The organism is Streptomyces sp. NPDC058579, from assembly GCF_042718575.1.
Classification (GTDB): Bacteria; Actinomycetota; Actinomycetes; order Streptomycetales; family Streptomycetaceae; genus Streptomyces.
Map to the genome: position 1 here is coordinate 1 of NZ_JBHXPI010000008.1, position 111,604 is coordinate 111,604.

The window sequence follows — 111,604 nt, forward strand, 5'->3', positions numbered from 1 at the left end:
AGGAGATCGCGAAGAAGATCGTCCCGGCTTCGCAGTACGCGTCGTTCAGCAAGATCGTCAACCACGAGTCCAGCTGGAACCCCTCCGCCACCAACTCCTCCAGCGGCGCCTACGGCCTCGTCCAGGCCCTCCCGGCCTCCAAGATGTCCTCCGCCGGCTCGGACTGGAAGACCAACCCCGCCACCCAGATCAAGTGGGGCCTCAACTACATGAACGAGCGCTACGGCTCCCCCAACGCCGCCTGGGCCTTCTGGCAGGCCAACGGCTGGTACTAAGAGTCACCCACCGACTCCCAGCCGCACCAGCACCACCCGCAGCACCCGCAGCACCCGCAAGGCCCCGCCCTCCCCTCGGAGGAGCGGGGCCCGCCGCGTTTCCGACGACCTCAGTGCCCGACCATCACCACCCGCGCCGCCGTGAAGCCGCTCGCGACGCACGCCGAGACGCCGACCCCGTCGTAGGCGGCGCCGCACACGGCCAGGCCCGGATGCCCGGCGAGGCCGCCCCGGATGCGCCGGACGCGTTCGCTGTGGCCCACGTGGTACTGGGGGAGGCCCCGGTCCCAGCGGGTCACCTCTGTCGCGAGCGGGCTGCCGAGCGGGCCGATCGCCGCGGTCAGGTCCTGCACGGTCACCCGGAGCAGCTGGGTGTCGGTGAGTGACGACACCGTGTCGTTGCCCGCCCGGCCGAGCGACGCGCGCAGGAGGAACAGGTCCGGTGCGGCGTCGGACTGCCAGCTCCACTTCGTGGACAGGAAGGTGGCGCCCTTGACGGCGGCTCCCTCGCCGGGGGGTACGAGGAATCCGTTGCGTTCGGTGAGGGGGCCGGGTGTCGTCCCGTCCCGGCTGAACGCGAGCGTGACCACCGCGCTCGTCGCGTGGTCGATCCCGGCCAGGGCTTCGGCGGCGAGGGGGGCGTGCGGCCGGAGCAGAGGTGCGGCCCCGTGGGCCGGCAGGGCCAGGACCACGGCGTCCGAGTCGAGGGTGAGGAGACCGTCGGCCGTCGCCGCGTGCGTACGCCAACCGCTCGCTCCGCGCGGCTCGCTGTCCAACGCCAGGGCCGTGGTGCCGGTCAGTACCGTGGCGCCCGAAGCCCGCGCGACCTCCTGTGCGAAGTGGCCCAGACCTCCGGCGACGCCCCGTACCGGCGAGGGGCGCGGTGCGTCCCCGCCCGTGGAGAGCTTGCGGCGCAGTGCGGCGAGCAGCGGCTCACCGTCCTGGGCGATCGCGGCCAGCTGGGGCATCACCGAGGCGAGCGACAGGCGGTTCACATCACCTGCGTGGATGCCGCCGAGGAGCGGTGCGATCAGCCGCTCCACCGCCTCCTCGCCCAGTAGGGGCGTCAGATATTCGCCCACAGTCACATCGGCCACATCGGCCGACGTCGTCGGGGGTACGAGCTCCTCGGCGCGGCGCAGTTGTGCCATCCCGTGGTCGGACAGCAGGCCGGAGGCCGCGAGTTCGTCGAGCCGGGTCGGGATGCCCATGACGTGCCCGGGTGGCATGGTGCGCAGGGCGCCACGGCTCCAGACGGTGACCGGCGCGGGCCGTGGTGTGCACAGCGCGTCGGCGAGGCCGACGTCCTCCGCGAGGCGTACCGCCTCGGGCCGCATCGCCGTCATCGACTCCGCGCCGAGATCGACGGGTACGCCGGCGACGCGTCCGGTACGGAGCTTGCCGCCGACCTGGGGCGCGGTGTCGAGCACGACCACGCGGGCGGTGTCGCGCAGGGCCCAGGCCGCGGCGAGGCCGCTGATGCCTCCGCCGATGACGGTCACGGTGCGCATTCCGCGAGCACCTCCTGCAGTTCGGTCTGATGGGGGAAGGTGCCGGGCTCGTAGGCGCACCAAGGATCGGTGGCGAACAGGTCGCCGTGGACGGCGTGCGCACGCGACCGGGAGCCGCCGCACAGCCGGTTGAACTCGCAATTCCCGCAGGCACCCCGCAGGTTCCGCACCTCGCGCAGTGAGGTGAACAGCTCGGAGCTGCGGTAGAGGTCGGTGAGGGGCCGGTCCTTGACGTTTCCGGCCGACACGGGGAGGAAGCCGCTCGGGTGCACCTCACCCGTGTGGGAGACGAAGACGAAGCCGCGTCCCGACGACACGTCCATGGGCGGCCTGCGGACGCCGCGGCGGGGCCCGTCGAAGAGGCGCAGCGGCCCGGGCGGTGAGCCGGCGGTGCAGCGGGCCGAGTGCGGGCCGGGTTCCGCACTGGTCGTGGAGGGTGCGCTGGAGCACGACGCGCCGGAAGTGATGGGCCTCGGTGGTCTTCGTCGCGATGACGGATCCGCAGTCGTAGAGGAAGTGCAGGGAGTCCTCGACCTCCTGCGGGGTCAGCGCGTCCAGGTCGGCTCCGCGGCCGGTGGGCACGAGGAGGAATCCCGACCACAGCATGGCGCCCTCGCGCCGTACGAGGGCCGCGATGTCGGCGAGGTCGTCGAGGCTGTGCCGGGTGAGGGTGGTGTTGATCTGGACCTTCAGGCCCAGTTCCCTGGCGGCCCGCCACGCGTCGATGGTCCACTGGAACACGCCGTCGACACCGCGGAAGGCGTCGTGCCGCGCGGCGTCGGACCCGTCGACCGACAACGACAGGGCGACGGCGCCCGCGTCGCGTACGGCGGCGAGGTTGGCGCGGGTCAGGGTGGGAGTCCCCGAGGGGGACACGGCGATGCGCAGCCCGAGCGAGGTGCCGTAGGAGATCAGCTCGTTGAGGTCCTCCCGCTGGAACGGGTCACCTCCGGTGATCACGAACAGCGGTGCGGGGCGGCCGAATTCGGCGATCTGGAGCATGAGGGCGCGCGCGTCGGCGGCGTCGAGTTCGCGGGGGTCGCGGTCCGGCTGGGCGCTGGCGCGGCAGTGGTGGCAGGCGAGGGGGCACGCCCGGGTCGTCTCCCAGATGACGATGAAGGGTCTCTCCGCGACGCTGTGGCGCGGTGTGCGGATGGCTCGGCTCATGAGACGCGCTCCCATCCCCGCCGCTTCGGGCGCTGGGCCTGCTGCTCCGGGTCGCGGCGCCGGTAGACGACGTACGGCCGGAACAGGTAGCGCACCGGCGCCGTGAACATGTGGACCAGGCGCGAGTACGGGATGAGGGTGATGAGTGCGAAGCCGAAGAGGATGTGCAGCTTGAAGGCGAGCGGGGTGCCGGCCATCAGCGCGTAGTCCGGCTGGAGGACGAACAGGGAGCGGAACCAGACCGAGATGCCCTCGCGGTAGTTGTACTCCCCGGTCGCCCCGACCGAGTTGAGGACGGTGGCGGTCAGGCCGAGCAGCATCGCACCGATCAGGACCGTGTACATCAGGTGGTCGCTGCGCAGCGTCGCGCGGCGCACGCCCGGCACGGTGAGGCGGCGGTAGACGAGGATGCCGATGCCGGCGATCGCCGCTATGCCCGCCAGGGCGCCGGTGCTCACGGCGACGAGGTGGTACAGGTGGTCGTCGACGCCCACGGCGTCGGTCCAGCTCTGCGGGATCAGCAGGCCCACGACATGGCCGACCACGACGAAGGCCATGCCGAAGTGGAACAGCGGCGAGCCGATCCGCAGCAGCCGCGACTCGTGCAGCTGCGAGGAGTGCGTGGTGATGCCGAAGCGGTCGTGGCGTCCCCGCCACACCAGGCCCGCGACGAGCAGGACGAGGACGGTGTAGGGCAGGACTCCCCACAGCAGCAGGTCCATCATGCCGAGGTCCTTTCGGGCAGCCGGGGCCAGGGCAGGTCGACGCCGGGGCCGAGGGGTTCGAGGCCGACGCTCTCGCGAGGCGGCCCCTGACGGGCCAGGGCCTTCGCCTCCTCACGGGTGGCGGGTGAGGGGCCGGGGAGGGTGGCGCTGACCGCCTGCAGGAGGAGCGCGTACGGCGTGCCGTGGTCGGTCAGGGCGAGCCGGAGCAGTTCGAGGCCGGCCCGGTGCTCCTGGAGGAGTGCGGTGCCCGCCTCCTCCTCCAGGGCCGCGAACTCCAGCATCACGGGCAGGAAGTCGGGGAGTTCGCCGCCGTCGAAGTGGTGGCCGCGGTCGCGGTAGGCGCGCTGGACGCGCACCAGGGACAGGCCGCGGTTGCGGGTGTCGCCGTCGGTCCACCACGTCATGTACAGACAGCGGCGGTTGCGGGTGTCGAAGACCGATGTGTAGTGCGCGGCGAGGTCCAGAGGCCGCTCACCCTCCACGAAGGCCAGGAACCGCGCCAGCTCCGGCACCTCCACCTGCGCGGTCAGCTCCCGCAGGAGGGGCAGTTCCCCGTACAGCTGCTCGTCGGGGTGGACCAGCAGCCGGGCGGCAGCGAGCCGGATCCGTGCGTGCGGTGTCATGAGGACCTCCGGGTCCTGGAGAGGTTGAGCAGGACGGGCTCGGCGGGGGCGGAGGCCACGGGGCAGTCGCCGTCGAGAGAATGCGAGTCGTTGAGGGGACGCGAGTCGTCGAGGGGGTGCGAGTCGGCCAGCGGATGCGAGTCGGCCAGCGCGTCCGCGTCGGCGCGCGCCGCGGAGGGGACCACGTAACGGTCCTCGTACTTGGCCACGGCGAGCAGCCGGAACATGTCCTCCAGCTCCTGGCCCGTCAGTCGTGCGGCGGCGGCGATAGCCGGATCGGGCTCCTCGCCCAGGTTGCGGCTGCGCATATGGGCCCGCATCGCGGCCATCCGCCGCAGCACCGCCTCGACCGGGTAGGTGTCCCCGGCCGTGAGGAGTGCGGCCAGGTACTCGACGGGGATGCGCAGGTTGTCGATCGCGCCGAACAGATTGCCCGGGTCCTCGCCGTCGTGACCGGTCGCGGCGACCGCCTCCACCACCGGGGAGAGCGGCGGGACGTACCAGACCATGGGCATGGTGCGGTACTCGGGATGCAGCGGCAGCGCCACCTGGTAGGTGCGGATCAGGTCGAAGACGGGGGAGCGGCGCGCGGCGTCGAGCCAATCGTCGGTGATCCCGCTCGCCCGCGCCGCCTCGGCGACCGCCGGGTCGTGCGGGTCGAGGAAGCACTCCAACTGGGCCGGGTACAGGTCGTGTTCGTCCTCGACGGCGGCGGCTTCGGCGACCTTGTCGGCGTCGTACAGCATCACGCCCAGGTAGCGCATGCGGCCCACGCAGGTCTCGGAGCAGATGGTGGGCATGCCCAGTTCGATGCGCGGGAAGCAGAAGGTGCACTTCTCGGCCTTGCCGGTGGCGTGGTTGAAGTAGACCTTCTTGTACGGGCACGAGCTGACGCACATCCGCCAGCCGCGGCACTGGTCCTGCTCCACCAGGACGATGCCGTCCTCCTCGCGCTTGTACATCGCGCCGGACGGGCAGGCGGAGACGCACGCCGGGTTGAGGCAGTGCTCGCAGATCCGCGGCAGGTAGAACATGAAGCTCTGCTCGAACTCGAAGCGGATCCGCTCGCCGACCTGGTCGCGCACCTGCTCCACGAGCGGGTCCTTCGGCCCGTGCTCGGGGGCGCCGCCGAGGTTGTCGTCCCAGTTGGGGCCCCATTCGATGGTGTCCATCGGCCGGCCCGTCGTCTGTGAGTACGGGCGCGCCACGGGCATGTCGTCGCCTGCCGGGGCGTCGGTCAGGTTCTTGTACTCGTACGTCCAGGGCTCGTAGTAGTCGTCGACCGTCGGCAGGTCCGGGTTGGCGAAGATTGTGCCGAGCCGCTTCAGGCGACCGCCCGCCTTCAGGCGCAGCCGGCCGGAGCGGGTGCGCTCCCAGCCGCCCTTCCACCGTTCCTGGTCCTGCCAGCGGCGCGGATAGCCCTGGCCGGGCAGGGTCTCGACGTTGTTGAACCACACGTACTCGGTGCCGCGCCTGTTGGTCCACGCCTGCTTGCAGGTGACGGAACAGGTGTGGCAGCCGATGCACTTGTCGAGGTTCATGACCATCGCGATCTGTGCGAGGACACGCATCAGTAGTCGACCTCCTGGCTGCGACGGCGGATCACGGTGACCTCGTCACGCTGGTTCCCCGTCGGGCCCAGGTAGTTGAAGGCCCACGACAACTGGGCGTAGCCGCCGATGAGATGGGTGGGCTTGATCATGATCCGGGTGAGGGAGTTGTGGATGCCGCCGCGGCGGCCTGTCTTCTCCGTCTTCGGCACACCGACCGTGCGCTCCTGGGCGTGGTTCATGTAGACGGTGCCGGGCGGCATCTTGTGGGAGACGATCGCGCGGGCCGCGACGACACCGTTGCGGTTGACGGCCTCCACCCACTCGTTGTCCCGGACCCCGATCGCCTCGGCGTCCTGCGGCGACATCCAGACGGTCTGACCGCCGCGGCCGAGCGTCATCATGTACAGGTTGTCCTGGTACTGGGAGTGAATGGCCCACTTGTTGTGCGGGGTGAGGAACCGCACCGCCACCTCACGGCCGTCGGTCACCGAGCCGAGCTCGGGCTCTCCGTACAGCCGGTGCATGTTCAGCGGTGGCTTGTAGACGGGCAGGGCCTCGCCGACCTCGTGCAGCCAGTCGTGGTCGAGGAAGAAGTGCTGGCGGCCTGTGAGCGTGTGCCAGGGCTTGAGGTGCTCGGTGTTGATGGTGAAGGCGGTGTAGCGACGGCCGCCGGACTCGCTGCCGGACCACTCAGGTGAGGTGATGACCGGCACCGGAGCGGCCTGGGTGTCGGCGAAGGTGATGCGCTTGCCCTCGTGCTCGGCGGCCAGGTGCGCCATCTCCTGCCCGGTACGGGCCTCCAGGGTGTGGAAGCCCTGGGTGGCGAGGCGACCGTTCGAGGTGCCGGACAGGCTCAGGATCGCCTCGCAGGCGCGCTGCGCCGTGTCCAGGCGCGGCCGGCCGTCGGCGACGCCGCCGCGCACCGCGCCGTTCTTCGCGCGCAGATGGTCGACCTCCTCGCCGACGTCGAAGGTGACCGCCTTCGTCGTCACGCCGAGGGTGTCGACGAGCGGGCCGAGCGCCGCGAACTTCTCGCCGACCGCGCCGTAGTCGCGCTCCACGACCGTCAGGTTGTACATGGTGCGGCCGGGCACCGGCTCGCACTCGCCGCGCGCCCAGTCGCGGGCGACGCCACCTGGCTGCGCCATCTCCCCGCCCGCGGTGTCGTGTTGGAGAGCGGTGGCGACCAGGTCCTTGCGCACGCCGAGGTGCTCGCGCGCCAGGTCGCTGAAGCGCCGGGCGATCGTCAGGAACGCGTCGTAGTCGGTACGGGCCTGCCAGGGCGGGTCGATGGCGGGCGTGAACGCGTGCAGGAAGGGGTGCATGTCGGTGGACGACAGGTCGTGCTTCTCGTACCAGGTGGCCGCCGGCAGGATCACGTCCGAAAGCAGCGTCGTCGACGTCATCCGGAAGTCGAGCGAGAGCAGCAGGTCGAGCTTGCCCTCGACGTCCTCGTCCCGCCACCGGATGTCGCGAGGGCTGCAACGAGGGCCGTCCGCAGGCAGGTTGGAGTGCGTTCCAAGGAGGTGCTTCAGGAAGTACTCGTTGCCCTTGGAACTGGAGCCGAACAGGTTGGCCCGCCACACGGTCATCACACGAGGCCAGTTCTCCGGGGCGTCCGGGTCCTCGGCGGCGACCTTCAGCGTGCCCGCCTTCAGCTCCCGCACGGCGTCCGCGACGGGGTCCTCACCCGCGCCGAGCTCCAGGGGATTGCGGTCGAACGTGGGGTACGAGGGCATCCACCCCATGCGCGCCGACGCGGCGAGGCAGTCCGCGCCCGTCATCCCCGCGAAGCGCCCCTCGCCCGTCTGCGCGGCCAGGGACTCGGCGGGCAGGGTGTCGTAGCGCCACTGCCCGGTGTGCAGGTAGAACCAGCCCGCGCCGATCATCTGGCGCGGCGGACGCGACCAGTCGGAGGCGGCGGCGAGGGTCGCCCAGCCGGTGACGGGGCGGCACTTCTCCTGGCCGACGTAGTGGCCCCAGCCACCGCCGTTGCGCCCCTGGCACCCGGTGAGGGTGAGGAGGGCAAGGAAGGCGCGGTAGATGGTCTCCGAGTGGAACCAGTGATTGGTGCCGGCGCCCATCAGGATCATGCAGCGGCCGTTCGACCGCTCCGCCGTGTCGGCGAACTCGCGCGCCACGCGCACGGCCTGGGCGGCGGGCACGGAGGTCAGCGTCTCCTGCCAGCCGGGGGTGCCGGGCGTCGTCGCGTCCTCGTACGAGGTGGGCCAGTGCCCCGGAAGACCCGGGCGGCCGACCGCGTACTGGGCGAGCATCAGGTCGAACACTGTCGTGACGAGCCGGCCACCGACGCGGCGCACGGGCACACCACGTGTCACGGTGCCGGGCGCGCCCTCCTCGAAGCGGGGGAGGACGACTTCGGCGCGGTCACCTTCGGCGCCGTCGCCGCCGTCCTCGTACAGACTCAGCCGGGGCACGACATCGCCGAGGTCGAGGTTCCACTCGGGCTTGTCGCCGTCGCTCCAGCGGTGGCCCAGCGTCCCGTTGGGGACCGTCGGCTCTCCGGTGGCGTCGTCGAGGAGGACGGGCTTCCACTCAGCGTTCTCGACGTCCTGGCCGAGGTCGGCGGCGTTGAGGAACTTGTCAGGGACGAGACCGGAGTCCGATTCCCTGAGGGTGACGAGGAACGGCAGATCGGTGTACCGGCGCACGTAGTCGGTGAAGAACGGCGTCTGCCGGTCGACGAAGAACTCCTTGAGGACCACATGCCCCATGGCCAGCGCGAGCGCGCCGTCGGTTCCGGGATGCGGGTGCATCCACTCGTCGGCGAACTTGGTGTTGTCCGCGTAGTCGGGGGACACGGCGACGACCTTCTGGCCGCGGTAGCGCGCCTCGGTCATCCAGTGGGCGTCCGGGGTCCGCGTGACGGGAACGTTCGAGCCCCACATCATCAGATACGCCGCGTCCCACCAGTCACCCGACTCCGGTACGTCGGTCTGGTCGCCGAACACCTGAGGTGAGGCGACCGGGAGGTCGGCGTACCAGTCGTAGAACGACAGCATCGGCGCGCCGATCAGCGAGTGGAAGCGGGCGCCGGCCGCGTGCGAGGCCATCGACATCGCGGGGATCGGCGAGAAGCCGGCGACGCGGTCGGGCCCGTGCCGCTTGATGGTGTGGACGTGCGCGGCCGCGACGATCTCCACGGCCTCGTCCCAACTCGCCCGCACCAGGCCGCCCTTGCCCCGCGCCTTCTGGTAACGGCGGCGCCGCTCGGGGTCGTTCTGGATGTCCGCCCAGGCGAGCACGGGATCCTTCAGACGCCTCTTCGCCTCGCGGTACATCTCCAACAGGGCACCGCGCACGTACGGATAGCGCACGCGGGTCGGCGAGTACGTGTACCAGGAGAAGGAAGCGCCACGCGGGCAGCCGCGGGGCTCGTACTCCGGACTGTCCGGCCCGACGCTCGGATAGTCCGTGGCCTGCGTCTCCCAGGTGATGATGCCGTCCTTGACGTACACCTTCCAACGGCACGAGCCGGTGCAGTTCACACCGTGCGTCGAGTGCACGACCTTGTCGTGGCTCCAGCGGTCCCGGTAGAACGACTCGCCTTCACGGCCGCCGGTGCGCGTCACCGTCCGCAGGTCGTCCGAGACCGTGTCGCGGCTGAAGAACCGTCCGGCCTTGATCAGGAGGTCGGCGGGGTCACCGCCCTGCTTCTTCTGCAACGGGACTCCTCATGAGCATGTGCGAATGCGCCTGGGTCGTGCTCGACGGGCATGAGCGCCGCAAGGACCACGATCTAGTGAGCCTATGAGCGGCATGTGAGGGGTTTTGCCGCCATTGGTCCCGTCACCCCGGGCCCAATGGAGGAACCTTCCGGGCCCGGGGGCGTACGGAAGCCGCCTGATGGGACCCCGGTCACCTCACCGGCAGGACCTTCGCCCCTCGACGGCGGGCCAACAGCACCTGCACGCCGCACGGCCGACCAGTCAGCCTGAGACGCAGCGCCCGTACGACTGTGAGGGTTCGGCACGGCGCATCGACAACGCACCTGATGGGATGGACTGGATGGCTTCGCGTGCCCTGCGCCGATGGCTCCCCCAACAGCACGGCGCCTGGGCGATGCTGCTCGTGCCGCTCCTCGCGGGGACGCTGATGGCAGAGCCGAGCCCCTGGCACGCCGTGCTGCTGGCCGCGTGGCTGCTGACGTACATGGCCCTCTTCCACGCCCAGCAGTGGCTGCGCCTGCGCCGCCACTCCCGCAACCCCCGGGCCGCCGGCCGCCATACACGCCCCGCCCTCGTCTTCGGGGCGACCCTGGCGCCTTTCGCGGCAGCACTCGTCGTCCACGCACCCTGGCTGCTGCTGGCCGCCGCCTGTGCTCTGCCGTTCCTCGCGGTCAACTGCTGGTACGCGCGGGCCAACCGTGAGCGAGCGTTGGTCAACGGGCTCGTCGCGGTGGTGCCCGCGTGCGGAGTGCTGCCGGTCGCGGTGCTGCTGGGCGGGGGAACGTGGGGGCAGGCAGGCCTTCCCGCACTGGCCTGCCTGCTCTACTTCACCGGGACCGTCTGGTACGTGAAGACGATGATCCGCGAGCGCGACAGCAGGGCGTACGGATGGGCGTCGGCCCTCTTCCACGTCGCAGTGCTCGCGGTGGCCTCGCTCTGCCTCTCACCCTGGCTCACGGCCTTCTTCGCCCTCTGCCTCGCCAGGGCGCTGGTGATGCCGCGGCTCGGAAGGATGAGGCCGGCGGTGGTGGGGGCCGTGGAGGTGGTGCTGTCCGTACTGCTGCTGATCGCGGTGGTGGTCGCGTACGGATAGGGCCTCTGGCGGCCCCGAGGGCCATTGGTCCCGCCCAGTGGGGCCGTTCGACGCCCATGCTCCTCCCCTCATATGCCGAACAATGAGGAGAGGAGAACCTACGGTTCCGTAGGTTACGAGTCGAGAGCGATGAGAGCCCCATGCCGACGACGAACACAGCACTGCCCCAGGTCATCCAAGGCGGCATGGGGGTGGGTGTCTCCGGCTGGCAGCTCGCGCGCGCCGTCTCCCGTACGGGACAGCTCGGCGTCGTCTCCGGCACCGCGCTCGGCGCCGTCCTGGCCCGCAGGCTCCAGCTCGGCGACGCCGGCGGCGACGTCCGCCGCGCGCTGGCCGCCTTCCCGGTGCCCGCCCTCGCGGCGGCCGTCCTGGAGCGCTACTACGTACCCGGAGGCCTCGCCGACGGGGAACGCTTCCTCACGGAGCCGATGCTGCGCGTCGAACGCGGTGAGGCGGCCGACCTGCTCACCGTGATCGGTAACTTCGTCGAGGTGTGGCTTGCCAAGGAGGGCCACGACGGACTCGTCGGCGTGAACTACCTGGAGAAGATCCAACTCGCCCTCGCACCCGCGTTGTTCGGCGCCATCCTCGCCGGCGTCGACCACGTGCTCGTCGGCGCCGGTGTCCCCGGGCACATTCCCGACCTCGCCACGCGGCTGTCGCGCGCCGAGCCCGTGACGGTGAAGATCGCGGTCGACGGGGACGAAGCGGCGTACGAGCACCGCTTCGACCCGCGAGCGCTGCTGTCGACGGAACTGTCGGCTCCGGCGGCCGAGTCCGAGTCCGAGTGCGGCGGTGGCGGTGGCGACGGGCCGTGCGAGTGCGGGGGTGCCGGCAAGGTGCGCAAGGGCGAGGACCGCCGCGTGCAGGAGGTGGAAATCGGCGCGCGACCGACACCTGCCGGGGCCGTCGGCACGGATGTGGCGGCCGGCGGTCTGGGCGGGGATGTGGCGGCCGGGAACCCAGGCGCGGACGTGGCGGTGGCCGGGAACCCAGGCGCGGAAGTGGTGGCCGGGAGCCTAGGCGCGGACGTGGTGGCGGGGCTCAAGCGCCCCGACGTGCTCGCCATCGTCTCGCTGCCCGTCCTCGCCTCGTACCTCGCCCGTGACGAGGCCACCAAGCCCGACGGCTTCGTCATCGAAACCCACGGTGCCGGCGGCCACAGCGCCCCGCCGCGAGGTGCGCTCACGCTGGACGACGACGGCAACCCGATCTACGGCCCGCGCGACATGCCCGACCTCGCCAAGATGAGCGCGCTAGGCATCCCGTACTGGCTCGCGGGTGGTGTCGCCCACCCCGAGCGGCTCGCCGCGGCGCGCGCGGCGGGTGCGGCGGGGGTGCAGGTCGGCAGCGCCTTCGCCCTGTGCGAGGACTCCGGCATGACGGCGGAACTGCGTACGGAGGTCACGTCCCGTGCGCGGCAGGGCGCGTTGAAGGTACGCAACAACCCGTCCGCGTCCCCGACCGCCTTCCCCTTCAAGGTGGCCGACTTGCCGGGCACCCTCTCCGAACCCACGGTGGCGGAGAACCGCCGCCGCGTCTGCGACCTCGCCTACCTCCGTACGCCCTATCGCACCCCCAAGGGCGGCATCGGCTACCGCTGCCCCGCCGAGCCCGAGGCCGCATACGCCCGCAAGGGCGGCGACCCCGCGACCACCGACGGCAAGCTCTGCCTGTGCAACGGCCTCCTCGCCACGATAGGCCTCGGCCAACGCCGCCCGGGCGGCACGGTCGAGCCCCCGGTCGTCACCCTCGGCCAGGACCTCGACTTCCTGAACGACCTCAGCGCTCACGGCGAGGCGTATACGGCGTCGGACGTCGTGGAGTGGCTGGTCGGCGCGCGCAGTTGAGCAGGGGCAGCTACCGTCGCTACTTGATCATGCGGAATTCGGGGTGGCCGAGCCAAGCCCTCAGGAAGTTCCCGTCGCCGACGTGGCTGTACCAGCAGCCACCGCCGTAGGCGGCGTAGGGCATCTCCCAGACGCGGCCCGGCAGCGAGGACACCAGAGCCCGGGCCTCCGCAAGGCGTACGGCCTCCTCCTCGGCATCGACGTCGTGGAGGGAGAAGCGGTACCCGAGCATGCCGCAGAAGTCGATCAGCGCGTCGAAAAGGTCGGCCAGAGCCAGAGCGAGGTGCCCCAGGACCAGGTGGTTCTCCCGCCCTGAGCAGTAGGAGAGCAGCCCCAGTTCGGCAACGGGTGGCCTGGCGAGCCCGGGGAACCCCAGCTCTTGGTAGTCCTCCAGAGATTCCGGACCAAGATGAAACGGTCCGGGCGGTCCGTCCAGCTCCCCAAGTCCGATCGCCGCAGGCCGAATGACGTGGAACTCAAGCGATTCGTCGTTCTCCACCCGCACTTCACAGAAGCTCTCCAGCCACGGGAGGACATCGAGGGCACTGCGCTGCTCCATCAGCCACAGCCCTACCGAAGGCCCACCCATCGCATCCTCCTCAACACGGCAATGTGCTGCTCAGCGTGATGCCCGGGCAGCAGATCCACCACTGGTTTTCACCGGGTCCGGCGGTGTGCGGCGTACGGATACGCGGTGGCGTCCATCGACGCCGCCGGGTGCGGTGACCGGGCTCGTTCCGGTGCCGGCGAGCGGGCCCGTGCCGGTCACCATTCACCGGCACCCCGTGGTTTCGAGGTGGACGACGGCAACCGGTTCTTCGGCCGGCACCTGAAGTGAGGCCGGGCTCGACCTGACGGACTCTCGGGCGTGGCCCGCCTCCGACGCTGCCGTTCGCGTCAACATCAGGCTGATTCCATTCGAAAACCTTCGTACGGCGTGGGTGTTGCGCCGTGCCCTCCACGTGGGCGCATTACTCTTCGTTGACTCGCCCTTGGGCTTGCTTTGGCGAAGTCTGAGGATGGTGTGACCGTAGGGAGGAGCGTTCGCGATGTCGTCCTGCCGCGCGTCCGTGGCCCTGCGCGCGACCCTCCTTCTCGTCCTCGCCCTCCTCGGCGGTACATGGGTCCTGCCTACCCACGCCGCCGGGCTCGCGGCGCCCCAGCTCCAGCAGGCCACGCCAGCCGCGGCGTACGAGGCCGCGCATGCCGGGGGCGGCGAGGTCGAGGCCCCCAGGGGCTCCGTCCTCCACCGCGACCGGCGGCGGGCCGTCACCGCGCCCGCAGGCCCTCCCGGCCCGCCGCCGCTCGTCACCCGCACCGCCCCGGCGCTCACGGACCCGTCGGCCGGCCGCACCGGCGGCCCGGACGCCCGGCCGAGACCGCTCGCCGCCCACGATTCCTCCGCCCTCCAGGTCTTCCTCTGCTGACAGGCGGCACCACCCTGCGCCGACCTGTCAGCCCGACGCGCCCCCACGGCGCGCCAGGAGGAATCATTCATGCAGCCCCTCATCGACAACGCCCGCCGATTCGGACAGCGCCCTGAGGAGTTCGCCCCGCGCGCCGCGGGCCAGTCCCCGACCGATACCGCCCCCACCGAGTACGTCGTCCTCCTGGGGTACCGCTCCGAGGCCGACGCCTTCGAGGCGCTGTGAGGAGGGGCGTCCGGATGCCGCGCCCCTCCTCCTTCCCGTTCACCTTGCCCTTCCTGCGGCAGGACTTCGCCGCCTCGCTCGTCGTCTTCCTCGTCGCCCTCCCGCTCTGCCTCGGCGTCGCCGTCGCCTCGGGCGTCCCCGCCGAACTTGGCCTCATCACCGGCATCGTCGGCGGAATCGTCACCGGCCTCATGCGGGGCAGCAGCCTCCAGGTCTCCGGCCCGGCCGCCGGCCTGACCGTGCTCGTCCTCGAGGCGGTCCGGGCCTTCGGCCTCCCCGCGCTCGGAGTCATCGTGCTGGTGGCCGGTCTGCTGCAGATCGCCATGGGCCTGCTCCGGTGGGGCCGCTGGTTCCGCGCGATCTCCCTCTCCGTCGTCGAGGGCATGCTCGCGGGCATCGGCCTGGTCATCATCGCCGGGCAGCTCTACGCGGCGGCGGGCCTGCCCGCCCCGGACTCCGGTCTCGACAAGCTCACCGGCCTGCCGGGCGCCCTGGTCGATGCGCTGGGCAGCCGTACGGCCCTCGTGTCGCTCGCCCTCGGGGTCGGCACCGTCCTCGTCATCGTCGGCTGGCGGCGGATGCCGCGCCGGGCCCGGGCGGTGCCCGGCGCCCTGGTGGCGGTCCTGCTTGCCGCCCTCGCGGCCGCCGTGTTCGGCCTCCCGGTGGAGACCGTGCGGGTGAGCGGCGTACTGGAGGCTGTCCACCTGCCGGGCGCCGAAGCCCTCTCGTCCCTCGCCGATCCCGCCCTCCTCGGCACAGTCCTCGCGTTCGCCCTGATCGCCTCCGCCGAGTCGCTGTTCAGCGCGGCGGCGGTCGACCGGCTCCACTCGGGACCGCGAACGGACTACGACAAGGAGCTCGTCGCCCAGGGCTCGGGCAACGCGCTGTGCGGCCTGCTCGGCGCCCTGCCGCTCACCGCCGTCATCGTGCGCAGCTCGGCCAACGCGGAGGCCGGTGCCCGTACGAAGGCGTCCCGAGTCCTGCACGGCGTCTGGCTGTTGCTCTTCGTCGCCCTGCTGCCCGCCGTCCTCGCGTACATCCCGCTGGCCGCGCTGGCCGGGATCCTCGTGCACGCCGGCTGGAAACTCATCCCGTTCAAGGGGGTCCTGACACTCTGGCACCGTCACCGGGGTGAGGCCGTCGTCCTCGTGGCGACGGCGTCGGCAATCGTCGCGGTCGGCATGTTCGAGGGCGTCCTGATCGGCCTCGTCCTGTCGGTCGCGAAGGCTGCCTGGGAAGCTTCGCACCTGCGGATCGAGCACAGCGACGACGGGCGCGGCTCGGTACGCGTACGGCTCCAGGGGACCGTCACCTTCCTTCGGCTGCCCCAGATACTCGACAGCCTGGAAGCCCTTCCGACCGACCGCCGGGTGGTCCTCGACCTCTCCGGGGTCCACCACCTCGACCACGCCTGCCGGGCGGCGCTCGTGACGTGGGCCGAACGACACAGCGGCGCCGACGCCGAGGCCGTCCGCGCCGAAGGCGCGTCCGCAGGCTCGGTGAGCAGCCCGCACTGAAACCGGAGGACGAACGGGGGCGACGCGCGCCGCGTCGCCCCCGTTCGCTGTCCTCTTCATGTCTTCGGTAAGCGAATGACCAGAACAGTTGCGTAGATAGACTCACTAGTCGATGCTGGGCGCCGTGGACTTCCCCCGAAGCGCTTCGCGCCCGCCGGCGAGCAGTTCGAACTCGCCCGGCCCGCAAAGCGGTTCAACTCCGGAACGAGGAGGCAGCAAGGCCATGGAGTGGACAGGCGCACGCTACGCGGACAAGCCGACCGTCGAGGTGCCGATCTGGATCGCCGCCCCGCCGGAACGGGTTTGGGAGTTGGTCTCCGACATCGAGCTGATGCCGCGCCTGAGCGTGGAGCTGCAGTCCGTGCAGTGGCTGGACGGCGGAACGCAACCCGCGCCTGGGGCCCGCTTCCTGGGCTGCAGCAGGCACGAGGCGCTGGGTGAATGGGCCACCACCTCCCGCGTCGTGGAGTGCGAGCCGCCCAGGGTGTTCGCCTGGGCGGTCGAGGGCTTGCCCGACGACCCCGAACAACCGGCGGCCATCTGGCGGTTCACCCTCCAACCCGAGGACGGCGGAACGCTGTTGCGGCAGTGGATGCAGCTGGGACCGGGCCGCTCCGGTCTGTCCGTCGCGATCGACCGCATGCCGGAGAAGGAACAGAAGATCGTCTTCGTGCGGATGCGCGAGTTCGAGACCAATATCGGCGCCACCCTCACGGCGATCAAGCAGCTTGCGGAAGAGTCCGGAAAGGCGGATGTGTGATGCGTACGTCGACCACGGTCGAGGCGTCCGGGGCCAACTGGCAGGAGACGGTGGACTTCGTCACCGAGGCGGAGATGCTGGGCCTGGACATCTGCTGGGTGGCGGAGGCCTGGGGCGCGGAGGCGCCGTCGCCGTTGGGGTATCTCGCCGCCAAGACGGAGCGCATGCTCCTCGGCTCCGGGATCATCCAGCTCGCCACCCGTACACCGATGGCCATCGCCCGCGCGGCGATCACCCTGTCGCAGATCTCCCAGGGACGCTTCCTCCTGGGGCTCGGCCCGTCCGGCCCGCAGGTGATCGAAGGGCTGCACGGCGTGCCCTTCGACAGGCCGTTGTCACGGATGCGGGAGACCGTCGAGATCGTGCGGCAGGCGGCTGCGGGGGAGAAAGTCTCGTACTCCGGGCGGGAGTTCACGATCCCGTTGCCCGGCGGGGATGCCAAGCCCATGCGCCTGGGCGTCCGCTCCGAGCACCGCATCCCGATCCATCTGGCGACCCTTTCGCCGAAGATGCTGCACCTGACCGGCGAGATCGCCGACGGCTGGCTGGGTACGAGCTTTGTGCCCGAGGGTGCCAAGGAGGCCTACTTCGACCACCTGGACGCGGGCCTCACCGCCTCCGGCCGCTCACGCGCGGACCTCGACATCTGCCAGGGCGCCGAGGTGGCCTTCGCCGAGGACGAGGACGCGCTGCGGGCGATGGTGGCCGGCCGGAAGAAGGAACTGGCCTTCAGCCTCGGCGGCATGGGCTCCGCGAGCACCAACTTCTACAACAACGCGTACAGCCGCCAGGGTTGGGCCGACGTCGCCGCCGAGGTCCGCGAACGCTGGCAGGCCGGCGACCGGGACGGGGCGGCCGACCTGGTCACCGACGACATGGTTCTGGCCACCACGCTCATCGGCACCGAGGACATGGTGAGGGACCGGCTGCGCGTGTGGCGCGACGCCGGCGTCGACACCATCCGCTTCTACCCCGCCGGCGAGACCCTGGAAGCCCGGCTGAACACCCTGGGCCGAGCGCTCGACCTGGTACGCGCGATGGAAGGGGATGAGGGCCGATAGGCCGAAGGATCGAGTGGGCTCCAGCGGGGCGGACCGAGTTCAGGAACGTGCGCGACCTGCTGAGTCCAACGATGAGACCTCTATGCTGAGGCCATGAGGCGGACCTCTTTCGCGAACTGGCCGTGCTCGGTCGCGCGCACCATGGACATGCTCGGGGACTGGTGGACGCCGCTCGTCCTGCGGGAGGCCTTCTACGGGATCAAGCGGTTCGACGCGTTCCAGCAGGAGCTCGGCATCGCCCGCAACACCCTGACCGACCGTCTCCGCCGCCTCGTCGATGAAGGCCTCATGGAGAAGCAGGCCTACCAGCACGAGCCGGTCCGCTACGACTACGTCCTCACGGAGAAGGGCCGCGACTTCTTCGGCGTGCTGGCAGCCATGAACACCTGGGGCAACCGCTGGCTCAGCGGCGAGCAGGGACCGCCGGTGGTCTTCCACCACGACCGCTGCGGTCACGAGGGCGACGCCGAGGTCGTCTGCGCCTCCTGCAAGGAACCGATGACGGCCGACGACACCCACCCACGCCTCGGCCCCGGCTACCCCCAGCACCTCGCCGAACGCCCTGACATCCGGCGCCGCTTCACCACCTGAGAGGGCTGTCTCACGACGGCCGTTTGAGCAGGGTACGCAGCACAGGGCGGGCGGCGTCGACGGCGTCGACGCCGGGTGCGGGTCGTAGCGCCCCGCTGATCCATAGATTCGCGAAGCCGTGCGCGACGGACCACGCGGCGAGCGTGGTGTGCTCGGGGGCATCGTTCGAGCCGGCGGCCGCCGCGCCCGCCCCCTTGCGGAGCACGTCGCCGGCGCGGGTCTCCGCCTGCTGGAGGGCCTCGTCGTCCGCGGCGTAGAGGCTCGGCTGGAACATCACCGCGAAGTGGACCGGATGGTTGACCGCGAAGTCCACATAGGCCAGGCCCGCGGCGAGGAAGTCCTGCTCCGCGGCTTCCAGGGCGTCGGCGAGCAGCGTGAACCCATCGGTGGCGATGGCCGTCAGGACGCCGGTCTTGTCGCCGAAGTGGTGGGCGGGAGCCGCGTGGGAGACCCCCGCGCGCCGGGCCAGCTCGCGCAGGCTCCACCCGTCGAGACCGGACTCGTCGATCGCCGCTACGGCGGCGGCGACGATCGTCCGGCGTAGATCTCCATGGTGGTATCCGCTCTTACGCATAGGCGCGATCCTCTCAACTTGTCATTGACAAGATACCGCACCGGGCTTACGTTCGACTCAAGAACTTGACAATGACTAGATCCGCTAGATCCGCCAGATCGGACTAGATCGGACTAGATCCACAAGGCCCACTAGATCCGGAGCGCGAAAAAAATGACACTGATCGTTCTCCTCGCCTCGCTGGCCCTGCTGCGCGGTCTCGGCGCGCTCGGCATACAGCGCTTCGCCACCTGGCCCGCGGCGGCGGCCCATGCGGTCGCGGTCATGCTGTTCCTGACCGCCAGCGCCCACTTCGTTCCGGCGGGGGCCACGTTCATGCCGAACCATGGCGACCTCGTCGCCATGGTCCCGTCGGCCGTACCGTTCGCCTCGGCGATGGTCTACCTCACCGGTGTGCTCGAGCTCCTCGGCGCGGTCGGGTTGATCATCGGCCGGACCCGCCGTGCCGCCGGCTACTGCTTGGCGCTGCTGTTCGTCGTCATGCTGCCGGCGAACATCCACGCCGCCGTCGCCGAGATCCCGTTCGCCGGCGAGCCCGCCTCGCCGCTGTGGCAGCGCGTCCCGGAGCAGGTCCTCTACATCGCCGTGACGCTGTGGGCCACTCGCGGCGCACGACCGCTGCCCCGCCTCACCTCAGTGCTTCGCGAGCCCGTTGATTCAGGCCGCCGTTGAATCCGCGGGTTCGTGTTCGCAGGCGTCGTCGATGCCGTACGTCTCCCAGGCCGGGAAGTCGTCGTCGGCTGGGACGGGCTCGTCCGGGCGGAGGAGGCAGGCGTCCAGGGCGGCGCGCAAGGGGGCGGGGCGCAGGCCGGTTCCGATGAACACGAGCTCCTGGCCTTGCTGCGTGCCGGGGCCGCGGGCGCCGGAGGGCTCGAAGCGGGCGACCGCGCCGGCCTGGGACCACAAGCCGGTCACGCGGGGGCGGGTCGCGAGCCAGAAGAAGCCCTTGGAGCGCAGGATCCGACCGTGGGTCCCGCTGTCGAGGCCCTCGGTGACGAAGGTCCAGAGGCGGCCGGGGTGGAAGGCTGCGTCGGAGCGGTACACGAGTGAGGAGATGCCGTACTCCTCGGTCTCCGGCACATGGTCCCCGTTGAGCTCCTTGACCCAGCCGGGGGCCTGTTGGGCGCGCTCGACGTCGAACAGGCCTGTGCCCAGGACCTGTTCGAGGGCGACCTTGCCCCGTACGGCGGGCACGATGCGTGCCTCGGGGTTGAGGCGGGTGAGGGTGGCACGCAGCCGTGCGGCCTGGTCCGGGCCGATCAGGTCGAGCTTGTTGAGGACGATGACGTCGGCGAACTCGACCTGGTCCATGAGGAGATCGCTGACGGTGCGCTCGTCGTCCTCGTACTGGTCGAGCCCGCGCGCGGCGAGTTCGTCGCCGCCCTCCAGTTCGGGCAGGAAGTTCGCGGCGTCCACGACGGTGACCATGGTGTCGAGGCGGGCGAGATCGCCGAGGGTGGCGCCGTCGTCGCGGGGGAAGGAGAAGGTGGCCGCCACCGGCATGGGCTCCGAGATACCGCTGGACTCGATGAGGAGGTAGTCGAAGCGGCCCTCCCGGGCGAGTCGGTCCACCTCCTCAAGCAGGTCGTCGCGCAGGGTGCAGCAGATGCACCCGTTGGTCATCTCGACCAGCCGCTCCTCGGTGCGCGAGAGCGAGGCCCCGCCGCCGCGGACGAGCGCCGCGTCGATGTTGATCTCGCTCATGTCGTTGACGACGACCGCGACGCGCAGGCCTTCGCGGTTGCTCAGGACGTGGTTGAGCAGGGTGGTCTTGCCCGCGCCGAGGAACCCCGAGAGAACGGTGACGGGCAGCCTCCCGTCGTTCGTACCGGCCATGGGGTCAGCCCTCGGGGCGCAGCAGGCCGCGCTCGTACGCCTTCACCAGGCGCTGCGGCACCTGGTAGACCGAGCCGTCGACGGTGATCGGCACCAGCTGAGGGGTGGTCGCCTTCCACTGCGCGCGGCGGTGACGGGTGTTGCTGCGGGACATCTTCCGCTTGGGGACGGCCATCGGATCTCCTGGGTGTGGCGGCGGCGGTGCTGTCCCCGAGACCGTATATGAAAATGGATTCCATTAGCAAAAGAGGGTGGTGTGGTCCGCTCGGCCCGGCCGGGAAGGTGTCAGATTCCTCGCCGACCGTCGACCGGTCAGTCGCCTCAGTCACCTCAGTCGCCGAAAGAGCCGTGCCTTCCCTGGCCCGCGGTGAAGCGGGCGGCTCCCGAGACCGTCTCGCCGGCCGACAGGGGCACCATCCCGTGCCGCAGCTCCGCCGCCAGGGCCTCGGGCTCGGGCAGCCCGTGCTGCTCGCGTACGGACAGCCGGTCGTGCCGCAGGCACAGCTGGGGGAAGGCCGCGATCTCCCGAGCGAGTTCCTCCGCCGCCGCCCGGGCCTGGCCCGGCGGGACGAGGCGGTTGGCGAGGCCCATGGCGTACGCCTCGGGCGCCGGTACGGCGCGGCCGGTGAGGATGAGGTCCATCGCGCGGCTCTCGCCGATCAGCCGGGGGAGTCGGACCGTACCGCCGTCGATCAGCGGCACACCCCATCGGCGGCAGAACACGCCGAAGACCGCGTCCTCCTCGGCCACGCGGAGGTCGCACCACAGGGCGAGTTCGAGCCCGCCGGCCACGGCGTGGCCGGCGACTGCCGCGATGACCGGCTTGGAGAGGTGCAGCCGGGTAGGGCCCATCGGGCCGTCGCCGTCCGGTTCCACCCGGTTGCCGCGCTCGGTGCCGATCGCCTTGAGGTCGGCGCCCGCGCAGAAGGTCCCGCCCTCGCCCCACAGGACGGCGACCGAGGCGTCGGGGTCCGCGTCGAACGCGCGGAAAGCGTCGGCCAGTTGGCGGGCCGTCGGTCCGTCCACGGCGTTGCGGGCGGAGGGCCGTGACAGCACGACGGTCGTCACGGGCCCCTCACGCTCGACGCGGACGGCGGGGTTCGCTGAGTCATCGGTCATGGCCGCATTCTCGCGGGGCCGCGAACCGGGGGCCAGCGATCAGCGCGCCTACGGGCAGCGCCTCTCAGCCCTTGCGGTAGTTGCGCGCGTCCTCGCCCGCCGCCACGACCATGTCGATGTCCCCGCCCGCCGAAGCGGTGACGACGACGCCGACCGCTCCCTCGACGAAAGGCGCGTCCACGATCCGGGAGCCGGCCGGCATGGTGCGTTCGTCGCCCTCGCCGAGCAGCGCCTGGACGGTGAGTACCGCACTGCCCATGTCGCAGAGGATCGCGACACCCTTGCCCTCGTCGGCCTTCAGAGCCGCGGCGTGGATGCGTTCCGCGCTCGTCCCGATCCGGCCGTCGTCGGTGCCGCCGGCCGCCAGTACCGGGGCGATGTCGCCGGAGCCGACCAAGGCCTTCGCCAACTCGGCTGTGGCCTCGGCCACTTCACGGCTGTGCGAGACCAGCACGACGCCGACGCGCCCACCACCCGACCGGGGTGTGCTCCGCACCGCTTCGACGGACTCCTGCGGCGACGCGGCGGCGGTCGGCTCCGGCTGCCACGAGGAGTCCGCCGCGATGGTGAGGGCGTCGAAGAGCAGTACGACGGAGTTGGCGCCCGCGTCCTGATGGCCGATGGAGCGCTCGCCGAGGTAGCTGGCCCTGCCCTTGCGGGCCTGCATCGGGCCGGTCGCCTCGGCCCCTCGCTCGGCCGCCGCGCGAGCGGTCCGCAAGGCCTCGGTCAGCGGGGTACCGGCCGCCAGTGCGCCGTCGAGGGCGTCGAGTGCCGGGAGCAGGGCGTCCAGCAGCGTCGCATCACCGGCAACCGCCCCGCCGAGCTTGCTCACCGCCTCGGCTCCCGCACGCAGCGAGGACGCGAACTGCTCGCCGGTGACAGCGGTCTCGGAGCCGAACCGCTTGCCGGTACGGCGCAGAGCCATGCCGAACAGCGGGCCGGACGCGCCGCCGACGGTGTTCGTGAGGGTGGTGCCGGCCTGCCCCAGGAGCTCACCGGGAGTCACCGCCGGGGACTGGTCGGCGGCGACGCGTGCCGCGGCGAAGCCTCGCACCATGTTCGCGCCGTGGTCGCCGTCACCGATCGCCGCGTCCAGGGCGGTCAGCCGTGCTTCGTCCCGCACGAAGAGCTGGGCGGCCGCCGTCAGCCAGCGGCGGAAGTACGCGACATCGAGAGCGGGGTCGGGGGTGGGGGCAGCAGCCGTCACGGGATCGTTCTTCCTGATGGGGGGCCTGCGGGTGGGGGAGGGGGAGGGGGCCGGGTGGCGGGGCTTCAGACGCCCCAGCGCAGAGAAGGCGTCTGCACCGGCGCGTCCCAGAGGTCGAGCATCGACTCGTCCGCGCGGCACAGGGTCAGGGTGCAGCCGGCCATGTCGAGGCTGGTGACGTAGTTGCCGACCAGCGAGCGGGCCGTGCGGATGCCGCGCGCGGTGAGAATCCGCTCGACCTCGGCGCGTACGACGTAGAGCTCGACCGGCGGGGTGGCGCCCAGGCCGTTGACGAGGAGGATCACCGGGTCGCCGTCCGCCTCGGGGAGGTCTTCGAGGATGGCGTCGAGCATGATGTCTGCCGTCTCGGCGGCGGTGGTCAGGCGAGCGCGGCGGCGGCCCGGCTCGCCATGGATGCCGACGCCGATCTCGATCTCGTCCGCGCCCAGTTCGAAGTTGGGGGCACCGTTGGCGGGCGTGGTGCAGGAGGAGAGGGCCACGCCGAAGCTGCGGCTGCGCTCATTGGTCCTGCGGGCCAGCGCGGCGACCTCCGCGAGCCGGGCACCGGTCTCGGCGAGGGCGCCGGCCAGCTTCTCCACGAAGAGCGTCGCGCCCGTGCCTCGGCGGCCCGCACCCTCACCGCGGGCGACGGCCACGTCGTCGTCCACGACGACGGTCTCGACCGCGATGCCCTCGTCGTCGGCGTCCTCCGTGGCCATGCCGAAGTTCAGTATGTCGCCGGTGTAGTTCTTGACGACGACCAGCACACCGGCGCCGGAGTCGACGGCGGTGATGCCCTCGTGGATGCGGTCCGGGACCGGTGAGGTGAAGACCGGGCCCGCGACGGCGGCGTCCAGCATGCCGTGGCCGACGAAGCCCGCGTGCAGCGGCTCGTGCCCGCTGCCGCCGCCGGACAGGATGCCGACCTTGCCCGGAACCTTCCCGCCGGCCCGTGTGACGATCCCGGCCTCCGCGTCCACGTTCAGCTCTCGATGCGTCGCCGCCATGCCCCGTAGTGCGTCGGAGACCACGCTCTGAGGAGTGTTGATGAGCTTCTTCAAGGCGGGTGTCTCCCTCGTGCGGCTTTACTCGTATCGAAATTGTCGCGGCGGCGCGGCGGCGCGGTTGCGGGGCGGCGTTCGGCGCCCGCGGCAGAACTGATGACGGGAATATCGGAGAGGTATGTCGAACCGATTCTCACCCGCACGGTTCGCCCGAGGAACGAGGCGTTGGTCCCCATGGCCATGGGCGAAGGTCCTCACCTCGCAGGCCCCTTGGCAATCTCGCCCGCATTCCCATTCGCCATCGTATTTGGAGCTCAAAATCCCTGTGCCATACTCCATTCGAAGGCTCCGTGAATCCTCCGGATGCCCGTCTCTCAGTTCCTTCCCTGATTCTTCCGCCACAGCAGGAATTAGCGCAGGGCAAGTAAGCGCCTGGCCCCCACAGGAGGTCTCCCTTGAACACCGTCACCACCCGCGTCCTGATCAGCCCGCCCAAGTACGTCCAGGGCGCGGGCGCCATGCGGGAGTTGGGTCAGCACGTCTCCCAACTGGGCGACCACGCACTGGTCCTCGCCGACGACGGCGTGTGGGGCTTCGCCGGGGAGACCGCGGAGAAGTCCCTCGCCGACGCGGGCGTCCGGATGACGCGGGAGACCTTCGGCGGCAAGTGCACGCAGGTGGAGATCGACCGGATCGTGGCCCGGGTCCGCGAGGTCGGCGCGAACGTCGTGATCGGGATCGGCGGCGGCATGACCGTCGACACCGCGAAGTCGGTCGGCTTCATCTGCGACGGCATCCCGTCGGTCAGCGCCCCCACGGTGGCGTCCACCGACGCGCCGACCAGCGCGCACGCCGTCATCTACACCGAGGACGGGGCGTTCGACCGGTACTTCTTCGGCCTGCACCGCAACCCGAACCTCGTCCTCGTCGACACCGCGTACATCGCCAACGCCCCGAGCCGCTTCATCGTCTCCGGGATGGGTGACGCCCTGGCCACCTGGTACGAGGCCCGCGCCTGCGTCCAGGCCCGGAGTGTCGCGATGGCCGGAGGCCTGGCCACCGACGCGGCCCTCAGCCTGGCCCGGCTGTGCTGGGAGACCCTCATGGAGTACGGCGTCCAGGCCAAGACCGCGGCCGAGCAGCACGTCGTGACCCCCGCCCTGGAGAAGGTCACCGAGGCGAACACGCTGCTCTCCGGGCTCGGGTTCGAGAGCTGTGGCCTGGCCGCCGCCCACGGCATCCACAACGGCTTCACCGCGTCGCCGAACACCGGCGCCTTCATGCACGGCGAGAAGGTCAACATGGGCACCCTGGCCCAACTGGTCATGGAGGGCTCCCCGACCGAGGAGATCGACACCTTCCTCCGCTTCAGCCACGAGGTCGGACTGCCCACCACCCTCGCCGAGATCGGCCTCGCCGACGCGGGCCGCGAAGAGCTCCTCGCCATCGCCCGCGCGGCCACCGCCGAGGGCGAGACGACGCACAACATGCCCTTCGCGGTCACGCCCGGCATGGTGCTGGACTCACTCGTCGCCGCGGACGCCTACGCCCGCGCCTACGCGAAGAAGCACGGCTGACCCGGGCGGGCGGGCGTGCTGCTCCTTCGAAGTGCTCGTACGGTGGTTCAGTCGACGTCGGCGCGCGTCGTCCCCATCTTCAGGCCGTCGACCCAGTGGACCGACTCGACGTCGAAGATGGTCGAGCCGTACGAGCCCCAGCGCGGGACGTTGCCCTTGAGGTCCCAGGTCCGGGCGTTCTGACGGTCGACGACCAGTTGGCCGTTGACGTACAGGGCGAAGGAACCGCTCGTCGAGGTCTGGGCGTTGATGCCCAGCTCGATCTTGTTCCAGGTGCCCGGCGTCCAGGCGACGCTGCCGGCGGAGATCCACTGCTCGCCCGGGGCGACGTACCAGATCTTCAACCGGCTGTCCTCGACCTTCATGAGCACCGGGTAGTTCTGGTCGTGCTCCTCGCCGGTTCCCCAGGACTTCCACTGGAACACGGTCTGGGCGTTGCCCGTCTTGGTCATGGACTCCCAGCCGAACCAGTACGTCCTGCCGGACGTGAGGGTGCGGCCGGCGATGCCGTGCCCCTCGCACCGCTCGGAGCCCGCCGCCTTGGTGAAGCCGAAGATCTTCCCGCGACCGTCGCTCCAGTCCGGCTGGTACACGTACGAAGGGGAGTCGCACAGGATCGAGGCGAACACGGCGGTGCCTCCGTTGTCCGCGTCGCCGTCCCATTCGACCGCGGCGTGCGCCGGTGTCGCGAGGACGAGGGAGAGCGCCGCGGCGAGGGGGAGTGCGGAGCGGGCGACACCGTGGACGTTGCTGAGACGCATGGATTCCTCCGGTGGGGTGAGGGGAGCGGGATTTCGCGGGAGGCGCCCGCCCCGGCCTGGGCAGGCGCCTCCCGGGCTTGGGTCAGCCGAGGCGGACGGTGATCTTCTGCGGGGCGCCGGCCTGGCCGGTGAGGTCGCCGAAGGTGAGCTTCAGCGACGAGCCGACGGTGGTCGCGGCGGTGACCGTGGCGGGCTTCGAGAGCACCTTGCTCACTCGCCGGTTCCAGACGACGTCCAGGGACGTGGCCTGCCGCGCTGGATCCGAGACGACGATGGTCGCCGTGCCGTTGCGGTGCTCCCGTACGAGGACGGAGGCGGGGGCACTCGCACGGAGCCTGTCGACGGTGCCCGCCGACCAGAAGTTGACGGCCGTGAGGCCCAGCTTCGGGACGCGTACGCCCTGTTGGCCGGCCGAGTTGGCGAGGATCCGCAACCACCGCCTGTCGCACGCGCGTTGGGCCGTGGCCCGGGCGCTGGCCCCGGGCAGCAGGACGTAGGCGTAGTCGCCGTCGGTGGGGTCGACGCCGTGGTCGGCGAAGAGGGTCAGGTAGCGGCGGGTGATCGGGTCGGGGGAGCCACCGGAGTTGATGTCCCGCCAGGAGCCGGTGCGTTCCTCGCGTACGGCGTGGAGCCTGGCCCCGCCGGGGAAGACGTACCCTGCCTGTCCGGCGATGTGGGCCCACTCGGCGTCCTCGAAGGTGCCCGTCCACCCCTGCGCCAGTGACTGCGCCTTGCCGTCGACAGTGAGGACCGGGGCGCCGGTGGCACCGAGCGCACGGTTGTCGACGGTCGTCTCGACGGCGTGGCCGTCGGCCGCGCTGATGCCGGCGCCGAGGCAGACGACGGAGTCGTCGAGGAAGAACCAGGACTTCCTGGCGACCATGGTGCTGGAGATGCCCTTGAGGTGCTGGCCGACGGCGGCGTACTCGCCGTCGCTGGTGCCGCCGACCCAGGCGGCGTCCGGCATCGGCTGTCCCCAGTTGCCGCCCTCGCCGTCGGCCAGCGGCTTGCGCGAGGCGGTGATGCCGGGCAGGCGGTACGGGTCGACGGTGGGCCAGTAGGCGTCCGAGTACTGCTCAAGGCCGAAGTCACTGCCCCACCAGGAGAGCCAGCCGGCGCCGGTGTGGTAGCCGCGGGCGTGCTCGCCGTTCCCGAACTCGTAGTGGGCGATGCGGTTCGAGGCCATGGAGACGGAGGCCGCCCAGTCGCGCCGGCGGTGGGTCGCCCGCGCCATGTTGTGGAACAGCCGGTGCTCGACGGGCTCGGGGGCGGCCTTGACCGAGGTGTCGTCCTGGAGCGCCTGCAGGAGCGAGGCCCTGATGAGGCTCAGGCCGGGGTTCTTCAGCGCGGGGTAGTGGTAGTCGCGTTGCAGCCAGCCTTTGACCATCGCGCGCCAGCGGGCGTTCTCCTCGGGGCTCGCGCCCTGGCCGAGCAACAGGATGGTCGCCATCAGGCCGTGGGCGCGCTGGTGTTCGTTGGTGCCGATGCGGCTGATGCCCCGGCTGCTGACGTTGTCCATCATCAGGCCGTTGTAGATGAAGGGGGCGACGGCCTTCTCGATCGTGTCGAGGAAGACCTGGGTGCCGGCGCCCGTCACCTCCCAGCTCGACCCGCGCAGCAGCGCGAGCAGCCGGCCCACACCGTCGTGGAGCACCGCGCCGTAGCCGCCGATGTAGGGGACGTTGCGGTGCTGGACGAACGACCCGTCGTCGTAGAAACCGTCGCCCGAGGTGACGTAGGGGAACACCGGGGCCAGCGCCTGGGACGCCCGTGCGATCTTGCCCGCGTCCTTGCCGACGATCCCGCGCAGGATGACCCCGCGACACAGGTCGACCCGATTGGCACCCGTACTGGTTCCCGTGTACGAGTCGAAGACCGAGTCCGGTACGAAGGCGTCCACGGCCCGGCAGTAGCCGGCGATCCGCTCCGCCGACAGGTGCTCGTACATCAGCACGCAGGTGTCCATCAGGGCCTGCGGGGCGCCGATCTGCCAGTTGTACCAGTTGCCGTAGCGCGTGGTGTTCTCGTTGTAGACCTCGGCGCGGAGGTGGTCGAGGCCGGTGAGGATCGCGTCACGGAGGCCGGGGTCCCCGGTCAGTCCGGTGCCCGGCTGGGAGTACGCCTCGGCCATGGTGCGCAGCCGGTTGTAACTGTCGTTCATCGTCGCCGAGAAGGCGTACGACTCGGCGTCGAGGTCGGGCTCCGGGTCGGTCCAGGAACGGCCGGGCCAGAGCGAACCGCTCGCCGGGGCCATGGTCGCGGCGAAGCCGGCCGCGGTCGTGCCGAGGGTGGTGAGGATGGTCCGGTACGGCTCGGCCGTCGGGCTGAAACCCGTACCGAGGATGAGGTCGCGCCACTTGGCGCGCAGCAGGTCGAACTCGGCGTCGGACGCGGGGACTTCGGCTGCGGCGGACGGGTGAGCGAGCGCTCCGTTGAGTCCGAGGGCGAGCGCGCCCCCACCGGCGGCGTGGAGGAAGGTGCGGCGGCGCCAGGGAGATGGCATGGGAGACGACCTTTACGGGAGGAGCGCGTCGTTGCCTCGGCGCTGTCGCTGGCTCGTAAGCGTGGGGTTTCTAACACGCTGAAAATCAACAAGGCAACGGTTTGGACAGAAACAGCCGATGGTTGTCCGTACAGACACAAACAATCAGAATCGATCGACGACCCTGAAGGTTGCTCGCTACACTGCGCCTGAACTGGGGTGTCCTAGGAGGGGAGCGGGACAGTGCACGCGGAACACAGGCACCAGGCGATCCTGCGGAGGCTACGGGAGGAGGGCTCGCTTCGAGTCAGCGACTTCGCGGCCGAGTTGGGCGTGTCTCCGGTCACGGTCCGCCGGGATGTGGAGATCCTCGCCGACCGTGGCCTTGTCGCCCGGGTGCACGGCGGGGCCATGCTCCCCGAGACCTGGGCGGAGACGGCTCCCGCCGAGGCGGCTTCCCACGCGCCTGCGCGCCCGGGCCGGGAACGCGTCATAGGTCTGATCGTGCCGGCGGCCGACTACTACTACCCCGAGGTGATCAAGGGCGCGCGGGAAGCCGCCGCCGCTCGGAACGTCCGCCTGATCCTCGACATCTCGGGGTACGACGCCGACGAGGAGCGCGCGCAGGTCGAGCGGATGATCGGCGACGGGATCGACGGGCTGCTCGTGGTCCCGTCGGGGCCGCGCGGCTGGTACGAGGAACTGCCCGTCCCCGTCGTGATCGTGGAGCGCCGCCCCGACGCGGACGAGGCGGCCGGGATCGACCACGTCGTCTCCGACCACGTCCATGGAGCGCGCCTTGCCGTACGGCACCTCGCGGACGCGGGCCGCCGCCGCCTCGTCCTGCTCGTCCGCGGGACGAGCCCGACCGCGCAGTGGATCATCGAGGGCTTCGAAGCCGGGGTACGCGCGGCGGGCCTCGAAGCCCCCGGTACGGCACCCGTCCTGGACATCCCCGACGCGAGCCCTGGGAGCCGGGAGTACGACGGCCCGATCGAGGAACTGCTCGACGCCGTGGCGGAGGGCCGCGTCGACGCCGTCATCGCCCACCCCGACAACGTGGCACTCGCGCTGCTGCGGCGGTTGCGCGCGCGGTCGATCCAGGTGCCGGGCGACCTCGCGATCGTCGCGTACGACGACGAGGTGGCGGGCCTCGCCGACATCCCGCTGAGCGCGGTCGCCCCCGCCAAGTACGAAGTCGGCGCGTCCGCCGTGGACTTGCTGGTACGCAGACTCGACCAGCCGGCCGCCCCCCGACACCGCCTCTTCGTACTTCCGCAGCTACGGGCCCGCTCGTCGAGCGGCGGCTGAGCGCTTCGTCGGCGCCGGGCACGCCGTCGATGCCCTGGGGCTTGGGCTCGGGAACGGGAACCCAAGCCCCGGAGTCTTCAGAAGGCCGAGCGCGTTCAGCAGTTGACGTAACCCATGGAGTACGTCACCGTGCCCCAGATTCCCGAGAAGGAGAAGTTCTTCTTCGCGCCCTTGGGTCCGACCCACGGACTGTGGATGGCGCCGCCGCTGGTGTTCAGGATCACGTACGGACACCGTCCGTCGGCCTTGGTGTCCTCCACCCAGCCGGACACGACACCGTCGGAGCAGTGTGTGCCGGAGCCCTTGCCCTGCCCGCTGCTCACGGTCCAGTTCTGGCAGGTCGCCGCGGACGTGGGGGAGGGGGAGGCCGCGTGCGCGGTGGGTGCGGTGAGGGTCATTCCGATTGCGGCGACGCCGAGAACGGTTGCTGTGGCCAGCTTTGATTTCATGAGGCCCTCATTCCTTTGTGGTTGATGGATGCGGGAATGTGCGGGTGCTTTCCGGATCGACTGGAAAGGTAGCCTGAAGCCCCATGCGATGGCCTTCTCAGTACAGGCCAATTCGCGGCCCGGGTGGCTGAGTTGAAGTTCTTGAGGCCTGCTCGGCCAATTGGCGGATATTGGCGTCGGCGCATAGGAAAAGCCTCGAAGTCGCTCTGGCGAGCCGCCGCCAGGAAAGCCTGGACCCGGGTCCCCCGCCCTCAGCCCCCTTCCGATTCGAACGTGCGGAGCAGGTCCGCGGCGACGCTCACCGCGATCGTCGCGGGTTCCTTGCCCGTGATGTCCGGCAGGCCGATCGGGGTCTTGATCCGGTCGATGGTCGCGTCCGCGTGGCCGCCCTCCGTGGCGAGGCGTTTGCGGAAGCGGGTCCACTTGGCCGCCGAGCCGATCAGGCCGATCGAGCCGAGGTGGGTGGTGCGCAGGGCCGCGTCGCACAGGGCGGCGTCCTCCGCGTGGTCGTGGGTCATGATCAGGACGTGGGTGCCGGGCGGCAGGTCCTCCAGGACCTCCTCGGGCAGCAAGGGCGTGTGGTGCACGTGCACCTGCGCGACCGCGTCCGCCAGGACGTCGAGCCGCTCCTTGGTGAGGATGTCGGCGCGGCTGTCGATCAGATGGAGGTCGAGGTCCTGGCGCGCCAGGACGCGCGCCAGTTCGAGGCCGACGTGGCCCACGCCGAAGATCGCCACCGCCCGTACCACCGGCAGCGGTTCGAGCAGCACCGAGACCGTACCGCCGCAGCACTGCACGCCATGCCGGTTGGTCACCTTGTCGTTCAGGGCGAAGTCGATCAGCTCCGGCTCCGGCGCCGGCTTGGGTACGGAGATCATCTGCCGGGCCCGATCGATCGCGACGGCCTCCACGTTGCCGCCACCGATCGAGCCCCATGTCTCGGTCCGCCCCACCACGAGCTTCGCGCCGGCGTCGCGCGGGGCATGGCCGCGCACGGTCGCGACGGTCACCAGTACGCCGGACTCCCGGCGTGCTCGCAGCCGTGCGACCGCGGCGACCCATGTCATGTCAGGCACCGCTCAACACGTCGGCCCGCCGCGGGGAGACGCCCTCGCGAGCCGCCTCGATCGCCCAGTACACCGCCTCCGGCGTCGCGGGCGAGGCCAGTTCGACACCGACCCCGCTCGGCCCGAACGCGGCGGCGGCCTGCCGCAGCGCCTCGCGCACCGAGAACGCCAGCATCAGCGGAGGCTCACCCACCGCCTTCGAACCGTAGACCGCGCCCTCCTCGGTGGCGTTCTGGAGCAGCGTCACGTTGAACTCCTCGGGCATCTCCGAGAAGCTCGGCAGCTTGTACGTGCTCGCCGCCTGGGTCAGCAGCCGGCCCCGGTTCGGTCCCTCACCGGCGTCCCAGCGCAGGTCCTCGAGCGTCAGCCAGCCCGCGCCCTGCACGAAACCACCCTCCACCTGACCGATGTCGATCATCGGGGACAGGCTGTCGCCGACGTCGTGCACGATGTCCACGCGCCGGATGCGGTACGCGCCGGTGAAGCCGTCCACCTCCACCTCGGCCGCCGCGGCGCCGTACGAGAAGTACTTGAACGGCGACCCCTTGAACGCCTTCGCGTCCCAGTGCAGCCCCTCGGTCCGGTAGAAACCGGCCGCCGACAACTGGACCCGCTGGAGGTACGCGGTGCGCACCAGGTCGTCCCAGGCCAGCTCCGAGTCGCTGCCCAGGGTGCGCGCGACGCCCTCGACGATGCGTACGTCCGAGGCGTTCGCGCCCAGCTGGGTGGCGGCCACCCGCAGCAGCCGCTCGCGCAACTGCTCGCAGGCGTTCTTCACCGCCGCGCCGTTGAGATCCGTACCCGCGCTCGCGGCGGTCGCGGAGGTGTTGGGCACCTTGTCGGTACGCGTCGGGGCCAGCCGCACCTTGTGCGGCGGGATGCCCAGTGTGGTCGCGGCCACCTGCAGCATCTTGGTGTGCAGGCCCTGGCCCATCTCGGTGCCGCCGTGGTTGATCAGGACGGAGCCGTCTTTGTAGATCAGCACCAGCGCGCCGCCCTGGTTGAAGGCGGTGAGGTTGAAGGAGATGCCGAACTTGATGCCGGTGATCGCCAGCGCCCGCTTGGTGTGCGGGTGCGCGGCGTTGAAGGCGGCGATCTCGCGCTTGCGGTCGGCGATGCCGCCGTTCTCCTCGACCTGCCGCCAGACTGCGGTGATCCGCTCGGGCTGGGTGACCGGCTGCCCGTACGGAGTCGACTGGCCGAGCCCAGGCCGGTAGAAGTTGCGCTTCCGCAGCTCCATCGGGTCCAGGCCGAGCAGCGGGGCGCACCGGCCCATGATGTCCTCGATCACCAGCATGCCCTGCGGTCCGCCGAAGCCGCGGAAGGCCGTGTTGGAGACCTTGTTGGTCTTGGCGATCCGACCGGTCACGCGCGCGTTGGGGATCCAGTACGTGTTGTCGATGTGGCAGAGCGCCCGGGCGACGACGGGCTCGGACAGGTCCAGGCTCCAGCCGCCGTCCGCGGTGAGGGTGGCCTCCAGGGCCTGGATGCGGCCGTCGGCGTCGAAGCCGATCTTCCACTCGGCGCGGAATCCGTGCCGCTTGCCCGACATGGTCAGGTCCTGCGTCCGGTTGAGCCGTACCCGGACCGGCCGGCCCGTCAGCTTGGCGCCGAGCGCGGCGACGGCCGCGAAGCCGTGCGGCTGCATCTCCTTGCCGCCGAAGCCGCCGCCCATCCGCAGACACTGCACGGTGACCTCGTGGCTGTGCAGACCGAGGACGTGCGCGACGATCTCCTGGGTCTCCGAGGGGTGCTGGGTGCTGCTCTGGACGAACATCTGCTCGGCCTCGTCGACGTAGGCCAGCGCCGCGTGCGTCTCCAGGTAGAAGTGCTCCTGGTCGGAGAACTGGAACTCGCCGGTGAAGACGTGGGCGGACTCGGCGAAGCCGGCGTCGACGTCGCCGGTCACCATCGTGGGCCGGGCGCCGTGGAAGCTCTCCGCCGCGATGGCCTCCTCAAGGGTGATCACGGAGGGCCGTTCGTCGAGCTCCACCTCGACGGCCGCCGCGCCGAGCCGGGCCGCCTCCAGGGTCTCGCCGAGGACCCAGGCGACCGCGTGGCCGTGGAACATGACCTCGTCGGGGAAGAGCGGCTCGTCGTGCTTCATCCCGGCGTCGTTGACGCCGGGCACGTCGGCGCCGGTCAGTACGCGGACCACACCGGGCACGGCGAGCGCGGGCTCGGTGCGCAGCGCGGTGATCCTGCCGTGGGCCTTCATGACCTGGACCGGGTGGGCGTGCAGTACGTCCTTGGTGCGGTGGACCAGGTCGTCGGTGTAGAGCGCGGTACCGGTGACATGGAGAGCGGCACTCTCGTGCGGCATCGAGACGCCGACGACCGGCTTCTCGGGGCGATCGGACAACTGGCTCATGACGACACCGCCTCGGTGCTCCGCGCGTACAGTTTCAGCAGGCTCTGGCCGAGCATCGCGGAGCGATAACCGGCGCTGGCGCGATGGTCGTTCATCGGCGTCCCCGCCGCCCGCAGCACCCGCGCCGCGGCCTCGACGGTCTCCGCCGTCCACGCCTCGCCCTCCAGGGCCTCCTCGGCGGCGAGGGCGCGGATGGGGGTGGCGGCCACGCCGCCCAGGCCGATCCGTGCCTTGACGACGGTCCCGTCCTGGATGTCGAGCGCGAAGGCGACCGCGACGCTGGAGATGTCGTCGAAGCGCCGCTTGGCGATCTTGTGGAAGGCCACCACCGGCGACAGCGGCAGCGGGACGCGCACCGCGCGGATCAGCTCGCCGGGACGGCGCACGCTCTGCCGGTAGCCGGTGAAGTACTCCGCCAGTGGGACCTCGCGCTCACCGTCGGTGCCGGCGAGTACCACCGCCGCCTCCAGCGCGAGCAGTACGGGTGGACTGTCGCCGATGGGGGAGCCGGTACCCAGGTTGCCGCCGAGGGTCGCACCGTTGCGGATGAGCCGGGAGGCGAACTGCGGGAACAGCTCGGCGAGCAGGGGCACGCTGCCGTCGAGGCGGCGTTCGATCTCGGTGAGGCTCAGCGCGGCACCGATCTCGATGTGGTCGGACTCGACGCGCAGCTCCCGCAGTTCGGGCAGCCGGTCGACGGCGACGACACAATCCGCCCTTCGGGACCGGATGTTCACCTCCACACCCCAGTCGGTGGAGCCCGCGACCACCACGGCGTCGGGCCGCTCGCTGAGCAACCGCACTGTCTCGGCCAGGGTTTCCTTCCGGAGGAAGGCGCGGCCGTCCTGGGCGTACTCGGTGGCGGCCGGTGTGGGCGGGGACTGCTCGCGTCGCCGCGCCAGCGGGTCCTCGTCGGTGGGCCGACCGACGGCGAACGCGGCGTCCCGGATGGGGCGGTAGCCGGTGCAGCGGCACAGGTTTCCGCTGAGGGCGTGCAGATCGAACCCGTTCGGACCGTGCTCGGGGTCGGCGGTGTCGGCAGAGATGGCGCCCGGATCGGACTCCAACTCCGATTCCGATTCCGCGTGCGCGCAGCGGTCGGGCCGGTAGTACTCGGCGGCCATGCTGCAGATGAACCCCGGCGTGCAGTACCCGCATTGGGAGCCGCCGCGGACCGCCATCTCCTCCTGCACCGGGTGCAGGGTGGGCGGCGTACCGGGCGCGCCGGGGGTGGCGAGACCCTCGGAGGTGACGATCTCCTGACCGTCGAGCGAGGCGACCGGGACCAGGCAGGCGTTGACGGCCACCCAGTCGGTGGGCCTGTTCACCCCGGGACGGGCCACCAGGACCGAACAGGCCCCGCATTCACCCTCCGCGCAGCCCTCCTTGGTGCCGGTGAGCCCACGCTCGCGCAGGAAATCCAGCACGGTGGTGTGGGGTGCGGCCGGGGAGATCGGTGCTTCGGTCCCGTTGACGGTGATCCGCGCCGTTTCCATGACAGACCTTCGTTCCGGGGCATGATCGGTCGATTCAACAGTATTAGCCAGATTCGCCAATTTCAGGCAGCTTTCTGTGTTCAGCGGCGCCACGTGGCAACAACGGGCGCGCGAAGCGGCACGCGGCAGGGGCGTGCGCCGGCGGCGTGCGAAGAGAAGGGGGCGGTGAGGTGAAGCCCGGAACGCGCCGCGGAAGGGCACATCGGAACGGCTTCGGCGGCCGGCGTGTCAGCAGCCGTGCGCGATACGACCCGGAACCCAGACCGTGGTGTGGGCGAGGCGAGCCAGGTCAGAGCTGGTGTTCATCCGCCGGTCGCCTCCTCTCGGTCGTTCGGGCCGACGCTGACCGCAACGTAGTTGCTGATGCCACGCAGGTCAAGGAGCCGGCCTGCCCGAGGCTGGGCAGCCGGACTCAGTGGCCGCCCAGGCTCACGGCGTGCGCCGTCTCCCGTACCTCCGGCTCCCGGTGGCGGCGCAGTTCGACGACGGCTGCGCGGCAGGTGTCCGGCCAGCTCTGCCGGGCTCCGAGCGCCGTGGCGAGGCCGACGGCCAGCAGGCCTCCCACGAGACCGCCCTCGGCGCTCAGCGCGCGGATCACGGCCAGGGCGGCCGTGGGGTCGGCGAGCGGGCTGCCGTACCGGTGGACCTCCTCCAGGTCTTCGGCTATTCGGGCCGCGAGGACGGGTCGGCCCTCGGCCGCGGCGGCCAACTCGCGGAGCGAGAGCCGTAGTTCGAGCTCAGGCGCCTCCAGGTCGATCGCCCGTACGAGGAGGGCGGTGCGGGTGGCGGTGACCGCCGGTTCGCAGGCCAGTCGCCCGGCCAGGACCACGCACATCCGGTGGTTCCTGATCGACGAGCCGATGAGGGAGTGCAGGCGACGGCGGGCGGGAAGATCCCCGTCGCGCCCGCCGCCGCCCTCCGGTTCGCCGGCCGCGATCAGGGCCAGAAGCCGGTCCACGACGTCCGCCAGAAGGCTGCCGGGCTCCACGCCACCGATCGGGTGCGACAGTTCGGACTGGGCCAGCTCCGTCATTCCGTAGCTCACCCGCCAGACACTCAGGGGCGTGGCGAGGTCGGTGTAGACGTCGGCCAGCGCCGCGCCGGCCGCCGGGGTGTACCGCACCCAGTCGCGGAGGCTGAACAGGGCCTGGTCCGCTACTCCTTCGTCGCCGACGAAGGGCAGCCGGGCGACGAGTTCCCCGTACCGCGCGCGGTGGTCCGGGGCCAGATCCGCCGGGTCGACGTCCACGAGCACGCGCCGGGCTGCGTCCGGCCCGTCGGTGGCCGCCGACTCGAGCAGGGCCCACATCTCCTCGGCGGGCAGCAGCGTCGTGGCCAGACCGACGACGGCTGCTCGCACGTCCGGGTGGACGCCCGGGGCGCGGCCCACGGTGGACAGGAGCGCGGTGGCGGCGCCCCGGGGAAGGTGGCGGACGGCGAGCCGGGCGGCCGCCTTCCGTACGGTGACCTTCACCCCGCTCTCACGGGTCAGGACGTCGTGGAGCAGAGCCGCGACGTGGCTGGGCCGCGCGTGGGCGGCGGCGCGGCCGGCCGCCGACCAGGCGGCCACGGCCCGGTCGTCACCGGCGTGGTCGAGCAGGGCGCCGAGGGCGGAGGCGGGGTCGTCCGTGTGGGCGGCCGCGTCCAAGGCCGCTGCCGTCAGCGCGGGCTCGGCATCGTCGGCCGGGGTGGCGTACCGCTGGAGCAGGGCCCGTCCGAACTCCGGCACCGGGGCCACCGCCCGGAGCAGTGCGGCACGTTCGTCGAGACCCCGGCCGGGATCGTCGACGACGCCCGCGGCAAGCCGGGCGGCGGCCCGCTGCTGGCGTGGCAGCCACCTGTCGGCGTACCGGAAGGGCGGCAACGGCCGGGGAGATCCGGCCACCGGGAACCGGCCGCCGCCCGTGAGCGGGCCTTCGGTGAGCGCCTGGTCCAACAGGTCGGTGCGTTCCGAGGCGAGTACGGCGAGCACCGGAGCCAGGTGGACCGCGGACGGCTCCCGCGTCACCAGCTCGGCCACGCGGTCGCGGCGCGTCGCCGGGTCGGCCAGCCAGGCCGCGGCGACATCGCCGAACATCCCGTCCGGGCAGGTGCGCAGGGCGTGTTCGAGGCGGTCCTGGAGCTCCGGGATCCGGTACGCGCGGTGGCCGCAGGACCTGACCAGGGCGAGCAGGGGAACGACGTCCCCACGGGAGGCGGCCCGGTCCAGCCACGGGCCGAGTGCGTCGAGCACGGCGCTCATCGCGCTGCCGCGCGGCATGGTGGTGGGACCGCCGAATTCGACCGTGCCGGTGTGCGCGGTCAGCGCTTCCAGGAGGCGGACGGCGGTCCGCAGAGCGGCGCCACCGCAGGCGTCACCACCGGCGTCACCACGGGCATCGCTCCCGGCGTCCCCGCCGTCCTGGGCCCCGAGCAGGGTCACGGCCAGGGTCCGGATCGTGTCCCGGGTCCCGGACGAGCAGTCCCGGGCGCGCAGGGCGTCCAGGCAGAGCCGTTCCAGGGATTCGGCCCCGGCCTGGCCTCCGGCGGACGGGCCTGCCGCCAAGGCCGCCACGACGAGCGGCGTCGGCAGGTCGGCGAAGGCGGTGAGGGCTTCCCAGCGTACGAGGTCACGCTCGTTGGTCAGTCGGCCAGCGGCCAGCGCGAGGACCTCGGCGACCTGCTCCGGATCACGGGTGTGGCCGGCGTTGGCGACCAGCCGGTCCCAGACCGTGCCGCGGTCCTCGGCGGCACCGGTACCGACAGCGGCCATCAGCTGAGGGCGGGCCTCGGCGGGCTCCAGGAGTGCGAGCAGACCCCAGAGGTCCCAGCTCGAACCGCCTGCGGCGCGGTGCGCCTCGACGGCGGTACGGGCCCTGGTGTGCCGCTCGGCGGCCGGCAGCACGGCGAGCACCCCCGCGTGCGCGCGGACGTTCCCGCGGGGATCGCCCGCGGCGACGACGGCGTCCACGAAGCCGGCCCGGCGTGCCGGTGGCACCGACCGCAGCAGCACATCGAAGGCGTTCCGGTGGAACCACCGGGCAGCGAGCCTCGGCAGGGACGGCGGATCCGCCGCCACGAGCTGCCGCATGACCGCCCGGCCGGGGGTCCGCTCCCACCGCGCGGCCGCCCGGCGCGGGTCGGCGAGCCAGCGCGCGACGCGCTCGGCGTCCACCTCGACGAGGTCGCCGAGACGGTCCTGCACCGGACCGGGCAGGTTGTCGGGGCCGAATCGTTCCAGCAGGTCAAGTACGCGCCCCGGTGCGGCGGGCAGCGCGGCGGCGATTCCGGTGGCGTGCTGCCGCCACCAGCGGTCGCGCAGCCGCTCGGGAAGGTCGCCGAGTTCCCGCGCCGCCTGGTCGAGTACGGCGACGGGATGGCGGACGGCCAGGATGTTCCAGTCCTCGAAGGCGAGCGCCCCGGCGAGTTCGGGCAGCAGCCGCGCGGCGAACTCCGGCGAACAGCCCGGCAGCAGGCGCGCCGCGTCCTGATCGCCGTACTCGGTACGGACCCGGAGCACCAGCCGCTCGGCGAGTGCCGACCGCCGTCCGTCGCGCAGCAGCCGTGCGAGGTCGGCGCGGACCACGGCGGGTGCGTCGTCGTACGCGGCCTCGACGGCGGCGTCCGCGACGGGCATCCGCCGAGCGCCACGCAGCGCGTACCGCCGCACCACCAGGTCGGGATCACCGAGCCGTGCCGCGAGGTGCCCGAGCTCCCCACCGGTCAGCGCGGCCAGCGCGGCGAGGCGGCGCTCGTAGGGTCCGAGCCCGTCCAGCGCGACGAGCAGCGGCCCCAGCTCACCTCGATCGGCGAGGTGCCGAGCGGTGACCGCGGTGCGTCGAAGCCGGTCGGCGTGCGGAAGGGGATCGAGAACGGCGAGCAGCTCGTCGGCAGTGGAGATCATCACGGGCATTGTGCCTCGGCGCGTGAGCGTGTCCCACCGAATATCAACACGAGAGCCCCCACCGCCGTGCGGTGCGGGTTCTCGGTCCGGGGGAGGGAGCGCGTGGCTACGCGTCCTTCGGGGCCGGGGTGGTGAAGGTGATGGCTTCGGCGGGGCAGAGGCCCGCGGCCATGCGGGCGGCGGCGCGGTGTTCGGGGGACGGGGTGGGGTGGAGGAGTACCACCAGGCCCTCCTCGTCGTCCTGGTCGAAGACCTCGGGGGCCGTCAGGGCGCACATCCCGGCGCCGGCACAGCGGTCGCGGTCGACGCTGAGGTGCAGCGGCTCACGGGTGTCGGTCATGGGGCTACTCCTTGTCCCAGGTGACGGGCAGGCTGACGACACCGTAGATGTTGGAGCGGTCGCGCAGCTGAACCTCCTCCGCCGGCACCGCGAGCCGCAGGGTCGGGAAGCGGGCGAAGAGCGCCGGGAACGCCACGGCCATCTCGACGCGGGCCAGTTGCTGCCCCAGGCACTGGTGGGCGCCGTGCCCGAAGGCCAGGTGGCCGGTGGCCTTGCGGTGGATGTCGAGCCGGTCGGGCTCGGGGAACTTCTGCGGGTCGCGGTTGGTGCCCTGCACGGAGACGGTCACCGTCTCGCCCGCCTTGATGAGGTGGCCCTCCACCTCGACGTCCTCCAGCGCCGCGCGCGGCAGCGGGTCGGCCACGCTGAGGTAGCGCAGCAGCTCCTCCACGGTCTGCTCGGCGAGGCCAGGATCGGCGCGCAGCGCGTCGAGTTGGTCCGCGTTGCTCAGCAGGGCGAAGGTGCCGAGGCCCAGCATGTTCGCGGTGGTGTCGAGCCCGGCGGCGAGGAGCAGCCCGCCGATCCCGGCCAGCTCCTCGTCCGTGAGGTCGGAGGTGGTCAGATCGCTGAGCAGGTCGTCGGTGGGCTCGGCGCGCTTGGCGAGGACCAGTTCGTTCAGGTACTGGAGCAGCGCCACGTACGCCTCTCCCATGGCCTCCGGGCCCGCCGTCTGGTCGAAGATCGTCGCCACGTGGCCCTGGAAGCGCTCCCGGTCGGCGTACGGTACGCCGAGCAGCTCGCAGATCACGAGCGCGGGCACGGGGTGCGCGAACGCCTCGACCAGGTCGACCCCGGGGCCTGCCTGCTCCATGGCGTCGAGCCGCTCGGCGGTGAACTCCTCGACGCGCTCGGTGAGTTGACGCATCCTGCGGACGGTGAACTTGCCGGTGAGCAGGCGTCGGTAGCGGGTGTGCTCCGGAGCGTCGAGGCCCACGATGTCGCCGACCTGCGCCGGGGGCAGCTCCTCCGGCGCGCCTTCCATCGGCATCGGCATGTGCATGAGCTCGTACCGCGAACTGAAGCGGGGGTCGGCCAGGATCGCGCGGGCCGCGGCGTGGCCGGTGACGAGCCAGCCGATGTGTCCGTCCGCGTAACGCATACGGCGGATCGGCCGGTCGCTTAACGCGGTGAGTTCGGCCGGCGGGTCGAAGGGGCAGCCGGTGCGCCGGTCGGTGGGGAGGGTGGGCAGTTCATCAGCGTTCGGGTTGGTATGTGTCTGTTCGTTGGACATGGGTCCTCCTGTGATCGTCGGACGTGCTCGGGATGGTGCCGGTCAGGGAAGAGGGAAGAGGGCTTCGGAGGGGCGAGCCTCGGTCAGCGCTTTCCGCCGGTCCTGAAAGCGCGGCGGGCCCACAGGTAACCGACCAGGGAGAGCCCCACGGTCCAGGCGAGGCCGATGGCCGCGCTTGAGCCGATCTCGGTACCCAGCCACAGGCCGCGCAGGGTCTCGATGATCGGGGTGAAGGGCTGGTACTCGGCGAACCAGCGCAGGCCGGTCGGCATCGAGTCGGTCGGCACGATGGCGCTGCCGATGAACGGCAGGAACGTCAGCGGCATCGGGATGTTGCTCGCGCTCTCCACGGTCTTGGCGACCAGGCCGATGCCGGCGGAGAGCCAGGTGAGCGCGAGTGTGAGCAGGGTCAGCAGGCCGGCGGCGGCGATCCACTCGACGGGCGTCGCGTTCGGGCGGAAGCCCAGCAGGAGCGCGACGCCGATGACGAGCACGATGCTGGTCATCGTCTGGATCACGCTGCCCACGACATGGCCGGTCAGGAAGGAGGCGTGCGAGATCGGCATCGTACGGAAGCGGTTGACGATGCCCTCGGTCTTGTCGACGCACACGCTGATCGCCGTGGTCAGCGCGCCGGACGTGGCGGCCATCAGGATGATGCCGGGCGCCAGGTAGTTGATGTACTCGCCGCTGCCGGTGGGCAGTCCGCTGATGCCGGCGCCCAGGGCGGAACCGAAGGCGTAGTTGAAGAGCAGCAGCATCATGATCGGCATGACGGCGACCATGAGCGTCAGGGACGGGTAGCGCATGGCCTTCTTGAGGTTCCGCCGCAGCATTGTCCTGGCGTCCCTGGCGGCGTACGACACGGTGGCCATCAGGCGTTCTCCTTGGCCGAAGCGGCGGTGGATGCGGCGGTCGAATCAGAGGTCGAGGCGGAGGTCGAAGCGGCGGCCTCGGCCGGACGGGGTTGGCCGGTGAGGGTCAGGAAGACGTCGTCGAGGTCGGGGGTGTGCACGGTCAGCGATTCGGCCTCGACGGCGGTGGCCTCCAGGGTGTCGAGGACGGCCCGCAGGTTCGGGATGGAGCCGTCGCTGGGGATCTGGAGGGTCAGGGATTCGTCGTCGCGGGTCGCGATGCCGAAGGTTCCCGCGGCGGTGTCGAGGCTCAGGACGTCGGCGAACCGCACCCTGATGTGACCGCCGGGGATGCGCTGCTTCAGCTCGTCGGCCGTACCCTCGGCGATCAGCCTGCCGTGGTCCAACACCGCTATGCGATCCGCGAGTTGGTCCGCCTCCTCGAGGTATTGGGTGGTGAGGAAGATGGTCACGCCTTCGTCGGCGACCAGACCGCGGATGATCTCCCACATGGTGCGCCGGCTGCGTGGGTCGAGTCCGGTGGTGGGCTCGTCGAGGAAGATGATCCGCGGGTCGCCGACCAGGGTCATCGCCAGGTCGAGCTTGCGGCGCATGCCGCCCGAGAAGGTGACGGCGGTCTTGCCCGCCACGTCGGACAGGTCGAAGCGGCGCAGGAGGTCCTTGGCCCGGAACTTGCCTTCGCGGCGGTCGAGATGGTGCAGGTCCGCCATGAGGAGCAGGTTCTCCTCGGCGGTCAGCAGGTTGTCGACGGCCGAGAACTGGCCGGTGACGCCGATCGCGGAGCGCACCGCGTCGGCGGCCCGGGTCAGATGCCGGCCCGCGACCCAGGCCTCGCCCGCGTCGGCGTCGATGAGCGTGGAGAGGATCTCCACGGTGGTGGTCTTGCCGGCGCCGTTCGGCCCGAGCAGGGCGAAGACGGTGCCTTCGGCGATGTTCAGGTCGATGCCGTCGAGCACGACCTTGTCGCCGTAGGACTTGCGCAGCCCGACGGCGGTGATCGCCGCTTCCGCCGTGTGTGCGGCGATCGGTACAGATGTCTGAGTGGTCGTCATGCCGCTTCCTTTCGAGGGAGGTTGGGGAGAGCGGTACGGGGGTCAGGCGCGGGTGACGATGATGTCGCCGGCCCCGGTCCTGGCGTGCACCTCGACGGTCTCGTCGGAGGCCTCGGGTCCGGCGGCGGAGCCGAGCGAGTTGCGTACCGTGCCGTACTTCGCGTCCACGTCGAGCCAGGCGGCGGTGCCCTCGCGGATGCCCACTTCGAGGTCGCCGACCGTGGTGCGCAGGTCGATCCGGCCGCGCGTGACATCGCCGACCCGGATGCCGCCGTTGGCGCAGGAGGCCTCGACGTCGGCGTGGGCGACGCCGATCTCGATCCGGCCGTTGGCGGACTTGGCGCCGGCGTTGCCGTGCACGACGCGGACGGAGATGTCGCCGTTGGCCGCGTTGGTCTTCAGGTCGCCGGTGACCTCGCCGATGGAGGTCGAGCCGTTGGCGTTCTTGACGGTCGCCGCGCCGGCGACCGTGTCGATCTCGATCCGGCCCGCGCCGACGACCTCGATGTTCCCGGTGGAGCGGGCCAGACGGATGTAGCCGGTGTCGGTCCTGAGGTTGGCGCCCGCCACCTCGTCGAGCTGGAGGTCGCCGAGGCCGGTCTTGAGCACCGTCTCGCCGAGGCGGCCCTCGCAGTGGAAGCCGCCCATGCCCGTGGTGCCGCGGATGTCTGATCCAGCCGGCAGTTCGATGCTCACCTCGATGGCGCCGGGCTTCCCCCACGGGGAGCGCTTCTTGGGCGTCTTCACTGTCAGGCGGCCGCCCGAGAAGGTCACCTGGGTCTGCTGCACGGCGCGGACGTCGTTGTCCTCGGAGCCGTCGCGCGGCAGCACCTCGACGACCGTGTCGGTGCGCTTGCCCGCGGTGATGCGGGCGGTGCCCGCGTCCATCTCGAGGACGGCGGAGATCGGCTCGGGGGTCTCGTACGTAGGCATGACTGTTCCGTCCTCTTGGTTCGTGTGGGTGTTCCCGCTGGTGGGGCGGGTGATGAGTGACGTCGGCGGGTGGGTGACCCGCCGGTGAAGTCGGCTGGGGTCCGGCAGGCCCGGACCCCGGTGCCTGAGGTGCCTGAGGTGCTTTAGCGGACCCAGCCGGTGAAGCCCCGGCCGCCCGAGTCCTTGCCGCGGCCCGGCGGATTCGGGCGCTCCCGGCCGTCGAGGGCGGTGGCGACCGCCCGTACCAGCCAGGCGTTCACCGACAGGCCCTCCGCCACCGCGGCGCTCTCGGCGCGCGCCTTGAGGTGGGCCGGGAGACGGAAGTTGATCCGCGCCATGGTGCCGTCGTCCGCATCCGAGGGTGCCTGGAGCGGCGCGGACGCGGCGGGGGCCGTGACCGGTGCCTGTGCCTCCTGGAACGGCTCGGGTGCGGGCGGCGGCGTCACGACGAACTCGGGGTCGAGTCCGCGCAGCCGCACGTCGACCGAGCCGGGTGCCAGCTCGCGGGTGACCTCACCCATGGCCGCGGACAGCGCGTTGAGCAGGGTCAGCCGGGTGGCGGACTCCAGGGGTGCGGTGAGCCGCTCGGCCAGTGCCCGGGCTTCTTCGCCGCCGGCTTCCGCCGCGATGGCGAGTTCGTGCCGGAGGTTGTCGACGTAGGGGGTGAGGTCCATGACGCCATGATGGCACACCCGTGGCGCTATGGCGAGCCATGGTGGATTCTTTGTGGCGCATCGGCTGCTGACCTGCCGTTTCCTCGGCTCCGCGGCGCGGTGTGGTGACGCTTCGGCGAGAAGGTGGCTTGCGGTGGCGGCGCGGTGATGTCATGGTGGCACCACTCGAGCGGCGAATGTGGCGCCATCGGGGCGCCCGACTGGTGTCATCTCCCATGGCGCCCCCTTCCGTCACCGCGGCCCGCTCGGCCGACTTCGTACCGCTTTCGTTCCGCTCTTCCTTTTCCGGTCCACCGACAGGAGTCCCAGCCGTGGCTACCTTCCTCTACAAACTCGGGCGTCTCGCCTTCCGGCGTCGATGGCTGATGCTCCTGCTGTGGGTGGTGATCTTCTGCGGTGCGGGCGTCGCCGCCTCGTCCGCGCCGATGCCGCCCGCCGACACCTTCTCCATGCCGGGCACGGAGTCGCAGAAGGCCTTCGACCTCCTCAAGGAGAAGTTCCCGGCCGCGAGCGCCGACGGCGCCAGTGCGCGCATCGTGGTCCGCGCGCCGCAGGGCGAGAAGGTCTCCGCCCCCGCGCAGAAGGACAAGGTTGCCGCGCTGGTCAAGCAGTTGAAGGCGTCCCCGCAGGTCGCCTCGGTGAGCGACCCCTTCGCGACACAGGCGGTGAGCAAGGACGGCACCACCGCCTACGCCATCGCCACCTACAAGGTCTCCGCCACCGAGCTCGGTGACAAGGCGCACGACGCGCTCGACGACGCACTGGCCAAGGCCCGTGCCGACGGGCTGACCGCCGAGGCCGGCGGCGACGCCGTGAAGATCGAGGCCGCGATGAGCGGCACCGGCGAGAAGATCGGCATCCTGGTCTCCGCGGTCGTCCTCGTCCTCACCTTCGGTTCGGTGATCGCCGCCGGAATGCCGCTGCTGACGGCCCTCATCTGCGTCGGCGTCGGCATCTCCGCGATCACCGCGCTCGGCTCCACCCTCGGTCTGTCCAGCACCACGTCGACGCTGGCGATGATGCTCGGCCTCGCCGTCGGCATCGACTACGCCCTGTTCATCGTCTCCCGCTACCGCGCCGAACTCACCGAGGGCCGCGACCGCGCCGACGCCGCGGGGCGGGCGGTCGGCACCGCGGGCTCCGCGGTCGTCTTCGCCGGGCTCACCGTCATCGTGGCCCTCGCCGGCCTGGCCGTCGTGAACATCCCGATGCTCACCAAGATGGGCATGGCCGCCGCCGGCACCGTCGCCATCGCCGTGCTCGTCGCCCTCACCCTCGTACCGGCCCTGCTCGGCTTCGCCCCGGTCAAGGTGCTTGCCCGTCGCGACCGGGCGCGGTTCTCCGGCAAGCCGCTCAGCCCCCGCCGGCAGCGCAGGGCCGCGAAGCGTGCCGAGAAGGACGCCCGCCGCAAGCCCAACCTCGGCTCCCGCTGGGCCAGTTACGTCCTGCGCCACCCCATCGCGGTACTGCTCGTGGCCGTCGTCGGCCTCGGCGCGGTCGCCGTACCCGCGGCCAGCCTGGAGCTCGGGCTGCCCGGCGAGGGCACCATGGCGCCCGACACCACCCAGCGCAAGGCCTACGACATGCTCTCGGAGTCCTTCGGCGCCGGGTTCAACGGGCCGCTGATGATCACCGTGGAGGGCCCGGACGCGGCCGCCGCCGCCAAGACCGTCGGCGAGCGCCTCGCAGAGCAGGACGGCGTCGCCGTGGTCACCCCGGCCACGCCCAACGAGGCCGGCGACACCGCCATCCTCAACGTCGTCCCGACCACCGGGCCCACCGACGCCGCGACCGAGGACCTCGTCCGCTCGATCCGCGCCCTCTCCGACGGCTTCCAGGCCGACACCGGCGCGGAGGTGCTCGTCACCGGTCAGACCGCGATGTTCATCGACTTCTCGCAGACCCTGAACGACGCGCTGCTGCCCTACCTCGCCCTGGTCGTCGGCCTGGCGTTCCTGCTGCTCATGATCGTCTTCCGCTCGATCCTCGTCCCGCTCAAGGCCGCCCTCGGCTTCCTCCTCTCCGTGACGGCGGCGCTCGGCGCGGTGGTGGCGGTCTTCCAGTGGGGCTGGCTCGCCGATGTCTTCGGCGTCGACCAGCCGAGCCCGATCATGAGCACGATGCCGATCTTCATGATCGGTGTGGTCTTCGGCCTCGCCATGGACTACGAGGTGTTCCTCGTGACCCGCATGCGGGAGGCGTACGTCCACGGGGCGCGGCCCTCCGAGGCGGTCGTCACCGGCTTCCGCTACGGCGGCCGGGTGGTGGCCGCGGCCGCCGCCATCATGATCAGCGTCTTCTCCGGCTTCATCGTGGAGGACAACGACTTCATCAAGATGATCGGCTTCGGCCTCGCCGCCGCGGTCCTCTTCGACGCCTTCATCGTCCGCATGACGATCGTGCCCGCCCTGTTCGCCCTGCTCGGCAAGAGCGCCTGGTGGCTGCCGCGCTGGCTCGACAAGCTCCTTCCCAACCTCGACGTCGAGGGCGAGAAGCTTTCCCGCCTGGCCCCGTCCGGACAGGTGGCGACTCCGCGCCGGGAGCGTGCCTTGGTCGACTAGGGACCGACGGCTGTCACCCCACCTCAGGCTCAGCGGCACCATGCCGCTGGGCCTGAGGGCGTGGCTCCGCCGCTCCTTGACCTTGACGCGACGGCAGGGTTTCTACTGGGCCGCAAGCCGACCGGAGCGCCCCCCACCTCCGTCGGGAAGCACCCTGGAGAGGACATCGGAGATGAACACCAGCGCGAACACCACCGCGAACAGCACCACGGAGAAGAACCTCGCCCTGATGCGCACGGCCTACAAGACGGTGGAGAGCGGCGATCTCGACGCGTCCGTCGAGCTGCTGACGGAGAACTTCATCGCCAACCTCCCCGGGCTGCCCGACCCGCTGATCGGCCGGGAGATCTGGCGCCTGGGGAGCCAGGCGATGTGGGAGGCGTTCCCCGACCTGAAGATCACCGTCGAGGACATGTTCGCCGTCGACGACAAGGTGGTGGTCCGGGTCCGCTTCCAGGGCACGCACGGCGGCACCTTCCAGGGCGTCGCGGCGACGGGCCGGGCGGTGAGCTTCCGGAGCATCGAGATCTACCGCTTCGAGGGCGACAAGGTCGCCGAGGAGTGGGTCGCCCCGGACCTGATGGGAATCATGGGCCAGATCTCGCCCGCGCCGACGGCCGAGCACTGACACCGTGCCCGTGTCGGGGGCCGAGCACTGACACACAGCACAGCCCGTGTCGGGGGCCGTCGCGCCCCCGACAAGAGCACGGGCAGGTGTCAACGGCCCAGGCCCAGCAGCGTCTCCACCGTCACCCCCGGGTCCGTGAACCGGCCCCACGTGTACGCCTTGTCGTACGCGTCGTCGCCCGCCGCCTGCCGGGCCGAACGCTGGGACCCGGCACGGAGCGAGGCCAGTTCCGGGGTCCCGCGCTGGGGGTGCCCCACGGTCTCCCACAACGACTGACCCGCCCCGAAGGCCTGCGCGGAGCTTTCGCCGTCGCCGCGCGCCGCAAGCGCCGCGGCCATGATGTCGAGGCCGAGGGCGAGCCCGAAGGCGTCCCCGATCGTCCGCTTCTCCCGGATCATCGCCCGCGCGTGCTCAGCCGCGGCGTCGGTACGGTCCTCGTACAGGGCGATCACCGCGAGCTGGTACTCGGTGTACGAGCGCGTCCAATGCTCGCCGATCGCCACCGACCTGGCCCGCAGCGCCTCCGCCTCGGCCCTCGCCTCGCTCAGGTGCCCCGAACCCGTCAGCCCGAACACCCGCACCAGACGGCACCGCGCGGTCGCCGCCTCGTCGGCCGGACGCGCGGCCAACTCCCGGTCGGCGATGTGCAGGGCGGCCAGTGGCCGTCCCCGTAGGAGCATCACCAGACCCTGCAGATAGCCGGCGTCCGCGACCAGCGCGCCGGAGCGCGCGGCGTGCGCGGCGGCCCGCGCCTCGCGGCCGAGCCGCGCCGCCCCTTCGTAGTCCCCCTGCAAGGAGCGCACCACACCGAGCGCCCACAGGGCCTTCGCCCGGGCCCCGGGCGACGCCGGGGCCAGCTGGAGGAACTCGTTCAGGTAGTGCCCCGCCTCGTGCAGGCGGCCGCAGCAGGCCCAGAAGAAGCCGACACGGCCCGCCATGCGCACCGCGCTCTCCGGTTCCACGAGGAGCAGTCGCTCCATCGCCGCGCAGAGGTCCGCGTGCGACGACGCCACCGCCGCGTACGCCGCGCCCTGGCCCGGACCCCACCAGCTCTCCTCCGCCCGGGCCACCAGCTCGCCGAAGTACCGGGCGTGCCGATCGGCCACGGGGCCGTCCTCGCCGAGCTCTGTCAGCCACATCGCCCCGTACTCGCGGACGGTGTCGAGCATCCGCACCCGGCCGCCGGCCACGGACACCAGGCTCTTCCGCTCAAGACCGGCGAGCGCTTCGGTGAGCGCCTTCGCCGTCAGCGGACCGCCCGCGCACACGCGCTCGACCGCCTCCAGGGGCGGTTCGGCACGGAAGACCGACAGCCGGGCCCACAGCAACCGCTCCACCGGCTCGCACAGTTCGTGGCTCCACCCGATGGTCGTCAGTAGGGTCCGGTGCCGTTCCGGCCGTACGCCCGCGTCCTCCGGGGCCGCGAGCGCCAGCCGCTCGCGGAGCGCACGCGCCATGACCCGTACCGGCCGCCGCGGCAACTGGGCGGCGGCCAGGCGCAGAGCGAGCGGGATGCCTTCGAGGCGCCGGCAGATCTCGACGGCCACGATCACGTCCTCCGGACGATCCCACCGCACCCCGACGGCGGCCGCCCCGGCCGTGAACAGGGCCAGCCCGTCGGTGTCCGGGTCGAGCGGGTCGACCTGATGGACCCGCTCCTCCGGCCGCCCCAACTGCTCCCGGCTCGTGGCGAGAACGGCCACACCCGGGCAGCGCGCGAGCAGCTCCGCCACCAGCCGGGCGCAGGCGGCGACCATGTGCTCGCACGAGTCGAGGACCAGCAGCACGCGGCGCGCCCCGACCCACGCGCACAGCGCGTCGAGCGGATCCCGCAGCGAATGGTCGGCGAGCCCGCACGCGTCGGCGACCACGGCGTCGAACAGGGCCGGGTCGCTCAAGTGCCACAACGGAGCCCAGTACACGGTCTCGAACATGCCGGCGGACGCTTCCTCCGCCACGCGCGCCGCCAAGCGGGACTTGCCGACCCCGCCGACCCCGACCAGGGTCACCAACCGGTGATCCGCCAGTACGGGGACGAGTTCGGCGACCTCGTCGCCCCGCCCGAGGAAGGGGCCGGTCCCGGCCTGCAACCAACTCTGCACGCTCGCATTGTGGACCCGTCCGCCCGCGCTGCCCCACCTCGCCCGAACACGTACGGGTGACCTGTCCGGGGCGGCTCAGCGCGTCGATGTGCGGGGGAGCAGCAGCGGGGTGGCCAGGAGGAGGACGCCGGCGGCCGCGATCGCGATGCGGGGGTTGGTGAAGGCGGCCAGGAGACCCCACGCGGCGGTCAGGGAGGCGATGGTGGCGCTGGTGCTGACCGACCAGGCGGCCAGGGTGCGGGCGAGGCGGTCGGGGTCGGCGTGCTGGAGCCGGTAGGTGGCCAGGACCGGGTTGAACAGGCCGCAGCAGGTCACCAGGCCGAACTGGAGGGTGATGACGAGCATCATCCCGGGGATGCCCGGCTGGACGAACGCCAGCCCCAGGGGCCAGATCGCGCGCAGCGTCCCGGCGGTGAGGAGCACCGTGCGCTGCCCGTACCGGGCCACGAGCCGGTGGGCGAGGCGGGCGCCGACGAGGCCGCCGAGGCAGGGGGCCGCGAAGACGAGACCGTACTGCCACGGCGAGAAGCCGAGTTCGCGCAGCAGGAGCAGGGCGAGCAGCGGCTCGGGGGCCATGATCAGGCCGTTGACCACAATCGTGTTGAGGAAGAGCGGGCGGAGCGTGGGGTGGGCGAGGATGTGGCTCCATCCCTCGAAGAGGTCGCTCGCTCGCAGGCGCGGTCCGGCCGCCCTCGGGGGCTTCGGTTCCGTCCCGCCGATGGAGCGGATGCCGAGGGCGGAGAGCAGATAGCTGACCGCGTCGGCCATCACGGTCGTCACCGGGCCGAGCACGCCGATCGCGGCGCCTCCGAGTGGTGGCCCGATCATGCTCGCGCTCCACATCGTGGACTCGAACCGGCCGTTCGCGACGAGCAGGTGCTCCGGCGGCACGAGCCCCCTCAGATACGCGCCGGAGGCAGCCCTGAAGGCGATGTCGGCCGCGGCGACGACGACGGAGACGACGAGGAGCTGGGCGAAGCCGAGCCACCCGAGCGCGAACGCGACGGGGACGCTCATCAGCGCCGCGAACCGGGTGAGGTCCATCGCCACCATGACCGGCCGCTTGCGGCGGAACTCCACCCACGGGCCGAGCGGCACCGCCACCAGCGCCCCCACCGCCCGCCCCGCGGCGGCCAGCGCCGCCACCTGGGCCGGCCCGGAGTCCAGCACGAGAACCGCGATCAGGGGAAACGCGCCGAACCCGAGCCAGGTCCCGTACGTACTGACGGCGTACGCCGCCCACAACCGCGCGAATCGGGGCCCCAGGGACCGCCTCGCACCGGCCTGCTGGTGCGGTGGGGCGGTGGTCATGGGCGGAGAGTCTAACCGGACAACCGGACATTCCCCGCCCCGAACGCTGGACGCTACGACGCCGCGAGCGGCTGACGCGCGGCCTCGGTGTGGAGGGTGGCCACTCCGTCCTCGTCGATGACGCAGCTCTCCGTGGCCGCCTTGTCCCTGAGCCGGCGGCGCACGTCACTCTGGTCACCCGCGATGCAGAACTCCGCGCGCAGTGGGGGCGTTCCGTAGTACACGCCGTTGTCGTTGGGGCAGTCGAACACGGCGGGGTTGGGCGAGGCACAGCTGCTTCCCGCGGGAGGGTCACGCCGCTGGGGGTGGGTGAAACCCGCGCAATGCATCATCTCGTGGATGAGGGTTTGGGAGATCTCCTCATCGCCTTGCGGGAACAGAACCCCGAAGTTGACGTTCAGGCGCGAGCCTCCGACCGTCGCGCTGGCGTTCACGCCGTCGGTGGTGAGGGTCGTGTGGTGAACCGCGCGGTCGTAGGCCTCGTGGAGTTTCGTCCGCTCGTCCGCCGAGAGGTTTCCGCACACCGCGATGCGCGTCAACGCGAACCTGTGCCGGTCGAGCGTCCGCTGCCGGTTCGTGGCGGAGATGTCGCTCTCGAAGGTGAAGTGCGAGAGGACGAAGTTCATCGGGAAGGGCGGCCCCACGGTGGTGCCGTTGATGTCATGGGCCCACACGGCACCGTCCTGGGTGGTGACGATGATGCGGTTGCCCATGGTGACGACGAATCGGTCGAACGCTCCGTTGAACGCGACTTTGGATCCGCCGAATGCGAAGGGTGGTCCGACGGTGTTGCCGTTGATGTCGTGGCCGAAGACGCCACCGTCCTGGGTGATGACGATGATGCGGTTGCCCATGGTGACGACGAAGCGGTCGATGGGTCCGTTGAACGCGACTTTGGATCCGCTGAATCCGAAGCCGGGTCCGACGGTGTTGCCGTTGATGTCGTGGCCGAACACGCCACCGTCCTGGGTGATGACGATGATGCGGTTGCCCATCGTGACGACGAACCGGTCCACAGGTCCGTTGAACGCGACATTGGAACCGCCGAATGCGAAGGGTGGCCCGACGGTGTTGCCGTTGATGTCGTGGCCGAAGACGCCACCGTTCTGCGTGGTGACGATGATGCGGTTGCCCATGGTGACGACGAAGCGGTCGATGGGGCCGTTGAACGCGACATTGGATCCGCCGAATCCGAAGCCGGGTCCGACGGTGTTGCCGTTGATGTCGTGGCCGAACACGCCACCGTTCTGAGTGGTGACGATGATGCGGTTGCCCATCGTGACGACGAACCGGTCCACAGCTCCGTTGAACGCGACGGGGAAGGGGGCGGAGACGGACATGATCCGTACCTCCTGAGCGGCCTGCTTGAAAATGCACGAATGCCGATGCACGAATGCCTGAAGCTGCCCAGACCCCCGACTGCATGGCTTCCGGCTCGGGCGCCGCCAGTCGAGGTGCCTGCGTCGGTCGATGTACGCCGGCGCGTCCCGAGCAGCCTGTACTCCTGGGCATGAACTGCGGGACTCCCGCCTCTCTCAACGTTACTTCGCCACCGCCTGCTCGGCACGTCCGGTGGGGTGCGCACGCACGAGGGCACGGGCGAGGAGCCCGCGGGGGAGTAGGACACGGAGGGCTGTGCTCGCGCGGGGAACTCCTGTGCGCGGAGGGGCACACGGCGGCTTCTGCCACTCCTCCGCCCATATCGGCGCGAACGTCAGATTATCGCCCGCGTGTCCGAGAGCGAGGTTCACGAGGAAGCGCGCGAGGATCCCCTCTGTGCCCTGGTGGTCATGGCGTGTGCACGGACGGCACACTGCTCGGCTTCGCCGGCTCCTCGCGTGAGGCCGTCCCCCAGCCAGGGGCCCGTACGAGGAAAGGCAGTTCGCGCATGTCCGACGAGCAGAACAGGAACCGGCCCGTGCTGGAGCAGGCCGCGGCGGAGTTGGCCGAGGGAACGTCCCAGCCGCCGTACCTGTACGAGATTCCGGTGAGCGAGGGCCGGAAGGCGGTCGACGACCTACAGAGCGGCGCCGTCGCGAAGCCGGACGTCGACGAGGAGTGGGTGACGGTCGAGGGCGGTCCGACGGGCCGGGTCAGGGCGCGGATCGTCCGCCCGGCCGGGCACGAGGGCCCGCTGCCCGTCGTCCTCTACATCCACGGCGCCGGCTGGGTCTTCGGCAGCGCCCACTCCCACGACCGGCTGGTGTGCGAGCTGGCCGCCGGCGCCCGCGCGGCCGTCGTCTTCCCCGAGTACGACCTGTCGCCCGACGTCCACTACCCGGTGGCCATCGAGCAGAACTACCTGGTGGCCCAGTGGATCGTGAACCAGGGCGGGGACCACGGCCTCGACGCGACCCGGATCGCGGTGGCGGGCGACTCGGTCGGCGGCAACATGTCCGCCGCGCTGACGCTGATGGCGAAGGACCGCGGTGACGTGTCCCTGGCCGCCCAGGTGCTGTTCTACCCGGTGACGGACGCGGCCTTCGACACCGAGTCGTACCGGCAGTTCGCCGAGGGCTACTACCTCCGCCGCGACGGCATGAAGTGGTTCTGGGACCAGTACACGACGAGCGAGACGGACCGCGCCCAGATCACCGCGTCCCCGCTCCGGGCCACCACCGAGCAGCTCACCGGGCTGCCGCCCGCGGTCGTCATCACCGCCGAGGCCGATGTGCTGCGCGACGAGGGCGAGGCGTACGCGAACAAGCTGCGCGAGGCCGGGGTCCCGGTCGCCGCCGTCCGCGTCCAGGGCGTCATCCACGACTTCGTCATGCTCAACGCGCTGCGCGGCACCCAGGGCGCCGAGGCCGCGATCGCGCTGGCCGTGGACGCGCTCCGCAAGGCCCTCGCCACCGTCTGACCGACCGTCGGCGTCAGCCGCGGCGTCCCTGCCCCGGTCGCGGCGGGGCGCGGGGGATCGCTCCGGGCACGGGGCCTTCCCCCGTGCCCGGAGCGACCGCGTCTCAGGGCAGGGCACGGCGTGGCTCCGGTGCCGTGGTGCCGGCCGTCGGAGGGGTGTCGTCGTTGAGGAGCTGAGCGAGGAGGAGGCCCGTGGCGCGGTGGCTCAGGGAGTGGGCGACCGTGAGGAGGCGGGGGTGCTGGTGGGCGGGCAGGGACAGGGCGACGCTCGTGGCACGGCCGGGCAGCCCCAGGGAGTACGCGACGCACACCTCCGTCCGGGAGTATTCGAGCAGGTCGAACTGGGCGGCGTGCGGGCCGTGTCCGTCGAGGGTCTCGATCAGCGCGCGAGGGTTGGTGATCGTGCGGTCGGTGAGCGGGATGGAGGGGTAGCGGGTGAGGTGGTCCATGCGGGAGTCGAAGTCGAGCTGGGCCAAGAGGCTCTTGCCCACGGCGCTCGCGTGGCCGGTGTCCGTGAACGGGGCCCACTCGTCGACCGGCGGGGCGGTCGCGCTGTGCGCGGCCTCGTGGATGCGGATCTCGCCGTCCGTGTAGCTGCTGAGGTAGACGGCGGCGTCGAGTTCGTCGCGGAGACCGGCCAGGGTCTGCTTGAGCAGCAGGCGGTCGGGGTCGGGTTCGGTGACCAGCTCCATGACCGGTCCCGGATGGTGGACGCCGGCGACGGTGACGACCAGACCCTGGGCGCGGAGCCACTCCAGGAGTAGCGCGGTCGCGTTCAGGGACATGCCTCCGCGCTGCGCGAGGGTGCGGGTGTCCGTCCCCCCCTGGCTCACGATGAGATGGAGCAGGTCCCTGGCCCGTTGGGTGGCCTGCCAGCGGGCCGGGATCACGGCCGGGGAGTGGTGCCGCCTGGCGATGTCGTTGAGGACGGCGGGCCGCAGGGCGTTCGCCGACCACCACGGCTCCTCGGGGCGCCGGCCAGGTCCGGCCGCCGGGAGCGGCGTGAACAGGGGGGAGCTCTCGGCGGGGAGTTCGGGCAGGGGGAGTGCAGGCCCGGATTCCTGGCCGCCCGTCAGCGCGGTCAGCCGCGGCCGCCCGCTCTCCGCTCCGGCCGCGTCCGCGGGCGGGTGCCGGTATTCGTTCGGCACGTGCGGCGCCGGTACGAGGAAGAGCTGGGGCTGCGCGGCCGGTTCCCCGTCGGCCGTCCCGGGAAGGGGAGCCTCGGGCTCGGCGTGGGGCGGGGCGGAGAGCAGGTGCTCGGGTACGCCGAGCCCGGTGCGGGCCTCCTCGAAGAACTCGGTGTCCTCGTCCAGGGGCGTCGCCGTGCCGGGCGCCGGGCGCCGGTTCCCGAGCGCGGCGAGCAGCCGGGCCGCGTCCCCGTGTCCGTGCCTGGCCGCCTCGGCGACGAGATAGCTCGCGTCGTCGGCCCACTCGCCACCGGCCCGCAGCGCGACCACGGCGAGCCGGAACAGGGCCCCCGGGTGGCCGACGGCCGCCGCCTCGCCCAGCCACTGCGCCGCGCTCGTCAGCTCGTCCCGGCCGAGGGCCTTCGACCCCAGCCGGTAGAGCGAGTTGGCCCGCCGGCGCTCCTCGCGGCCCGTCTCGTACGTCTGGGCAAGCGAGCCGAACTCCCCGTCGGGCCGGTCCCAGAAGTCCGGGGGCCCGGCGAGCCGGCTCATCAGTTCCACGAGCCCGGCCGGGACGTCCGGCGCGGGGCGGCCGCCGCTGACCTCGTTGAAGCGGCTCACAACCGTCACCTGTCCTTCTTCAAGCATCGTGTCGTCCTTCGGTGCTCGCCGCGGATGAACGCGCCCAGCGCGTCCCGCAGTTCGGCCACCGCCTTGTGCCGCTCCCGGTGGAGTCGGTCGGTCCGCATGCCGAGCGAGGCCGCGATCTGCACGTCGCTGAGCCCCTGGCTCTGGAGCCGTACGACCTGGCGCCGCCGGCTCTGCGGCATGGCGTCGATGGCGGGCAGCACGAGGTCCATCAAGGGGTCGAACTCGCCCACCGCCTGACGCTGTTCGGGCATGGAGGCCGTCAGGACGTCGCCCGCGAGCTCCAGCCTTCCCTCGCTGCGGAGCCGGTCCCTGGCCAGATTCCAGGCGGCGGCCCGCAGATAGGCCGGGACGTTCACCTTCTCGTCGAGCTCGCCTTTCGCGGCCTTGCGCGCCACCCGCAGGAACGCCTCCTGCGCCACGTCCTGGCAGGCCTGGAGGGAGAGCTTCTCGTCGCTCCGCCTCCGCAGGAAGAGCGGCTCCCGGCCCATGAACACGGTGTAGTGGTCGTACAGCCGCTGCCCGACCCCGCCGTCCACCGCACGTGGTGCCTGCCTCGTCTCGCCGTCTACCACGGGGCGCGCTCCTTCGCCGAGGCCGCCGACGATGCCGGCCGTCCGGCCGCGTCCTGCACCAGCACGACCTCGACCGTGACGTGCGTGGCCGCCCCGGTGTGCCCGGCCGCCCGCGCCGAGGAACCCGGTGCGTCCCGCTGGTCGTCGGCGGGCCGCTCGGCGCATCCCCGGGACCGCCGCCGGTCCACGTAGAGGTGCACAGCGGCGGCGATTCCGGGGATCACCACGCTCGTCAAAGCCGGGGCGAGCCCGGTCCACTCGAAGGGCGGCGTCATCTGAGTCGTTCTCCATCTGCTCCGAAGGGGACGCGGAAAGCGCCCTTGCCCCACAGACGGCCGACGACGGCAGGTTCTCCCCCCAGGACCGCAAAGCTCCGAAAGTGATCGGATGGTTGAGCAGAATCGACCGACCTTGCTCTGGCCCTTGGTCCAAGGTTCTGCCCCCTGGTCCACACCGGAATTAGGTTAGGCTAACCTGTGCCACGTGAGAGTTGGTGAAGAAAACCCGCAGGCCACGCCCGTACGCGGTCATGCGCTGTCGGCCACGGACGTCACCGTCGCCTACGACGGTGTCGATGTCGTGCACGGCGCGTCCGTGACGCTGCGGCCCGGCGACGTGACCGTCCTGGTCGGCCCGAACGGCAGTGGCAAGTCCACGCTCCTGCGGACGATCGCCCGCCTGCAGCGCCCCCGCAGCGCCGCCCTGACCCTCGACGCGGACACGGACGGCCTCGCCCTGACGCCCCGCGAGTTCTCGCGGTACGTCGCCCTGCTGACGCAGGGTCGCCCCACGCCCAGCGGGCTGACAGTACGGGACGTGGTCGAGTTCGGCCGCTACCCATACCGGGGCCGCTGGGGCAAGGCGGACCCGGGCGGCAAGGACGCCGTGGACCGCGCGCTGCGCATGACGGGCGTCGAGGAGTTCGCCGAGCGCGGCGCCGAACACCTCTCAGGAGGACAGCTCCAGCGCGTCTGGCTCGCGGGCTGCCTCGCCCAGGAGACCGGCGTGCTCCTCCTCGACGAACCCACCACCTACCTCGACCTGCGCTACCAGATCGAACTCCTCGACCTCATCCGCGACCTGGCCGACGACCACGGCATCGCCGTCGGCGTCGTCCTGCACGACCTGGACCAGGCGGCCGCCGTCGCCGACCGGGTCGTCCTGCTCCAGTCGGGACGGATCATCGCCGAAGGCCGCCCCGAAGACGTCCTGACCGCGCCCCGCCTGACGGACACGTACGGCATCCGCATCGAAGTCGACACCGACCCCTCCACGGGCCGCCTGCGCACCCGCGCGATCGGCCGCCACCACACGCGAAGCGAAAGGCTCAGCCCCACCTCATGAGACGCCTCCTCCTCACCGCCGCGGTCGCCACCGCGGCGGCGCTCACCCTGACCGCCTGCGGCACGACCGAGCCCGCCAAGGACGACACGAAGAAGTCCGCCGAGCCGATCACGCTCACCGACGACACCGGCGCCAAGGTGGAGCTCGACGGACCCGCCAAGAAGGTCGTCGGCACCGAGTGGAACGTGGTCGAGACCCTGATCTCCCTCGGTGTCGACCCCGTGGGCGTCGCCGACGTCAAGGGCTACAAGACCTGGGACTCCGCCGTTCCGCTGAAGAACGACCCCAAGGACATCGGCACGCGCGGCGAGCCGAGCGTGGAGACCATCGCCGGTCTCAAGCCCGACCTCATCGTCGCCACCAGCGACCTGCCGCCGGCCGCCGTGAAGCAGCTGCGCGGGATCGCCCCGGTCCTGAACCTCACGGCCGCCGACGCCGCCGACCCGATCGGCCGGATGACGAAGAACCTCGACGCCATCGCGAAGGCCACCGGCACCACCGCCCAGGCCGACAAGCTCAAGAAGGGCTTCGACGCGAAGCTCGCCGAGGGCAAGAAGGCCCTGGCCGACGCCGGTCTCGGCGGCGCCAAGTACGCCTTCGCCGACGGCTACCTCGTCTCCAACCAGGTCCAGATCCGCCCGTTCACCAGCGGTTCGCTGATCGGCGCCGTCAACGAGAAGCTCGGCCTGAAGAACGCCTGGACCGTCAAGGGCGACCCGGCCTACGGCCTCGGCACCACCGACGTCGAGGGCCTCACCAAGCTCGGCGAGGGCGTGCACTTCGCGCACATCAGCAACGACGGCGACGAGAGCAGCAACCCGTTCCAGGGCGCCCTCGCCAAGGACAAGGTGTGGACCTCCCTGCCGTTCGTCAAGAAGGGCGACGTGCACCGGCTGCCCGACGGCATCTGGATGTTCGGCGGCCCCGAGTCGATGAACCAGTACGTCGACTCCGTCGTCAAGGCGCTGACGAAGTAACCCCGATGGCCGTCACCGCACCTTCCTCCGCCACCCTTCCGTCGGCTGTCGCGTCCCGGTCGGGCGCGGCCGCGGTGACGGCCCTCCTGCTCCTCCTCGTCGGGGGCCTCGCCCTCGTCGACATCACCCAGGGCACGGCCGCCGTCGGCGCCCCCGAGGTGTGGAAGGCGTTCACGGGCCAGGCCGATCCGGCCGACGCGTCCGTCGTCATCGCCTCCCGCCTGCCGAGGATGGCCGCCGGCCTGTTCGTCGGCGCCGTCCTCGGCATGGCGGGCGCCGCCCTCCAGGCCGTCAGCCGCAACGTGCTCGCCTCGCCCGACACGCTCAGCGTGAACGCGGGCTCCTACCTGGCCCTCGGTCTCGTGTCCGTGGGAGGGCTCTCGCTCCCGCTGCTCGCCTCCTCCGGCGTCGCCTTCCTCGGCGGCCTCGTGGCGGCGGCCGTCGTCCTCGGGCTCTCCGGCCTCGGCGCCGGCACCGTCCGGCTCGTGCTCGCCGGCAGCGCCCTCACCCTCGGCCTCACCGCCGTCACCGAGGGCCTGCTGCTGCTCTTCCCGCAGGAGACGGAAGGGCTCTTCACCTGGAACCAGGGCAGCATCTCCCAGAACGGCTTCGACGGCGTCCTGCAGATGGCGCCCATCGGACTCCTCGGCCTTCTCGGGCTGCTGCTCGTCTCCCGCAGGGTCGACGCCCTGGCCCTCGGCGACGACGCGGCCCGCGGCCTCGGCGTCCCGGTCCGCGCCACCCGCGTCACCGCCGTCGTGCTCGCCGCGCTGCTCTCGGCCGCGGCGGTCACGCTGGCCGGCCCGATCGGCTTCGTCGGCCTCTGCGCCCCCGCCCTCGTCCGGCCCCTCGTGCGCCGGTTCCGCGCCTTCTCCCGCGCGCGGGCCGGGCTTCCGATCGCCGGTCTCGCCGGTGCCGCCCTCGTGCTCGGCTCGGACGTGCTGCTGCGCGCCGTCATCCCGGCGGACACGGCGGTCGCCGTGCCGACGGGCGTCGTCACCAGCCTGGTCGGCGCCGTCTTCCTGATCGTCATGGCGACCCGGGTCCGCGACACCGCCGGAGCCGCCGCGGTCGAGCGGCTGCGCATCCGCAGCCGCGCCGTCTTCCTGACCACCACGGCCGTCCTGGCCGCGGCCCTCGTCGGCGTGACGATCGCCGCCGTCCTGCTCGGCGACAGCAAGCTGCTCCTCGGCGACGTCGTCAACTGGGCGCAGGGCAACGCTGGCAGGACCGTCTCCTTCGTCCTCGACACGCGCGTGCCCCGGGTCCTCGCGGCGCTCCTCGCGGGCGCGGCCCTCGCCCTGGCCGGCACGCTCGTCCAGGCCGTGACCCGTAACCCGCTCGCCGAACCCGCGACGCTCGGCGTCTCCGGCGGCGCCGCGCTCGGCGCCGTCCTCCTCGTCACGTCGGTGCCGCTGGCCGCGTCGTGGAGCGTGGCGGGTGCCGCGTTCGCGGGCGCCGCCGTCAGCTCCGTCATCGTCTTCGGCCTCGCCGCGCGGGGCGGGTTCCAGCAGAACCGGCTCGTGCTCGTCGGCTTCGGCGTCGCCACCGGGGCGGCCGCGCTGATCAGCCTGCTCATCGTCCTCACCGACCCGTTCAACGCGACCAAGGCCCTCACCTGGCTGTCCGGTTCGACCTACGGGCGGACCATGCCGGACATCGTGCCGCTCGCGGTCGTGCTCGCCGTCGGCGTGGTGGCCGCGTTCGCGCGGCGCACGGAGCTCGACCTCGTCTCCCTCGACGAGGACACCCCCCGGCTCCTGGGCATCGGCCTCGGCCGGGGCCGGCTGGGCTTCCTCACGCTGAGCGTCCTGCTCAGCGCCACCGCCGTCGCCGCCGCGGGCACCATCGGCTTCGTCGGCCTGGTCGCCCCGCACGCGGCCCGCGCCCTCGTGGGCCGGCAGCACGCGCGCGTGGTCCCGGTCGCGGTCCTCCTCGGAGCCGTACTCGTCTGCGCGGCCGACCTGTTGGGCCGTACGGTCATCGCGCCCGGCCAGCTCGGCGCCGGCACGATGACGGCGATCATCGGCACGCCGTACTTCCTCTACCTGCTGGTCCGCAGCCGCCGATAACGACAGCCGCGCGTACGTGAGCCCCGCCCCGGGACTTCCCGGGGCGGGGCTCACGCGTACCGAAGGCTAGATCAGCCTCCGACGTACGCCGCGAGGTGCTCGCCGGTGAGGGTCGAGCGGTCGGCGACGAGCTTGGCCGGCGTGCCCTCGAAGACGACCTTGCCGCCGTCGTGGCCGGCACCGGGACCGAGGTCGATGATCCAGTCGGCGTGCGCCATCACGGCCTGGTGGTGCTCGATGACGATCACCGACTTGCCCGAGTCGACCAGCCGGTCGAGCAGCCCGAGCAGCTGCTCCACGTCCGCGAGGTGGAGCCCGGTGGTCGGCTCGTCGAGGATGTACACACCGCCCTTGTCGCCCATGTGGGTGGCGAGCTTGAGCCGCTGCCGCTCGCCGCCGGACAGGGTGGTGAGCGGCTGACCGAGGGTGAGGTAGCCGAGCCCGACGTCGGAGAGCCGTTCGAGGATCTTGTGCGCGGCGGGCGTCTTCGCCTCGCCCTCGCCGAAGAAATCCTCCGCCTCCGTCACCGACATGGCGAGCACCTCGCTGATGTCCCGCCCGCCGAGCCGGTATTCGAGCACCTCCGCCTGGAACCGCTTGCCCTCGCAGTCCTCGCAGGGAGTGGCCACGCCCGCCATCATCGCCAGGTCCGTGTAGATGACCCCGGCGCCGTTGCAGGTGGGGCAGGCGCCCTCGGAGTTGGCGCTGAAGAGCGCCGACTTGACGCCGTTCTCCTTGGCGAACGCCTTGCGGATCGGGTCGAGCAGTCCGGTGTACGTCGCCGGATTGCTCCGGCGCGAGCCGCGGATCGGCGTCTGGTCCACCGACACCACGGTCTCGCCGGCCGGGATCGACCCGTGGACGAGGGAGCTCTTGCCGGAGCCCGCGACACCGGTGATGACGACCAGCGCCCCCAGCGGGATGTCGACGTCGACGTTCCGCAGGTTGTTCGCCTTCGCGCCGCGGATCTTCAGCGCGCCGTCGGCCGTGCGCACCGTCTCCTTGAGCGAGGCCCGGTCGTCCAGGTGCCGCCCGGTGATCGTGTCCCCGGCGCGAAGCCCCTCGACGGTGCCCTCGAAGCAGACGGTGCCGCCGCCCGTACCGGCCCCGGGGCCGAGGTCGACGACGTGGTCGGCGATCGCGATCGCCTCGGGCTTGTGCTCCACCACGAGCACCGTGTTGCCCTTGTCCCGCAGCCGGAGCAGCAGGTCGTTCATCCGCTGGATGTCATGGGGGTGCAGGCCGATCGTCGGCTCGTCGAAGACGTACGTGACGTCGGTGAGCGAGGAGCCGAGGTGCCGGATCATCTTGACGCGCTGCGCCTCGCCGCCCGACAGCGTGCCCGCCGGCCGGTCCAGGGAGAGGTAGCCGAGCCCGATCTCCACGAAGGAGTCCAGGGTCCGCTGGAGCGCATCGAGCAGCGGCGCCACCGACGGCTCCTTGAGGCCGCGCACCCACTCCGCCAGGTCCCGGATCTCCATCGAGCAGGCGTCCGCGATGGAGATCCGCTTGATCTTCGAGGACCGGGCGCCTTCGCTGAGCCGCGTTCCGTCGCACTCGGGACAGGCCGTGAAGGTGACCGCCCGCTCCACGAACGCCCGGATGTGCGGCTGCATCGACTCCTTGTCCTTGGACAGGAACGACTTCTGGATCTTGGGGATCAATCCCTCGTAGGTGAGGTTGATGCCGTTGACCTTGATCTTGGTCGGCTCCCCGTAGAGGAAGTCCCGCAGCTCCTTCTTGGTGTACTTGCGGATCGGCTTGTCCGGGTCGACGAAGCCGGACTGCGCGTAGAGCTGCACGGTCCACTGACTGTCCGACTTCCAGCCGGGGATCGTGAACGCGCCCTCGGACAGCGACTTGGAGTCGTCGTAGAGCTGCGTGAGGTCGATGTCGGTGACCGAGCCCCGGCCCTCGCAGCGCGTGCACATGCCGCCGGTGCGCTGGAAGGTCGCCTTCACCGTCTTCGTCTTGGCGGCACCGCGCTCCACGGTGATCCCGCCGCTCGCCCGGACCGACGCCGTGTTGAAGGAGTACGCGCTGGGCGGGCCGATGTGCGGCTTCCCGAGTCGGCTGAACAGGATGCGCAGCATCGCGTTGGCGTCGGTGGCGGTGCCGACCGTGGAACGCGGGTCGGCGCCGATCCGCTGCTGGTCGACGGTGATCACCGTCGTCAGGCCCTCCAGGACGTCGACCTCGGGTCGGGCGAGGGTCGGCATGAAGCCCTGGACGAAGGTGCTGTACGTCTCGTTGATCAGCCGCTGCGACTCCGCCGCGATCGTGTTGAACACCAGCGAGCTCTTGCCCGAACCGGAGACTCCGGTGAACACCGTCAGCCGGCGCTTCGGGATCTCGATGCTGACGTCCTTGAGGTTGTTCTCGCGTGCTCCGTGCACGCGGATCACATCGTGGCTGTCGGCACCGTGCGGCGCGGGCGGCTGTGCGCCCTTCCTCGTGGCCATGCTGATCGTGTCTCTCCGTCCGTGGGCCGGGGCCGCGGGAACGCGGCCACCGTCTTTCCGTCTCTGCATCCGGTTCTACGTCACATCCCGGTCCTACGTCTCCGGAACGGCCGGAGGCAACGGTCCACCGGCGCGTCGCGCCGGCTCACCGGTCCTGGACGAGCCCGAGCACATTGCCGTCGGAGTCCGTGAACGTGGCCACGAGACGGCCGCCGCCCACGTCCTTGGCCGAGTCCCGCACGGTCGCGCCGGCGGCCGTGACCTCGGCGAGCTTCGCCTCGATGTCCGGCACGTGCCAGTAGGCGACCGGCGACGTCATGCCCTGCGGGCCGCCGCTCGGTACGAGCCCGATGTGCTGGCCCTCGACGTCGAAGCCGACGTAGTACTCGCTCTCGGTCTGCGGACGGATGCCGAGCAGCGCGGCGTACACCTCGGTGGCCTTCGGCAGGTCGGTGACGGGGTGCAGCACGGTCTTGATGCCCTGGGTGGGGGTGCCGGTCATGATCGCTCCTGAAGTCGTGGGTCCCCGGGACCCGCTCTGTGTCGTACGGATGCCGGTCCACCGACCCGCACGCCAGCCACGCTACGGGCGGCCAGGGGACGGCGCTTCTCGATTCCTGACCGGTTCGCCCGCGTCCCGTTCGACCGGGCTCGGATCGAGGCCGAGTCCATCGAGTCCCAGGGCGGAGAGGAAGGCCGTCGCCGCCGGGGTGCGCCCCGCCGCGTTCCACACGGCGTACTCGACGCGGGTCGGCGCGTCCGTCACCTCGATCGTGGTGACACCGGTGAGCTGGTGCACGTAGAGAGAGGGGAGCAGGGCGATCGCCAGGCCCTGGCCGACCAGGCGGGCCATGAAGAGGTCCGCCGTCGTCACCTCGAAGGCCACGTCTCGGGTGAGCCCGGCGGCCGCGAAGGCCAGGTCGGACTGGACGCGTCCGGCCGTCCCGGCCGGCAGGTCCACGAAGACCTCCGAGGAGAGCCTGCGCAGGTCCACCGCCGCTTCGCCCGCGAGGGGGTGGTCCGGGGCGACCACGGCGACCAGCCGGTCGTGGGCGAGCACGTGCGAGGCCACACCGCGCGGTGGGTCCGCAGCCGTGGGCAGGCCCAGGAACGCCACGTCCAGGGCGCCCTCCCGGACCTGCTCGGCGAGCTCCTCGCTCGCACCCACCCGCAGACCGATCCGCACCCGCGGATACCGCCCGCGGAACGTGCGCAGCGCCCCGGGCACGTCGACCGCCGCGACGGTGGGGATCAGCCCCACGGCGAGCCGTCCCCGTACCTCTCCCACGGCGGCGGCGACCTCGGCCGACGCCCGCTCGGCGGCCTCCAGGCACTGCCGGGCGGCCGGCAGGAACGCCGCTCCGGCCGGGGTCAGCCGCACCCGGCGGCTCGTCCGGTCGAAGAGCCGCGCGCCCAGCTCCCGTTCGAGGCGGGCGATCTGATGGCTGAGGGCGGACTGGACGACCAGGCACCGTTCGGCGGCCCGGGTGAAGCTGTTCGTCTCGGCGACGGCGACGACGTACCGCATCTGCTGGAGGTCCATCGATCCATCGTGAATCACGATGGATGGCGTGACAAGCATGTGTTGGACTCATCGATCACCGTCGCCTGAGACTGCGAGCATGACAAGTCCGGCAGTCCTGTCCCGCACCCTCGTGACGGCGCTCGCGCCCGTCTCCTGGGGCACCTTCTACGTCGTCACCACCGAACTCCTCCCGCCCGCGCACCCCCTCTTCGCGGGGCTCCTGCGGGCGTTGCCCGCCGGGCTCATCGCCCTCGCGATCGGCCGGGCCCTGCCGCGCGGCGCGTGGTGGGGCAAGGCCGCCGTGCTCGGCGTCCTGAACATCGGGCTGCTCTTCCCGCTGCTGACCGTCGCCGCCGAACGCCTCCCCGGAGGCGTGGCGGCCACCCTCGTGGCGGCCCAGCCGCTCGCCGTCGCCGTCCTGGCCGTGGCGGTCCTCCGTGAGCGGTTCTCGGTCCGGCGCCTGGTCTGGGGTCTGGTCGGCGTGGCCGGCGTCGGCCTGGTCGTGATCGGGCCGAGCGCCTCGTTCGACCTCGTCGGGATCCTCGCCGGCCTCGGCAGCGCGGTCACGATGGCGCTCGGAGTGACGCTCACCAAGCGCTGGGGGCGTCCCGCTGGGGTGGGCCCCACCGCGTTCGCCGGCTGGCAACTCACGGCGGGCGGACTGTTCCTGCTGCCGCTCACCCTCCTCGTCGAGGGCGCGCCGCCGGCGATCGACGGGCGCGCCGCCGTCGGCTACCTCTGGCTCGGCCTGGTCGGCGGCCTGTTCGCCTTCGTGCTGTGGTTCCGCGGGGTCGGCGCGCTCCCCGTCACCTCCGTCGCGGTGCTCGTCCTGCTCTCGCCGCTGGTCGCCGCCGTGCTCGGCGCCGCTCTGCTCGGCCAGACCCTGGGCCCGGTCCAGCTCCTCGGGTTCGGGCTCTGCCTCGCGGCGATCGTCGCCGCGCAACTGCCCGCCCCCGCGGCCCGGAGAGCGGTCGCCTGAACTGCGTAAACGCCGGGCCCCCCGGCCAGGGCCGTTCACCCGCTTGCCGGTCATGGAGTTGCGGCTAATGTCGTATTAAGGCCACATGTGCACCCCCTCGTCTCCCGCGCTCACGCGGAAAGGGGAAGGGGGCGTACGGAAGGAGCCCCCCATGACCCGCACATTGCGTGGCGCGATCGCCCTGGCCGGAGCCGCGGCCCTGTCCCTGGGCGCGGTCTCGATGAGCGGCGCGGCCCAGCCGGGCACGGCCACCGCCAAGCAGGGCGAGGTGAAGATCGGCCTGCTGCTCCCCGAGAGCAAGACCACGCGCTACGAGAAGTTCGACCGGCCGTACATCGAGCAGAAGATCAAGGAACTCGCGCCCGACGCGCAGATCGACTACTACAACGCGGCCGAGAGCGCCACCACCCAGCAACAGCAGGTCAACACCGCGCTCACCAAGGGCAACCAGGTGCTGATCCTGGACGCGGTGGACTCCAAGTCCATCCAGTCCTCCGTGCAGAAGGCCAATGACGCGGGCGTGAAGGTCGTCGCGTACGACCGCCTCGCGCAGGGCCCCGTCGACGCCTACGTCTCGTACGACAACCGCAAGGTCGGCGAGTTGCAGGGGAAGGCGCTGCTCGACGCGCTCGGTGACAAGGCCGAGAGCGGCCAGATCGTCATGCACAACGGCTCGCCCACCGACCCCAACGCGGCCGAGTTCAAGGCCGGTGCGCACTCCGTCCTCGACGGCAAGGTGAAGATCGGCAAGGAGTACGACACCCCCAACTGGGACCCGAACAACGCCAACCAGCAGATGTCGGGTGCCATCAGCGCACTGGGCAAGGACAACATCGTCGGCGTGTACTCGGCCAACGACGGTCTCGCCGCCGGTATCGCCACCGCCCTCAAGTCGGCGGGTATCAACGTGCCGTTGACCGGTCAGGACGCTCAACTCGACGCCATCCAGCGGATCCTGCTCGGCACCCAGACCATCACGATCATGAAGCCGTACAAGCCGGAGGCGGACATCGCCGCGACCATGGCCGTCGATCTCGCCGAGGGCAAGGAGCTCTCGAAGGACCTGGTGCCCCTCACGGTCACCAGCGGCAGCGGCCAGAAGGTCCCGGCCAATCTGCTGACCCCGATCGTGGTCGACAAGGACAACATCGGTGACACGGTCGTCAAGGACGGTCTGTACACGGTCGACGAGATCTGCACACCCACCTACGAGGCCGCCTGCAAGGAAGCCGGTCTGGAGTAGCCGTAGCGGCAGCGACGCGACGGGGGCCGGGTAGGAGGCGGTTGACCAATGCCCGAAACACCTGTGCTCAGTCTGCGGGGGATCTCCAAGCGGTTCGGCGCCGTGCAGGCGCTGTCGGACTTCGACCTGGAGGTCCACGCCGGTGAGGTCGTCGCGCTCGTCGGCGACAACGGCGCCGGCAAGTCGACCGCCGTCAAGGCGATCGCCGGGGTCAACCCGCCGGACGAGGGCGTGATCACCTGGGAGGGCCGCCCGGTCACCGTCCATCGGCCGCACGACGCCCAGAACCTCGGCATCGCCACCGTCTACCAGGACCTGGCGCTCTGCGACAACCTGGACGTCGTCGGCAACCTCTTCCTCGGCCGCGAGATGAAGCGCTGGGGCGTGCTCGACGAGGTCGGCATGGAGCGGCGCTCGCGCCAGCTGCTCGACACCCTCTCCATCCGCATCCCCAGCGTCCGCATCCCCGTCGCCTCCCTCTCCGGCGGCCAGCGCCAGACCGTGGCGATCGCCCGCTCCCTGATCGGCGACCCGAAGGTCGTCATCCTGGACGAGCCGACCGCCGCGCTCGGCGTGGAGCAGACCGCCGAGGTCCTCGACCTCGTCGAACGGCTCCGGGAACAGCGCCTGGGCACCATCCTGATCAGCCACAACATGGTGGACGTGATGGCGGTCGCCGACCGCATCGCAGTGCTGCGCCTCGGCCGGAACAACGGCTTCTTCGACAAGCGCTCCACGACCACCGAGGAGATCATCTCCGCCATCACCGGGGCCAGCGACAGCGCGGTCACGCGCCGCCAGGCCCGCAAGCGGGGCGAGGAGGAGCGATGAGGCGCGACCGAGGCCGCCACGACCCCTCCGACCCCTTCTCCGGACCCGGCGACGGAGACGGCGTCGGCCAGGAGCCGGCGCATGACGCCGTCCCGGCCGTCGACACCCGGCTGATCGTCCGGGAGGAGGGTTTCAAGGGGTACATCGGGGAGTTCGGGCGGAAGCTGCGCAGCGGCGAACTGGGCTCGCTGCCCGTCGTCATCGCCGTGATCATCATCTGGACGGTCTTCGGCACGCTGGACAGCGCGTTCCTCTCCGCGCAGAACCTCTCCGACCTCAGCCAGCAGATCGTCGGCACGGGGATGATCGCGATCGGCATCGTCTTCGTCCTGCTGCTCGGCGAGATCGACCTCTCCGTCGGCTCCGTCAGCGGCCTGTGCGCCGCGATCTTCGCCGTGCTCAACGTGCTGAACGGCATGAACGAGTGGCTGGCCCTGCTGGTCGCCATCGCCGGCGGAGCCGCCGTCGGACTCATCCAGGGCTTCTTCTTCGCCAAGGTCGGCGTGCCCGCGTTCGTCGTCACCCTGGCGGGCAACCTCGCCTGGAACGGACTCATGCTGCAGGTGCTCGGTACCAGCGGCACGGTCAACATCCCGAGCGAGAGCATCGTCTCGGAGCTGTACTCGACGATCTTCCACAGCCCGGCAGCCGCCTACATCACGGCGGCCGTCGGCGTGGGGCTCTTCCTGGCCGCCTCGCTCCTCGACGCCCGGCGGCGCCAGCGCGCCAGGGTGCCGTTCCGGCCGATCGCCGAGATCGTGATCCGTACGGTCGTCATCGCCGCGATCGCCTTCGTCGCCGCGTACATCCTCAACCAGTACCAGGGGCTGCCGCTGGCGCTCCTGGTCTTCCTGATCGTCCTGGTCATCGTCGACTTCGTGCTGCGCCGCACCTCGTACGGGCGGCAGATCTTCGCCGTCGGCGGCAACATCGAGGGCGCCCGAAGGGCTGGCATCAGCGTGCCGTTCATCCGGATGTCCGTCTTCTCCATCGCCGGCACCATGGCGGCCGTCGGCGGCCTCTTCCTGGCCGGTCAGATCCAGTCCGCGAGCCAGACGTCCGGCGGCGGAAACCTGCTGATGAACGTCATCGCCGCCGCCGTCATCGGCGGCACCAGCCTCTTCGGCGGCCGCGGCTCGGTCTGGTCCGCCCTGCTCGGCGCGCTGGTGATCGGCTCGATCCAGTCCGGCATGAACATCATGGGCGTCAGCAACGCCGTCCAGTTCATGATCACCGGAGCGGTCCTGCTGGCCGCCGTGGTCGTCGACTCCCTGTCCCGCCGCAGCCAGAAGGCCGCCGGACGCGCGTGACCTCCGTGCCCCGCCGGGCCGGTGCTGCCGGTGCTTCCTACGCGCCGCGCGCGTGCAGGGCGTCCAGAGAGGCCAGTTCGTCCTCGGTGAGGCGCAGCGCGCCCGCCGCGACGTTGGCGGCCAGATGGTCAGGGTCGCCGGTGCCGGGGATGGCGAGCACGTGCGGGCCCCGGTGCAGCGTCCACGCGAGCCGGACCTGGGCCGGGCTCGCCCCGTGCGCCCGTGCCACGGCGAGCACCTCGTCGTCGGCGCCACCGCTCGCACCGCTCTCGCCGCCCGTGCCGGCGATGGCGTAGAAGGGCACGTACGCGATGCCCTGCTCGCCGCACTCGCGGACGAAGGCGTCGTGGTCGGGCCGGACCCCGATCCCGTACCGGTTCTGCACGCAGACCACCGGAGCGATCGCTCGGGCCTCCGCCAGCTGGTGCGGATGGACGTTGGAGAGGCCCAGGTGGCGGATGAGACCCGCCTCGCGGAGCTCGGCCAGCGCGCCGAAGCGCTCGGCTACCGAGTCGGTGCCGAGGACACGCAGATTGACGAGGTCGAGGTGGTCGCGGCCGAGCTGGCGCAGGTTCTCCTCGACCTGCCCGCGCAGCTGCCCCGCCGTCGCGTGCGGCACCCAGCGGCCGGACGGGTCGCGGCCAGGACCGACCTTGGTGGCGATGACCAGGTCGTCCCCGTAGGGGGCGAGGGCGCGGTTGATCAGCTCGTTGGCCGAGCGCAGGGGAGAGAAGTAGAACGCGGCGGTGTCGATGTGGTTCACGCCCAGCTCGACCGCCCGGCGCAGGACGGCGACGGCCTGGTCACGGTCGCGGCTCACGGCGTTCTCGACGAGGGCCTCGCCCGTCTGCGGCAGGCGCATCGCGCCGAAGCCGATCCGGTGGACCGTGAGGTCTCCGAGGGTCCAGGTGCCCGAGGCTGCGGCGTCGATCGTTTCTGTGGTCATGACCTGGATGATCTCCCGGCAGAGGCCCCGGATGCCAGCGCGTCCGGCAGGCCCCGCTCGTGACGGTGTGCGCCCGGGGTGTAGCCGAAGGCGTGGCGGAAGACCTCGATGAAGGCGCTGGGGGACGACCAGCCGCAGCGGTGGGCGACGGTGGTGACCGGGACGCCGTCCGCGAGGAGCCGTAGCGCGTGGTAGAGCCGGGCCTGGGTGCGCCACTGAGGGAACGTCATGCCGAGGTCCGAGCGGAAGAGCCGGCTGAGGGTCCGTTCGCCCGCCCCGGCCGCCGCGCCCAGCTCGGCGAGCGTCCGGGGGTCGGCCGGGTCGGCGCGGAGGATCGCGCAGACGGCGACGAGGCGGGGATCGGTCGGCGCCGGCAGCCGCAGGGGCTGCTGGGGCGAGCTCCGCAGCTCGTCGCGCAGGACCGCGAGGAGCCGGCCGCGCTCGGGTCCGGTGTCCTCGGGCGAGCGGGTGTACGCGAGGATCAGCTCGCGCATCAGGGGACCGACGGCGAGCACGGTGGGGGTGTCCAGGCCGAGCGGGTTGTCGTCGGCGGGCAGCCCGATCAGGTGCAGATCGAGGCGTCCGTGCGCCCGGTGGGCGTGGACGGTGCCGGCCGGGACCCAGATGGCGCGGGTGCCGGGCGCGAACCACGTACCGGCGTCGGTGGTGACGGCCAGCACGCCCGAGCCCGCGTAGACGATCTGGTGCTCGTCGTGCCGGTGGGCGTCGATGCGCTCGCCCGCCGTGAGGAGCTGGGCACGGGTCGGGGCCTGCGGGGTGTGGCGGACGGACCGGTCGGGGGCGGGACGTCGGGATCGGCGGAAGTTCGACACAAGTAGGCAGATTATCGAAAGCGCGACACCCGCCGCCTCGCAAGGATCGAAGGGTGCCGACGAAGACGAACACGAACACCATCAGCTCACCTCCTCATCGACCCCTCACCCTGCTGTCCTGGGGACACGCCTGCGTGGACGTCTACCAGGGAGCCGTCGCGGCCCTGGTGCCGTACTTCGTAGCCGAGCGCGCCTACGGCTACGCCGCCGCCTCGGCCGTCGTCCTCGCCGCCTCGCTGCTCTCGTCGGTGGTGCAGCCGCTGTTCGGAGCGCTCACCGACCGGCGGCCGCTGCCCTGGCTGCTGCCGGTGAGCGCCCTGCTCGCCGGCGCGGGGGTCGCCCTGAGCGGCGTCATCGACTCGTACGCGGTCACTCTGGCCGCGGTCGCCGTGTCCGGAATCGGCGTCGCCGCCTACCACCCCGAGGCGGCGCGGGTCGCACGCCGTGCGAGCCGGGGCAGCCACACCGGGATGGGCTGGTTCTCCCTCGGCGGCAACCTCGGCTTCGCCACCGCCCCCGTCCTGGTCGCCGTCGTCGGCGCCGCCGGCGGCCTGGCCGCCACCCCACTGCTCGTCGTCCCGGCCCTCGCGGGCGCCGCGCTGTGCGCGGCCGCGCTGCGGGCGATGGACGAGCCGAACGCCGGGACACCGACCGACGCCGCCGGGACGACCGTCGGCCGGAACGACTGGGCCTCGTTCGCGCGCCTGTCCGGGGCCGTCGTCTGCCGCTCGATCGTCTTCGTCGGACTGAGCGCCTTCCTCTCCCTATACGCCCGCCAGCGCACGGGCGGCGGCGAACTCGCCGGTACGGCCGCGCTGTTCGTGCTCTACCTCGGCGGCGCGGTCGGCACCGTGGCCGGCGGGAAGCTGGCCACCCGCCATCCCCGCGTGACCGTCGTCCGGTGGTCCTACACCCTGAGCGTCCTCGCCGTGGCCGGCGTGGTCCTCGTCCCCGGCCCGCTCCTGTACGTCTTCGTCGCGCTGACCTCGGTCGGCCTGTACGTGCCCTTCTCCCTGCACGTCACCCTCGGGCAGGACTACCTGCCCGGGCGCGTCGGCACGGCGAGCGGGGTGACGCTGGGCCTGACCGTCAGCGTCGGCGGCATCGCGACCCCGTTCGTCGGAGCGCTCGCCGACGCCACCTCACTGGGCACCGCCCTCGCCCCGCTGATCGCCCTGCCCGCCCTGGGCCGGCTGCTGCTGTGCGGCCTGCGGGAGCCCGCCGCGCCAGCGGGAACGTCGCCGCCCGCGTAGGCTCGTGGGGCAGGTCAGGGTGATCGCAGCGCGACGGAGGGAACGGGCGCGGGCCATGAAGATCGATCTCACGGACACCACATCCAGCAAGATCAACAAGGCGATCATCGAAGGCCGCAGGGCCGTCGGCACCCCCGCCGTCGGCATGGTGCTCACCCTTGTCATCGTCACCGACGAGGAGAACGCCTACGACTCGCTGAAGGCCGCCACCGACGCCTCCCGGGAGCACCCGTCCCGCACGCTCGTCGTCATCAAGCGCCACGACCGCTCGCCCCGGCGGCGCCACGAGGCCCGCCTCGACGCGGAGGTCCGCGTGGGCAGCGACGCCGGGTCGGGGGAGACCGTCCTGCTCCGGATGCACGGCGAACTCGGCGCCCGGGCCGACTCCGTGGTCCTCCCGCTGCTGCTCCCCGACGCCCCCGTCGTCGTCTGGTGGCCGGTCGACGCGCCCGAGGTGCCGTCCACGGACCCGCTCGGCTCGCTCGCCCAGCGCCGGATCACAGACGCGTACGCCGTCGAGGACCCGCTCGCCGCGCTCGACGTCCGCGCCGCCTCCTACGCCCCCGGTGACACCGACCTCGCCTGGACCCGGCTCACCCCGTGGCGCTCGATGCTCGCCGCCGCCCTCGACCAGGCCCGGGCGACGATCGTCTCGGCCGCCGTGGAGAGCGAGCCGGACAACCCGAGCGCCGAACTCCTGGCCCGCTGGTTCGAGGACCGGCTACGCGTCCCGGTCGAGCGGGTCGCCACGGACGGACCCGTGGTCACCGCCGTACGCCTCGGCACCCCTGACGGCGAGATCCGCATCGACCGGCCCGAGGGCCCGGTCGGACGGCTGTCCATCCCCGGCCAGCCGAGCCGGGTCCTCGCCCTGAAGGTCCGTACGACCGCCGAGCTGATCGCCGAGGAGCTGCGCAGGCTCGACCCCGACGAGGTCTACGCCTCCGCGCTGCGGAGGGCGGCCTACGGCCTGTCGATGGGCAACCCCACGTAGTTCTGGGCCAGTTCGGCCGCCGCGTGCCGCGAACTCGCGATCCGGTCCAGCTGGGAGAGCTGGAGCCGGGTGTCGAAGCCGGACTGCTCGGGGTCGGTGTGCAGCGTCGTCGTCATGAAGTACGAGAAGTGCTCGGCGCGCCAGACCCGGCGCAGGCACGTGTCGGAGTACGCGTCGAGCAGCTCCGTCGAGCCCGTGGCCGCCCGCCGCGCGAAGGCCCGCGCCAGGACGATCACGTCGGCGGCGGCGAGGTTGAGCCCCTTCGCGCCGGTCGGCGGCACGATGTGCGCCGCGTCCCCGGCGAGGAAGAGCCGGCCGTACCGCATCGGCTCCGTCACCGAACTCCGCATCGGCAGCACCGACTTCTGCGTGATCGGGCCGCGCTTCAGCCGCCACCCGGGCGCGTCCGCGAGCGCGAAGCGCGCGTCGAGCTCGTCCCAGATCCGCTCGTCGGACCAGTCCGCCGGGTCGGTGCCGTTCTCCACCTGGAGGTAGAGCCGGCTCACGGCCGGGGAGCGCATGCTTGCCAGCGCGAAGCCCCGCTCGGAGTGGGCGTAGATCAACTCCTCGTACACCGGCGGCGCTTCGGCGAGGATGCCGAGCCAGGAGTACGGGTACGTCCGCTCGTACGTCGTCCGCTCACGCTCCGGGACCGCCGTCCGCGCGACCCCGTGGAAGCCGTCGCAGCCGACCACGTAGTCACAGGTCAGGGTCTGCTCGCGGCCCTCGTGCACGTACCGGATCACCGGGCGGTCCGTGTCCACACCCTCGACCGCGCGCACCTCCGCCCCGAACAACAGCGGGCCGCCGTCGGCGAGTTGAAGAGCGATCAGATCCTTCACCACCTCGGTCTGGGCGTAGACCCAGACCCGGCGGCCGTCGGTGAGCACGGGGAAGTCGACCCGGTGGGCCCGGCCGCCGAAGCGCAGCTCGATGCCGTCGTGGGGGATCCCCTCGGCGTCGAGGCGGGCACCGGCACCCGCGGCGCGGAGCGCGTCGACCGTCGCCTGCTCCAGGATCCCGGCGCGCTGCCGCCGCTCGACGTAGGCGCGGTCGCGGGACTCCAGGACCACGCTGTCGATACCCGCGCGGTGCAGCAGGCGCGCGAGCAGCAGCCCGGCGGGGCCGCCGCCGACGATGCCGACGGTGGTGTGCATCTGGCCTCCATGTTCGTATAGTGAAGAAAACTTCACCTCAGAGTGGGGTGAGTGTGCGCCCGCCGTGCCGGGCTGTCAACGGCGGGATCGGTCGGCAAGACCCGTCGGTTCGATCCGTCAGGGAGAGTCCATGCCACCGATCGAGAACGCGCCGCCCGAGGCCGTCGCGCCCCTGACACGCGGGCTCATGCTGCTGCGCCGGCTCACCGACGCCGACGGGGTCCTCAGCCTGAGCGAGCTGGAGCGCACCACCGGCCTGGCCCGGTCCACGGTCGACCGGATCACGGGCACGCTCGCCCGCATGGGATACGTACGTCTCGACGGCCGTGACGTCTTCCTCGCCCCGCGCCTGATGGAGCTGGGCAACGCCTATCTGGGCGCTCTCGGGATTCCAGGGGTTCTCGGCGGGCCCGCGGACGCGCTCGCGGACGAGCTGGACGAGTCGGTCTCGCTCGCGGTCGCCGACGGCGACGGCATCCGCTTCGTCCATCAGGCGACCCGGCGGCGCGCGATGTCCCTCAGCTTCCGGATCGGCGATCCGCTGCCGGCCGAACGGACCGCTCCGGGGGCGCTGTTCGCCGCCGACTGGACGGCGGCGGAGTGGGAGCACTGGCGGGCGCGCCGGGCCGCCGACCCCCACGACACCGGGTTCCCCGCCGCGCCCGCCGACACGGGGCCGCACCATGACGGGCCGCACCACGAGGGGCCGGACGAGGCGGAGTTCGCCGCGCGCGTGGCCCGGGCCGCCGAGCGCGGCTGGGCCCTGGACGACCAGTTCATCGAACCCGGCCTGGTCGCCCTCGCCCTTCCCGTACGGGACGCCGACGGCGCCGTCGCCTGTGTCGCCAGCGTGGTCAGCCACACCAGCCGGCACAGCGCCGACTCCCTCCGCGAGGCGCTCCTGCCGCGCCTGCGCGCCGCGACGACCGCGTGGGAGGAGCTGCTGGCGCGTGAGGCGCGTGAGACCCGCGAGCGGCGCCGGACGCCCGAAGCGCCACCCACACACCCCGCCGTCGGCCTCGCCGACTGGACCCACGCCTCGAAACAGGAGCTCGGCCGGGGGTTCGTCGAGTCGCTCGCCCGCGGACTGACCGTGCTCACCGCGTTCGGGGAGGGCCGGGCCGCGCTGCCCCTGAGCGCCGTCGCCGAGGCCACCGGGCTCGCGCGCGCCACCGCGCGGCGGGCGCTGATCACCCTGGAGCACCTCGGGTACGTCACCGTCGAGGGGCGGCTCTTCCGGCTCACCCCCCGGGTGCTCGCGCTCGGCTTCCCGTGCCTCTCCCGGCTGCCGCTCCCGCAGATCGCCGCGCCGCACCTGGCCGAACTCTCCCGGCGCGTCCACGACTCCGCGTCCCTCGCGGTCCTCGCCGGCCACGACGTCCGCTACACCGCCCGGGTCGCCACCCGCCGGATCATGAGCGTCCACATCACCGTCGGCACCCGGTTCCCCGCGCACGCCACCTCGCTCGGCCGCGTCATGCTCGCCGACCTTCCGCCGGAGAGCCGCGCCGCCTGGCTCGCGGACATCGAGCCGCGCGCCCTCACCCCGCACACCGTCACGTCGGGCCCGGAACTCGCCGCCGTACTGGAACGGGTACGCGAGCAGGGGTACGCCCTCGTCGACGAGGAACTGGAACAGGGGCTCCGCTCGATCGCCGCGCCCGTGCGCGACCGTACGGGGGCCGTCGTGGCCGCCGTCAACGTGGCCATGCACAGCAGCCGCCGTACCGTCGAGGAGTGCGTCGGCGAGGTCCTGCCCGAGCTGCGCGCGGCGGTCGCCCGCATCGAGGACGACCTGCGCACGGCGGGGCGCTTCGCCCGTGTACCGGAGGTCTGAGCGCCGCCGAGGACCGACGAGGACCGGCTGTGATCAGGAGGACGTCATCAGCGTCCTCACACGCGACGCGAGCAGGGGCATCAAGCTCTCTCGCCATGTGTCGAGCGAGACCATGCCGCTGGACATGCCGCCGTGTGCGAACGACTTCCGGTACACGGACGACGCCGGGTCACCGGCGAGGTCGACCCCCACGAGCTCGCTGAACGTCACCCGCAGGAGTTCGACCGCTTCACCGAGCGAAGCCGGTACGTCCGTACCGGACAGCTCGTCGCGAAGGGCCCGCCAGACATGGGGGTCGCCACGCAGCCCCCACCTCTCCGGCTCCGGATCGAAGAAGGAGGCCATCGTCACCGCTGTCGCGTCATCGCGTGCCATGCCAGAAGTCTCGCAGAGAGCTGCCCCCGACCGGCCGCTCAGGACGCGACCGGCTCCGCCGGGTCCCGCAGGCGCTCCGCCGCGTCCGACACGCGCAGCAGCAGGCTCATGAACTGAGCCTGTTCCCCGGCGGAGAGCGGGGCGAGGAACACCTGGTTCATCCGTGCCGTCCGTACCGTCAGCCTGCGGTGCGTCCGTTCGCCGTCCTCGGTCAGCCGCAGGAGGAAGCGGCGGCCGTCCTCAGGATCCCGCACCTTGTCGAGCAGCCCCCGGCGGGTGAGCCGACTGACGACTTCGGCGATGGTCGAGCGGTCGAGGCCCACCCGCTCGCCCACGGTCCGCTGGTCGAGTCCGGGCTCGGCGGTCAGCGCGTTGAGCACGCCGAACTGCGGGGAGGTGATCTCCTCCGAGACCATCGTCGTCCACAGCAGGTGGTGCGCCTGCTGGAGCCGTCGGGCCAGGTGCCCGGGATGGGTGGTCAGATCCACCGCGGTCATCGTCGGCCTCCCGTGTCCGTCTCCGGTACGAATTCGTCGGTGTACGGAACGATACGCGCACACGCCGACCGCCCCGGCCCATCCCGGCGCGCTCTTGACGCCCACCGGAGCCTCACCAGATACTCAGTGCACTGACTAAATGGGAGGCTCGCAATGGACAAGGTGGTCGCCGGCGCCGCCGAGGCGGTGGCCGACGTCGGGGAAGGGGTGTCGCTCGCCGTGGGCGGCTTCGGTCTCAGCGGTGTGCCGAACGTCCTGATCGACGCGATCCACCGGCGTGGCGTCGGCGGCCTGCGGGTCGTGTCGAACAACTGCGGCGCCCTGGACACCGGCCTCGCCGTCCTGCTCGCCGCCGGGCGGATCGCGCGCGTCACCGGCTCGTACATCGGCGCCAACAAGGAGTTCGCCCGGCAGTACCTGGCCGGCGAGCTGGAGGTCGAACTGATCCCGCAGGGGACGCTCGCCGAGCGGCTGCGGGCCGGGGGCTGTGGCATCCCCGCCTTCTACACCCCGGCCGGCGTCGGCACCCAGGTCGCCGACGGCGGACTGCCCTGGCGCTACGACGGCGACGGCGGCGTCGCCCTCGCCTCGCCTCCCAAGGAGGTACGGGAGTTCGACGGCCGCGCGTACGTCCTGGAGCACGGCATCCGTACCGACTTCGCCCTCGTCCGCGCCGCGCGCGGCGACCGCCACGGGAACCTGGTCTTCAACAAGGCGGCCCGGAACTTCAACCCCCTCGCGGCGATGGCCGGGAAGGTCGCGATCGCCGAGGTCGAGGAGCTGGTGGAACCCGGCGACATCGATCCCGACGCCGTCCACCTCCCCGGCGTCTTCGTCCAGCGGGTCGTGGCTCTGACACCCGAACAGGCCGCGCACAAGGGGATAGAGAAGAGGACCACGCGATGAGGCCGGTGACGGGCTGGACCCGCGAGCAGATGGCCGCCCGCGCCGCGCGCGAGCTGACGGACGGTCAGTACGTCAACCTGGGCATCGGACTTCCGACGCTGATCCCCAACCACCTCCCCGAAGGGGTCGAGGTGGTCCTCGAATCCGAGAACGGCATCCTCGGTACAGGACCGTTCCCCACCGAGGACGAGGTCGACCCCGACCTCATCAACGCGAGCAAGGAGACGGTCACCGTCCTGCCCGGCGCCTCCTTCTTCGACTCCGCGCTCTCCTTCGGGATGATCCGCGGCGGCCACATCGACGTCGCCGTCCTCGGCGCCATGCAGGTCTCCGCCCGCGGCGACCTCGCCAACTGGGCCGTACCGGGCAAGCTCGTCACCGGCATCGGCGGCGCCATGGACCTCGTCCACGGCGCCAGGACCGTCATCGTCGTCATGACCCACACCGCCAAGGACGGCACCCCGAAGATCGTCGAGGAGTGCACCCTGCCGCTGACCGGCCGGGGCTGCGTCGACCGCATCGTCACCGACCTCGCCGTCCTCGACGTCACCGACGACGGCCTCGTGCTCACCGAGACCGCCCCCGGCGTCGACCCCGCCGACGTCCTCGCCAGGACCGCCGCGCCGGTCCGCCTCGCCCCCGGGCTCAGCGTTCCAGGGCTCAGCGCCCCCGGGCTCAGCGCTCCTGAGGTCCGCCCGCTCGACGCCCCCGCCCACTGACCCACGTCCCCGGAGCCCCCATGGCCCTCACCCAGTCGGACATCGACACCGAGATCAGCCGGCACCAGGCCGCGTACGACAAGGAGCTGGCCGCCGGGGCGGCGCCGCGCAGCCACCCGGCCCGCGACTACGCCCCGTACCGCAGCTCACTGCTCCGCCACCCCCACCAGCCGCTCGTCGCCGTGAACGGCGGAGACCCGGAGACGGTGGAACTCGCCGGACCCGTCTTCGGCCCCACCGACATCACCGAGATCGACAACGACCTCACCCGGCAGCACGCGGGCGAGCCCCTCGGCGAGCGCATCACCGTCTCCGGACGCCTCCTCGACCGGGCGGGCCGCCCGGTGCGCGGCCAGCTCATCGAGCTGTGGCAGGCCAACGCCTCCGGCCGGTACGCCCATCTGCGCGACCAGCACCCGGCGCCGCTCGACCCGAACTTCACCGGCGTCGGCCGCACCCTCACCGACGACGACGGCCGCTACACCTTCACCACCGTCAAGCCCGGCGCCTATCCGTGGCGCAACCACACCAACGCCTGGCGCCCGGCCCACATCCACTTCTCCGTCTTCGGCACGGCCTTCACCCAACGGCTCGTGACGCAGATGTACTTCCCTGGCGACCCGCTCTTCGCCCACGACCCGATCCTCCGCTCGGTCACCGACCCTGCGGCCCGCGAACGGCTCGTCGCCCGCTACGAACACGCCCTGTCCCGACCCGAGTTCTCCCTCGGCTACGCCTGGGACATCGTCCTCGACGGACCCTCCGCCACCTGGATCGAGGAAGGACGCTGACCGCCATGACGCCGCTCCCGACCCCCTCCCACACCGTCGGCCCGTTCTACGGCTACGCCCTGCCCTTCCCCGACGGCGACCGGATCGCCCCCGAGGGCCACCCGGACCGGATCGTCCTGCACGGCCACGTGTACGACGGCGAGGGCGCGCCGGTCCCCGACGCGCTCCTCGACTTCTGGCAGGCCGCCCCCGACGGCTCCCTCACGGGCGCGCCCGGATCGCTCCGACGCGACCCCGTCACCGGCGGCCATCTCGGGCGCAGCCCAACCGACTTCACCGGCTTCGGGCGCGTCCCTACCGACGCCGACGGCCACTACGCGCTCGCCACGCTGCCCCCGGGCAACGTGGGCCTGCCGTACATCAGCGTCTGCGTCTTCGCGCGCGGGCTGCTCCACCACCTCTTCACCCGGGCGTATCTGGGGGACGGCGCCGACCCGCTGCTCGACGCGCTGCCCGCCGCGCGCAGGGCCACGCTGCTGGCCAGGGCCGACGAGCGGGCGGCGCCCCGGACGTACCGCTTCGACATACGGCTCCAGGGCGAGGGCGAGACGGTCTTCCTGGAGTTCACATGACCTCCGACCCCATGGACCCCGACCGCATGACCTCCGACCCCATGGCCCCCGGAACAGCCACCGACGTGGGCCTCCTCGCCCCGGGGCGCGCGGGCTCCCCGGCCGAGGCCGCGACCGGCGACACGGCCTTCCTGCGGGCGCTGCTCGACGCGGAGGCGGCCCTCACGCGCGCCCAGGCAGCCGTCGGACAGGCACCGGCCGAAGCCGCCGACGCCGTCACGGCCGCGGCGGACCCGGCCCGCTTCGACGCGCGGGACATCGCCCTGCGCGCCCGGGCCGGGGGCAACCCCGTCATCCCGCTCGTCGCCGACCTGACGGCCGCCGTGCCGGGGGAGTGGCGCGCGTACGTCCACCGGGGCGCGACGAGCCAGGACATCCTGGACACCGCGGCGATGCTGGTCGCGCGGCGCACGCTCGACCTGATCCTCGGCGACCTCGACCGTACCGAGCGCGCCCTTGCCGCCCTCGCCTCCGCGCATCGGGACACGGTCATGCCCGGCCGCACCCTCACCCAGCACGCCGTGCCCACCACCTTCGGCCTCAAGGCGGCCGGCTGGCGCGCGCTCGCGCTCGACGCGCGCGACCGGATCCGTACGGTACGGGACTCCCTGCCCGCCCAACTCGGCGGCGCCGCCGGGACCTTGGCCGCCTTCGACGCGTACGGCGACGGCGTGGAGGGGGGCGCCGAACGGCTCGTGGCCGCCTACGCGCGGGAGACCGGCCTTGCCGCGCCCGTACTGCCCTGGCACACCCTGCGCACGCCGATCGCCGACCTCGCCGGTGCCCTCGCCCTCACGGCCGGGGCGCTCGGCAAGACCGCCGCCGACGTCCTCACCCTCTCCCGCACCGAGATCGGCGAGGTCACCGAAGGGGCGGGCGGCGGCTCCTCCGCCATGCCGCACAAGGCGAACCCCGTGCGCGCCACGCTCGTCGCCGCGGCCGCCCGCCGCGCCCCGCACCTCGCCGCCACGCTGTACGGCTCCCTGGTCGCCGAGGACGAGCGGCCCGCCGGCGCCTGGCACACCGAGTGGGAGCCGCTGCGCGAGCTGCTCCGGCTCGTCGGCGGCGCGGCCCGGGACGCCGCCGAACTGGCCGAGGGGCTCCAGGTCCATGCCGACGTGATGCGCCACCACCTCGGCCTGACCGGCGGGTTGATCGTCTCCGAGCGGCTGTCCGCCGCCCTCGCCCCGCTCGTCGGCCGCGCCCGCGCGAAGGAACTCCTCACCGAACTCGCCCGGCGCGCCCGCGCGGAGGCGCGACCTCTGGGTGAACTGCTCGCCGACGTACCCGAGTTGAAGGGAGTCGAACTCCGCGAGCTGACCGATCCCACCCGCTACACCGGCTCCGCCGGAGCCCTCACCGACCGTGCCCTGGAGCGACCGTGACCACCGCCACCACCCCGCCCCCGTACGCAGGGCTGCACCACCGCGCCGAAGGACCGGCCACCGCGCCCGTCCTGATCCTCGGCCCCTCGCTCGGCACCTCCACCGCCCTCTGGGACGCGGTCGCGCCCGAACTGTCGGCCACGCACCGGGTCGTCCGCTGGGACCTGCCCGGCCACTGCGGCTCCCCGGCCTCCCTCATCGGCCCCGGAGCGACCGTCGCCGACCTGGCCCGGCTCGTCCTCGACCTCGCCGACGCGCTCGGCGCCGACCGCTTCTCCTACGCGGGCGTCTCGCTCGGCGGCGCCATCGGTCTGCACCTCGCCGCCCACCACCCCGACCGCGTGGAACGGCTCGCCGTCGTCTGCTCCTCCGCCCACTTCGGCGGCTCCGCGCCCTGGCGTGAGCGCGCGGCGACCGTGCGCCGCGAAGGGCTCGACGCGCTGGCGGCGGGCGCCGACGCCCGCTGGTTCACCCCCGGCTTCACCGTGCCGGAGCTCGTGGCCGACCACCGCCGGGCCGACCCCGAGGCGTACGCCGCCTGCTGCGACGCCCTCGCCGCCTTCGACCTGCGGGACCGCCTCGCGGCGATCACCGCGCCCACGCTCGTCCTCGCCGGACGCGAGGACCCGGCGACCCCGCCCGCACACGCCCGGGAGATCGCGGACGCGATCCCCGGCGCGGCGCTCACCGAGATCCCCGGCGCCTCCCACCTCGCACCGGCCGAACGCCCCGAGGCCGTACTCGCCGCGCTCCGCGGCCACCTCATGGACGGCGCCGCGGGGAAGCGGGGCATGGAGGTCCGCCGCGAGGTCCTCGGCGACGCCCACGTCGACCGCGCGCAGGCCGGTCAGACGGCCTTCACGGCACCCTTCCAGGACTTCATCTCCCGCTACGCCTGGGGCGAGATCTGGACCGACCCCACCCTGTCCCGGCGCGAGCGGAGCATGATCACCCTCACCGCGCTCGTGGCCCACGGCCACCTGGACGAGCTGGCCATACACGTCCGGGCGGCCCGCCGCAACGGCCTCACGCCCGAGGAGATCGGGGCCGTCCTCCTCCAGACCGCGGTCTATTGCGGCGTACCCGCGGCCAACGCGGCCTTCGCCGTGGCGCAACGCGTCCTCTCGGATCCGGTGTACTGAGCCCACCAGTTCGTACAAGAGGAGCCACGCCCATGGGAACCCCCGCCCGCGCCGCCACCCCCGTACTCGTCCTCAACGGGCCCAATCTCAACCTCCTGGGTCTGCGCGAGCCCGCGATCTACGGCACGGACACGCTCGACACGATCGAGCGGCTCTGCCACGACACCGGCGAGGGGCTCGGCCTCCGCGTCGACTTCCGGCAGTCCAACCACGAGGGCGTGCTCATCGACGCCGTCCAGGAAGCCCGTACCGCCCACCGGGGCATCGTGATCAACCCCGCCGGCTACAGCCACACCTCCGTCGCGCTGCGCGACGCCCTCGCCGCCGTCGGACTGCCCGTCGTCGAGGTGCACCTGTCGAACATCCACAAGCGCGAGGAGTTCCGGCACCACAGTTACGTCTCCGGTGTCGCCGACGCGGTGATCTGCGGAGCGGGCGCCCACGGCTACGCCCTCGCCCTGACCCACCTCGCCCGGCTGACCACCACGGAATGACCCTTCCGGCGCCCGCGCGCCGGGCGTCCGGCGTGCGGGGGATCCGCCGAGGGCGGAGCATGAACGTGAGGAGGGTGCCGCGGGGCGGCGACAGGAGGCTGCCATGTCCGACGCGCTCGTCGTGCTGAAGAACGTCGACAAGCACTTCGGCGCGCTCCACGTGCTCCAGTCCATCGACCTGACCGTCGGCCGGGGCGAGGTCGTCGTCGTGATCGGCCCGTCCGGCGGCGGCAAGTCGACCCTCTGCCGTGCCATCAACCGGCTGGAGACCATCGACTCCGGCGAGATCGTCATCGACGGCAAGCCGCTGCCCGCCGAGGGCCGCGAGCTTGCCGCGCTCCGCGCCGACGTCGGCATGGTGTTCCAGTCCTTCAACCTCTTCGCGCACAAGACCGTGCTCGAGAACGTCACCCTCGGCCAGGTCAAGGTCCGCAAGAAGGACAAGAAGACCGCCGAGCAGCGGGCCCGGCAGCTGCTCGAACGTGTCGGGGTGGCGACCCAGGCCGACAAGTACCCCGCCCAGCTCTCCGGCGGCCAGCAGCAGCGCGTCGCGATCGCCCGGGCGCTGGCCATGGACCCGAAGGTGATGCTCTTCGACGAGCCGACCTCCGCGCTCGACCCCGAGATGATCAACGAGGTCCTGGAGGTCATGCAGCAGCTCGCCCGCGACGGAATGACCATGGTCGTCGTGACCCACGAGATGGGATTCGCCCGCTCCGCCGCCAACCGCGTGGTCTTCATGGCGGACGGCCGGATCGTGGAGGAGACGACCCCCGAGCAGTTCTTCAGCAATCCCAGCAGCGACCGCGCCAAGGACTTCCTCTCGAAGATCCTGCACCACTGACCTGACTGCACCACTGACCTGACCGCACCACCGACCGGACGGCCCACTGACCTGACAGCACCACCGACCGCGGCGGCCCCACGACCGCCCAGCAGCCCCAGGGGTGACCCCATGAACCCTCGCAAGCTCACCAAGGCCGGCGTCGCCGCGGCCGCCGCGCTCGCCCTCTCCTTCTCCCTGGCCGCCTGCGGCGACGACGGGGGCAGCGGCTCCGGAAGCGGCGACGAGAAGATCACCGTCGGCATCAAGTTCGACCAGCCCGGCGTGGGCCTGAAGACGCCGGACGGCACGTACACGGGCTTCGACGTCGACGTGGCGACCTACGTCGCCAAGCAGCTGGGCCACGATCCCGGCGACATCGAGTGGAAGGAGGCCAAGAGCGCCGACCGGGAGACGCTGCTGCAGCGCGGTGACGTCGACTTCATCGCGGCCTCGTACTCGATCAACGACGAGCGGGCGCAGAAGGTCGACTTCGCCGGACCGTACCTCCTGGCCCACCAGGACGTGCTGATCCGCGCGGACGACAACTCGATCAACAAGCCCGAGGACCTCAACAACAAGAAGCTCTGCTCGGTCACCGGTTCCACCTCCGCGCAGAACGTCAAGACCAAGATCGCGCCGGATGCCCAACTCCAGGAGTACGGCGGGTACTCCGAGTGCCTGACCGGCCTGGAGAACGGCGTCATCGACGCCCTGACCACCGACGACGCGATCCTCGCCGGCTACGCCTCGCAGCCCGAGTTCGAGGGCAAGTTCAAGCTCGCCGGCTTCGACATGAGCAACGAGAACTACGGCATCGGCGTGCAGAAGGGCAGCGAACTGAAGGAACAGATCAACGACGCCCTGGACCAGATGGTCGCCGACGGATCCTGGGACGCGGCCGTGAAGAAGAACTTCGGCCCGGCCGAGTACCAGAACGAACCCGCACCGGAGATCGGCGTCGTCGTGAAGTGAGTGGGCCGCCGTGTTCGACTTCCTCGAAGGCTACGACCTGCTGGGAGCGTTCTGGGTGACGGTGCAGCTCACCGTCTACTCCGCGATCGGCTCCCTGATCTGGGGGACGCTGCTGGCCGCCATGCGCGTCAGCCCCGTCCCCCTGATGCGGGGCTTCGGCACCGTCTACGTCAACATCGTCCGCAACATCCCGCTGACCGTCATCATCGTCTTCACCTCGCTCGGCCTGTTCCAGACCCTCGGCGTCGACATGGGCGCCAAGGACTTCACCACGATCAACTTCCGGCTCGCCGTCCTCGGACTGATCGCCTACACCTCGGCCTTCGTCTGTGAGGCGCTGCGCTCGGGCATCAACACCGTCCCCCTCGGCCAGGTCGAGGCCGCCCGCGCGATCGGGCTCAACTTCCCGCAGGTCCTGCGCCTCATCGTGCTCCCGCAGGCGTTCCGCTCCGTGGTGGGACCGCTGGCCAACGTCCTGATCGCCCTCACCAAGAACACCACCGTGGCCGCCGCCATCGGCGTCGCCGAGGCGGCCCTCCTCATGCGGGAGATGATCGAGAACGAGGCCCAGCTGATCCTCATCTCGGCGATCTTCGCCGTCGGCTTCATCTGCCTCACGCTCCCCACCGGGCTCTTCCTCGGCTGGCTGAGCAAGAAGGTGGCGGTGAAGCGATGAAGGAGCGGCCCACCGTCCTCTACGACGTCCCGGGACCGCGCGCGAAGCGCCGGAACGTGCTCTACACGCTGCTGTTCCTGATCGCCGTCGCCGCGGTGATCTGGTGGGTCCTCGTGAGCCTCGCCGACAAGGACCAGCTGGAGGCGAACAAGTGGGAGCCCTTCTTCACCGACTCGCGGGTCTGGACCACGTACCTCCTCCCGGCCCTGGAGAACACCCTGATCGCCGCCGCGCTCTCCATGGTCATCGCCCTGCCCCTCGGCGCGCTCCTCGGCATCGGCCGGCTCTCCGACCACCGCTGGATCCGGGGCGCCGCCGGGACGGTCGTGGAGTTCTTCCGCGCGATCCCCGTCCTCATCCTGATGCTCTTCGCGAACGCCGCGTACTCCGAGTTCACCGACGTCAGCCCGGAGAACCGGCCGCTGTACGCGGTCGTCACCGGGCTCGTCCTCTACAACGCCTCGGTCCTCGCCGAGGTGGTCAGGGCCGGGATCCTCTCCCTTCCCAGCGGCCAGACCGACGCCGCGAAGGCGATCGGCATGCGCAAGGGCCAGACCATGGCGTACGTCCTGCTGCCCCAGTCGGTCACCGCGATGCTCCCGGCGCTCGTCAGCCAGCTCGTCGTGATCGTCAAGGACACCGCGCTCGGCGGCGCGATGCTCGGCTTCTCCGAGCTCCTCGCCTCCGTGCGCCCGATGAGCGCGAACTACGGGGCCAACACCATCGCGAGCTTCACCGTCGTCGCCGTCATCTTCGTCATCCTCAACTTCGCCCTCACCACCTTCGCGAGCTGGCTGGAGCGCCGGCTGCGGCGGGCCAGGAAGTCGACGGGCGCCGTGGTCGGTGTCGACGCGGTGGAGGAGCTGAACCGCCCGGGCGAGCACCTGGGGCCGACGAGCCCGGGGAAGTGAGGCCCTGGTCGGAGGTGTCGCGCGGCCGCCGCGTTTCGGTGTCGGGGGACCGGCCGCATAGAGTCGACCTGGCCTTTCGACCGGCCTTTCCGTACCGCCGACCATCCCCGAGGAGCTTGACGTGACCGACGCGGCGTCCACCGCCCTGCAGCAGCAGATCGCCGAGGAACTCGAGGTGTCCCCGACCTTCGACCCGCTGGTCGAGATCGAACGCCGGGTGGCCTTCCTCACCGAGCGCCTCACCTCCACGGGGCTGCGCAGCCTGGTCCTCGGGATCAGCGGCGGCGTGGACTCCACCACCGCGGGCCGGCTCTGCCAGCTCGCCGTGGAGCGGGCCAGGGCGGCCGGCCACGACGCCACCTTCTATGCCATGCGACTGCCGTACGGTGTGCAGGCCGACGAGAAGGACGCCCAGCTCGCCCTGGGCTTCATCGCCGCCGACCGGGTCCTGACCGTGGACGTCAAGGCGTCGAGCGACGCCGCCCTGGAGGCCTCCCTGACCGGCGGGGTGACCTTCCGGGACGCCCACCACCAGGACTTCGTCCAGGGCAACATCAAGGCCCGGCAGCGCATGATCGCGCAGTACGCGGTCGCGGGCGCCCACGACGGCCTGGTCGTCGGCACCGACCACGCGGCGGAGGCGGTCTCCGGCTTCTTCACCAAGTACGGCGACGGCGCCGCCGACGTCGTCCCGCTGACCGGCCTGACCAAGCGCCGCGTGCGGGCCTGTGCCGATGCCCTCGGCGCCCCCGCGGAGCTGGTCTGGAAGACGCCGACGGCCGACCTGGAGACCCTCGACCCGGGCAAGCCCGACGAGGACGCGCTGGGTGTCACGTACGACGACATCGACGACTTCCTGGAGGGCAAGCCGGTCGGGGAGGCCGCGTACGCCTCGATCGTGCGCCGCTACGAGCTGACCGACCACAAGCGCCGGCTGCCGATCGCTCCCTGAGGGTGACGGGCGGCGACCATCCGGACGCGAGAGTGCGTGCCGGGCGTCCGGATGGTGGTCGAGTGGGTGTGCCCTCGGAAATCCCGAACGGCACACGCGAAGGAGACAACGGCATGTTCGGACAGTCGAAGGCGTTCAGCGGCTTCTCGGTCGACGATCTCGACCGGGCCCGTCAGTTCTACGGCGACACCCTCGGCCTCCAGGTGGAGGACACCGGGGACGCGGACATGCGGATGCTGACGATCAAGCTGGGGAGCGGCGCGAGCGTCTTCGTGTACCCCAAGGACAACCACACGCCCGCGTCCTTCACGATCCTGAACTTCCCCGTGGACGACATCGACGCGGCCGTCGACGAGCTGGCGAAGCGGGGTGTCTCCTTCGAGCGCTACGCCGAGTTCGAGCACGACGCCAAGGGCATCGTGAAGGCCCCGGGCGGCCCGGCGATCGCCTGGTTCACCGACCCGGCGGGCAACGTGCTGGCCGTCCTCAAGGAGTAGGACCCGCAGGTCGGAGCGCGGTGGCGACGGCCCGTACCAGCCAGGCGTTGACCGAGAGACCCTCCTGTCCTGCGACCTCCTCCGCCCGGGCCTTCAGCCGGCCCGGAAGCCTGAAGTTGACGCGCGCGGTGGCCGCCTCGTCCCCGTCGGCCGGCAGCGGAGCCGGTACGGGTACGGGGGCCGGTGCCGGCTTCCGTACGTCGGAAGGGGCGAAGGGCGGGGTCACGACGAACTCCGGGTCGTTCCCCCGCAGCCGTACGTCGACCGAGCCGGGCGCCAGCTCGCTGGTGACCTCGTCCATTGCGGCGGAAAGGGCGTTGAGCAGGGTGAGCCGGGCTGCCGACTCCAGAGGCGCGGCGAGCCGCTCGGCGAGCGCACCGGCCTCCTCGCCACCGGTAGCCGCCGCGATCGCGAGCTCGTGGCGGAGGTTCTCGACGTACGGCATCAGGTCCATGGCGCCATAGTGGCATCATTATGGCGCCATGGCAAGAGATCTGTGGCGCCATGGTGCCTACTGCGGGAGCAGGCCCGAACGGCCCGGCCCGGCGTGCGCCGCGTGGGGCCGCGGCCTGGAATGGGGGGATGACCGGGCCTCCCGACGACTGCCTCGCGCGCAACGAGTGGATCTGCGGCGACTATCTGTCCTCCCGGAGCGAGATCCTCGGCGACGCCACCCTCCAGCACCTCCAGCTGACCGCCGTCTCGGTCGCCCTCGGGCTGCTCCTCGCCGTCCCGCTCGCCGTCGCCGCCCGCCGCTGGCGCTGGGCCGCGGGACCGGTCCTCGGGATCACCACGATCCTCTACACGATCCCGTCCCTCGCGATGTTCTCGCTGCTCCTGCCCGTCTACGGACTAAGCGCCTCCATCGTGATCGCGGGGCTCGTGCTGTACTCGCTCACCCTGCTCGTACGGAACATCCTGGCCGGTCTCCGCGCCGTCCCCGAGGACACCCGGCAGGCCGCGCGCGGCCTCGGCTACGGCCCCGTCCGGATGCTGCTCACCGTCGAGCTGCCGCTCGCGCTGCCCGCCGCGATGGCCGGTCTGCGCATCGCCACCGTCTCCGCCGTCTCCCTCGTCACCATCGGTGCGATCGTCGGCTACGGCGGTCTCGGCAACCTCATCTACTCCGGCATGAACACCTACTTCAAGGCACAGGTCCTCACCGCCTCCGTCCTCTGCGTGATCATCGCGATCGCCGCCGACCTGCTCCTGCTCGGCCTGCAGCGGCTGCTCACCCCCTGGACCCGGAGGCAGGCCGCTTGAACACCCTCTCCGCCACCTGGGACTGGCTCACCACATCCACCAACTGGTCCGGCGACAACGGCGTCTGGACCCGGCTCGCCCAGCACCTCTACCTGACCGTCGTCTGCCTGGTGCTGAGCTGCGCCATCGCACTCCCGGTCGCGCTCGTCCTCGGCCACCTCGGCAAGGGCGGCGCGCTCGCCGTCAACCTCTCCAACGTCGGCCGCGCCGTGCCCACCTTCGCCGTCCTCGTCCTGCTGCTGCTCAGCCCCATCGGCACGTACGGGGACTGGCCGACGATCATCGCCCTCGTGCTCTTCGCGATCCCGCCGCTGCTCACCAACGCGTACGTCGGGATGCGCGGCGTCGACGCCGATGTCGTACGGGCCGCGCGGGGCATGGGGATGACCGGCCGGCAGATGCTCCTCGGGGTGGAACTGCCGCTCGCGCTGCCGCTGATCCTCACCGGCGTCCGGATCGCCGCCGTGCAGCTCGTGGCCACGGCGACCGTCGCGGCGCTCGCCGGCGGCGGCGGACTCGGCCGGATCATCACCGCCGGGTTCAACCTCGCCTCCACCCCGCAGGTCGTCGCGGGCGCCGTGCTCGTCGCCCTCCTCGCCCTCGTCGTCGAGGGCGTCTTCGAGGGGGCCCAGCGGCTCGCCCCGGCCTGGGCGCGGGGGACCGCGGGATGAGGGCGTGGCGAGCGGCGGCGACGGGCGCCCTTGCACTGCTCGTCCTCGCAGGCTGCGCCACGGGCCCCTCCCTGGAGAACCAGGGCGAGGTCACCGCCCCGCCCGGCGACAGCCGGCATCTCACCATCGGCTCGGCCGGCTTCACCGAGAGCGACCTGCTGGCCCAGATGTACGCGCTGCTCCTCGAAGAGGCCGGCTACAGCACCAAGATCCTCTCGGTCACCAACCGCGAGATCTACGAACCCGCCCTGGAGAACGGTCAGATCGACGTCGTACCGGAGTACGCGGCCACCTTCGCCGACTGGCTGAACGCCAAGGCCAACGGGCCGGAGGCGCCGACCGTCGGCTCGCCCGACCTGGCCACCACGATGACCGCGCTGCGCGGGCTCGCCACACCCCGGGGGCTCACCGTCCTCGACCCGGGCCGGGCCGTCGACCAGAACGCCTTCGCCGTCACGAGCGCGTACGCCACCGAGCACGGGCTCAAGACCCTGAGCGACCTGGGCGCGGCGAACCTGCCCGTACGGCTCGCGGCGGGCGACGAGTGCGTCCAGCGGCCGTACTGCGCGCCGGGGCTGCGCGAGACGTACGGGATCGACATCACCGGCGTCGACCCGAAGGGCGTCGGCACCACACCGGCCAAGCAGGCGGTGCAGAGCGGGCAGGACCAGATGGTCCTGACGACGAGCACCGACGGCACCCTCGACGAGTTCGGCCTGGTGCTGCTCGCCGACGACAAGAACCTCCAGAACGCCGACTACATCGTCCCGGTCGTCAACCGCTCGCGCGCCGGGAGCGAAGGCGTGACGAAGGCCCTCGGCCGCCTCAACACGGTCCTGACCACGGCGGACCTGGCCGCCATGAACGAGCAGGTGGACAGCTGGCGCCGGCTCCCCGAGGGCGTCGCGCGGAGCTACCTCCAGGAGAAGAAGCTGATCCCGGCCGGATAGGCCCTCTCGCGTGGATAGGCCCTCTCGCGCGGCCAGGCCTCCTCACGCGTCCGCGATCGAGTCGAAATCCACCTCGTCCCGCGCCACGCCCTGCGCGTCCGCGTCCACCGAGCGGCGGAGCGCCTCGTGGAGCTTGGCCGGGGTGAGGACGCCGAGGAAGCGCGTCCCGTCCAGGACGGCCACCCAGCCCGCGTCGTGCTGGAGCATCTCACTGAACGCGTGCTTCAGCGGGGCGCCGACCGGCACCCAGGCCTCCATGCGGCGGGCCAGGTCGCCGACCGTGCCCTCCTGGCCGGCGAGCGCGAGGGCGTCGGCGGCCACCCAGCCGTGCAGATCGCCGTCGGCGCCGAGCACGACCGCCCAGCGGCCTCCGTCGGCACGCAGCCGGGCCGCCGCGTCCACCGCCGGCTCGTCGAGGCGGGCGACCGGCGGCTGCTCCAGGTCGTCGGGTTCGATCGTGGTCACCGAGAGCCGCTTAAGGCCTCGGTCGGCGCCGACGAACTGGGCGACGTACGGCGTGGCGGGCGCGCCGAGCACGGCCCCCGGGGTGTCGAACTGCTCGATGCGGCCCTGTCCGTACACGGCGATGCGGTCGCCCATCCGGACGGCCTCCTCGATGTCGTGGGTCACCAGGAGGACGGTCTTGCGCACGGTGGCCTGGAGGTTCAGGAACTCGTTCTGGAGGCGTTCGCGGACCACGGGGTCGACCGCGCCGAAGGGCTCGTCCATCAGGAGCACGGGCGGGTCGGCGGCGAGTGCGCGGGCCACGCCGACGCGCTGGCGCTGGCCGCCGGAGAGCTGGGACGGGTAGCGGGAGCCGTACGTCTTCGGGTCGAGGCCGACCAGGTCGAGCAGTTCGGCCGCGCGGGCCCGGGCCTTCGCCTTCTTCCAGCCGATCAACGCGGGCACGGTCGCGGTGTTGTCGAGGATCGTCCGGTGCGGGAAGAGCCCGACCTGCTGGATGACGTAACCGATGCCCCTGCGCAGTTTGACCGGGTCGACCGACGCGATGTCCTTCCCGTCGACCAGGATCCGGCCGGAGGTCGGTTCGATGAGCCGGTTGACCATCATCATCGTGGTCGTCTTGCCGCAGCCGGACGGGCCGACCAGGGTGACCAGTTCGCCCTCGGCGACCTCGAAGCTCAGTCCGTCGACCGCCGTCGTGCCGTCCGGGTACACCTTGCTGACCTGCTCGAACCGGATCATGGACCCACGCTAGGAGCCGCCGGGGCCCGGCGCACGGGGACGGGGCCACTCGGGGACGGCCCGCACGTCTCGCCGTACCGCCCTTGTCATGACCCTTGCGAGGTGATCGGAGTGGCTGCTATTCATCTTTCGTTAGGAAAGTTTCCTTCCAATACCCCCCTCCGTCCCGGGAGTCCCCATGACTTCGGCACGATCAGCACGTCTCCGGCTGCGTTCCCTCGGTGCCGCCGGCACCGCCGCGGCCGCGCTCCTCCTCGGCCTGGCCACCGCGCCACCCGCGGCGGTCGCGGCCCCCGTCACCCACGAGGCGGAGACCGCGACCGTCTCCCAGGGGGTCGTCGAGTCCAACCACACCGGCTTCACCGGCAGCGGCTTCGTCAACTACGACAACGTCACCGGCAGCTCGGTCCAGTGGAACGTCAACGCCGCCCAGGCGGGCTCCGCGACCGTGACCCTCCGCTACGCCAACGGCACCGCCACCAACCGGCCGATGGACATCGCGGTCAACGGGACCGTCGTCGCCGCCGGCAAGTCCTTCGCCGGCACCGGCGCCTGGACCACCTGGGCGACCATCACCCTCACGGCCAACCTCAAGGCCGGCGCCAACACCGTCCGGGCCACCGCCACCACCGCCAACGGCGGCCCGAACGTCGACCACGTCAAGGTCGACACCGCCACCACCCCGCCCGTCACCGGCACCCCCGTCGAGATCAACGGCCAGCTGTCGGTCTGCGGCACCAAGCTCTGCAACCAGTACGGCAAGCCGATCCAGCTGCGCGGCATGTCCAGCCACGGCACCCAGTGGTACCCGCAGTGCCTCACCAACGGCTCGCTCGACGCCCTCGCCACGGACTGGAAGGCCGACATCCTGCGCGTCTCCACCTACGTCCAGGAGGACGGCTGGGAGACCGACCCGACCAAGTTCACCAACCTCGCCAGCACCCTGATCGACCAGGCCACCGCGCGCGGCATGTACGTGATCGTCGACTGGCACATGCTCGACCCGGGCGACCCGAACGCCAACCTGGCCAACGCCAAGAAGTTCTTCACGGACATCGCCAACCGGCACAAGAACAAGAACAACGTCTTCTACGAGATCGCCAACGAGCCCAGCGGCGTGAGCTGGGCCAAGGTGAAGAGCTACGCCGAGCAGATCATCCCGGTCATCCGGAACATCGACGGCAACGCCCCGGTCCTGGTCGGCACCCGCGCCTGGTCCTCCCTCGGCGTCTCGGAGGACGGCAACGAGACCGAGGTCGTGAACAACCCGGTCAACGCCTCCAACATCATGTACACCTTCCACTTCTACGCGTTCTCGCACCGCGAGGAGTACCTGAACACCCTGTCCCGGGCCGCCGACCGCATCCCGATGTTCGTCACCGAGTTCGGCACCCAGAACTACGCGGGTGAGGGCGCCAACGACTTCGCGATGACGCAGAAGTACATCGACCTGATGGCGAACAAGAAGATCAGCTGGACCAACTGGAACTTCTCCGACGACCACCGCTCGGGCGCGGTCTTCAAGACCGGCACGTGCGACAGCAACGGTCCCTGGACCGGCACGTCGTCCCTGAAGGAGGCCGGCGTCTGGATCCGGGACCGGATCAAGTCAGCGGACAACTTCCCGACCTCCTGACTCCGTCTCCTGACCGGTCTGTCTCCTGACCGGACCGTCTCCTGACCGGTCGGTCCGACCCCTCGATGCGCCCCCGCCCCGCCCCCTGTGATGGACTGGACGGGCGGGGGCGTATCGAACAGGAGCAGCGTTGACCAGCTACCGCCAGCCCGGCCTCGTCCTCACCGACCACCGCTTCACCGTGCCGCTCGACCACGCCGTCCCCGACGGCGAGCGGATCGAGGTGTACGGGCGCGAGATCGTGGCCGGCGGCCGGGTGGGCGAGGACCTGCCGTGGCTGGTGTACCTGGAGGGCGGGCCCGGCTTCGGGGCCCGCCGCTTCATCGGCCCGCAGGCCTGGCTCGGCCGGGCCGTCCAGGAGTACCGCGTCCTCCTCCTCGACCAGCGCGGCACAGGCCACTCCACCCCCGCCAACCGGCAGACCCTCCCGCTGCGCGGCACGCCCCGACAGCAGGCCGACTACCTCGCGCACTTCCGGTCCGACGCGATCGTCCAGGACTGCGAGGCCATCCGCCGGCGCCTCACCGGCGGCGCCCCCTGGACCGTCCTCGGCCAGAGCTTCGGCGGCTTCTGCGCCACCCACTACCTCTCCGCCGCACCCGAGGGCCTGAGCACCGTCCTCGTCACCGGCGGGCTGCCCTCCCTGCACGCGAGTGCCGACGACGTCTACCGGGCCGCCTTCCCCCGGATCCGGCGCAAGGTCGAGGCCCACTACGCCCGCTACCCGCAGGACGTCGCCCGCGCCCGCCGGATCGCCGCCCACCTCCTGGACCGCCCGGCGGCCCTGCCGAACGGCGGGCTCCTCACCGCCCGGGCCTTCCAGTCCCTCGGCATCCTGCTCGGCGGCGGCGAGGGCACCCACCAGCTGCACCTGCTCCTGGAGGACGCCTTCGTCCCCACCGCCGCGGGCCCCGCGCTCTCCGACGCCTTCCTGGAGAACGTCCAGGCCCAGCTCTCGTACGCCGGACACCCGCTCTACGCCGTGCTCCACGAGGCCATCTACGCCCAGGGGCAGGGGCCGACCGCCTGGGCGGCGGAACGGGTCCGCGCGGACTTCCCCGAGTTCGACGCGGAGAAGACCCTGGCCGGGGACGGGCCGCTGCTGTTCACCGGCGAGACCGTGCACCCCTGGCACTTCGAGACCGACCCGGCGCTGCGCCCGCTGCGGGAGACCGCCCGCCTCCTCGCCGAACGGACGGACTGGGCGCCCCTCTACGACCCCGCGCGGCTCGCCGCCAACGAGGTGCCCGTCGCCGCGGCCGTCTACCACGACGACATGTACGTCGACACCACGCACTCCCTGGAGACCGCCCGCGCGATCCGGGGCCTGCGGACCTGGGTGACGGACGAGTTCGAGCACGACGGCGTACGGGCCGGCGGCCCACTCGTACTGGACCGGCTGCTGGCGCTGGCCCGGGGCGAGGTCTGAGGGCAGGCTCGGCGGCGGCTCCAGGCCGTGTCCGCGCGGAAAAGTCCAAGCGGTGCGGCCTGATTGCTCATTGGCGGGCCGGTGGTGCGGCCGGTAGAACTCCTCGGAGTACACCGAGGAGAGGAACCGGACATGACCACCCACGTCAGTGCCGAGATCGCCGCCCAGCCCGACTGCTGGCGCAGGGCCGGTGACACGGCCGCCGACCACGCCCGGCTGCTGCCCCGGCCGGGCGAGCGGGTCGCCGTCGTCGGCTGCGGGACCTCGTACTTCATGGCCCGCGCGTACGCCGCCCTGCGCGAGTCCCTCGGCGCGGGCGAGACCGACGCCTTCCCGGCCTCCGACGAGACCCCGCTCGGCCGCGCCTACGACCGGATCGTCGCCCTCACCCGCTCCGGCTCGACCACCGAGGTGGTGACCCTGCTCGCCCGGGCCTCCGGCCGGATCCCGACGCTCGTCCTGACCGCCGTCCCCGACAGCCGGGCCGCCCACCACGCGGACCGGGTCATCGGCCTCGGGTACGCCGACGAACGCTCCGTCGCCCAGACCCGGTTCGCCACGACCGCACTCCAACTGCTGCGCGCGGGGCTGGGCGTGGACCTCGGCCCCTCGATCGCCGACGCCGAACTCGCCCTCTACGAACCGCTGCCCGCGGTCTGGGAACGGCGCGCCCAGTTCACCTTCCTCGGCGCGGGCTGGACGGCCGGACTCGCCGACGAGGCCGCGCACAAGCTGCGCGGGGTGGCCCGCGCCTGGGCGGAGTCGTACGCGGCGATGGAGTACCGGCACGGGCCCATCGTCATCAGCGACCGCACCAGCCTCGTGTGCTGCCTCGGACCCGAACCGGCCGGCCTCAGGGACGAAGTGGAGGCCACCGGGGCGCTGTTCGCCGCCGACGCCATCGATCCGGTGGCCGCCCTGGTGCGCGCCCAGCGGCTGGCCGTGACGCTCGCGGCCCGGCGCGGCCTGAACCCGGACCGCCCCCGGCACGCCTCGCGCTCGGTGATCCTTTCCGGAGCGCTAAGGGGCTGAGGGGTCCCATCCAGGGGTCGTATCCTGCGCCCATGATCGACGACACGGGCACCACCACCGACCTGGCCGACATGCCCGACGACTGGCAGCGCGCGCTCGCCGTCGTCGCGCACCCGGACGACCTGGAGTACGGCTGCGCGGCCGCCATCGCGGGCTGGACCGACGCCGGCAAGGAGGTCGTCTACGTCCTCGCCACCCGGGGCGAGGCCGGCATCGACACCCTCGACCCCGCCACCTGCGGCCCGGTGCGCGAGCAGGAGCAGCGCGCGAGCGCGGAGGTGGTCGGGGTGTCGACCGTGGAGTTCCTCGACCACCGGGACGGTGTGATCGAGTACGGGCTCGGCCTGCGCCGCGACATCGCGGGCGCGATCCGGCGCCACCGCCCCGAACTGGTCATCACCCTCAACCACCGGGACACCTGGGGCACGGGCGTCGGAGGCTTCTGGAACACCCCCGACCACGTGGCCATCGGGCGCGCCACGCTCGACGCGGCGGGCGACGCGGGCAACCGCTGGATCTTCCCCGAACTGACCGACCGCGGCCTGGAGCCCTGGAACGGCGTCCGCTGGGTCGCCGTCGCCGGCTCGAGCACCCCGACCCACGCAGTAGACGCCACCCCGGGCGCCGAACGCGCGGTCCACTCCCTGCTCGCCCACCGCGCCTACATCGAGGCCCTCACGGACCAGGACCCGGAGGAGTACGTCCGCGGCTTCCTGGCCGGCAACGACCAGCGCTTCGCCTCCCGCTACGGCAACCGCCCGACGGTGGCCTTCGAGCTGTTCTCCCGCTGAGGGCCGCCGCCCACCTTCCTCCGGCAGTGCCGACCCCCTAGCCTGACCCCCTGCCTGACGGCACGTCAGGGCTGAAAGGGGGTGCGGGGTGATCGACACGCTCGACAGGGAGATCCCGGAGGGTGAGGAGCGGTTCACGTTCGTCGTCGAGGGCGGCGTCGGGGTGCTCACGCTCTGTCGCCCCGAGAAGCTCAACGGGTGGAGCTGGGAGGCCAGTCGGCAGCTCGGGATCATGGCCGACCGGATCCGCTTCGACGAGAGCGTGCGCGTCGTGCTGCTGCGGGCCGAGGGGCGTGCGTTCTGCGCGGGCATCGACGTCACGGCGCCCGGCGGCGGGATCACCGGGCGGACGGCCGCCGAGAAGATCCAGCGGTACGACGAGGGCATCCGCTGGGTCCACGAGCGCTTCGCCGTTCTCGCCCGGCTGCCGCAGCCGGTCGTGGCCGCCGTCCAGGGCTACTGCCTGGGCTTCGGCTTCGAGCTGGCCCTCATGGCCGACATCCGGATCGCCGCCGACGACGCCGTCTTCGCCCTCCCCGAGGCCGGCCTCGGCGTCGCCGTCGACGCGGGCGGCGATCTGCGGATCGCCCGCGACGCGGGTGCGGGCTGGGCCAAGTACCTGGCCCTCACCGGCCGCCGGATCGACGCGGCCACCGCCGAACGGCTGGGCCTCGTCCAGCTCGTCACCGAACGCGACGAGCTGGACTCCACCGCCCGCGAGACGGCGGCCGCCATCGCGGCCGCCGCGCCGCTCGCGGTCCGGGCGATCAAACGCGACATCGACGCCTACGCCGACCAGGGCCTGGCTGCCGCCCTCGACCGCACGGCCTCCGCCGCCGCCGTGACCCTCTCCTCCGCCGACGCCCGCGAGGGCTACGCGGCGAAGGCGGCACGCCGGACCCCGCGCTTCGAAGGCGGCTGATCTACTGCTGCGGGGCGGGCTTCAGGACCGCGAAAGGGGCGCCGAACGGATCGGCCAGCCAGGCGATGCGTCCCACGTCGGGGATGTCCGCCGCCGGCATCACGACCGACCCGCCGTTCCCCTGCGCCCGGGCGACGATGTCGTCCGCGTCGGCGACCGCGAAGTACGGAATCCAGCGGGCGTGGTCCCCGCCCTCCTGGAGCTCGGCGACACCGCCGAAGGAGGTGTCCTGCAGGTCCCCCTCGGCGGTGGAGAGCACCCGGTACGTCATGCCCGGCGCCTCCATCTCCTGCGAGCGCCAGCCGAACAGCTTCCCGTAGAAGTCGATCGCGGCCAGGGGCTGCGGCACGTGCAGCTCGGCCCAGCACAGCGTGTTGTTCTCGGAGGTCCGCTGCAACCCCTTCGTCGTCCCCGGCTGCCACAGCGCGAAGTCAGCGCCCGCCGGGTCCGAGAGCTGCGCCATCCGCCCGGCGTCCATGACGTCCATGGGCTCGGCGCGCACCGTCCCGCCCGCGCTCTCGGCGGCCTTCGCCGTGGCGTCGGCGTCGGGAGTCTGGAAGTACAGCGTCCACGCGCTGCTCGCCCCCTCCTCGGTCAGCGGACCGAGGGCGGCGACCGTCTGCCCGTCCTGCTGGAAGAACCCGTAGCCGCCGGCGTCCGGACCGGCCGAGGCGAACTCCCAGCCGAAGACGGCGGTGTAGAACGCGGCCGCGCCCACCGTGTCGGGGCTGCCGAGGTCGACCCAGTTGGGCGAACCCTTCGTGAAGTCCGTACCGAGCATGTGGTGTGCCTGCCTTTCGGTGTCTCAGGAGGTCCGTCCGGCCACCCTCGCCGATCCTCGCCCCGTTCCACCGCCCTCGCAGCCGCAGCCGCGCGGGTTCATCCGCGTGGACCAACCCGCGCGCGTCACTCCCCGAACGGCCCCCTGCCCAGCTGCTCGCGGACCGGCACCACGGGATCGTTGACCAGGACGCGCCGCTGCCAGTTCGCGCCGTCCACCACCAGCGTGTGCCCGGAGACGAACCGGGCGTACGGAGAGGCCAGGAACGTCGCCGCCCAGCCCAGCTCGCGCGGGTACCCGACGCGGAGCGCCGGCTGCCGGGCGTCCTGGAGCGGCGCCCGCGCCAGCGCGCCCCGGATGTCGGCCGTCATGTCCTCGTGCGGCATCAGCCCCGGAACCAGTCCGTTGACCTGGATCCCGTACGGTCCCCACTCCACCGCCAGCGTCTCCACCAGGTTCTTCACCCCGGCCTTCGCCGCCGCCGAGTGGGCGAAACCGGGGCCGCCGGTCCAGGCGTAGGAGGCGCCGACGTTGACGACGGAGGCGGGCGTGCGCGCGGCGAGATGGCGGCGGGCGAACTCCCGGGTCATGAACCAGGTCCCGGTCAGCGTGATGTCGACGACCGCCCGCCAGCCGTTCGGCGACAACTCCTCCGCCGGTACTGGGAAGTTGGCCGCCGCGTTGTTGATCAGGACGTCCGGCCGGGAGCCGAGGGCGCTCTCGCAGGCGTCGAACGCCCCGGCGACCGACCCGGGTTCGCGGATGTCGCAGACCGCCGTCGCCACCCGGGCCCCGGCGATCTCGGTCAGCTCCCGCCGCGCGGCCTCGAGGCGAGCGGCGGTCCGGCCCACGATCATCAGCTCCGCCCCGAGCCGCGCGAACTCGGCCCCGATCGCCTTCCCGAGCCCCGTACCGCCGCCCGTCACCAGGACCACCCGGCCTTCGTACGTCCCCGGCGGCAGCGCGCTCGCGCCGAGCGGGGGAGGGGCGGGCAGTCCGGGTGGGTCGGTCGCTTCGTTCGTCATGCGGCATCGATAGCGCGGCGGGGGCGAGAACTGAAGACCCGTCAGTTCATCCCGGAAGTCCGGCGGCTCATCCGCGATGTCCGGCGGCCTCGGCCCTGGCGGCGACCTTGCGGTCCAGGTCCTCCATGATGAGCTCCATGTTGATCGCGACACCGGCCCGATAGCCGCCGCTCGCCGCGTTGATCACCTGCTCCTGCGCGCCGATCGCGTTGCCCGCCGCCCACACGCCCGGCACGCTCGTCCGCCCCGTCTCGTCCACGGCCACGAACGCGCCGAGCGGCGTCTCCCGGGTCTCGGCGCCCAGCGCGGTCAGCAGGCCGTCCCGGGGCGTCATCCGCGTACCGACGAAGAGCACATCACGCTCCACGACCCGGCCGTCGGCCATCCGTACGCCGACGAACCGGTCGTCCTCGACGGCGAGCCCGGCCACCTCGCCCGCCACCACCTCGATGCCCGCCGCCGCGACCTGGCCGCTCTGCTCCTCGGACAGCGGACCGGCCGTGTGCAGGAAGAGGGTCACGTCGGGGGACCAGTGGGAGACGATCAGCGCCTGGTGGGCGCCGAAGACGGGGTGCGCGAGCACCCCGAAAGCCCGGTCGCGGACCTCCCAGCCGTGGCAGTACGGGCAGTGCAGCACCTCCCGCCCCCACCGCTCGGCCACCCCGTCGATCGCGGGGAGCTCGTCCACGAGCCCGGTGGTGACGACGAGCCGGCGCGCCCGGACCCGGCGGCCGTCGTCCACGGTCACCGTGAAGCCCTCGGTCTCCCCGTCCCGTACCGCCTCCGTCACCCGGCCGGCCGTCCACTCCACCCCGTACGCGGCGATCTCGCGCCGCCCCGTCTCCAGGAACTCCGCCGGGCTCATGCCGTCCCGGGAGAGGTAGCCCTGCATGTGGGCGGCCGGGGCGTTGCGCGGCTCGCCCGCGTCGACGACCAGGGTCCGGCGCCGCGACCGGCCGAGGATCAGGGCCGCGCTCAGTCCTGCCGCGCCGCCGCCGACCACCACGACGTCGTACCGCTCGGGTTCGCGTGTGTCCGTGTGTTCGCTCATACCGGGAGCCTCGCCCCTGAGGCGTGATCCCGACAAACATTCTTGCCGTTTCCGCAACGAGAGGCATGATGGAGGCATGACTGAATCAGGGACCGGGGACGACCGCATCGACGCCGTGCTCAACGAGGTCGGCCCACGGCTGCGCCGGATCCGGCGCGAGCGTGGCGCGACCCTGGGCGACCTCTCCGCCTCCACGGGCATCTCCGTGAGCACGCTCTCCCGGCTCGAGTCCGGGCAGCGCAGGCCCAGCCTGGAGCTGCTGCTCCCCATCGCCCGCGCCCATCAGGTGCCGCTGGACGAGCTCGTCGGTGCGCCGCCGGTGGGCGATCCGCGGGTCCGGGCCAAGCCGATCGTGCGCCACGGCCGCACGATGTTCCCGCTCACCCGCCAGCCGGGCGGCCTCCAGGCGTACAAGGTGCTCCAGGAGAAGCCGTACGAGAACCCGGATCCGCGGGTCCACGAGGGGTACGAATGGCTCTACGTGCTCTCCGGCAAGCTCCGGCTCGTCCTCGGTGAGCACGACGTGGTCCTGGGGGCGGGGGAGGCGGCCGAGTTCGACACGCGCGTACCGCACTGGTTCGGGCCCACAGAGGACGGGCCTGTGGAGTTCCTGAGCCTCTTCGGGCCGCAGGGCGAGCGGATGCACGTACGGGCCCGCCCGAAGCAGTCCTGAAGGCTGCGGGGAGGGTGGGGCGCCCGGGGGTGCCCCGCGCGGCCGGCGCGCCCCCGCCCCAAGAAGTCCGCCGCGCATGGTTCCACCAGCCACAAGCGACCGCTTAGTATGCGACCGACCGCGCAGTACGGACGACGGCTGGTGGAGGACCGCGATGCAGGCATGGCGAGTGCACGAGAACGGCGAGCCGGGCGAGGTGATGCAGCGCGACGAGGTGGAGACGCCCACACCCGGCGCCGGGCAGCTCCTGCTCAAGGTGCGCGCGGCCAACGTCAACTTCCCCGACGCGCTGCTCTGCCGGGGCCAGTACCAGGTGCGGCCCCCGCTGCCGTTCACCCCCGGGGTGGAGATCTGCGGCGAGACCGAGGACGGGCGGCGGGTCATCGCCACGCCCGCCCTCCCGTACGGCGGCTTCGCCGACTACGCGGTGGCGGACGCGGCGGCGCTGCTGCCCGCCCCCGAGGCGCTCGACGACGCCGAGGCGGCCGCGCTCCACATCGGCTACCAGACCGGCTGGTTCGGCCTGCACCGCAGGGCCGCGCTCAAGGAGGGCGAGACGCTGCTCGTCCACGCCGCCGCGGGCGGCGTCGGCAGTGCCGCCGTCCAGCTCGGCAAGGCGGCCGGTGCCACCGTCATCGGGGTCGTCGGCGGATCGGAGAAGGCCGAGGTCGCCCGTGCGCTCGGCTGCGACGTCGTCGTGGACCGGCGTTCCGAGGACGTCATCGCCGCCGTCAAGGAGGCCACCGGCGGCCGGGGCGCCGACGTGATCTACGACCCCGTCGGCGGTGAGGCGTACGCCCAGTCGGCGAAGGTCGTCGCCTTCGAGGGCCGGATCGTCGTGGTCGGCTTCGCGAGCGGGGCGATCCCCTCGCCCGCCCTCAACCACGCCCTCGTCAAGAACTACTCGATCGTCGGCCTTCATTGGGGCCTGTACAACCTCAAGGACCCGGCGGCGATCCTGCGTTGCCACGAGACGCTCACCGAGTACGCCGCCAAGGGCCTGATCAAGCCCCTGGTCAGCGAGCGCGTCCCGTTCGAGGCCGCGGCCGACGCCGTGCAGCGCGTCAGCGAGGGCGTCACCACCGGCAGGCTCGTCGTCCTCCCGGAAGGGGCCGCGTGATGGCCGCCGCGATCGACGCCGACGAACTGCGCTCCCGTACCCGCCGGTTGCTCGCCGAGCACCCGCCCGCCACCACGGACCGCACCGACTTCCTGCGCGCCCGCTTCGACGCGGGGCTCGCCTGGGTCCACTACCCCGAGGGCCTCGGCGGACTCGACGCCCCGCGCTCCCTGCAGGCCGTCGTGGACGCCGAACTCGCCGCCGCCGACGCCCCCGACAACGACCCGCGCCGGATCGGCATCGGCCTCGGCATGGCCGCGCCGACCCTCCTCGCGTACGGCTCCGAGGAGGTCAAGCAGCGCTTCCTCAGGCCGCTCTGGGTCGGCGAGGAGGTGTGGTGCCAGCTCTTCAGCGAGCCCGGCGCCGGCTCCGACCTCGCCGCGCTCGGCACCCGCGCCGTCCGCGACGGGGACCAGTGGGTCGTCAACGGTCAGAAGGTCTGGACGTCCAGCGCCCATGTCGCCCGGTGGGCGATCCTCATCGCCCGCACCGACCCCGATCTGCCCAAGCACAAGGGCATCACGTACTTCATCTGCGACATGACCGACCCCGGCGTCGAGGTGCGGCCGCTGCGCCAGATCACCGGCGAGGCCGAGTTCAACGAGGTCTTCCTCACCGACGTCCGCATCCCCGACGCCCACCGCCTCGGCGAGACCGGCGACGGCTGGCGGGTCGCCCAGACCACCCTCATGAACGAGCGGGTCTCGATCGGCGGCGCCCGCATCCCCCGCGAGGGCGGCATGATCGGGCCGGTCTCCACGACCTGGCGCGAACGTCCCGAGCTGCGCACCCACGACCTCCACCGGCGGCTCCTCGACCTCTGGGTGGACTCCGAGGTCGCCCGCCTCGCCGGCGAGCGGCTGCGTCAGCAGCTCGTCGCCGGGCAGCCGGGCCCCGAGGGCAGCGCCATGAAGCTGGGCTTCGCCCGCCTCAACCAGGCCATCAGCGGCCTGGAGGTCGAACTCCTCGGCGAGGAAGGGCTGTTGTACGGGGACTGGACCATGCGCCGCCCCGAGCTCGTCGACTTCACCGGCCGGGACGCCGGGTACCGCTATCTGCGCTCCAAGGGCAATTCGATCGAGGGCGGCACGACCGAGGTCCTGCTCAACATCGTCGCCGAACGCGTCCTCGGTCTGCCCTCCGAGCCCCGCAACGACAAGGACGTCGCCTGGAAGGACCTCGCGCGATGACTGACCTCCTCTACTCCGAGACCGAGGACGACCTGCGGGCCGCCGTCCGCTCTCTGCTCACCGACCGGGCCGACCCGAGCGTGCTGCTCGGCCGGATCGAGACCGGCGACCCGTACGTCCCCGGCCTCTGGAAGTCCCTCGCGGGCGAGATCGGGGCGGCCGGGCTCCTCGTCCCCGAGGAGCTGGGCGGCCAGGGCGCGAGCCACCGCGAGGCGGCCGTGGTCCTGGAGGAGCTGGGGCGCGCGGTGACCCCGGCTCCGTACCTGACGAGCGCGGTCGTCGCGACCGAGACCCTGCTCGCCCTGGACACCGGGAGCGCCCCGGTCGCCGAGCTGCTGGCCGGTCTCGCCGCCGGCCGCACGGTCGCGGTGCTCGCGCTGCCCCTGTCCACGGCCCCGGGCGCCCGGCCGTCCCCTGCGGACACGGTGACCGGCGTCGCCGACGCGTCCGCCGCCGACGTGCTCCTCGTCCCGCGCGCGGACGGCCTGTACGCGGTCCCGGCCGACGAGGCCACGGTCGTACCGCAGACCCCGCTCGACCTGACCCGCCCGCTGGCGACGGTGACCACGGCCGCCGGCACGGGCACCCGCCTCGCGGACGCGGCGACGTCGACGGCGGCGGTCGAGCGCGGCCTGCTCGCCGGAGCCGGACTCCTCGCCTCCGAGCAGCTCGGGCTCGCCGAGTGGTGCCTGGAGGAGACCGTCCGCCACACCCGCACCCGGTTCCAGTTCAACCGGCCGGTCGGCTCCTTCCAGGCGCTCAAGCACCGTATGGCGCAGCTCTGGCTGGAGATCGTGAACGCCCGGGCCGCGGCCCGCGCCGCCGCCGACGCGCTCGCCACCGGCAGCCCGGAGGCCCCGCTGACCGTCGCCGTCGCCCAGGCGTACTGCGCGAAGGTCGCCGTCCACGCGGCCGAGGAGTGTGTCCAACTCCACGGCGGTATCGGCATGACCTGGGAGCACCCCGCCCACCTCGCCCTGAAGCGGGCCAAGTCCGATCAGATCGCCCTGGGTTCGACCGGACACCACCAGAACACGATCGCCGCCCTGGTCGACCTCCCGGCTCCCGCGTGACCGTGGGACAGAGGTCCAGGACCCCGAAGTAAGGGTCCCGCTGTGCTCGCACCCCTTTACATACGGTTTAATTGCGTGTTGTTCGCAACAACAGTTGATCTTCAAAAGGGGTGTGGGCACGATGACCGCCCGATCCATACGCGGCACCGCCGCCGTCGCGCTGGCCGGGACCCTGGCCCTCACCGCGGCGGCCTGTTCGAACCCGGGCGGCGGCGCCGCGGGCTCCGGCGGAGCGAAGGACTCCGCGGTCGTCGGCATCGCCTACGAGCCCGAGACGCTCAGCCCGCTCCTCGGGTACGGCAAGGACGGCAACTCCAAGATCTTCGACGGGCTCCTGGCCTTCGACGGGGACATGAAGCTGAAGCCGGCCCTCGCCGCCGAGCTGCCCGAGGTGAGCGCGGACGGGCTGACGTACACGTACAAGCTCCGCACGGGCGTCACGTTCAGCGACGGCAAGCCGTTCTCGGCCAAGGACGTCGTCTTCACGTACCGGACGATCCTCGACCCGAAGACGAACAACCCCTCCCGCACCGAACTCGACGCCCTCAAGAGCGTCGAGGCGGTCGGTGACGACACCGTCGTCCTCCGGCTCAAGTACCCCTACGCGCCCTTCGCCGAGCGCACCGTCCTCGGCATCGCCCCCGAGCACGTCGCGGGCAAGCAGGACGTCAACACCGGCGCCTTCACCACGAAGCCGATCGGCACCGGACCGTACGTCCTCAGCGACTGGTCCAAGGGCGAGAAGCTCAGCTTCAAGGCCAACCCCACCTACTGGGGCGGCGCGCCGGAGGTGAAGAAGTTCACCATGGCCATCATCAAGGACGACGACGTCCGCGCCACCCGGCTGCGCTCCGGCGACCTCGACGGCGCCATCCTGCCGCCGAACCTGGCCGCCGGGTTCAAGGGCGACAAGGCGAAGAAGACGTACGCCGCGAAGACGTACGACTACCGGACCGTCACGCTCCCCACGCACAACAAGGTCAGCGGCGACGTCGCCGTCCGCCGCGCGCTCGACGTCGCCGTCGACCGGCAGGCCATGGTCGACAAGATCCTCGAAGGCGCGGGCAAGCCCGGCTACGGGCCCGTCCCCACCGGCAGCGAGTGGTTCGCCAAGGGCACCGAGCGCCGCCACGACCTCGACGCGGCCAAGAAGATCCTCGACGAGGCCGGCTGGAAGCCCGGTTCGGACGGGGTCCGCGTGAAGGACGGCGTACGGGCCGAGTTCCCGCTCTGGTACCTCTCCGGCGACAAGCTCCGCCAGGACCACGCCCTCGCCTACGCCTCGGACGCCAAGAAGGCCGGCATCTCCATCAAGACCCAGGGCGGCACCTGGGAGGTCATCGAGCCCCGGATGAAGACCGACGCGGTCCTCGCCGGCGGCGGCTCGCCCGGCGACCCCGACTTCGACCAGTACCTGCTGCTGACCTCCAGCCTCGGCGGCGACGGCTTCAACAACATGGCCTGGTACGACAACAAGACCGTCGACAAGGCCCTCGTCGAAGGGCGCCAGACCGACGACCCGGTCAAGCGGCACGCCGCGTACGACACCGTGCAGCGCGAACTGGTGAAGAACCCCGGCTACACCTTCCTCACCCACATCGACCACCTCTACGTGGTGAACGACAGCTGGGACGGCCTGTCAACCCAGACCGAGCCGCACGACCACGGCCTCGCGTCCGGCCCCTGGTGGAACGTCGAGAGCTGGAAGCCCAAGGGCGCCGGGAAGTGAGCCGGCGCCTCCCCTGGGGGGCCATGGCCAGGATGACGGGACGGCGGGCCCTGTTCGCCGTCCCCGTCCTCCTCGGCGTCACCTTCGCGGTCTTCGCCGTCGCCGAAGCCTCCCCCTTCGACCCCGTCAAGGCCTACGCGGGCACCGCCGGGCTCACCTCCTCGCAGGAGAACCTGGACCAGCTCCGCGCCAACCTCGGCGTCGACCAGCCGCTCACCACCCGCTGGTGGGAGTGGCTGACCTCCGCGCTCCACGGCGACCTCGGCGACTCCAGCGTCATGCGCCAGCCCGTCGCCGACGTCATCGCCGAGCGGATCGGCTGGTCGGCGCTGCTCGCCACCACCGCCTTCCTCGTCGCCATCGCGCTCGGCACCGGCCTCGGCGTCCTCGCCGGGCGCCGCAGGGGCGGCCTGCTCGACCGGGCCGTCAGCTCCGCCGCGTACACCCTGGAAGCCGCCCCCGCCTTCTGGCTCGGGCTCCTCGCCATCTGGTTCTTCGCGCTCAAGCTCGGCGCCCTGCCCGCCGGCGGACTCACCGACACCGCCAGCGACACCGTCACCTTCGACCAGGTCGCCACCCACCTCGTGCTGCCCGCCCTCGTCCTCGGCGTCTCCCAACTGCCCTGGTTCTTCCTGTACGTCCGCCAGGGCGTCGGCGACGCCCTCGAAGAGGACCCCGTGCGCGGGGCACGCGCGCGTGGACTGCGCGACCGGACCGTCCTCCTCGGCCACGCCCTGCGCTCCGGAATGCTCCCGATGCTCACCCTCGTCGGCTCCCGCGTCCCCGAACTCATCACCGGGGCGCTGCTCGTGGAGACCGTCTTCAGCTGGCCCGGCATAGCCGCCGCCACCGTCCAGGCCGCCACCTCCGTCGACTTCCCGCTGCTAGCCGCGCTCACCGTGCTCGCGACGGCCGCCGTCCTCCTCGGCAACCTCGTCTCCGACCTGCTGTACGGGCTCGCCGACCCGAGGGTGGGATTCGATGGCTGAGCAGCGCACCCGGCGCATACGCCTGTGGTCCTCGGCCGGAATCACGGGCGCGGTCCTCCTCGCCGTCCTCCTCGTCCCGCCGATCGTCCAGCTCGACGAACAGGCCGTCGACCTCTCCCTGAAGCTGCTGCCGCCGTCCTGGGAGCACCCCTTCGGCACCGACGACGTCGGCCGCGACCTGCTTCTGCGCTGCGTCTACGGACTGCGGATCTCGCTCCTCGTCGGCGTGGTCGCCGCGCTCGTCGCGACCGTCATCGGCACCGCCGTCGGCGCGGCCGCCGCCTCCCTGGGCGGCTGGACCGACCGGGTCGTGATGCGGATCGTCGACGCCTTCTCCTCCGTACCGCACCTGCTGCTCGGCATCTTCATCGTCGCCATGTTCCGGCCGGGCGTGTGGCCGGTCATCGTCTCCGTCGCCCTGACCCACTGGCTGTCGACGGCCCGGATCGTCCGCTCCGAGGTCCTCTCGCTGCGTTCCCGTCCGTTCGTGGACGCGGCGATCTCCGGCGGCGCCTCGCGGTGGCGGGTGACCGTGCGCCATCTGCTGCCGGCCGTCCTGCCGCAGGCCGGACTCGCCGCCGTCCTGATGGTGCCGCACGCCATGTGGCACGAGTCCGCGCTCTCCTTCCTCGGCCTGGGCCTGCCCAGCCACCAGGCCAGCCTCGGCAACCTGGTCCAGTCCGCGCGCTCCTCGCTGCTCGCCGGCGACTGGTGGCCGACGCTCTTCCCCGGACTGCTCCTCATCGTGCCGACCCTGGCCATCGCCGGGCTCGCCGGGGCGTGGCGGGACCGGCTCAACCCGCGCCGCCGATCGGAGCTGATGCTGTGACCGCCCCGACCCCGGACTCGCGTGTCGCCCGCGCCCTGAAGGCGGTCAGCGCCGAGCGCGCCGACGGCGCCGTGCTCAGCGTGCGCGGGCTCTCCGTCCGCTTCCGGATGCGCGGCGGGCGCCACGTCGCCGCCGTCAGCGACGCCGACTTCGACCTGGCGGCGGGGGAGTGCCTCGCCCTCGTGGGCGAGAGCGGCTGCGGCAAGTCCGTCCTCGCCTCCGCGCTCCTCGGCCTCCTGCCGGGCAACGCCGAGACCTCCGGTACGGCCCTGCTCGACGGCGTCGACCTGCTCGCCGCCGACGAGAAGACCCTGGCCCGTACGGTACGAGGACGGCGCGTCGGTCTCGTACCGCAGAGCCCGGCCGCCCACCTCACGCCCGTACGGACCGTCCGCTCCCAGCTGGAGGAGACCGTCCGCGAGCTGACGGGCGGCGCGGGGCGGGAGCGCCGCGCGGCGGCCGGGAAGGCGGCGGAACGGGCCGCGTTCCCGGCCGGGCACCTCGACCGGTACCCGCACGAGCTCTCCGGCGGCCTCGCCCAGCGCGCCGCCACCGCGCTCGCCCTGATCGGCGACGCCCCGCTGCTCCTCGCCGACGAGCCGACGACCGGGCTAGACCGCGACCTGGTCGACCGGACCGTCGACGAGCTGCGTCGCCACGCCGACGAGGGACGGGCGCTGCTGCTCATCACCCACGACCTGGCGGCCGCGGAGCGGATCGCCGACCGGGTCGCGGTGATGTACGCGGGCCGGATCGTCGAGTCGACCCCCGCGCACCGCTTCTTCGGCGAGCCGGGCCCGAGCCACCCGTACGCCCGGGGACTCCTGGACGCCCTGCCCGACCGCGCGTTCACCCCGATCCCCGGCATGCCCCCCGAGCTGACCGCCCTACCGGCCGGCTGCGCTTTCGCCCCGCGCTGCCCCCGGGCGACGGAGGCCTGCGACACGCCACCGGCCCTCCTGGCGGGCGTCGCCTGCCACCACCCGGAGGCACGGCCGACCGACGCACCCGGAGCGCCCCGTGCTTGAACTCGACTCCATCACCGCCGGATACGAACGCCGCGACCCGGTCGTCCGGGGCGCCTCGCTCGCGGTCGCGCCCGGCGAGTCGGTCGGCCTCCTCGGCCCCAGCGGCTGCGGCAAGTCCACGCTCGCCCGCGTCGCCGCGCTGCTCCACCGCCCGGAGGCGGGGCGCGTCACGATCGACGGGGAGTCCGTACGGGGCTGGCGCCACCGGGCACCCCGGCCGCTGCGGACGGCGGTCGGCGTGGTGTTCCAGCAGCCCCGGATGTCCGCCGACCCGCGGCTCCCGCTGCGCGACCTCATCGCCGAACCGCTGCGCGCCACCGGCCGCCGCGCGGAGGTCGACGCCCGCCTCGCCGAACTCGCCCCGACGGTGGGCCTCACGGCCGACCTGCTGGCCCGCCGCCCCCACGAGGTCAGCGACGGCCAGCTCCAACGCGCCTGCCTGGCCCGGGCGTTGGCGCTCCGCCCGCGCTGGCTGATCTGCGACGAGATGACGGCGATGCTCGACGCATCCACGACGGCGGCGCTGGTCGCGACGGTGGAGGCCTACCGCGCGGAGTCCGGCGCGGGCCTCCTCGCCGTCGCCCACGACCGCGTCCTGCTGACCCGCTGGTGCGATCGCACGGTCGAATGGTCCGATTGCGTGGCCGCCGAGAAGCCCTGACGGCACCCCGCAGGCCGGGTCGGGTTTCGCCCTGCGACCGTCAGTTCTTCTGGAGTGTCCGGGTCATGCCCGCGATGAAGGTCGTGGTCAGCACCCAGCCGCAGCCCACCAGCAGATAGGCCAGCCACTGGAGGCTGTCCTGCGTCCAGTACCACGCGGTGCGCTGCCCCAGACCGCCGATGGGGATCAAGAGGTCGAGGGTGTAGACGAGCGGCTGGAACGGGCCGCCTTCGCCCGGCTTCATCGGGGACGGGGAGTGCGTGTCGAAGGCCAGGGTGCCAAGGAGGGTCAGGAGGACGAGCCAGAGACCGGCCAGCCAGGGTCGGTAGCCGTAGCCGACCGTCACGTCGAGCAGGTGTCCCCAGGCGCGGTTGGCCGGGGGCAGCGTGCGGCGCCGGTGGCGCTGCTTGGCCAGGAGCACCCGACGCGCGTCGTCGTCGTGGCCGATGCTCCGGTACCAGCTCGCCAATTGCTCGTACGGCTGCGGGCTGTAGCCCGTGCTGCGCCGGATCCACTCGACGCGATCGGCCACGGGCTCGCGCCGCACCGCGGCCTCCCGGCGCTCGCCCACCTCGTCCACTTTGATGGAGCCGTAGACAAAGCCGTCCAGCTCCACCACGTCCGGCCAGCTCTGCCGGCTGTCGTGCAGGTAGGACACCCGCGCTCCCCGCAGATCGACGGTGCCGGCCGGCGGCCGGGCGAGGGTGAAGTCGAAGTCGACGGCCTGCAGCAGCATGCCGAGCAGCGCCGTGCCGTCACCGTCGGGTGCCGCGTTGAGGACGGCCCGCTCGAAGCTGAGGCTGTCCGAGATCTGGGCGCCGCGCAGCCGTACGGTCCCGTTCGCGGTGAATCCTCCGGAGAAGTTGAGCGAGGAGGCCACGGCGTTGTCCACGGCGAGGGCCACCCCGCCGGGGCCGGGGCTCTCCAGGCGCGCTCCCCGCATGAACAGTCCGCCCGGCAGCTGGGCTCCCCTCATCCGGATCCCCCCGTGGGCGACGAACCCGTCCCGGAAGAAGACACCGCCTTCCGAGACCATGCCACCGGCGGACACCGCCCACCCGCCGGGCGCGGTGATCTCGGCCCCGCTGAGGAGCACTTCGCCGGCCACGTGCGCGTGGATCAGCAGGACGACGGTCATCTTGCCGTGGAACTGCGAGACAGGACCGCGGTCCATGACGCACCGGCGCAGGTCGAGGCGTCCTTCGATGCGGGACGAGCCGGCGTTGAGGCCCGGCAGTCGGCTGCCGATGATCGAGAGCGTCTGGGTCGACGCGGCGAAGAGGTCCACACCCTCCTCGAACCAGCACTCCTCCAACCAGAGGGCATGGCCGATCTGGGCTCCGGAGAGGTTGAGGGGTCCGGTGATGCGCGCGCCGGCCAGCCGAAGGGACGCGACCGCGCCGGTCTGTGAGGTGTTCGCGCCCAGGAGCAGCGCCGCGATCACGGTGGCCCGGATCGTACGCTCGGCGCCCCACCGACCGCCTTCGCGCACCTGGTCGTCGTCGGGTGTTCCCGTACGCAGGTCCAGGCGGCGCCCCTCCGGGAAGGCGTCCCACAGTGCGCGCTCGGGTGGCGTCAACTCGTCGTAGGAGACCACCCGTTCAGGGTAATGCGAACCATCGGCGGACGCGCGGCGTCAACACGGCCAACTCCTGCGAAGTGCAACCGAGTTGGTGCGCGACCCCGACCATAATCGGTCGGGTCCGTGTCGGCCCCGCACCCCCTGGAGTCTCCCCATGGCGCCCCTGTCCCGGCGTACCGCCGTCGCCGCCCTCGCTGCCGGAGTCGCCGGAGTCACCGGCCTCGCGCTGCCCGGTACCGCCGTCGCCGCCCGTGTCCGGGCCCTGCCGCAGGCGCACGCGCACAACGACTATCTGCACGCGCGGCCCCTTCACGACGCCCTCGCCCATGGGTTCACCAGTGTCGAGGCCGATGTCTTCCTGGTCGACGGGGAGTT

101 protein-coding genes and 2 pseudogenes (1 of these 103 cut by a window edge) are annotated in these 111,604 nt (G+C 71.9%); 55 read left to right on the forward strand and 48 right to left on the reverse strand.

The window, feature by feature from the left end:
• The coding region (locus ACFWRO_RS12960; protein WP_384508579.1) for a transglycosylase SLT domain-containing protein at window positions 1–275 on the forward strand (275 nt) is incomplete at its 5' end.
• A 110-nt stretch (window positions 276–385) separates the two neighbouring features.
• Here ACFWRO_RS12960 and hemG read toward each other — a convergent pair.
• Genes hemG through ACFWRO_RS12995 form a run of 7 tightly spaced genes read right to left on the reverse strand, consistent with a single transcriptional unit; the run spans window position 386 to window position 9,540 of the window.
• Window positions 386–1,786: a protoporphyrinogen oxidase gene (hemG, locus tag ACFWRO_RS12965; protein ID WP_384508582.1), complete on the reverse strand. Its 1,401-nt coding sequence runs from the start codon at window positions 1,784–1,786 to the stop codon at window positions 386–388.
• Window positions 1,774–2,109: an SPASM domain-containing protein gene (locus tag ACFWRO_RS12970; protein WP_384508585.1), complete on the reverse strand. Its 336-nt coding sequence runs from the start codon at window positions 2,107–2,109 to the stop codon at window positions 1,774–1,776. The genes hemG and ACFWRO_RS12970 overlap by 13 nt, the downstream gene beginning before the upstream one ends.
• Window positions 2,060–2,953, reverse strand: coding sequence for a radical SAM protein (locus ACFWRO_RS12975; protein WP_384508588.1), 894 nt, complete (start codon window positions 2,951–2,953; stop codon window positions 2,060–2,062). The genes ACFWRO_RS12970 and ACFWRO_RS12975 overlap by 50 nt, the downstream gene beginning before the upstream one ends.
• Window positions 2,950–3,675 (reverse strand): respiratory nitrate reductase subunit gamma, encoded by a 726-nt coding sequence (gene narI, locus ACFWRO_RS12980; protein ID WP_384509182.1) that lies wholly within the window; start codon window positions 3,673–3,675, stop codon window positions 2,950–2,952. The genes ACFWRO_RS12975 and narI overlap by 4 nt, the downstream gene beginning before the upstream one ends.
• On the reverse strand, window positions 3,675–4,301 hold the full coding sequence (gene narJ, locus ACFWRO_RS12985) for a nitrate reductase molybdenum cofactor assembly chaperone (RefSeq protein ID WP_384508591.1): 627 nt from the start codon (window positions 4,299–4,301) through the stop codon (window positions 3,675–3,677). The genes narI and narJ overlap by 1 nt, the downstream gene beginning before the upstream one ends.
• Window positions 4,298–5,872, reverse strand: coding sequence for a nitrate reductase subunit beta (gene narH, locus ACFWRO_RS12990; protein ID WP_384508594.1), 1,575 nt, complete (start codon window positions 5,870–5,872; stop codon window positions 4,298–4,300). The genes narJ and narH overlap by 4 nt, the downstream gene beginning before the upstream one ends.
• Window positions 5,872–9,540, reverse strand: a complete 3,669-nt coding sequence (locus tag ACFWRO_RS12995) for a nitrate reductase subunit alpha (protein WP_384508597.1) — start codon at window positions 9,538–9,540, stop codon at window positions 5,872–5,874. The genes narH and ACFWRO_RS12995 overlap by 1 nt, the downstream gene beginning before the upstream one ends.
• A 343-nt stretch (window positions 9,541–9,883) precedes the next feature.
• Here ACFWRO_RS12995 and ACFWRO_RS13000 point away from each other — a divergent pair, with 343 nt between their 5' ends.
• Window positions 9,884–10,636 carry a YwiC-like family protein gene (locus ACFWRO_RS13000; RefSeq protein WP_384508600.1) on the forward strand — a complete coding sequence of 251 codons (753 nt, stop codon included), beginning with the start codon at window positions 9,884–9,886 and terminating at the stop codon, window positions 10,634–10,636.
• Window positions 10,637–10,776: 140 nt separating this feature from the next.
• The gene (locus ACFWRO_RS13005; RefSeq protein WP_384508603.1) at window positions 10,777–12,486 is read left to right on the forward strand and encodes a nitronate monooxygenase; all 1,710 of its coding nucleotides are present in this window, start codon (window positions 10,777–10,779) and stop codon (window positions 12,484–12,486) included.
• Between the two features lie 19 nt (window positions 12,487–12,505).
• Here ACFWRO_RS13005 and ACFWRO_RS13010 read toward each other — a convergent pair whose 3' ends face one another.
• Complete coding sequence (locus tag ACFWRO_RS13010; RefSeq protein ID WP_384508606.1) at window positions 12,506–13,075, reverse strand: DUF6368 family protein; 570 nt, start codon at window positions 13,073–13,075, stop codon at window positions 12,506–12,508.
• A gap of 460 nt (window positions 13,076–13,535) precedes the next feature.
• On the opposite strand from ACFWRO_RS13010, the gene ACFWRO_RS13015 reads away from it, so the two are divergent.
• The 6 genes and pseudogenes from ACFWRO_RS13015 to ACFWRO_RS13040 all read left to right on the forward strand — a co-directional run bounded on the left by ACFWRO_RS13015 (window position 13,536) and on the right by ACFWRO_RS13040 (window position 18,067).
• The gene (locus tag ACFWRO_RS13015; RefSeq protein WP_384508609.1) at window positions 13,536–13,913 is read left to right on the forward strand and encodes a hypothetical protein; all 378 of its coding nucleotides are present in this window, start codon (window positions 13,536–13,538) and stop codon (window positions 13,911–13,913) included.
• Window positions 13,914–13,982: 69 nt separating this feature from the next.
• Window positions 13,983–14,063: pseudogene (locus ACFWRO_RS13020) on the forward strand (carbonic anhydrase); the annotation flags it as partial.
• An 89-nt stretch (window positions 14,064–14,152) separates the two neighbouring features.
• The gene (locus tag ACFWRO_RS13025; RefSeq protein ID WP_384508611.1) at window positions 14,153–15,655 is read left to right on the forward strand and encodes a SulP family inorganic anion transporter; all 1,503 of its coding nucleotides are present in this window, start codon (window positions 14,153–14,155) and stop codon (window positions 15,653–15,655) included.
• A gap of 223 nt (window positions 15,656–15,878) precedes the next feature.
• Window positions 15,879–16,415: an SRPBCC family protein gene (locus ACFWRO_RS13030; protein ID WP_384508614.1), complete on the forward strand. Its 537-nt coding sequence runs from the start codon at window positions 15,879–15,881 to the stop codon at window positions 16,413–16,415.
• The gene (locus tag ACFWRO_RS13035; RefSeq protein WP_384508617.1) at window positions 16,415–17,476 is read left to right on the forward strand and encodes an LLM class flavin-dependent oxidoreductase; all 1,062 of its coding nucleotides are present in this window, start codon (window positions 16,415–16,417) and stop codon (window positions 17,474–17,476) included. Before ACFWRO_RS13030 ends, ACFWRO_RS13035 begins: the two co-directional genes overlap by 1 nt.
• A gap of 93 nt (window positions 17,477–17,569) precedes the next feature.
• Window positions 17,570–18,067 carry a winged helix-turn-helix transcriptional regulator gene (locus ACFWRO_RS13040; protein WP_384508620.1) on the forward strand — a complete coding sequence of 166 codons (498 nt, stop codon included), beginning with the start codon at window positions 17,570–17,572 and terminating at the stop codon, window positions 18,065–18,067.
• 10 nt (window positions 18,068–18,077) lie between these two features.
• On the opposite strand, the gene ACFWRO_RS13045 is transcribed toward ACFWRO_RS13040, so the two are convergent.
• From ACFWRO_RS13045 to dhaK, 7 genes and pseudogenes are all read right to left on the reverse strand, one after another.
• Window positions 18,078–18,641, reverse strand: a complete 564-nt coding sequence (locus tag ACFWRO_RS13045; protein WP_384508623.1) for a TetR/AcrR family transcriptional regulator — start codon at window positions 18,639–18,641, stop codon at window positions 18,078–18,080.
• Window positions 18,642–19,093: 452 nt separating this feature from the next.
• Window positions 19,094–19,174, reverse strand: a pseudogene (locus ACFWRO_RS13050) (hypothetical protein); the annotation flags it as partial.
• Between the two features lie 124 nt (window positions 19,175–19,298).
• Entirely contained in the window at window positions 19,299–20,477 is a 1,179-nt protein-coding gene (locus tag ACFWRO_RS13055; RefSeq protein WP_384508626.1) for a GTP-binding protein, read from the reverse strand.
• A gap of 4 nt (window positions 20,478–20,481) precedes the next feature.
• The gene (rpmF, locus tag ACFWRO_RS13060; RefSeq protein ID WP_007267665.1) at window positions 20,482–20,652 is read right to left on the reverse strand and encodes a 50S ribosomal protein L32; all 171 of its coding nucleotides are present in this window, start codon (window positions 20,650–20,652) and stop codon (window positions 20,482–20,484) included.
• A 155-nt stretch (window positions 20,653–20,807) separates the two neighbouring features.
• Window positions 20,808–21,596, reverse strand: a complete 789-nt coding sequence (locus ACFWRO_RS13065; protein ID WP_384508629.1) for a crotonase/enoyl-CoA hydratase family protein — start codon at window positions 21,594–21,596, stop codon at window positions 20,808–20,810.
• A 64-nt stretch (window positions 21,597–21,660) separates the two neighbouring features.
• Complete coding sequence (dhaL, locus tag ACFWRO_RS13070) at window positions 21,661–22,803, reverse strand: dihydroxyacetone kinase subunit DhaL (protein WP_384508632.1); 1,143 nt, start codon at window positions 22,801–22,803, stop codon at window positions 21,661–21,663.
• Between the two features lie 65 nt (window positions 22,804–22,868).
• The gene (gene dhaK / locus ACFWRO_RS13075; RefSeq protein ID WP_384508635.1) at window positions 22,869–23,864 is read right to left on the reverse strand and encodes a dihydroxyacetone kinase subunit DhaK; all 996 of its coding nucleotides are present in this window, start codon (window positions 23,862–23,864) and stop codon (window positions 22,869–22,871) included.
• A gap of 398 nt (window positions 23,865–24,262) precedes the next feature.
• Between dhaK and ACFWRO_RS13080 the strand changes: the two genes are divergently transcribed.
• Entirely contained in the window at window positions 24,263–25,384 is a 1,122-nt protein-coding gene (locus ACFWRO_RS13080; protein WP_384508638.1) for a glycerol dehydrogenase, read from the forward strand.
• A 47-nt stretch (window positions 25,385–25,431) separates the two neighbouring features.
• On the opposite strand, the gene ACFWRO_RS13085 is transcribed toward ACFWRO_RS13080, so the two are convergent.
• Both ACFWRO_RS13085 and ACFWRO_RS13090 read right to left on the reverse strand, forming a co-directional pair.
• The gene (locus ACFWRO_RS13085; RefSeq protein ID WP_384508641.1) at window positions 25,432–26,145 is read right to left on the reverse strand and encodes a heparin lyase I family protein; all 714 of its coding nucleotides are present in this window, start codon (window positions 26,143–26,145) and stop codon (window positions 25,432–25,434) included.
• A gap of 82 nt (window positions 26,146–26,227) precedes the next feature.
• On the reverse strand, window positions 26,228–28,648 hold the full coding sequence (locus tag ACFWRO_RS13090) for a polysaccharide lyase 8 family protein (RefSeq protein ID WP_384508644.1): 2,421 nt from the start codon (window positions 28,646–28,648) through the stop codon (window positions 26,228–26,230).
• Window positions 28,649–28,870: 222 nt separating this feature from the next.
• On the opposite strand from ACFWRO_RS13090, the gene ACFWRO_RS13095 reads away from it, so the two are divergent.
• Window positions 28,871–29,938 (forward strand): LacI family DNA-binding transcriptional regulator, encoded by a 1,068-nt coding sequence (locus ACFWRO_RS13095; protein ID WP_384508646.1) that lies wholly within the window; start codon window positions 28,871–28,873, stop codon window positions 29,936–29,938.
• A gap of 95 nt (window positions 29,939–30,033) precedes the next feature.
• On the opposite strand, the gene ACFWRO_RS13100 is transcribed toward ACFWRO_RS13095, so the two are convergent.
• From ACFWRO_RS13100 to ACFWRO_RS13150, 11 genes are all read right to left on the reverse strand, one after another.
• Window positions 30,034–30,387: a hypothetical protein gene (locus tag ACFWRO_RS13100; RefSeq protein WP_384508649.1), complete on the reverse strand. Its 354-nt coding sequence runs from the start codon at window positions 30,385–30,387 to the stop codon at window positions 30,034–30,036.
• A 251-nt stretch (window positions 30,388–30,638) separates the two neighbouring features.
• Window positions 30,639–31,454: a xanthine dehydrogenase accessory protein XdhC gene (gene xdhC, locus ACFWRO_RS13105; RefSeq protein WP_384508652.1), complete on the reverse strand. Its 816-nt coding sequence runs from the start codon at window positions 31,452–31,454 to the stop codon at window positions 30,639–30,641.
• Between the two features lies 1 nt (window position 31,455).
• On the reverse strand, window positions 31,456–33,825 hold the full coding sequence (gene xdhB / locus ACFWRO_RS13110; RefSeq protein WP_384508655.1) for a xanthine dehydrogenase molybdopterin binding subunit: 2,370 nt from the start codon (window positions 33,823–33,825) through the stop codon (window positions 31,456–31,458).
• Complete coding sequence (locus ACFWRO_RS13115; RefSeq protein ID WP_384508658.1) at window positions 33,822–35,321, reverse strand: xanthine dehydrogenase small subunit; 1,500 nt, start codon at window positions 35,319–35,321, stop codon at window positions 33,822–33,824. The genes xdhB and ACFWRO_RS13115 overlap by 4 nt, the downstream gene beginning before the upstream one ends.
• Before the next feature lie 412 nt (window positions 35,322–35,733).
• Window positions 35,734–39,204, reverse strand: a complete 3,471-nt coding sequence (locus tag ACFWRO_RS13120; protein ID WP_384508661.1) for a hypothetical protein — start codon at window positions 39,202–39,204, stop codon at window positions 35,734–35,736.
• Window positions 39,205–39,310: 106 nt separating this feature from the next.
• On the reverse strand, window positions 39,311–39,544 hold the full coding sequence (locus ACFWRO_RS13125) for a ferredoxin (protein WP_384508664.1): 234 nt from the start codon (window positions 39,542–39,544) through the stop codon (window positions 39,311–39,313).
• A 4-nt stretch (window positions 39,545–39,548) separates the two neighbouring features.
• Complete coding sequence (locus ACFWRO_RS13130; RefSeq protein WP_384508667.1) at window positions 39,549–40,775, reverse strand: cytochrome P450; 1,227 nt, start codon at window positions 40,773–40,775, stop codon at window positions 39,549–39,551.
• Window positions 40,776–40,858: 83 nt separating this feature from the next.
• The gene (locus ACFWRO_RS13135) at window positions 40,859–41,650 is read right to left on the reverse strand and encodes an ABC transporter permease (RefSeq protein ID WP_384508670.1); all 792 of its coding nucleotides are present in this window, start codon (window positions 41,648–41,650) and stop codon (window positions 40,859–40,861) included.
• Entirely contained in the window at window positions 41,650–42,702 is a 1,053-nt protein-coding gene (locus ACFWRO_RS13140) for an ATP-binding cassette domain-containing protein (RefSeq protein ID WP_384508672.1), read from the reverse strand. The genes ACFWRO_RS13135 and ACFWRO_RS13140 overlap by 1 nt, the downstream gene beginning before the upstream one ends.
• A gap of 42 nt (window positions 42,703–42,744) precedes the next feature.
• Window positions 42,745–43,635, reverse strand: coding sequence for a DUF4097 domain-containing protein (locus ACFWRO_RS13145; protein WP_384508675.1), 891 nt, complete (start codon window positions 43,633–43,635; stop codon window positions 42,745–42,747).
• 143 nt (window positions 43,636–43,778) lie between these two features.
• On the reverse strand, window positions 43,779–44,309 hold the full coding sequence (locus ACFWRO_RS13150) for a hypothetical protein (RefSeq protein ID WP_384508678.1): 531 nt from the start codon (window positions 44,307–44,309) through the stop codon (window positions 43,779–43,781).
• A gap of 311 nt (window positions 44,310–44,620) precedes the next feature.
• Between ACFWRO_RS13150 and ACFWRO_RS13155 the strand changes: the two genes are divergently transcribed.
• Both ACFWRO_RS13155 and ACFWRO_RS13160 read left to right on the forward strand, forming a co-directional pair.
• Entirely contained in the window at window positions 44,621–46,870 is a 2,250-nt protein-coding gene (locus tag ACFWRO_RS13155; RefSeq protein ID WP_384508681.1) for an MMPL family transporter, read from the forward strand.
• Window positions 46,871–47,042: 172 nt separating this feature from the next.
• Window positions 47,043–47,498, forward strand: coding sequence for an ester cyclase (locus tag ACFWRO_RS13160; RefSeq protein WP_384508684.1), 456 nt, complete (start codon window positions 47,043–47,045; stop codon window positions 47,496–47,498).
• An 89-nt stretch (window positions 47,499–47,587) separates the two neighbouring features.
• On the opposite strand, the gene ACFWRO_RS13165 is transcribed toward ACFWRO_RS13160, so the two are convergent.
• The 3 genes from ACFWRO_RS13165 to ACFWRO_RS13175 all read right to left on the reverse strand — a co-directional run bounded on the left by ACFWRO_RS13165 (window position 47,588) and on the right by ACFWRO_RS13175 (window position 52,251).
• Complete coding sequence (locus ACFWRO_RS13165; RefSeq protein WP_384508687.1) at window positions 47,588–49,600, reverse strand: ATP-binding protein; 2,013 nt, start codon at window positions 49,598–49,600, stop codon at window positions 47,588–47,590.
• A gap of 75 nt (window positions 49,601–49,675) precedes the next feature.
• Window positions 49,676–50,911 carry an MFS transporter gene (locus ACFWRO_RS13170; RefSeq protein ID WP_384508690.1) on the reverse strand — a complete coding sequence of 412 codons (1,236 nt, stop codon included), beginning with the start codon at window positions 50,909–50,911 and terminating at the stop codon, window positions 49,676–49,678.
• A gap of 53 nt (window positions 50,912–50,964) precedes the next feature.
• The gene (locus ACFWRO_RS13175) at window positions 50,965–52,251 is read right to left on the reverse strand and encodes a hypothetical protein (protein ID WP_384508693.1); all 1,287 of its coding nucleotides are present in this window, start codon (window positions 52,249–52,251) and stop codon (window positions 50,965–50,967) included.
• A 548-nt stretch (window positions 52,252–52,799) separates the two neighbouring features.
• Here ACFWRO_RS13175 and ACFWRO_RS13180 point away from each other — a divergent pair.
• Complete coding sequence (locus ACFWRO_RS13180) at window positions 52,800–53,771, forward strand: alpha/beta hydrolase (RefSeq protein ID WP_384508696.1); 972 nt, start codon at window positions 52,800–52,802, stop codon at window positions 53,769–53,771.
• A gap of 103 nt (window positions 53,772–53,874) precedes the next feature.
• Here ACFWRO_RS13180 and ACFWRO_RS13185 read toward each other — a convergent pair whose 3' ends face one another.
• The 3 genes from ACFWRO_RS13185 to ACFWRO_RS13195 are packed head-to-tail and all read right to left on the reverse strand — an operon-like array spanning window position 53,875 to window position 56,395.
• On the reverse strand, window positions 53,875–55,545 hold the full coding sequence (locus ACFWRO_RS13185) for an IclR family transcriptional regulator C-terminal domain-containing protein (protein ID WP_384508699.1): 1,671 nt from the start codon (window positions 55,543–55,545) through the stop codon (window positions 53,875–53,877).
• Entirely contained in the window at window positions 55,524–56,120 is a 597-nt protein-coding gene (locus ACFWRO_RS13190; protein ID WP_384508702.1) for an RNA polymerase sigma factor, read from the reverse strand. The genes ACFWRO_RS13185 and ACFWRO_RS13190 overlap by 22 nt, the downstream gene beginning before the upstream one ends.
• On the reverse strand, window positions 56,114–56,395 hold the full coding sequence (locus tag ACFWRO_RS13195) for a hypothetical protein (protein WP_384508705.1): 282 nt from the start codon (window positions 56,393–56,395) through the stop codon (window positions 56,114–56,116). The genes ACFWRO_RS13190 and ACFWRO_RS13195 overlap by 7 nt, the downstream gene beginning before the upstream one ends.
• Before the next feature lie 208 nt (window positions 56,396–56,603).
• Here ACFWRO_RS13195 and ACFWRO_RS13200 point away from each other — a divergent pair, with 208 nt between their 5' ends.
• The 3 genes from ACFWRO_RS13200 to ACFWRO_RS13210 are packed head-to-tail and all read left to right on the forward strand — an operon-like array spanning window position 56,604 to window position 60,513.
• Window positions 56,604–57,464, forward strand: coding sequence for an ABC transporter ATP-binding protein (locus ACFWRO_RS13200; protein WP_384508708.1), 861 nt, complete (start codon window positions 56,604–56,606; stop codon window positions 57,462–57,464).
• Entirely contained in the window at window positions 57,461–58,441 is a 981-nt protein-coding gene (locus ACFWRO_RS13205; protein WP_384508711.1) for an iron-siderophore ABC transporter substrate-binding protein, read from the forward strand. Before ACFWRO_RS13200 ends, ACFWRO_RS13205 begins: the two co-directional genes overlap by 4 nt.
• 5 nt (window positions 58,442–58,446) lie before the next feature.
• Entirely contained in the window at window positions 58,447–60,513 is a 2,067-nt protein-coding gene (locus ACFWRO_RS13210) for an iron ABC transporter permease (RefSeq protein WP_384508714.1), read from the forward strand.
• Window positions 60,514–60,584: 71 nt separating this feature from the next.
• On the opposite strand, the gene ACFWRO_RS13215 is transcribed toward ACFWRO_RS13210, so the two are convergent.
• From ACFWRO_RS13215 to ACFWRO_RS13225, 3 genes are all read right to left on the reverse strand, one after another.
• Window positions 60,585–62,981, reverse strand: coding sequence for an ATP-binding cassette domain-containing protein (locus tag ACFWRO_RS13215; protein WP_384509184.1), 2,397 nt, complete (start codon window positions 62,979–62,981; stop codon window positions 60,585–60,587).
• 139 nt (window positions 62,982–63,120) lie between these two features.
• Window positions 63,121–63,477 (reverse strand): VOC family protein, encoded by a 357-nt coding sequence (locus tag ACFWRO_RS13220; RefSeq protein WP_384508717.1) that lies wholly within the window; start codon window positions 63,475–63,477, stop codon window positions 63,121–63,123.
• An 81-nt stretch (window positions 63,478–63,558) separates the two neighbouring features.
• Window positions 63,559–64,518 carry a LysR family transcriptional regulator gene (locus ACFWRO_RS13225; RefSeq protein ID WP_384508720.1) on the reverse strand — a complete coding sequence of 320 codons (960 nt, stop codon included), beginning with the start codon at window positions 64,516–64,518 and terminating at the stop codon, window positions 63,559–63,561.
• A gap of 79 nt (window positions 64,519–64,597) precedes the next feature.
• Here ACFWRO_RS13225 and ACFWRO_RS13230 point away from each other — a divergent pair, with 79 nt between their 5' ends.
• The 4 genes from ACFWRO_RS13230 to ACFWRO_RS13245 all read left to right on the forward strand — a co-directional run bounded on the left by ACFWRO_RS13230 (window position 64,598) and on the right by ACFWRO_RS13245 (window position 68,863).
• Window positions 64,598–65,479 (forward strand): EamA family transporter, encoded by an 882-nt coding sequence (locus tag ACFWRO_RS13230; protein WP_384508723.1) that lies wholly within the window; start codon window positions 64,598–64,600, stop codon window positions 65,477–65,479.
• 151 nt (window positions 65,480–65,630) lie between these two features.
• The gene (locus ACFWRO_RS13235; RefSeq protein WP_384508726.1) at window positions 65,631–66,722 is read left to right on the forward strand and encodes a substrate-binding domain-containing protein; all 1,092 of its coding nucleotides are present in this window, start codon (window positions 65,631–65,633) and stop codon (window positions 66,720–66,722) included.
• A gap of 48 nt (window positions 66,723–66,770) precedes the next feature.
• Window positions 66,771–67,553, forward strand: a complete 783-nt coding sequence (locus tag ACFWRO_RS13240; protein ID WP_384508729.1) for an ATP-binding cassette domain-containing protein — start codon at window positions 66,771–66,773, stop codon at window positions 67,551–67,553.
• On the forward strand, window positions 67,550–68,863 hold the full coding sequence (locus ACFWRO_RS13245) for a sugar ABC transporter permease (RefSeq protein WP_384508732.1): 1,314 nt from the start codon (window positions 67,550–67,552) through the stop codon (window positions 68,861–68,863). Before ACFWRO_RS13240 ends, ACFWRO_RS13245 begins: the two co-directional genes overlap by 4 nt.
• A 37-nt stretch (window positions 68,864–68,900) precedes the next feature.
• Here ACFWRO_RS13245 and ACFWRO_RS13250 read toward each other — a convergent pair whose 3' ends face one another.
• A complete protein-coding gene (locus ACFWRO_RS13250) occupies window positions 68,901–69,809 on the reverse strand; it encodes an oxidoreductase (RefSeq protein WP_384508735.1) in 909 nt (302 codons plus the stop codon).
• On the reverse strand, window positions 69,806–70,642 hold the full coding sequence (locus tag ACFWRO_RS13255) for an AraC family transcriptional regulator (protein ID WP_384508738.1): 837 nt from the start codon (window positions 70,640–70,642) through the stop codon (window positions 69,806–69,808). The genes ACFWRO_RS13250 and ACFWRO_RS13255 overlap by 4 nt, the downstream gene beginning before the upstream one ends.
• A gap of 53 nt (window positions 70,643–70,695) precedes the next feature.
• Between ACFWRO_RS13255 and ACFWRO_RS13260 the strand changes: the two genes are divergently transcribed.
• Window positions 70,696–71,895 (forward strand): MFS transporter, encoded by a 1,200-nt coding sequence (locus ACFWRO_RS13260; RefSeq protein WP_384508741.1) that lies wholly within the window; start codon window positions 70,696–70,698, stop codon window positions 71,893–71,895.
• A gap of 55 nt (window positions 71,896–71,950) precedes the next feature.
• Entirely contained in the window at window positions 71,951–72,889 is a 939-nt protein-coding gene (opcA, locus tag ACFWRO_RS13265) for a glucose-6-phosphate dehydrogenase assembly protein OpcA (protein WP_384508744.1), read from the forward strand.
• Here opcA and ACFWRO_RS13270 read toward each other — a convergent pair.
• On the reverse strand, window positions 72,859–74,046 hold the full coding sequence (locus tag ACFWRO_RS13270) for a 4-hydroxybenzoate 3-monooxygenase (protein ID WP_384508747.1): 1,188 nt from the start codon (window positions 74,044–74,046) through the stop codon (window positions 72,859–72,861). The genes opcA and ACFWRO_RS13270 overlap by 31 nt on opposite strands.
• A gap of 130 nt (window positions 74,047–74,176) precedes the next feature.
• On the opposite strand from ACFWRO_RS13270, the gene ACFWRO_RS13275 reads away from it, so the two are divergent.
• The gene (locus ACFWRO_RS13275; RefSeq protein ID WP_384508750.1) at window positions 74,177–75,883 is read left to right on the forward strand and encodes an IclR family transcriptional regulator C-terminal domain-containing protein; all 1,707 of its coding nucleotides are present in this window, start codon (window positions 74,177–74,179) and stop codon (window positions 75,881–75,883) included.
• A 33-nt stretch (window positions 75,884–75,916) separates the two neighbouring features.
• Here the strand turns inward: ACFWRO_RS13275 and ACFWRO_RS13280 are convergent, their stop codons facing one another.
• Both ACFWRO_RS13280 and ACFWRO_RS13285 read right to left on the reverse strand, forming a co-directional pair.
• The gene (locus ACFWRO_RS13280; protein ID WP_384508753.1) at window positions 75,917–76,258 is read right to left on the reverse strand and encodes a hypothetical protein; all 342 of its coding nucleotides are present in this window, start codon (window positions 76,256–76,258) and stop codon (window positions 75,917–75,919) included.
• Window positions 76,259–76,296: 38 nt separating this feature from the next.
• The gene (locus tag ACFWRO_RS13285) at window positions 76,297–76,755 is read right to left on the reverse strand and encodes a MarR family winged helix-turn-helix transcriptional regulator (RefSeq protein ID WP_384508756.1); all 459 of its coding nucleotides are present in this window, start codon (window positions 76,753–76,755) and stop codon (window positions 76,297–76,299) included.
• A 153-nt stretch (window positions 76,756–76,908) separates the two neighbouring features.
• Here ACFWRO_RS13285 and ACFWRO_RS13290 point away from each other — a divergent pair, with 153 nt between their 5' ends.
• From ACFWRO_RS13290 to ACFWRO_RS13350, 13 genes are all read left to right on the forward strand, one after another.
• Entirely contained in the window at window positions 76,909–77,661 is a 753-nt protein-coding gene (locus tag ACFWRO_RS13290; protein WP_384508759.1) for a CoA transferase subunit A, read from the forward strand.
• Window positions 77,658–78,380 (forward strand): CoA transferase subunit B, encoded by a 723-nt coding sequence (locus ACFWRO_RS13295; RefSeq protein ID WP_384508762.1) that lies wholly within the window; start codon window positions 77,658–77,660, stop codon window positions 78,378–78,380. The genes ACFWRO_RS13290 and ACFWRO_RS13295 overlap by 4 nt, the downstream gene beginning before the upstream one ends.
• A gap of 20 nt (window positions 78,381–78,400) precedes the next feature.
• Window positions 78,401–79,171, forward strand: a complete 771-nt coding sequence (pcaH, locus tag ACFWRO_RS13300; RefSeq protein WP_384508765.1) for a protocatechuate 3,4-dioxygenase subunit beta — start codon at window positions 78,401–78,403, stop codon at window positions 79,169–79,171.
• 5 nt (window positions 79,172–79,176) lie between these two features.
• Window positions 79,177–79,743, forward strand: coding sequence for a protocatechuate 3,4-dioxygenase subunit alpha (gene pcaG / locus ACFWRO_RS13305; protein WP_384508768.1), 567 nt, complete (start codon window positions 79,177–79,179; stop codon window positions 79,741–79,743).
• 26 nt (window positions 79,744–79,769) lie between these two features.
• The gene (pcaB, locus tag ACFWRO_RS13310) at window positions 79,770–81,128 is read left to right on the forward strand and encodes a 3-carboxy-cis,cis-muconate cycloisomerase (RefSeq protein WP_384509187.1); all 1,359 of its coding nucleotides are present in this window, start codon (window positions 79,770–79,772) and stop codon (window positions 81,126–81,128) included.
• Window positions 81,125–82,270, forward strand: a complete 1,146-nt coding sequence (pcaD, locus tag ACFWRO_RS13315) for a 3-oxoadipate enol-lactonase (RefSeq protein WP_384508771.1) — start codon at window positions 81,125–81,127, stop codon at window positions 82,268–82,270. The genes pcaB and pcaD overlap by 4 nt, the downstream gene beginning before the upstream one ends.
• 32 nt (window positions 82,271–82,302) lie before the next feature.
• The gene (aroQ, locus tag ACFWRO_RS13320; protein ID WP_384508774.1) at window positions 82,303–82,764 is read left to right on the forward strand and encodes a type II 3-dehydroquinate dehydratase; all 462 of its coding nucleotides are present in this window, start codon (window positions 82,303–82,305) and stop codon (window positions 82,762–82,764) included.
• A gap of 103 nt (window positions 82,765–82,867) precedes the next feature.
• Window positions 82,868–83,608, forward strand: coding sequence for an amino acid ABC transporter ATP-binding protein (locus ACFWRO_RS13325; RefSeq protein WP_384508777.1), 741 nt, complete (start codon window positions 82,868–82,870; stop codon window positions 83,606–83,608).
• Window positions 83,609–83,719: 111 nt separating this feature from the next.
• Window positions 83,720–84,562, forward strand: coding sequence for a glutamate ABC transporter substrate-binding protein (locus tag ACFWRO_RS13330; RefSeq protein WP_384508780.1), 843 nt, complete (start codon window positions 83,720–83,722; stop codon window positions 84,560–84,562).
• Window positions 84,563–84,572: 10 nt separating this feature from the next.
• Window positions 84,573–85,238 carry an amino acid ABC transporter permease gene (locus tag ACFWRO_RS13335; protein ID WP_384508783.1) on the forward strand — a complete coding sequence of 222 codons (666 nt, stop codon included), beginning with the start codon at window positions 84,573–84,575 and terminating at the stop codon, window positions 85,236–85,238.
• Complete coding sequence (locus tag ACFWRO_RS13340) at window positions 85,235–86,149, forward strand: amino acid ABC transporter permease (protein ID WP_384508785.1); 915 nt, start codon at window positions 85,235–85,237, stop codon at window positions 86,147–86,149. The genes ACFWRO_RS13335 and ACFWRO_RS13340 overlap by 4 nt, the downstream gene beginning before the upstream one ends.
• A gap of 121 nt (window positions 86,150–86,270) precedes the next feature.
• The gene (gene nadE, locus ACFWRO_RS13345; RefSeq protein ID WP_384508788.1) at window positions 86,271–87,101 is read left to right on the forward strand and encodes an ammonia-dependent NAD(+) synthetase; all 831 of its coding nucleotides are present in this window, start codon (window positions 86,271–86,273) and stop codon (window positions 87,099–87,101) included.
• 113 nt (window positions 87,102–87,214) lie between these two features.
• A complete protein-coding gene (locus tag ACFWRO_RS13350; RefSeq protein ID WP_384508791.1) occupies window positions 87,215–87,598 on the forward strand; it encodes a VOC family protein in 384 nt (127 codons plus the stop codon).
• Here the strand turns inward: ACFWRO_RS13350 and ACFWRO_RS13355 are convergent.
• Window positions 87,588–88,052 carry a hypothetical protein gene (locus tag ACFWRO_RS13355; RefSeq protein ID WP_384508794.1) on the reverse strand — a complete coding sequence of 155 codons (465 nt, stop codon included), beginning with the start codon at window positions 88,050–88,052 and terminating at the stop codon, window positions 87,588–87,590. The two genes, ACFWRO_RS13350 and ACFWRO_RS13355, sit on opposite strands and share 11 nt — an antisense overlap.
• 128 nt (window positions 88,053–88,180) lie before the next feature.
• On the opposite strand from ACFWRO_RS13355, the gene ACFWRO_RS13360 reads away from it, so the two are divergent.
• Genes ACFWRO_RS13360 through ACFWRO_RS13370 form a run of 3 tightly spaced genes read left to right on the forward strand, consistent with a single transcriptional unit; the run spans window position 88,181 to window position 90,482 of the window.
• Window positions 88,181–88,861 (forward strand): ABC transporter permease, encoded by a 681-nt coding sequence (locus ACFWRO_RS13360; protein ID WP_384508797.1) that lies wholly within the window; start codon window positions 88,181–88,183, stop codon window positions 88,859–88,861.
• Window positions 88,858–89,532 (forward strand): ABC transporter permease, encoded by a 675-nt coding sequence (locus tag ACFWRO_RS13365; RefSeq protein ID WP_384508800.1) that lies wholly within the window; start codon window positions 88,858–88,860, stop codon window positions 89,530–89,532. Before ACFWRO_RS13360 ends, ACFWRO_RS13365 begins: the two co-directional genes overlap by 4 nt.
• Window positions 89,529–90,482: an ABC transporter substrate-binding protein gene (locus tag ACFWRO_RS13370; protein WP_384508803.1), complete on the forward strand. Its 954-nt coding sequence runs from the start codon at window positions 89,529–89,531 to the stop codon at window positions 90,480–90,482. The genes ACFWRO_RS13365 and ACFWRO_RS13370 overlap by 4 nt, the downstream gene beginning before the upstream one ends.
• A gap of 42 nt (window positions 90,483–90,524) precedes the next feature.
• Here the strand turns inward: ACFWRO_RS13370 and ACFWRO_RS13375 are convergent, their stop codons facing one another.
• A complete protein-coding gene (locus ACFWRO_RS13375) occupies window positions 90,525–91,688 on the reverse strand; it encodes an ABC transporter ATP-binding protein (RefSeq protein ID WP_384508806.1) in 1,164 nt (387 codons plus the stop codon).
• A 178-nt stretch (window positions 91,689–91,866) separates the two neighbouring features.
• On the opposite strand from ACFWRO_RS13375, the gene ACFWRO_RS13380 reads away from it, so the two are divergent.
• From ACFWRO_RS13380 to ACFWRO_RS13400, 5 genes are all read left to right on the forward strand, one after another.
• Window positions 91,867–93,324, forward strand: coding sequence for a cellulase family glycosylhydrolase (locus ACFWRO_RS13380; protein WP_384508809.1), 1,458 nt, complete (start codon window positions 91,867–91,869; stop codon window positions 93,322–93,324).
• Window positions 93,325–93,454: 130 nt separating this feature from the next.
• Window positions 93,455–94,753 carry an alpha/beta fold hydrolase gene (locus ACFWRO_RS13385; protein WP_384508812.1) on the forward strand — a complete coding sequence of 433 codons (1,299 nt, stop codon included), beginning with the start codon at window positions 93,455–93,457 and terminating at the stop codon, window positions 94,751–94,753.
• A gap of 132 nt (window positions 94,754–94,885) precedes the next feature.
• Window positions 94,886–95,785, forward strand: a complete 900-nt coding sequence (locus ACFWRO_RS13390) for an SIS domain-containing protein (protein ID WP_384508815.1) — start codon at window positions 94,886–94,888, stop codon at window positions 95,783–95,785.
• Between the two features lie 32 nt (window positions 95,786–95,817).
• Window positions 95,818–96,576: a PIG-L deacetylase family protein gene (locus ACFWRO_RS13395; RefSeq protein WP_384508818.1), complete on the forward strand. Its 759-nt coding sequence runs from the start codon at window positions 95,818–95,820 to the stop codon at window positions 96,574–96,576.
• 88 nt (window positions 96,577–96,664) lie between these two features.
• A complete protein-coding gene (locus ACFWRO_RS13400; protein ID WP_384508821.1) occupies window positions 96,665–97,498 on the forward strand; it encodes an enoyl-CoA hydratase/isomerase family protein in 834 nt (277 codons plus the stop codon).
• Between the two features lies 1 nt (window position 97,499).
• Here the strand turns inward: ACFWRO_RS13400 and ACFWRO_RS13405 are convergent, their stop codons facing one another.
• The 3 genes from ACFWRO_RS13405 to ACFWRO_RS13415 all read right to left on the reverse strand — a co-directional run bounded on the left by ACFWRO_RS13405 (window position 97,500) and on the right by ACFWRO_RS13415 (window position 100,355).
• Window positions 97,500–98,279, reverse strand: coding sequence for a VOC family protein (locus ACFWRO_RS13405; protein WP_384508824.1), 780 nt, complete (start codon window positions 98,277–98,279; stop codon window positions 97,500–97,502).
• Window positions 98,280–98,404: 125 nt separating this feature from the next.
• The gene (locus ACFWRO_RS13410) at window positions 98,405–99,304 is read right to left on the reverse strand and encodes an SDR family oxidoreductase (protein WP_384508826.1); all 900 of its coding nucleotides are present in this window, start codon (window positions 99,302–99,304) and stop codon (window positions 98,405–98,407) included.
• A 67-nt stretch (window positions 99,305–99,371) separates the two neighbouring features.
• Window positions 99,372–100,355, reverse strand: coding sequence for an NAD(P)/FAD-dependent oxidoreductase (locus tag ACFWRO_RS13415; RefSeq protein ID WP_384508829.1), 984 nt, complete (start codon window positions 100,353–100,355; stop codon window positions 99,372–99,374).
• A 76-nt stretch (window positions 100,356–100,431) separates the two neighbouring features.
• Here ACFWRO_RS13415 and ACFWRO_RS13420 point away from each other — a divergent pair, with 76 nt between their 5' ends.
• From ACFWRO_RS13420 to ACFWRO_RS13460, 9 genes are all read left to right on the forward strand, one after another.
• A complete protein-coding gene (locus tag ACFWRO_RS13420) occupies window positions 100,432–101,028 on the forward strand; it encodes a helix-turn-helix domain-containing protein (RefSeq protein WP_384508832.1) in 597 nt (198 codons plus the stop codon).
• A gap of 154 nt (window positions 101,029–101,182) precedes the next feature.
• Entirely contained in the window at window positions 101,183–102,148 is a 966-nt protein-coding gene (locus ACFWRO_RS13425; protein WP_384508835.1) for an NADPH:quinone oxidoreductase family protein, read from the forward strand.
• Window positions 102,148–103,338 carry an acyl-CoA dehydrogenase family protein gene (locus tag ACFWRO_RS13430; protein WP_384508838.1) on the forward strand — a complete coding sequence of 397 codons (1,191 nt, stop codon included), beginning with the start codon at window positions 102,148–102,150 and terminating at the stop codon, window positions 103,336–103,338. Before ACFWRO_RS13425 ends, ACFWRO_RS13430 begins: the two co-directional genes overlap by 1 nt.
• A complete protein-coding gene (locus ACFWRO_RS13435) occupies window positions 103,335–104,411 on the forward strand; it encodes an acyl-CoA dehydrogenase family protein (protein WP_384508840.1) in 1,077 nt (358 codons plus the stop codon). Before ACFWRO_RS13430 ends, ACFWRO_RS13435 begins: the two co-directional genes overlap by 4 nt.
• A gap of 121 nt (window positions 104,412–104,532) precedes the next feature.
• A complete protein-coding gene (locus ACFWRO_RS13440; RefSeq protein WP_384508842.1) occupies window positions 104,533–106,140 on the forward strand; it encodes an ABC transporter substrate-binding protein in 1,608 nt (535 codons plus the stop codon).
• A gap of 23 nt (window positions 106,141–106,163) precedes the next feature.
• On the forward strand, window positions 106,164–107,129 hold the full coding sequence (locus ACFWRO_RS13445) for an ABC transporter permease (protein ID WP_384508845.1): 966 nt from the start codon (window positions 106,164–106,166) through the stop codon (window positions 107,127–107,129).
• Window positions 107,122–107,958 (forward strand): ABC transporter permease, encoded by an 837-nt coding sequence (locus ACFWRO_RS13450; protein ID WP_384508847.1) that lies wholly within the window; start codon window positions 107,122–107,124, stop codon window positions 107,956–107,958. Before ACFWRO_RS13445 ends, ACFWRO_RS13450 begins: the two co-directional genes overlap by 8 nt.
• Window positions 107,955–108,986 carry an ABC transporter ATP-binding protein gene (locus ACFWRO_RS13455; RefSeq protein WP_384508850.1) on the forward strand — a complete coding sequence of 344 codons (1,032 nt, stop codon included), beginning with the start codon at window positions 107,955–107,957 and terminating at the stop codon, window positions 108,984–108,986. The genes ACFWRO_RS13450 and ACFWRO_RS13455 overlap by 4 nt, the downstream gene beginning before the upstream one ends.
• A complete protein-coding gene (locus ACFWRO_RS13460) occupies window positions 108,979–109,647 on the forward strand; it encodes an ABC transporter ATP-binding protein (protein WP_384508853.1) in 669 nt (222 codons plus the stop codon). Before ACFWRO_RS13455 ends, ACFWRO_RS13460 begins: the two co-directional genes overlap by 8 nt.
• A 40-nt stretch (window positions 109,648–109,687) precedes the next feature.
• Here ACFWRO_RS13460 and ACFWRO_RS13465 read toward each other — a convergent pair whose 3' ends face one another.
• Window positions 109,688–111,244 carry an oxidoreductase gene (locus ACFWRO_RS13465; protein ID WP_384508856.1) on the reverse strand — a complete coding sequence of 519 codons (1,557 nt, stop codon included), beginning with the start codon at window positions 111,242–111,244 and terminating at the stop codon, window positions 109,688–109,690.
• Window positions 111,245–111,383: 139 nt separating this feature from the next.
• On the opposite strand from ACFWRO_RS13465, the gene ACFWRO_RS13470 reads away from it, so the two are divergent.
• Window positions 111,384–111,604, forward strand: partial view of a phosphatidylinositol-specific phospholipase C/glycerophosphodiester phosphodiesterase family protein gene (locus tag ACFWRO_RS13470; protein ID WP_384508859.1) — the start only. Its footprint extends 628 nt past the window's final position; only the first 221 of its 849 coding nucleotides appear in the window; the start codon lies at window positions 111,384–111,386; its stop codon lies beyond the right edge, outside the window.

What these genes read in the sequence shown, in the direction of transcription:
- aroQ (WP_384508774.1), top strand. Translation starts at nt 82,303, where the DNA reads ATGGGAACCCCCGCCCGCGCCGCCACCCCCGTACTCGTCCTCAACGGG.
- ACFWRO_RS13250 (WP_384508735.1), bottom strand. Translation starts at nt 69,809, where the DNA reads ATGACCACAGAAACGATCGACGCCGCAGCCTCGGGCACCTGGACCCTC.
- ACFWRO_RS13160 (WP_384508684.1), top strand. Translation starts at nt 47,043, where the DNA reads ATGAACACCAGCGCGAACACCACCGCGAACAGCACCACGGAGAAGAAC.
- ACFWRO_RS13135 (WP_384508670.1), bottom strand. Translation starts at nt 41,650, where the DNA reads ATGGCCACCGTGTCGTACGCCGCCAGGGACGCCAGGACAATGCTGCGG.
- ACFWRO_RS13140 (WP_384508672.1), bottom strand. Translation starts at nt 42,702, where the DNA reads ATGACGACCACTCAGACATCTGTACCGATCGCCGCACACACGGCGGAA.
- ACFWRO_RS13410 (WP_384508826.1), bottom strand. Translation starts at nt 99,304, where the DNA reads ATGACGAACGAAGCGACCGACCCACCCGGACTGCCCGCCCCTCCCCCG.
- ACFWRO_RS13290 (WP_384508759.1), top strand. Translation starts at nt 76,909, where the DNA reads ATGGACAAGGTGGTCGCCGGCGCCGCCGAGGCGGTGGCCGACGTCGGG.
- ACFWRO_RS13025 (WP_384508611.1), top strand. Translation starts at nt 14,153, where the DNA reads ATGCCGCGCCCCTCCTCCTTCCCGTTCACCTTGCCCTTCCTGCGGCAG.
- ACFWRO_RS13405 (WP_384508824.1), bottom strand. Translation starts at nt 98,279, where the DNA reads ATGCTCGGTACGGACTTCACGAAGGGTTCGCCCAACTGGGTCGACCTC.
- ACFWRO_RS13040 (WP_384508620.1), top strand. Translation starts at nt 17,570, where the DNA reads ATGAGGCGGACCTCTTTCGCGAACTGGCCGTGCTCGGTCGCGCGCACC.
- ACFWRO_RS13445 (WP_384508845.1), top strand. Translation starts at nt 106,164, where the DNA reads ATGGCCAGGATGACGGGACGGCGGGCCCTGTTCGCCGTCCCCGTCCTC.
- opcA (WP_384508744.1), top strand. Translation starts at nt 71,951, where the DNA reads ATGAAGATCGATCTCACGGACACCACATCCAGCAAGATCAACAAGGCG.
- narH (WP_384508594.1), bottom strand. Translation starts at nt 5,872, where the DNA reads ATGCGTGTCCTCGCACAGATCGCGATGGTCATGAACCTCGACAAGTGC.
- ACFWRO_RS13240 (WP_384508729.1), top strand. Translation starts at nt 66,771, where the DNA reads ATGCCCGAAACACCTGTGCTCAGTCTGCGGGGGATCTCCAAGCGGTTC.
- ACFWRO_RS13355 (WP_384508794.1), bottom strand. Translation starts at nt 88,052, where the DNA reads ATGGACCTGATGCCGTACGTCGAGAACCTCCGCCACGAGCTCGCGATC.
- ACFWRO_RS13220 (WP_384508717.1), bottom strand. Translation starts at nt 63,477, where the DNA reads ATGACCGGCACCCCCACCCAGGGCATCAAGACCGTGCTGCACCCCGTC.
- ACFWRO_RS13360 (WP_384508797.1), top strand. Translation starts at nt 88,181, where the DNA reads ATGACCGGGCCTCCCGACGACTGCCTCGCGCGCAACGAGTGGATCTGC.
- ACFWRO_RS13430 (WP_384508838.1), top strand. Translation starts at nt 102,148, where the DNA reads ATGGCCGCCGCGATCGACGCCGACGAACTGCGCTCCCGTACCCGCCGG.
- ACFWRO_RS13035 (WP_384508617.1), top strand. Translation starts at nt 16,415, where the DNA reads ATGCGTACGTCGACCACGGTCGAGGCGTCCGGGGCCAACTGGCAGGAG.
- ACFWRO_RS13030 (WP_384508614.1), top strand. Translation starts at nt 15,879, where the DNA reads ATGGAGTGGACAGGCGCACGCTACGCGGACAAGCCGACCGTCGAGGTG.
- ACFWRO_RS13170 (WP_384508690.1), bottom strand. Translation starts at nt 50,911, where the DNA reads ATGACCACCGCCCCACCGCACCAGCAGGCCGGTGCGAGGCGGTCCCTG.
- ACFWRO_RS13280 (WP_384508753.1), bottom strand. Translation starts at nt 76,258, where the DNA reads ATGGCACGCGATGACGCGACAGCGGTGACGATGGCCTCCTTCTTCGAT.
- ACFWRO_RS13435 (WP_384508840.1), top strand. Translation starts at nt 103,335, where the DNA reads ATGACTGACCTCCTCTACTCCGAGACCGAGGACGACCTGCGGGCCGCC.
- ACFWRO_RS13245 (WP_384508732.1), top strand. Translation starts at nt 67,550, where the DNA reads ATGAGGCGCGACCGAGGCCGCCACGACCCCTCCGACCCCTTCTCCGGA.
- narI (WP_384509182.1), bottom strand. Translation starts at nt 3,675, where the DNA reads ATGGACCTGCTGCTGTGGGGAGTCCTGCCCTACACCGTCCTCGTCCTG.
- ACFWRO_RS13120 (WP_384508661.1), bottom strand. Translation starts at nt 39,204, where the DNA reads ATGATCTCCACTGCCGACGAGCTGCTCGCCGTTCTCGATCCCCTTCCG.
- narJ (WP_384508591.1), bottom strand. Translation starts at nt 4,301, where the DNA reads ATGACACCGCACGCACGGATCCGGCTCGCTGCCGCCCGGCTGCTGGTC.
- ACFWRO_RS13270 (WP_384508747.1), bottom strand. Translation starts at nt 74,046, where the DNA reads ATGCACACCACCGTCGGCATCGTCGGCGGCGGCCCCGCCGGGCTGCTG.
- ACFWRO_RS13350 (WP_384508791.1), top strand. Translation starts at nt 87,215, where the DNA reads ATGTTCGGACAGTCGAAGGCGTTCAGCGGCTTCTCGGTCGACGATCTC.
- ACFWRO_RS13375 (WP_384508806.1), bottom strand. Translation starts at nt 91,688, where the DNA reads ATGATCCGGTTCGAGCAGGTCAGCAAGGTGTACCCGGACGGCACGACG.
- ACFWRO_RS13415 (WP_384508829.1), bottom strand. Translation starts at nt 100,355, where the DNA reads ATGAGCGAACACACGGACACACGCGAACCCGAGCGGTACGACGTCGTG.
- ACFWRO_RS13115 (WP_384508658.1), bottom strand. Translation starts at nt 35,321, where the DNA reads ATGGAAACGGCGCGGATCACCGTCAACGGGACCGAAGCACCGATCTCC.
- ACFWRO_RS13055 (WP_384508626.1), bottom strand. Translation starts at nt 20,477, where the DNA reads ATGGCCGGTACGAACGACGGGAGGCTGCCCGTCACCGTTCTCTCGGGG.
- ACFWRO_RS13090 (WP_384508644.1), bottom strand. Translation starts at nt 28,648, where the DNA reads ATGCCATCTCCCTGGCGCCGCCGCACCTTCCTCCACGCCGCCGGTGGG.
- ACFWRO_RS13045 (WP_384508623.1), bottom strand. Translation starts at nt 18,641, where the DNA reads ATGCGTAAGAGCGGATACCACCATGGAGATCTACGCCGGACGATCGTC.
- ACFWRO_RS13425 (WP_384508835.1), top strand. Translation starts at nt 101,183, where the DNA reads ATGCAGGCATGGCGAGTGCACGAGAACGGCGAGCCGGGCGAGGTGATG.
- ACFWRO_RS13285 (WP_384508756.1), bottom strand. Translation starts at nt 76,755, where the DNA reads ATGACCGCGGTGGATCTGACCACCCATCCCGGGCACCTGGCCCGACGG.
- ACFWRO_RS12975 (WP_384508588.1), bottom strand. Translation starts at nt 2,953, where the DNA reads ATGAGCCGAGCCATCCGCACACCGCGCCACAGCGTCGCGGAGAGACCC.
- ACFWRO_RS13130 (WP_384508667.1), bottom strand. Translation starts at nt 40,775, where the DNA reads ATGTCCAACGAACAGACACATACCAACCCGAACGCTGATGAACTGCCC.
- ACFWRO_RS13015 (WP_384508609.1), top strand. Translation starts at nt 13,536, where the DNA reads ATGTCGTCCTGCCGCGCGTCCGTGGCCCTGCGCGCGACCCTCCTTCTC.
- pcaB (WP_384509187.1), top strand. Translation starts at nt 79,770, where the DNA reads ATGACCTCCGACCCCATGGCCCCCGGAACAGCCACCGACGTGGGCCTC.
- ACFWRO_RS13185 (WP_384508699.1), bottom strand. Translation starts at nt 55,545, where the DNA reads ATGCTTGAAGAAGGACAGGTGACGGTTGTGAGCCGCTTCAACGAGGTC.
- xdhB (WP_384508655.1), bottom strand. Translation starts at nt 33,825, where the DNA reads ATGAGCCAGTTGTCCGATCGCCCCGAGAAGCCGGTCGTCGGCGTCTCG.
- ACFWRO_RS12970 (WP_384508585.1), bottom strand. Translation starts at nt 2,109, where the DNA reads ATGGACGTGTCGTCGGGACGCGGCTTCGTCTTCGTCTCCCACACGGGT.
- pcaH (WP_384508765.1), top strand. Translation starts at nt 78,401, where the DNA reads ATGGCCCTCACCCAGTCGGACATCGACACCGAGATCAGCCGGCACCAG.
- ACFWRO_RS13395 (WP_384508818.1), top strand. Translation starts at nt 95,818, where the DNA reads ATGATCGACGACACGGGCACCACCACCGACCTGGCCGACATGCCCGAC.
- ACFWRO_RS13005 (WP_384508603.1), top strand. Translation starts at nt 10,777, where the DNA reads ATGCCGACGACGAACACAGCACTGCCCCAGGTCATCCAAGGCGGCATG.
- ACFWRO_RS13450 (WP_384508847.1), top strand. Translation starts at nt 107,122, where the DNA reads ATGGCTGAGCAGCGCACCCGGCGCATACGCCTGTGGTCCTCGGCCGGA.
- ACFWRO_RS13440 (WP_384508842.1), top strand. Translation starts at nt 104,533, where the DNA reads ATGACCGCCCGATCCATACGCGGCACCGCCGCCGTCGCGCTGGCCGGG.
- ACFWRO_RS13000 (WP_384508600.1), top strand. Translation starts at nt 9,884, where the DNA reads ATGGCTTCGCGTGCCCTGCGCCGATGGCTCCCCCAACAGCACGGCGCC.
- ACFWRO_RS13210 (WP_384508714.1), top strand. Translation starts at nt 58,447, where the DNA reads ATGGCCGTCACCGCACCTTCCTCCGCCACCCTTCCGTCGGCTGTCGCG.
- ACFWRO_RS13145 (WP_384508675.1), bottom strand. Translation starts at nt 43,635, where the DNA reads ATGCCTACGTACGAGACCCCCGAGCCGATCTCCGCCGTCCTCGAGATG.
- ACFWRO_RS13275 (WP_384508750.1), top strand. Translation starts at nt 74,177, where the DNA reads ATGCCACCGATCGAGAACGCGCCGCCCGAGGCCGTCGCGCCCCTGACA.
- ACFWRO_RS13010 (WP_384508606.1), bottom strand. Translation starts at nt 13,075, where the DNA reads ATGGGTGGGCCTTCGGTAGGGCTGTGGCTGATGGAGCAGCGCAGTGCC.
- ACFWRO_RS13065 (WP_384508629.1), bottom strand. Translation starts at nt 21,596, where the DNA reads ATGACCGATGACTCAGCGAACCCCGCCGTCCGCGTCGAGCGTGAGGGG.
- ACFWRO_RS13150 (WP_384508678.1), bottom strand. Translation starts at nt 44,309, where the DNA reads ATGGACCTCACCCCCTACGTCGACAACCTCCGGCACGAACTCGCCATC.
- ACFWRO_RS13380 (WP_384508809.1), top strand. Translation starts at nt 91,867, where the DNA reads ATGACTTCGGCACGATCAGCACGTCTCCGGCTGCGTTCCCTCGGTGCC.
- ACFWRO_RS13180 (WP_384508696.1), top strand. Translation starts at nt 52,800, where the DNA reads ATGTCCGACGAGCAGAACAGGAACCGGCCCGTGCTGGAGCAGGCCGCG.
- ACFWRO_RS13325 (WP_384508777.1), top strand. Translation starts at nt 82,868, where the DNA reads ATGTCCGACGCGCTCGTCGTGCTGAAGAACGTCGACAAGCACTTCGGC.
- hemG (WP_384508582.1), bottom strand. Translation starts at nt 1,786, where the DNA reads ATGCGCACCGTGACCGTCATCGGCGGAGGCATCAGCGGCCTCGCCGCG.
- ACFWRO_RS13205 (WP_384508711.1), top strand. Translation starts at nt 57,461, where the DNA reads ATGAGACGCCTCCTCCTCACCGCCGCGGTCGCCACCGCGGCGGCGCTC.
- ACFWRO_RS13225 (WP_384508720.1), bottom strand. Translation starts at nt 64,518, where the DNA reads ATGGACCTCCAGCAGATGCGGTACGTCGTCGCCGTCGCCGAGACGAAC.
- ACFWRO_RS13340 (WP_384508785.1), top strand. Translation starts at nt 85,235, where the DNA reads ATGAAGGAGCGGCCCACCGTCCTCTACGACGTCCCGGGACCGCGCGCG.
- ACFWRO_RS13085 (WP_384508641.1), bottom strand. Translation starts at nt 26,145, where the DNA reads ATGCGTCTCAGCAACGTCCACGGTGTCGCCCGCTCCGCACTCCCCCTC.
- ACFWRO_RS13125 (WP_384508664.1), bottom strand. Translation starts at nt 39,544, where the DNA reads ATGACCGACACCCGTGAGCCGCTGCACCTCAGCGTCGACCGCGACCGC.
- ACFWRO_RS13195 (WP_384508705.1), bottom strand. Translation starts at nt 56,395, where the DNA reads ATGACGCCGCCCTTCGAGTGGACCGGGCTCGCCCCGGCTTTGACGAGC.
- ACFWRO_RS13295 (WP_384508762.1), top strand. Translation starts at nt 77,658, where the DNA reads ATGAGGCCGGTGACGGGCTGGACCCGCGAGCAGATGGCCGCCCGCGCC.
- ACFWRO_RS13175 (WP_384508693.1), bottom strand. Translation starts at nt 52,251, where the DNA reads ATGTCCGTCTCCGCCCCCTTCCCCGTCGCGTTCAACGGAGCTGTGGAC.
- ACFWRO_RS13330 (WP_384508780.1), top strand. Translation starts at nt 83,720, where the DNA reads ATGAACCCTCGCAAGCTCACCAAGGCCGGCGTCGCCGCGGCCGCCGCG.
- ACFWRO_RS13235 (WP_384508726.1), top strand. Translation starts at nt 65,631, where the DNA reads ATGACCCGCACATTGCGTGGCGCGATCGCCCTGGCCGGAGCCGCGGCC.
- xdhC (WP_384508652.1), bottom strand. Translation starts at nt 31,454, where the DNA reads ATGACATGGGTCGCCGCGGTCGCACGGCTGCGAGCACGCCGGGAGTCC.
- ACFWRO_RS13100 (WP_384508649.1), bottom strand. Translation starts at nt 30,387, where the DNA reads ATGAAATCAAAGCTGGCCACAGCAACCGTTCTCGGCGTCGCCGCAATC.
- ACFWRO_RS13390 (WP_384508815.1), top strand. Translation starts at nt 94,886, where the DNA reads ATGACCACCCACGTCAGTGCCGAGATCGCCGCCCAGCCCGACTGCTGG.
- rpmF (WP_007267665.1), bottom strand. Translation starts at nt 20,652, where the DNA reads ATGGCCGTCCCCAAGCGGAAGATGTCCCGCAGCAACACCCGTCACCGC.
- pcaG (WP_384508768.1), top strand. Translation starts at nt 79,177, where the DNA reads ATGACGCCGCTCCCGACCCCCTCCCACACCGTCGGCCCGTTCTACGGC.
- ACFWRO_RS13230 (WP_384508723.1), top strand. Translation starts at nt 64,598, where the DNA reads ATGACAAGTCCGGCAGTCCTGTCCCGCACCCTCGTGACGGCGCTCGCG.
- ACFWRO_RS13420 (WP_384508832.1), top strand. Translation starts at nt 100,432, where the DNA reads ATGACTGAATCAGGGACCGGGGACGACCGCATCGACGCCGTGCTCAAC.
- ACFWRO_RS13370 (WP_384508803.1), top strand. Translation starts at nt 89,529, where the DNA reads ATGAGGGCGTGGCGAGCGGCGGCGACGGGCGCCCTTGCACTGCTCGTC.